Origin of the sequence: Vibrio sp. 10N.261.46.A3 (assembly GCF_041472995.1) — a bacterium.
Lineage (GTDB): Bacteria > Pseudomonadota > Gammaproteobacteria > Enterobacterales > Vibrionaceae > Vibrio > Vibrio coralliirubri.
On record NZ_JBFRRH010000107.1, the window covers coordinates 1 to 95,859 of the forward strand.

Annotated in this window: 92 protein-coding genes and 1 riboswitch; of the genes, 47 read left to right on the plus strand and 45 right to left on the minus strand. The window is 45.1% G+C overall.

Annotation, left to right across the window (positions count from 1 at the left end; all coding sequences use genetic code 11):
- Window positions 1-635 precede the first annotated feature (635 nt).
- The 5 genes from AB4484_RS21535 (at window position 636) to folM (ending at window position 4,100) form a co-directional block, all read left to right on the plus strand.
- On the plus strand, window positions 636-1,490 hold the full coding sequence (locus AB4484_RS21535) for a hypothetical protein (RefSeq protein WP_372080327.1): 855 nt from the start codon (window positions 636-638) through the stop codon (window positions 1,488-1,490).
- 273 nt (window positions 1,491-1,763) lie between these two features.
- A complete protein-coding gene (gene folK, locus AB4484_RS21540; RefSeq protein WP_372080329.1) occupies window positions 1,764-2,261 on the plus strand; it encodes a 2-amino-4-hydroxy-6-hydroxymethyldihydropteridine diphosphokinase in 498 nt (165 codons plus the stop codon).
- Between the two features lie 97 nt (window positions 2,262-2,358).
- Complete coding sequence (gene folX, locus AB4484_RS21545; protein WP_372080330.1) at window positions 2,359-2,730, plus strand: dihydroneopterin triphosphate 2'-epimerase; 372 nt, start codon at window positions 2,359-2,361, stop codon at window positions 2,728-2,730.
- Window positions 2,731-2,748: 18 nt separating this feature from the next.
- Window positions 2,749-3,387 carry a GTP cyclohydrolase I FolE gene (gene folE, locus AB4484_RS21550; RefSeq protein WP_048612995.1) on the plus strand — a complete coding sequence of 213 codons (639 nt, stop codon included), beginning with the start codon at window positions 2,749-2,751 and terminating at the stop codon, window positions 3,385-3,387.
- Complete coding sequence (gene folM / locus AB4484_RS21555; RefSeq protein WP_372080332.1) at window positions 3,384-4,100, plus strand: dihydromonapterin reductase; 717 nt, start codon at window positions 3,384-3,386, stop codon at window positions 4,098-4,100. The genes folE and folM overlap by 4 nt, the downstream gene beginning before the upstream one ends.
- A 17-nt stretch (window positions 4,101-4,117) precedes the next feature.
- On the opposite strand, the gene mpaA is transcribed toward folM, so the two are convergent.
- A complete protein-coding gene (gene mpaA, locus AB4484_RS21560; protein ID WP_372080334.1) occupies window positions 4,118-4,825 on the minus strand; it encodes a murein tripeptide amidase MpaA in 708 nt (235 codons plus the stop codon).
- Between the two features lie 173 nt (window positions 4,826-4,998).
- Here mpaA and AB4484_RS21565 point away from each other — a divergent pair, with 173 nt between their 5' ends.
- The 8 genes from AB4484_RS21565 to AB4484_RS21600 all read left to right on the plus strand — a co-directional run bounded on the left by AB4484_RS21565 (window position 4,999) and on the right by AB4484_RS21600 (window position 14,468).
- Complete coding sequence (locus AB4484_RS21565; protein ID WP_372080336.1) at window positions 4,999-6,624, plus strand: ABC transporter substrate-binding protein; 1,626 nt, start codon at window positions 4,999-5,001, stop codon at window positions 6,622-6,624.
- 172 nt (window positions 6,625-6,796) lie between these two features.
- Complete coding sequence (locus tag AB4484_RS21570; RefSeq protein ID WP_372080338.1) at window positions 6,797-7,681, plus strand: LysR substrate-binding domain-containing protein; 885 nt, start codon at window positions 6,797-6,799, stop codon at window positions 7,679-7,681.
- A gap of 102 nt (window positions 7,682-7,783) precedes the next feature.
- Window positions 7,784-8,668 carry a carbohydrate ABC transporter permease gene (locus tag AB4484_RS21575; RefSeq protein ID WP_017074494.1) on the plus strand — a complete coding sequence of 295 codons (885 nt, stop codon included), beginning with the start codon at window positions 7,784-7,786 and terminating at the stop codon, window positions 8,666-8,668.
- 23 nt (window positions 8,669-8,691) lie between these two features.
- Entirely contained in the window at window positions 8,692-9,639 is a 948-nt protein-coding gene (locus AB4484_RS21580) for a carbohydrate ABC transporter permease (protein ID WP_105058808.1), read from the plus strand.
- A gap of 6 nt (window positions 9,640-9,645) precedes the next feature.
- A complete protein-coding gene (locus tag AB4484_RS21585) occupies window positions 9,646-10,926 on the plus strand; it encodes an extracellular solute-binding protein (protein ID WP_048613018.1) in 1,281 nt (426 codons plus the stop codon).
- A gap of 121 nt (window positions 10,927-11,047) precedes the next feature.
- Entirely contained in the window at window positions 11,048-12,556 is a 1,509-nt protein-coding gene (locus tag AB4484_RS21590; protein ID WP_372080340.1) for a CehA/McbA family metallohydrolase, read from the plus strand.
- Complete coding sequence (locus AB4484_RS21595; RefSeq protein WP_136982606.1) at window positions 12,546-13,280, plus strand: HAD family hydrolase; 735 nt, start codon at window positions 12,546-12,548, stop codon at window positions 13,278-13,280. Before AB4484_RS21590 ends, AB4484_RS21595 begins: the two co-directional genes overlap by 11 nt.
- 57 nt (window positions 13,281-13,337) lie before the next feature.
- Window positions 13,338-14,468, plus strand: coding sequence for an ABC transporter ATP-binding protein (locus AB4484_RS21600; RefSeq protein ID WP_050651338.1), 1,131 nt, complete (start codon window positions 13,338-13,340; stop codon window positions 14,466-14,468).
- Window positions 14,469-14,615: 147 nt separating this feature from the next.
- On the opposite strand, the gene AB4484_RS21605 is transcribed toward AB4484_RS21600, so the two are convergent.
- Window positions 14,616-15,356: an amino acid ABC transporter permease gene (locus tag AB4484_RS21605; protein WP_050651404.1), complete on the minus strand. Its 741-nt coding sequence runs from the start codon at window positions 15,354-15,356 to the stop codon at window positions 14,616-14,618.
- 124 nt (window positions 15,357-15,480) lie between these two features.
- On the opposite strand from AB4484_RS21605, the gene AB4484_RS21610 reads away from it, so the two are divergent.
- A complete protein-coding gene (locus AB4484_RS21610) occupies window positions 15,481-16,257 on the plus strand; it encodes a transporter substrate-binding domain-containing protein (RefSeq protein WP_050651339.1) in 777 nt (258 codons plus the stop codon).
- A gap of 75 nt (window positions 16,258-16,332) precedes the next feature.
- Here the strand turns inward: AB4484_RS21610 and AB4484_RS21615 are convergent, their stop codons facing one another.
- From AB4484_RS21615 to AB4484_RS21630, 4 genes are all read right to left on the minus strand, one after another.
- The gene (locus AB4484_RS21615) at window positions 16,333-17,745 is read right to left on the minus strand and encodes a fructose-specific PTS transporter subunit EIIC (protein WP_372080343.1); all 1,413 of its coding nucleotides are present in this window, start codon (window positions 17,743-17,745) and stop codon (window positions 16,333-16,335) included.
- A gap of 13 nt (window positions 17,746-17,758) precedes the next feature.
- Window positions 17,759-18,199, minus strand: a complete 441-nt coding sequence (locus tag AB4484_RS21620) for a PTS sugar transporter subunit IIA (RefSeq protein ID WP_050651341.1) — start codon at window positions 18,197-18,199, stop codon at window positions 17,759-17,761.
- A gap of 247 nt (window positions 18,200-18,446) precedes the next feature.
- Window positions 18,447-19,664, minus strand: coding sequence for a mannose-6-phosphate isomerase, class I (gene manA / locus AB4484_RS21625; protein WP_372080344.1), 1,218 nt, complete (start codon window positions 19,662-19,664; stop codon window positions 18,447-18,449).
- A 94-nt stretch (window positions 19,665-19,758) separates the two neighbouring features.
- Window positions 19,759-21,663 carry a fructose-specific PTS transporter subunit EIIC gene (locus AB4484_RS21630; protein WP_372080346.1) on the minus strand — a complete coding sequence of 635 codons (1,905 nt, stop codon included), beginning with the start codon at window positions 21,661-21,663 and terminating at the stop codon, window positions 19,759-19,761.
- A gap of 378 nt (window positions 21,664-22,041) precedes the next feature.
- Here AB4484_RS21630 and AB4484_RS21635 point away from each other — a divergent pair, with 378 nt between their 5' ends.
- Together AB4484_RS21635 and AB4484_RS21640 are read left to right on the plus strand one after the other, a co-directional pair.
- Window positions 22,042-22,881, plus strand: coding sequence for a helix-turn-helix transcriptional regulator (locus AB4484_RS21635; protein ID WP_050712571.1), 840 nt, complete (start codon window positions 22,042-22,044; stop codon window positions 22,879-22,881).
- 562 nt (window positions 22,882-23,443) lie between these two features.
- A complete protein-coding gene (locus AB4484_RS21640; RefSeq protein WP_086969299.1) occupies window positions 23,444-25,222 on the plus strand; it encodes a sodium:solute symporter family transporter in 1,779 nt (592 codons plus the stop codon).
- 197 nt (window positions 25,223-25,419) lie between these two features.
- Here the strand turns inward: AB4484_RS21640 and AB4484_RS21645 are convergent, their stop codons facing one another.
- Complete coding sequence (locus AB4484_RS21645) at window positions 25,420-26,193, minus strand: PTS sugar transporter subunit IIA (RefSeq protein WP_372080422.1); 774 nt, start codon at window positions 26,191-26,193, stop codon at window positions 25,420-25,422.
- A 7-nt stretch (window positions 26,194-26,200) separates the two neighbouring features.
- Window positions 26,201-26,503, minus strand: coding sequence for a PTS fructose transporter subunit IIB (locus AB4484_RS21650; RefSeq protein WP_017070485.1), 303 nt, complete (start codon window positions 26,501-26,503; stop codon window positions 26,201-26,203).
- A 327-nt stretch (window positions 26,504-26,830) separates the two neighbouring features.
- Here AB4484_RS21650 and AB4484_RS21655 point away from each other — a divergent pair, with 327 nt between their 5' ends.
- Window positions 26,831-28,696 (plus strand): fructose-specific PTS transporter subunit EIIC, encoded by a 1,866-nt coding sequence (locus tag AB4484_RS21655; RefSeq protein WP_102398136.1) that lies wholly within the window; start codon window positions 26,831-26,833, stop codon window positions 28,694-28,696.
- A gap of 125 nt (window positions 28,697-28,821) precedes the next feature.
- Here the strand turns inward: AB4484_RS21655 and AB4484_RS21660 are convergent, their stop codons facing one another.
- Entirely contained in the window at window positions 28,822-29,406 is a 585-nt protein-coding gene (locus AB4484_RS21660) for a TetR/AcrR family transcriptional regulator (protein ID WP_248641850.1), read from the minus strand.
- 139 nt (window positions 29,407-29,545) lie between these two features.
- Window positions 29,546-29,719, minus strand: a complete 174-nt coding sequence (locus AB4484_RS21665; protein WP_017061661.1) for a hypothetical protein — start codon at window positions 29,717-29,719, stop codon at window positions 29,546-29,548.
- A gap of 484 nt (window positions 29,720-30,203) precedes the next feature.
- Between AB4484_RS21665 and AB4484_RS21670 the strand changes: the two genes are divergently transcribed.
- Window positions 30,204-32,183: a methyl-accepting chemotaxis protein gene (locus AB4484_RS21670; protein WP_372080349.1), complete on the plus strand. Its 1,980-nt coding sequence runs from the start codon at window positions 30,204-30,206 to the stop codon at window positions 32,181-32,183.
- Between the two features lie 100 nt (window positions 32,184-32,283).
- Here the strand turns inward: AB4484_RS21670 and AB4484_RS21675 are convergent, their stop codons facing one another.
- The 7 genes from AB4484_RS21675 to AB4484_RS21705 all read right to left on the minus strand — a co-directional run bounded on the left by AB4484_RS21675 (window position 32,284) and on the right by AB4484_RS21705 (window position 40,738).
- Window positions 32,284-33,027, minus strand: coding sequence for a GntR family transcriptional regulator (locus AB4484_RS21675; protein WP_050651347.1), 744 nt, complete (start codon window positions 33,025-33,027; stop codon window positions 32,284-32,286).
- Between the two features lie 119 nt (window positions 33,028-33,146).
- Window positions 33,147-34,433, minus strand: coding sequence for an OFA family MFS transporter (locus AB4484_RS21680; RefSeq protein WP_372080351.1), 1,287 nt, complete (start codon window positions 34,431-34,433; stop codon window positions 33,147-33,149).
- Window positions 34,434-34,527: 94 nt separating this feature from the next.
- On the minus strand, window positions 34,528-35,481 hold the full coding sequence (locus tag AB4484_RS21685) for a PfkB family carbohydrate kinase (protein ID WP_372080353.1): 954 nt from the start codon (window positions 35,479-35,481) through the stop codon (window positions 34,528-34,530).
- The gene (locus AB4484_RS21690; protein ID WP_372080355.1) at window positions 35,471-36,493 is read right to left on the minus strand and encodes an ADP-ribosylglycohydrolase family protein; all 1,023 of its coding nucleotides are present in this window, start codon (window positions 36,491-36,493) and stop codon (window positions 35,471-35,473) included. Before AB4484_RS21690 ends, AB4484_RS21685 begins: the two co-directional genes overlap by 11 nt.
- A gap of 74 nt (window positions 36,494-36,567) precedes the next feature.
- On the minus strand, window positions 36,568-37,866 hold the full coding sequence (locus AB4484_RS21695; RefSeq protein ID WP_050646480.1) for a nucleoside permease: 1,299 nt from the start codon (window positions 37,864-37,866) through the stop codon (window positions 36,568-36,570).
- Between the two features lie 341 nt (window positions 37,867-38,207).
- Complete coding sequence (locus AB4484_RS21700) at window positions 38,208-39,371, minus strand: amino acid permease (RefSeq protein WP_372080424.1); 1,164 nt, start codon at window positions 39,369-39,371, stop codon at window positions 38,208-38,210.
- Between the two features lie 341 nt (window positions 39,372-39,712).
- Window positions 39,713-40,738: a LysR substrate-binding domain-containing protein gene (locus AB4484_RS21705; protein ID WP_372080357.1), complete on the minus strand. Its 1,026-nt coding sequence runs from the start codon at window positions 40,736-40,738 to the stop codon at window positions 39,713-39,715.
- A gap of 66 nt (window positions 40,739-40,804) precedes the next feature.
- On the opposite strand from AB4484_RS21705, the gene AB4484_RS21710 reads away from it, so the two are divergent.
- From AB4484_RS21710 to AB4484_RS21735, 6 genes are all read left to right on the plus strand, one after another.
- The gene (locus tag AB4484_RS21710; RefSeq protein ID WP_372080359.1) at window positions 40,805-42,241 is read left to right on the plus strand and encodes a Mur ligase family protein; all 1,437 of its coding nucleotides are present in this window, start codon (window positions 40,805-40,807) and stop codon (window positions 42,239-42,241) included.
- A 137-nt stretch (window positions 42,242-42,378) separates the two neighbouring features.
- The gene (locus AB4484_RS21715; protein ID WP_372080426.1) at window positions 42,379-43,524 is read left to right on the plus strand and encodes a D-alanyl-D-alanine carboxypeptidase family protein; all 1,146 of its coding nucleotides are present in this window, start codon (window positions 42,379-42,381) and stop codon (window positions 43,522-43,524) included.
- Window positions 43,521-44,741, plus strand: coding sequence for an MFS transporter (locus AB4484_RS21720; RefSeq protein WP_372080361.1), 1,221 nt, complete (start codon window positions 43,521-43,523; stop codon window positions 44,739-44,741). The genes AB4484_RS21715 and AB4484_RS21720 overlap by 4 nt, the downstream gene beginning before the upstream one ends.
- Window positions 44,742-44,888: 147 nt before the next feature.
- Window positions 44,889-46,124 carry a MerR family transcriptional regulator gene (locus tag AB4484_RS21725; protein WP_372080363.1) on the plus strand — a complete coding sequence of 412 codons (1,236 nt, stop codon included), beginning with the start codon at window positions 44,889-44,891 and terminating at the stop codon, window positions 46,122-46,124.
- Window positions 46,125-46,694: a GNAT family N-acetyltransferase gene (locus AB4484_RS21730; RefSeq protein WP_372080365.1), complete on the plus strand. Its 570-nt coding sequence runs from the start codon at window positions 46,125-46,127 to the stop codon at window positions 46,692-46,694. It abuts the gene before it with no gap.
- Window positions 46,695-46,931: 237 nt separating this feature from the next.
- The gene (locus tag AB4484_RS21735; RefSeq protein WP_372080367.1) at window positions 46,932-47,480 is read left to right on the plus strand and encodes a carboxymuconolactone decarboxylase family protein; all 549 of its coding nucleotides are present in this window, start codon (window positions 46,932-46,934) and stop codon (window positions 47,478-47,480) included.
- 111 nt (window positions 47,481-47,591) lie between these two features.
- Here AB4484_RS21735 and AB4484_RS21740 read toward each other — a convergent pair whose 3' ends face one another.
- From AB4484_RS21740 to AB4484_RS21755, 4 genes are all read right to left on the minus strand, one after another.
- Window positions 47,592-48,767 (minus strand): MalY/PatB family protein, encoded by a 1,176-nt coding sequence (locus AB4484_RS21740; protein ID WP_372080369.1) that lies wholly within the window; start codon window positions 48,765-48,767, stop codon window positions 47,592-47,594.
- A gap of 12 nt (window positions 48,768-48,779) precedes the next feature.
- A complete protein-coding gene (nhaC, locus tag AB4484_RS21745) occupies window positions 48,780-50,243 on the minus strand; it encodes a Na+/H+ antiporter NhaC (RefSeq protein WP_372080371.1) in 1,464 nt (487 codons plus the stop codon).
- Window positions 50,244-50,388: 145 nt separating this feature from the next.
- Window positions 50,389-51,393, minus strand: a complete 1,005-nt coding sequence (locus AB4484_RS21750; RefSeq protein ID WP_048611949.1) for a LacI family DNA-binding transcriptional regulator — start codon at window positions 51,391-51,393, stop codon at window positions 50,389-50,391.
- Between the two features lie 118 nt (window positions 51,394-51,511).
- Entirely contained in the window at window positions 51,512-52,939 is a 1,428-nt protein-coding gene (locus AB4484_RS21755; RefSeq protein ID WP_372080373.1) for a PLP-dependent aminotransferase family protein, read from the minus strand.
- A gap of 125 nt (window positions 52,940-53,064) precedes the next feature.
- Here AB4484_RS21755 and AB4484_RS21760 point away from each other — a divergent pair, with 125 nt between their 5' ends.
- Window positions 53,065-53,964, plus strand: a complete 900-nt coding sequence (locus AB4484_RS21760) for a DMT family transporter (protein WP_333911865.1) — start codon at window positions 53,065-53,067, stop codon at window positions 53,962-53,964.
- 104 nt (window positions 53,965-54,068) lie between these two features.
- Here the strand turns inward: AB4484_RS21760 and AB4484_RS21765 are convergent, their stop codons facing one another.
- Complete coding sequence (locus AB4484_RS21765; protein ID WP_017069797.1) at window positions 54,069-54,494, minus strand: DUF3010 family protein; 426 nt, start codon at window positions 54,492-54,494, stop codon at window positions 54,069-54,071.
- A gap of 260 nt (window positions 54,495-54,754) precedes the next feature.
- On the opposite strand from AB4484_RS21765, the gene AB4484_RS21770 reads away from it, so the two are divergent.
- Entirely contained in the window at window positions 54,755-56,392 is a 1,638-nt protein-coding gene (locus AB4484_RS21770) for a methyl-accepting chemotaxis protein (protein WP_372080375.1), read from the plus strand.
- 155 nt (window positions 56,393-56,547) lie between these two features.
- Here the strand turns inward: AB4484_RS21770 and AB4484_RS21775 are convergent, their stop codons facing one another.
- Complete coding sequence (locus AB4484_RS21775) at window positions 56,548-56,895, minus strand: DUF3316 domain-containing protein (protein WP_048613063.1); 348 nt, start codon at window positions 56,893-56,895, stop codon at window positions 56,548-56,550.
- A gap of 262 nt (window positions 56,896-57,157) precedes the next feature.
- Between AB4484_RS21775 and AB4484_RS21780 the strand changes: the two genes are divergently transcribed.
- Both AB4484_RS21780 and AB4484_RS21785 read left to right on the plus strand, forming a co-directional pair.
- A complete protein-coding gene (locus tag AB4484_RS21780) occupies window positions 57,158-58,027 on the plus strand; it encodes a LysR family transcriptional regulator (protein ID WP_048611669.1) in 870 nt (289 codons plus the stop codon).
- Between the two features lie 4 nt (window positions 58,028-58,031).
- Window positions 58,032-58,721 (plus strand): endonuclease III domain-containing protein, encoded by a 690-nt coding sequence (locus AB4484_RS21785; RefSeq protein WP_372080377.1) that lies wholly within the window; start codon window positions 58,032-58,034, stop codon window positions 58,719-58,721.
- A 5-nt stretch (window positions 58,722-58,726) separates the two neighbouring features.
- Here AB4484_RS21785 and AB4484_RS21790 read toward each other — a convergent pair whose 3' ends face one another.
- Window positions 58,727-58,945 (minus strand): hypothetical protein, encoded by a 219-nt coding sequence (locus AB4484_RS21790; RefSeq protein ID WP_372080379.1) that lies wholly within the window; start codon window positions 58,943-58,945, stop codon window positions 58,727-58,729.
- Window positions 58,946-59,185: 240 nt separating this feature from the next.
- Window positions 59,186-60,847, minus strand: coding sequence for a methyl-accepting chemotaxis protein (locus AB4484_RS21795; RefSeq protein WP_372080381.1), 1,662 nt, complete (start codon window positions 60,845-60,847; stop codon window positions 59,186-59,188).
- A 275-nt stretch (window positions 60,848-61,122) separates the two neighbouring features.
- On the opposite strand from AB4484_RS21795, the gene AB4484_RS21800 reads away from it, so the two are divergent.
- From AB4484_RS21800 to dgcA, 5 genes are all read left to right on the plus strand, one after another.
- The gene (locus AB4484_RS21800) at window positions 61,123-61,635 is read left to right on the plus strand and encodes an RNA methyltransferase (RefSeq protein WP_017111519.1); all 513 of its coding nucleotides are present in this window, start codon (window positions 61,123-61,125) and stop codon (window positions 61,633-61,635) included.
- Between the two features lie 87 nt (window positions 61,636-61,722).
- Window positions 61,723-62,559, plus strand: coding sequence for an SGNH/GDSL hydrolase family protein (locus tag AB4484_RS21805; protein ID WP_372080383.1), 837 nt, complete (start codon window positions 61,723-61,725; stop codon window positions 62,557-62,559).
- Window positions 62,560-62,652: 93 nt separating this feature from the next.
- Complete coding sequence (locus tag AB4484_RS21810) at window positions 62,653-63,543, plus strand: LysR family transcriptional regulator (RefSeq protein ID WP_372080385.1); 891 nt, start codon at window positions 62,653-62,655, stop codon at window positions 63,541-63,543.
- 91 nt (window positions 63,544-63,634) lie between these two features.
- Entirely contained in the window at window positions 63,635-64,642 is a 1,008-nt protein-coding gene (dgcN, locus tag AB4484_RS21815) for an N-acetyltransferase DgcN (protein ID WP_372080387.1), read from the plus strand.
- 57 nt (window positions 64,643-64,699) lie between these two features.
- On the plus strand, window positions 64,700-65,686 hold the full coding sequence (gene dgcA / locus AB4484_RS21820; protein ID WP_372080389.1) for an N-acetyl-D-Glu racemase DgcA: 987 nt from the start codon (window positions 64,700-64,702) through the stop codon (window positions 65,684-65,686).
- Window positions 65,687-65,818: 132 nt separating this feature from the next.
- Here dgcA and AB4484_RS21825 read toward each other — a convergent pair whose 3' ends face one another.
- From AB4484_RS21825 to AB4484_RS21855, 7 genes are all read right to left on the minus strand, one after another.
- A complete protein-coding gene (locus AB4484_RS21825) occupies window positions 65,819-65,974 on the minus strand; it encodes a DUF3012 domain-containing protein (protein WP_017061679.1) in 156 nt (51 codons plus the stop codon).
- A gap of 239 nt (window positions 65,975-66,213) precedes the next feature.
- Window positions 66,214-66,570, minus strand: a complete 357-nt coding sequence (gene hpf / locus AB4484_RS21830; RefSeq protein ID WP_048611638.1) for a ribosome hibernation-promoting factor, HPF/YfiA family — start codon at window positions 66,568-66,570, stop codon at window positions 66,214-66,216.
- A 338-nt stretch (window positions 66,571-66,908) separates the two neighbouring features.
- The gene (locus tag AB4484_RS21835; RefSeq protein ID WP_231625643.1) at window positions 66,909-67,376 is read right to left on the minus strand and encodes a hypothetical protein; all 468 of its coding nucleotides are present in this window, start codon (window positions 67,374-67,376) and stop codon (window positions 66,909-66,911) included.
- 1 nt (window position 67,377) lies between these two features.
- Window positions 67,378-67,785: a hypothetical protein gene (locus AB4484_RS21840; protein ID WP_372080391.1), complete on the minus strand. Its 408-nt coding sequence runs from the start codon at window positions 67,783-67,785 to the stop codon at window positions 67,378-67,380.
- A 60-nt stretch (window positions 67,786-67,845) separates the two neighbouring features.
- Window positions 67,846-68,352, minus strand: a complete 507-nt coding sequence (locus AB4484_RS21845; RefSeq protein WP_372080393.1) for a hypothetical protein — start codon at window positions 68,350-68,352, stop codon at window positions 67,846-67,848.
- Window positions 68,353-68,355: 3 nt separating this feature from the next.
- Window positions 68,356-68,826 (minus strand): hypothetical protein, encoded by a 471-nt coding sequence (locus tag AB4484_RS21850; protein ID WP_372080395.1) that lies wholly within the window; start codon window positions 68,824-68,826, stop codon window positions 68,356-68,358.
- Window positions 68,827-68,848: 22 nt separating this feature from the next.
- Window positions 68,849-69,196 carry a hypothetical protein gene (locus AB4484_RS21855; protein ID WP_050653257.1) on the minus strand — a complete coding sequence of 116 codons (348 nt, stop codon included), beginning with the start codon at window positions 69,194-69,196 and terminating at the stop codon, window positions 68,849-68,851.
- A gap of 293 nt (window positions 69,197-69,489) precedes the next feature.
- Between AB4484_RS21855 and AB4484_RS21860 the strand changes: the two genes are divergently transcribed.
- Together AB4484_RS21860 and AB4484_RS21865 are read left to right on the plus strand one after the other, a co-directional pair.
- Window positions 69,490-70,074 carry a hypothetical protein gene (locus tag AB4484_RS21860; protein ID WP_372080397.1) on the plus strand — a complete coding sequence of 195 codons (585 nt, stop codon included), beginning with the start codon at window positions 69,490-69,492 and terminating at the stop codon, window positions 70,072-70,074.
- A gap of 414 nt (window positions 70,075-70,488) precedes the next feature.
- The gene (locus tag AB4484_RS21865) at window positions 70,489-71,919 is read left to right on the plus strand and encodes a YfcC family protein (RefSeq protein WP_372080399.1); all 1,431 of its coding nucleotides are present in this window, start codon (window positions 70,489-70,491) and stop codon (window positions 71,917-71,919) included.
- Between the two features lie 122 nt (window positions 71,920-72,041).
- Here AB4484_RS21865 and glgC read toward each other — a convergent pair whose 3' ends face one another.
- Window positions 72,042-73,262: a glucose-1-phosphate adenylyltransferase gene (gene glgC, locus AB4484_RS21870; protein WP_372080401.1), complete on the minus strand. Its 1,221-nt coding sequence runs from the start codon at window positions 73,260-73,262 to the stop codon at window positions 72,042-72,044.
- A gap of 399 nt (window positions 73,263-73,661) precedes the next feature.
- Between glgC and ompW the strand changes: the two genes are divergently transcribed.
- Both ompW and AB4484_RS21880 read left to right on the plus strand, forming a co-directional pair.
- Entirely contained in the window at window positions 73,662-74,309 is a 648-nt protein-coding gene (ompW, locus tag AB4484_RS21875) for an outer membrane protein OmpW (protein ID WP_065677296.1), read from the plus strand.
- A gap of 202 nt (window positions 74,310-74,511) precedes the next feature.
- Entirely contained in the window at window positions 74,512-76,323 is a 1,812-nt protein-coding gene (locus AB4484_RS21880) for a choice-of-anchor I family protein (protein ID WP_372080403.1), read from the plus strand.
- A gap of 118 nt (window positions 76,324-76,441) precedes the next feature.
- On the opposite strand, the gene AB4484_RS21885 is transcribed toward AB4484_RS21880, so the two are convergent.
- Window positions 76,442-77,161, minus strand: a complete 720-nt coding sequence (locus AB4484_RS21885) for an SDR family oxidoreductase (RefSeq protein ID WP_008216572.1) — start codon at window positions 77,159-77,161, stop codon at window positions 76,442-76,444.
- A 210-nt stretch (window positions 77,162-77,371) separates the two neighbouring features.
- On the opposite strand from AB4484_RS21885, the gene AB4484_RS21890 reads away from it, so the two are divergent.
- Window positions 77,372-78,277, plus strand: coding sequence for a LysR substrate-binding domain-containing protein (locus tag AB4484_RS21890; RefSeq protein WP_372080405.1), 906 nt, complete (start codon window positions 77,372-77,374; stop codon window positions 78,275-78,277).
- Between the two features lie 41 nt (window positions 78,278-78,318).
- Here the strand turns inward: AB4484_RS21890 and AB4484_RS21895 are convergent, their stop codons facing one another.
- Window positions 78,319-78,657, minus strand: a complete 339-nt coding sequence (locus tag AB4484_RS21895) for a helix-turn-helix domain-containing protein (protein WP_004741127.1) — start codon at window positions 78,655-78,657, stop codon at window positions 78,319-78,321.
- 105 nt (window positions 78,658-78,762) lie between these two features.
- Here AB4484_RS21895 and AB4484_RS21900 point away from each other — a divergent pair, with 105 nt between their 5' ends.
- Window positions 78,763-79,530, plus strand: coding sequence for an SDR family NAD(P)-dependent oxidoreductase (locus AB4484_RS21900; protein WP_052880371.1), 768 nt, complete (start codon window positions 78,763-78,765; stop codon window positions 79,528-79,530).
- Window positions 79,531-79,665: 135 nt separating this feature from the next.
- Window positions 79,666-80,319 (plus strand): cupin domain-containing protein, encoded by a 654-nt coding sequence (locus AB4484_RS21905; protein ID WP_372080407.1) that lies wholly within the window; start codon window positions 79,666-79,668, stop codon window positions 80,317-80,319.
- A gap of 77 nt (window positions 80,320-80,396) precedes the next feature.
- Here AB4484_RS21905 and AB4484_RS21910 read toward each other — a convergent pair whose 3' ends face one another.
- Complete coding sequence (locus tag AB4484_RS21910; protein WP_372080409.1) at window positions 80,397-81,035, minus strand: NAD(P)-dependent oxidoreductase; 639 nt, start codon at window positions 81,033-81,035, stop codon at window positions 80,397-80,399.
- A gap of 154 nt (window positions 81,036-81,189) precedes the next feature.
- On the opposite strand from AB4484_RS21910, the gene AB4484_RS21915 reads away from it, so the two are divergent.
- Window positions 81,190-82,086 carry a LysR family transcriptional regulator gene (locus tag AB4484_RS21915; protein ID WP_372080411.1) on the plus strand — a complete coding sequence of 299 codons (897 nt, stop codon included), beginning with the start codon at window positions 81,190-81,192 and terminating at the stop codon, window positions 82,084-82,086.
- Window positions 82,087-82,210: 124 nt separating this feature from the next.
- On the opposite strand, the gene AB4484_RS21920 is transcribed toward AB4484_RS21915, so the two are convergent.
- Both AB4484_RS21920 and ribB read right to left on the minus strand, forming a co-directional pair.
- On the minus strand, window positions 82,211-83,059 hold the full coding sequence (locus tag AB4484_RS21920) for a hypothetical protein (protein WP_048611609.1): 849 nt from the start codon (window positions 83,057-83,059) through the stop codon (window positions 82,211-82,213).
- A 374-nt stretch (window positions 83,060-83,433) separates the two neighbouring features.
- Window positions 83,434-84,090, minus strand: coding sequence for a 3,4-dihydroxy-2-butanone-4-phosphate synthase (ribB, locus tag AB4484_RS21925; RefSeq protein ID WP_017054827.1), 657 nt, complete (start codon window positions 84,088-84,090; stop codon window positions 83,434-83,436).
- A gap of 186 nt (window positions 84,091-84,276) precedes the next feature.
- A riboswitch (FMN riboswitch) is annotated at window positions 84,277-84,427 on the minus strand.
- A gap of 373 nt (window positions 84,428-84,800) precedes the next feature.
- On the opposite strand from ribB, the gene AB4484_RS21930 reads away from it, so the two are divergent.
- Window positions 84,801-85,544, plus strand: coding sequence for a phosphatase PAP2 family protein (locus AB4484_RS21930; protein ID WP_372080413.1), 744 nt, complete (start codon window positions 84,801-84,803; stop codon window positions 85,542-85,544).
- A gap of 66 nt (window positions 85,545-85,610) precedes the next feature.
- Here the strand turns inward: AB4484_RS21930 and AB4484_RS21935 are convergent, their stop codons facing one another.
- The 3 genes from AB4484_RS21935 to AB4484_RS21945 form a co-directional block, all read right to left on the minus strand.
- Complete coding sequence (locus tag AB4484_RS21935; RefSeq protein WP_048611606.1) at window positions 85,611-85,973, minus strand: MmcQ/YjbR family DNA-binding protein; 363 nt, start codon at window positions 85,971-85,973, stop codon at window positions 85,611-85,613.
- 76 nt (window positions 85,974-86,049) lie between these two features.
- A complete protein-coding gene (locus AB4484_RS21940; RefSeq protein WP_170926822.1) occupies window positions 86,050-86,775 on the minus strand; it encodes a sulfite exporter TauE/SafE family protein in 726 nt (241 codons plus the stop codon).
- Window positions 86,776-86,999: 224 nt separating this feature from the next.
- Entirely contained in the window at window positions 87,000-88,211 is a 1,212-nt protein-coding gene (locus tag AB4484_RS21945) for an MFS transporter (RefSeq protein ID WP_048611602.1), read from the minus strand.
- Between the two features lie 29 nt (window positions 88,212-88,240).
- On the opposite strand from AB4484_RS21945, the gene AB4484_RS21950 reads away from it, so the two are divergent.
- Entirely contained in the window at window positions 88,241-88,390 is a 150-nt protein-coding gene (locus tag AB4484_RS21950) for a hypothetical protein (RefSeq protein ID WP_179946933.1), read from the plus strand.
- A gap of 460 nt (window positions 88,391-88,850) precedes the next feature.
- Window positions 88,851-89,465: a YitT family protein gene (locus AB4484_RS21955; protein WP_017065874.1), complete on the plus strand. Its 615-nt coding sequence runs from the start codon at window positions 88,851-88,853 to the stop codon at window positions 89,463-89,465.
- 154 nt (window positions 89,466-89,619) lie between these two features.
- Here the strand turns inward: AB4484_RS21955 and sigZ are convergent, their stop codons facing one another.
- Entirely contained in the window at window positions 89,620-90,234 is a 615-nt protein-coding gene (sigZ, locus tag AB4484_RS21960; RefSeq protein WP_372080416.1) for an RNA polymerase sigma factor SigZ, read from the minus strand.
- Window positions 90,218-90,514, minus strand: a complete 297-nt coding sequence (locus AB4484_RS21965; RefSeq protein ID WP_004733042.1) for a helix-turn-helix transcriptional regulator — start codon at window positions 90,512-90,514, stop codon at window positions 90,218-90,220. Before AB4484_RS21965 ends, sigZ begins: the two co-directional genes overlap by 17 nt.
- A 233-nt stretch (window positions 90,515-90,747) precedes the next feature.
- On the opposite strand from AB4484_RS21965, the gene AB4484_RS21970 reads away from it, so the two are divergent.
- Complete coding sequence (locus AB4484_RS21970; RefSeq protein ID WP_372080418.1) at window positions 90,748-91,848, plus strand: permease; 1,101 nt, start codon at window positions 90,748-90,750, stop codon at window positions 91,846-91,848.
- Between the two features lie 106 nt (window positions 91,849-91,954).
- On the opposite strand, the gene AB4484_RS21975 is transcribed toward AB4484_RS21970, so the two are convergent.
- Window positions 91,955-93,157: a hypothetical protein gene (locus tag AB4484_RS21975; RefSeq protein ID WP_372080419.1), complete on the minus strand. Its 1,203-nt coding sequence runs from the start codon at window positions 93,155-93,157 to the stop codon at window positions 91,955-91,957.
- A 382-nt stretch (window positions 93,158-93,539) separates the two neighbouring features.
- On the opposite strand from AB4484_RS21975, the gene AB4484_RS21980 reads away from it, so the two are divergent.
- The gene (locus AB4484_RS21980; RefSeq protein ID WP_050620037.1) at window positions 93,540-93,842 is read left to right on the plus strand and encodes a hypothetical protein; all 303 of its coding nucleotides are present in this window, start codon (window positions 93,540-93,542) and stop codon (window positions 93,840-93,842) included.
- Window positions 93,843-93,947: 105 nt separating this feature from the next.
- Here AB4484_RS21980 and trmY read toward each other — a convergent pair whose 3' ends face one another.
- Window positions 93,948-94,547 carry a tRNA (pseudouridine(54)-N(1))-methyltransferase TrmY gene (gene trmY, locus AB4484_RS21985; RefSeq protein ID WP_050643762.1) on the minus strand — a complete coding sequence of 200 codons (600 nt, stop codon included), beginning with the start codon at window positions 94,545-94,547 and terminating at the stop codon, window positions 93,948-93,950.
- 255 nt (window positions 94,548-94,802) lie between these two features.
- Between trmY and AB4484_RS21990 the strand changes: the two genes are divergently transcribed.
- A complete protein-coding gene (locus AB4484_RS21990) occupies window positions 94,803-95,327 on the plus strand; it encodes a DUF3087 family protein (protein WP_061037578.1) in 525 nt (174 codons plus the stop codon).
- The last annotated feature ends 532 nt before the right edge of the window (window positions 95,328-95,859 follow it).

The window sequence follows — 95,859 nt, forward strand, 5'->3', positions numbered from 1 at the left end:
ATTTGTGTATAAGAGTCAGATTCTGGACCTGTTACATTATTTTCTTCTGAAGACCGAAATGCAGTGTACTTGGAACATAGAATAGCTCTTAGCAGGTCAGATTAAGATTAGACCTTGTGAGAGCTGAAGTTTTAGTAAGGGCTCTCATTCCTTAATTCGTTGTCGGTGGGAGAGCGGTTTTCAAAAACAAATGGTTCTATAGTTTCGATTGTGTGGGCTACCTACTTTGAGTCTTTCAACGTTTGCGTGTATTAGGAACACTGAGCCCAGCACATACTCACCAACTTGGACAAGAAAGGCATTACACTTTTCCTAATCTACGCAGTATTAGTTAGAGTCATCAACCTAACTTACTTTTGTCCATAGGTTTCTCAGCGCGATCATCGCTAGCAAGGCTTTGCCCCTTTTTCATTCAGAGTAAGTACTCATTCATAGTGTTAACGTTAGTTTTCCCTACCAAAAGTTATCCGAACTTAGAAGATAATGAAATTAAACGTCACTCAACCTTCTAAGCTCACAATAAAGCCACCAACTTATTGATTGCAAATTGAACTGGCACATGAAAGACGGCATCATGTGAATATGAAAGGCGACCATTAGCCGCTTAAGTAGCATTAGGTTTACAGGAGAAAAATTTGGACGCAAGAACAACTTATAATCGACTGCCATACCGAAATGAAATTCCTGAGCAGGAGTTTTTGGGACGGATGTCAGCGCTGATACAAGATTTGTCTGAACTACTTTCGACCGAGTTGCTCAAAGGCGGTAAGGTCACCTCTCGAAGTCCAGTAGAAAAATGTTTTGCTGAGATTTTGGAGTTTCACCGTAATCGAAATTACTATAATCGCGACTTTGAGTTAAAACGTTTGTTTACTCTTATGACAGACTTAAAGTCAATACGAGATAATTCTGAGCAGAATTTTTCTCAATTTAAGAAACAATTGAGAAATTGCAATCGAGTCAGCCAATATGTTGGTATACGGTTTGAAATTTCGCTAGCTAGTTTTTTTATCAGAAAAGGGGTGCCTTACAAAAACCGAGAATCTCCAGACTTTGAGTTTAATGTTGATGCAAATCAGAGAGCATATATTGAGACGACAAGTTGTCATATAGTTCAAGAAAAACCACAGAATCTATATTTAAAAGTTAATAGTGCCATTCGTACTAAGTCTAATAAGAAGTATGCAAACGACTCTACAATTTTGGTCATAGATGTCACTAATCTAGTCCACAACTCTGTGAGATTTCACCCCGAATTTAAAATTGAAAATCTGGCGGTAAATTGTCAATCTGAAATGGATAAATCATCGTATGGGGCATTCATTTTTCGCTGTACAGTCCCAAGCGAAAAAGATGGTTTGATCTATTCTGGTGGAGATTCTTATTGTAAAGGGATAGCTTCATCGAGTTTACTTAAGGTTTGGAGTTTGTTGGGCTATGAGGAAAGGGTTGCTCATGACGTAGAGCATGGTACGTACTTTTGCTCATAAACCATACAAGCATTTAAGCTTTCAAGATACTTTTACTAATCTGATAGCAACGGTTTACCATCATTCCCTAAATCGTTTCTGTCCAGAACCTTCATAAGCTGAATTTTCGCCCGTGGCATTTTCTAGTTCAAAAGTCCCCCTTTCCGACTTAGAACCGATCTCAATATGAGTTGTCGGGAGATTTTCTTTTACCCTCCCGACATCAAATGGATACATAGCTGATCTTCCTAGCGACTTACAACGTAAGAGGTTCGTTAAAAGGGAGAAAACATTATGGCTACCGTCTATGTCAGCATCGGAAGCAACATTAACCGCGAACATCACGTCACAGAATCTCTCAAAGCATTGAATAGCCGCTTTGCACCTCTACACATTTCAAATTTCTACGATTGTGAGCCTGTTGGTTTTGAAGGAGACAACTTCCTAAACCTAGTCGTAGGATTCGAATGTGATCTCTCCGTCGCTGAACTGGCTAAGGTTCTGCATCAAATAGAATTGGAGAATGATCGCAAGCGTGAAACTAAACAATACGCTTCGCGCACGATGGATCTCGATATCCTTCTCTACGGTAACGAAGTCGGCATTATTGATGGAGTAGAGCTGCCTCGAGGTGAAATCACCGAGTACGCTTTTGTACTTCGACCATTAGTCGATGTTGCCGCGCAAGAACGTCATCCCAGTCAAGATATCTCTTTTCAGCATCTTTGGAACAACTTCGATCAGCTGAGTCAGAAAACCGAACTTATACCTTTTAAGATCAGTTTCACTTAGTCCCTGTAACTGCTTTAAACAGAACGCTTGAGCTTTATTGATCTTTTCCTCTAACAGGCACGTAACTCACTCTACCTTCTAAGGATCGGAAACTGTTATGAATCACAATGCGATTATCACCATCACAAATCTCAGATTAAGAACCTTCATCGGCTTCAACGAAGAAGAAAAAACCAAGCAGCAAGATATTGTCATAAATGCGGAGATCCATTACCCCGCAAACAACCTTTGCCTCTCTGATGATGTGGAGAACGCACTTAACTATAAAAATATCTGCAAAAAAATTATTGAACATGTTGAATCTGGACGGTTTCTGCTTTTAGAAAAGTTAACCAGTGACGTACTCGGTATTTGTATCGACCATTCATGGGTCCGATACGCTCAAGTGAGAATCGACAAGCCTCATGCTCTACGTTTCGCCGATTCCGTCTCGCTCACCCTGAGCTATGAAGCAGAACTTGAAGGTTAATTCATAAGGAGCGACTCAATGCTAACCACAGAAGCTGAAAAAGTAAGAGAAGCTTTGCTCGAAAAGGGGCTAGAAACTCCGATGACATCGAGCGAAATGAACCCCGACCAGAAGTACAACCGCATCAAAGGACTTTTAACGGAAGTTGTCAGTACGCTTGGGCTGGATTTAACTGATGACAGTCTCGCTGAAACACCTCATCGCATTGCAAAGATGTACGTTCACGAGATATTTTCAGGGCTCGACTACAATAACTTCCCAAAAATCAGTGTTATCGACAACAAAATGTCGGTTGATGAAATGGTTAAGGTATCAGACATCAATTTAACTTCTACGTGCGAGCATCACTTCATTACCATTGATGGTTTAGCACAAGTGGCTTATATCCCTGAATCCAAGATTCTCGGGCTGTCTAAAATAAACCGGATTGTTCGATTCTTCGCTCAGCGCCCGCAGGTTCAAGAACGCCTTACTCAGCAAATCTTGGTCGCAATACAGGCTCTGGTTGAAACAGAAAATGTGGCTGTGACGATTAAAGCAACTCACTACTGCGTTAAATCGAGAGGCGTTATGGACGCTAACTCTGAAACCACCACAACCGCGCTTGGTGGCAGCTTCAAAACTAACCCTCAAACCAGAGCTGAGTTTTTACGATGAGTGAGACGATTCTAATAACTGGAGTAGGGAAGCGTTTAGGGTTCGCTCTGGCGCAGCAACTTTTATATGACGGATACAATGTGGTTGGCACTTACCGAAGCGACTACCCTCATCTGCAATTACTGCGCGACAATGGAGCAGACTTGCAACAGGTAGACTTTTATCAACAAAGCAGCCTAGAGGGTTTTCTTCATTACGTTGGTCAAGAATATAAGGCGCTCCGAGCCATCATCCATAATGCTTCCGATTGGCAGCCGGAGAACAAAGAAAATCCCCGTGAAAACGCATTACAAATCATGAACCAGATGATGACGGTTCACGCGACCGTGCCTTATCTGGTTAATTTAACGCTCAAAGACCAACTAATGTCTGGCGATAAAACGTCGGACATCATCCACATCAGTGATTACGTTGCGGAAAAAGGCAGTAAAAAACACATCGCTTACGCGGCCAGTAAAGCTGCGCTCAACAACCTGACGCTGTCGTTCTCAGCGATGATGGCTCCCAAGGTGAAAGTCAATACTGTCTCTCCAGCCATGATCAAATTCAATGAACATGACGACGAGGCGTACAAGACCAAAGCTCTGAAAAAGGCACTGATTCCTACAGAGGCAGGCTTTGAAGAAGTGATAGATGGCATCAAGTTTGTTTTGGCTAGTCACTATATGACAGGAAGGACTTTGCACCTTGATGGCGGCAGGCATTTGAAGTGAAGCCCATGTATTTTGGGCTAGCTTTCCTCACACCCCAACACCTCCACAAACGCATCCAAATACTTCTCTATAGTTAAATCCGCAGAAACTGGCGGTAGTTCTACGGTAATGCATGGCAGGTTTCTTTCTTGGCACCATGTGCCGAATGAGCCTGGGGTTTCGTAATCCACGTCTTCAACGAGCGGTAGGTTGAACTGCTTGCCTAGCCAAATGGCGAGTTCTGATTGATCGGGGTCATCGACCATGGCGAGTGGTTCGTGAAAAGATATGACGAATTTAGGCTGGCGCTGTTCGATGAGGTTGATGAGCGATTGCACTTCAGGTTCGAGTTGATCAGCTTGGCCTGTTTTCACTTTTACATCTCTTACTGGGGTGTGAGAACTCCAGCGATAGACGGTGCCGTTTGCTGTCCAATTTTGAGTCGGAAAGGCGCGGTTCAGATCAACTTGGTTTGCGTTAGCGCGTGTGCCTAATTGATTGCCATCTGGGTTCATCGACAGGATCACATCGTGTCGTAAATTGGCGGCGGGCAAGCTTCTCAGGGCGCAAGACAATCCCGCGATTGAAGCGGTTTCATCACCGTGTGTGCCTGCTAAAATCAGCCCGCGAGATTCGCTTTCTATTTGCGCGGGGAAATAGAGCAAAGGCGCACCCAACACTGATTTTCCATATGACAGCGGCTTTATTGAAAACGCAGCTCTTTCCGTTCTTGGAATTAAACTCACCTTAATCTCCTGATTGATCAAGTACTATCAAGTATTCACTATTGGCTATATTAATCATTAACTAAGTCCATTAGATGAACCCCTTTAAATAAACCATAGCGTCAAAACTCGTCAACCGTCGCATTGTTAATTTTATTACTTGCTTCAAAGATAGGCTAGGAGAGCAAACAAACATGGATTTTAAAAAACATTCAACGGCTTTACTCATTTCATCTTTCTTGACCCCTTTTATATCAGTAACTGCCGTTGCTGAAACCTTACCTGCCGGTGTTTCGCTGGCAAAAGACCAGCATTTAGTTCGCGCGAACGATGCAGAAGCGGCGACGCTTGATCCTGCAAAAGCAGAAGGCTTGCCGGAAATGCACATTTTACGTGACCTATTTGAAGGTTTAGTGATTCAAGATCGCGATGGCAATATCACCCCAGGAGTTGCGGAATCTTGGGAAACCGAAGACAACCAGACGTTTGTATTCCATCTGCGTAAAGACGCGAAATGGTCGAATGGCGATCCGGTGACGGCCGATGATTTCGTATACGCGATAAGACGCGCGGTCGACCCGAAACTCGCTTCGCCAAACGTGTGGTATCTCAAGCTCACCAAGATCAACAACATTGCAGACGTAGCCGAAGGCAAGAAGCCCGTTGAAGAGTTAGGTATCTCTGCCGCAGACAAGCACACGGTGAAGTTCGAACTCGATAGCAAAGTGCCGTACTTTGTTGCGATGACAGGCCACACATCCATGATGCCTGTTCATAAGGCAACGCTAGAAAATAGCGATAAGCCGTGGAGTGACCCTAAGCAGTTTGTCGGTAATGGCGCGTTTGTGTTGGACGAGTGGGTGGTTAACGAACGCATTGAACTGAAGAAGAATCCTAACTACTGGGACAGTTCAGATACCAACCTAACCCAGGTGACTTACATTCCGTTCGAAAACCAAAACGCTTCGATTAACCGTTATGCGGTGGGCGAGGTCGATATTACGTCTGATGTGCCGACACATATGGCGCAGCAGCTTAAAAGCAAATACCAAGATGCATTTACCGCGGTGCCTCTGTTGTGTACTTATTACTATGCGTTCAATACCACGCGACCTCCATTCGATGACGCGCGAGTACGTAAAGCGGTGTCTTATTCGATGATGCGTGATGTCATTACCAATGGTGTCACTCAGGTGGGTAACCTACCGGCTTATACCTTTGCTCATGAGTACACGGCTGGCTTTGATGCGACTCAGCCTGAATACAGCACATGGACTCAAAAGGAGCGTGACCAAAAGGCAAAAGAGCTGTTGAAAGAAGCGGGGTACGATGCAGCTAACCCATTGGATTTCAAACTGCTCTACAACACCAGTGAGTCGAACAAGTCGATTGCAGTGGCGATTGCTTCCATGCTCAAAGGCAATTTAGGCGCGCAAGTTGAGTTGGAAAACCAAGAGTGGAAATCTTACCTAGTATCACGTCGCCAAGGTGATTTTGATGTGATGCGAGCTTCTTGGTGTGGTGATTACAATGAAGCGTCAACCTTCTTGAGCTTATTGCGCTCTGAGTCTTCAGGTAACTTTGCGCGTTACAACAATGACAACTACGACGCTGCAATGGACAGCGCACTGTCAGCAACCAACGAGCAAGATCGTCAAGGTTTCTATGATCAAGCAGAGCAGTTACTGGCTGAAGATATGCCTATCGCACCCATCTATTACTACATGCAGGCTCGTCTAGTACGACCAAGTGTGGGTGGCTTTGCAAAGAACAACGTGGAAGGGCGCATCTATTCTAAAGATCTCTACATCAAAGAATAGATAGGCCGGATGCGAGTTCTGGCATTTCGCATAACAATATGAAATAGAAGAAAAGGGACGTTGATCATAAATATCTGATCAACGTCCCTTCGTCATTAATCTGTAACGGTAACCGCAAAAAACTGAAACCTGATTGAAGTATTTTTCACTTTTATTTCAATCAGGTGAAGCTATGTTACCCCCTCTACGCGCTCTTGTTGCGTTCGAAGCTGTTGCTCGTCTTGGTTCCATTGGCGCAGCTGCTCGAGAGCTTTGTGTCACGCAAGCGGCGGTTAGCCAACAGCTCAAAAGTTTAGAAACCTTCCTCGATACCACCTTGTTTGAACGCAGCTCTAAAGGCGTAAAGCTGACGTCAGCGGCTCAGCATTATCAACCGATTGTGGCGGGCTCACTCGCTCACCTGAAATTGCAGACTCAAATCCTGTTCGGAGAAAAAGAAACCGATGTGTTGAGCCTGCGCGTTAACCACACCTTTTGCCATAACTGGCTGTTACCTCGCCTGCCATCCTTTTATCAAAAATACCCTTTTATCAGGCTCGATATTCAGCTGGTGGACTGGCCATCAACCAACCCTTGTCAGAATGTCGATATCGAACTGACCAACGGCAAGGTTGAAAGCGAAGACACCCACTGTGAGCGACTGTTTCAAGAGCATTGGCAGTTAGTGTGCAGCCCTCACTTCAAATCCGAGCATCAAGAATTACTCAGCAAGCATGACTTTGCTGCTCTGCCGACGGTTCAGGTTAAAGGCTATCGAGAGAACTGGCTGCAATGGCTTGGGCATAACCAATTCGAGATGACATTACCTAAGGTTCTGCTCGAAGTGAGTAACTCTCTGCATGCCTTAGAAGCGGTCAAACATGGCATTGGAATGTTGCTGGTGCGTTCGCTCGCGGTGTCTGAATTACTCAAGAAAGAAGACCTTGTATTGGCAAGCGAATCCTCGATGCCAGCTGAATCTGCTCACTATTTGATTACTAAACACAGTCGCAGCGCTAAGGTGAATTTCTTCTGTGATTGGCTTTATCACCAGATGGAAGACGGTGAACTGGAGTAAAGATTTTCTTATGGATAGCCATAAAAAAAATGAAGGGCGCTCTTACTAACCTGTCATAAAAAACACTTAGTTTAACCGCATACAAATAAGGACGAGGTCACCATGAGTGCTTTCTCACAACCAATGAAAAACCGCTTAAAGGTACTGTTATTTACCGCACCGTTGTTGGTGCCACTGTTTACTTTTTGGCTCGTACCATTTGGTTATTCAATTTATATCAGCTTCACCGATTGGGATTACATCTCGCCAGATTATTCGTTCATCGGTTTAGAAAATTACGAGTACATGGTTGAGGACTACGAGTTCATTCAAGCGGTGCTCAACACGTTTTGGTTCTCTGTCGGAGTGGTGATTCCAACAATCATTCTTGGTCTTGTGTTTGCGATGTTGCTGCACAAAAACTTCAAGGGCAGCCAGTTCTATCGTGCGGTGATCTTCTCTCCTTGGATCACGCCAACGGTCGCGGTATCGATCGTTTGGTCTTGGGTGTTCGAGACGAAGTCGGGCTTAGCAAACCACTTGTTGGAGTCGGCAGGGTTTAGCGCGATTCCATGGTTAGAGAACGGGAATACAGCCTTGATTGCGGTGATTATCGTGACGGTTTGGCAGGCGATTGGTTGGACGATGCTGTTTTACATCAGTGCGCTCAACAAGATCCCTGAGTCTCTGTACGAAGCGTCTTTGATTGATGGTTGCAGCAGCTTAACGCGTTTTTTAAAGATAACACTGCCGCTGATTTCACCAACCACGTTCTTCTTGGTGGTGGTCAACATTATCACGGCAATGCAGGCGTTCGATCAGTTCCAGATCTTAACGCAGGGCGGGCCAGGTGGTGAGACTCGTACCTTGCTGTACTTGTTCTACCAACAAGCCTTTGAGCGTTACGAAATGGGACCGGCAGCCGCGACATCGTTAGTGATATTCCTGATTACTGGATTGTTGGCACTTATTAATACCTACATCGGCAAGCGCTGGGTGTACTACTAGTCGATTTTTGAAAGGACAGAATTATGACCACGCAAGTATTGGATGCCAATCAAGTCTTAACTCAAAGAGCGGCTGAATCTAAAGTCACAGCTCAAACGAAAGCGACCAAATCAGAGGTTGTGCCAAAGAAAAGCTCAGTGGATCGCCGTTCGTTTATCGCACTGGCTAAGCACCTTTTCTTAGCGGCCTGCGGAACCATTATGGTGTTTCCGTTCTTATGGATGCTGTCAGGTTCGCTGAAAACCAATGATGAGATTTTTGCTAGCCCGCTGAACTTGATTCCAGAGCAATTCCGTTGGGAAACCTTTGTCGAAACCTTCCACAGCGCGCCGTTTGGCTTATACATCTTCAACAGTTTTAGTGTGGCCTTGTTTACTACGCTGCTGGTGATTGTGAACTCGGCGATGTTTGCTTATGCACTCACGCAGTTGAGGTTTCGCTCGAAAACCGTGCTCTATTTTATCGTGATGGGCTGTTACATGCTGCCGGGCGCAGTGACGTACATTCCGTCTTACATCACCTTGGCAAGACTGGGTTTGTTGGATTCACACATGGGATTGGTGGCGTCGAACGCGGCGTCGGTTTTCGGTGTGTTTTATCTACGCCAAGTGTTTATCAAGGTGCATCCGTCGTTGATTGAAGCGGCACGAATTGATGGTGCAGGTGAGCTCAAGATCTTATGGGCAATCATCTTACCGCAATGCCGAGCAGCAGTCGCAACACTGTTCCTCATCACTTTTATTACCAATTACAACAGCTACATGTGGCCAAGCTTGGTTATTACCACTCAGGAACTCAACCTGATTGCGACCGGGATTCGTCACTACTTTATTGCCGAAGGTAACTATGGCTTGAACTGGTCGCAAATCATGGCAGCGAGCACGATTGCAGTATTGCCTTTGTTAATTCTATTCGTCATTTGTCAAAAGACGATTCTTTCAGGTATCGCCGATAACGGCGTAAAAGAGTAAACGGAAATGAAATTAAAAACTCTCGCACTAGTGTGTGCTGGCGCAGCAAGCGCGTCTATGTTCTCTAGCAGTGTTCTTGCCGCAACCGAAGTTAACTTTTGGTATTCCGGTGGTACTAAGCCACAGCAAATGATGACTAAGCTCATCGAAGAGTTCAACGCGAGCCAAGATGAGTATGTGGTGAAGCCAGCATTGCAAGGTAACTACACGGAAACCTACCAGAAGCTGCAAGCAGGTCTAGCGTCTAGAACGGCACCTGAACTTGTGCTGCTAGATTCAGGTCGTGCGGAAGCGATGCACGGACGTGGTTTGAGCCGCGACCTAACGCCGTTCATGAATGAAGAGTTCAACTTCTCTGATTTCATTGGCGCGTTTAAAGACCAAGTGACGGCAGACGACGGCACCATCATCGGCCTGCCTGCTTACGGTACAACTCAAGTGTTTTACTACAACAAGCAGGTATTGGCAGATAACGGCTTTACTGAGCAAGACCTAAACACATGGCAAGGCGTGGCTAAGGTCGCGGAGAAAGTTACCCAACGTGATGACAAAGGCAACGTGACCTTTTACGGCTGGGAGCCGATGTGGGGCCAAGACAACATGATTGACGCGGCTTTCTCTAACGGCGCGAAGATCATCAGTGATGATGGCAAAACAGTGCTAATCGATTCGGCTGAATGGGTTGAAGTGTGGGACAGTTTCCGTAAGTGGATCCACGATGATCAAATTATGCGTATTCACTACGGCGGTCAAGGTTGGGAATACTGGTACAAAACCATTGATGACGTCATGAAAGATAACGCGTTGGGTTACACCGGTTCATCGGGCGACCAAGGTGATTTGGACTTCACTAAGCTTTCAGCAACCACACAGCCAGGTTGGGGATCAAACCCTTCTGCGCCGCAAGCGGGTGCGCTAGTTTACGTAATGCCAAAAGGCACAGACGAAGCAGCAGCAAAAGGTGCGTTCGAGTTCGTTGAGTTCTACACCAATGCGAAGAACACGGCGGCATGGTCAATGTTCACGGGTTACATCCCTGTACGTAACAGCGTTTCTGAAGTACCAGAATACCAAGCGTTCACTAAAGATAACCCACAAGCTCTGATTCCTTTGAAGCAAGCGAACACAGCGACCAAAGACTTCCTAGACCCTACTAACGGTAAGATAATGGACGCTCTGAAAGTGGCAGCGGATCAGATTCAAATCCAAAACGTGCCAGCTGACCAAGCGCTAAAACAAGCGGCGAAGAAAGCACAACGTGCACTAGACCGAGCGAATCGTTCTTAATCTGTAAAGTGGTTAGCTCTTGGCTATTAGTAACGAAGAGCGATGAACTAACAAAGGCCCATCTATTCGGGTGGGCCTCTTTTTACCCAGTCCTTCAATTAGGACGAATTTGGTGAAGACAATGACCCAATTTCAAGGTGAGCTGCCGTTTGGCAGAGTACGTATCCCCTTTGATGTGCCAGCAGGTTCTCACTGCGTAACCATTACTGGTACGACGGTGAAAAAAGGATTCTTATACGCAGCGGCCTACGATGCCAACCAAGCATTTCGTGGCAAGGTGTTGTTTGAAAAGGCGCACAAGTCACTCACTATTCAACCGCAGAATTCTGGCCTAGGCGCGATTGACGGCGCGATTCCATCGGGCGAATGGTTCTTAGAACTTTACAATCTCGAAGGTGAGTTTCGCACCGAACGTGCAATGCAGTATCAAGTCGATGTGCTGTGCTCTGATGAGTTAGTTAATCATTCTAATGACCTAGGTACTGACGGAATTGAGAGTGATCTAGAACTGAACCCAACAGTCACCGCTAACCACGATATCGAGTTCGATTATAGCCACATGCTGAGCTCTGATTCTCGCTGGTATCGTGGTGATTTACACGCCCACACTCAGCTTTCTGATGGTCACAATACTTTAGCTGCAGCGAAAGGTATTGTTGAATCACAAGGGCTCGATTTCTTCTTCTTCACCGAGCACAACATTTGTCAGCCGAAGCTACCTGCATCAAACCAGTGTTTGTTTCTGCCGGCGTTAGAAGTCACGACCGATCTCGGGCACTTCAATGTGCATGGACCGGTTAAGTCTTTGGATCTCAGAAAAGTTGAACACAGCAGCCAAGCGACCATGGAAGCCGGATTGAGCTTAGCTAGAAGTGGACACAATGGTGGACACAGTTCCCTTGGCATTAATCACCCGATGATGAAGCCGTGGCATTGGCATTACGATCAAGTGGAACTCAGCCAAGTGTCTACGTTTGAAGTGTGCTGCGATCCAACTTGGTCGACCTCACCGAAAGCGACCGAAGAGGCGTTATTGGTTCTCAATGAAATGTGGAATTGTGGCCAGCGTATTACGGCGATTGGCGGCAGTGATTCGCACCTTGAGCCCCATGAGCGTAATCCTAAATCGGATGAGCCTTCCATCTATGGCGACCCATCAACTTTCGTATACAGCCATGGTTTGAGTGGCGAAGGCATTTTGTCTGGTCTGCGTAACGGACAAGTGTATTTAGAGCGTCGTTGCGGCTTGAAGTTTGATATCAATTTGGGTGACTTGCTACCGGGCAACGACTCTCAAGGACAGGCACTTAGTTATCGTATCGCAGTCACTGATTCAGAAAACCCTTACTACGCTGAGTGCGTGGTTGATGGCGAGATTATCGATCGAATCGCTTTGAGTGATGAGCTGCAAAGTATCCATATTGATGAGGGCTACCGTTGGTGCCGAGTCGATATTCGTCGTGGGGAGCTTTCTTCAGCACCAATCAACAGTACTCAACCTTCATCTAACGAGCATGAATTTGAAGGCTGCATCAACGCCGTATTCGACGGCAAACAACCAGAATTTAACCAACCCCTAGTGCGTACTTGGGGAGAGCTAATGGAGCGAATGAGCCGTGATGAAGTTTAAGGCGATGTTATTTGATAAAGACGGCACATTGTTAGAATTCCACAAGATGTGGCTTAACGTTTCTCGTGGTGCTTGTGAGCGTGTGAAATCTTACAGTGACCAGCACCAAGGTAATCAAACTGTCACACCTGCTGAGTTACTCTTGGCCATCGGTGTAGAGGGTGATGTGGTTGATAACTATGGGTTATTAGCTTCAAATCCAGTGGAAGATACTGCAACAGCGTGGTTCAACATGCTGCAACCGAATGTCTCGCTCGCTGAATTCACCAAGGTGACCAAAGCAGCGTTCAACGACGAAGTCGAAGAGAACCCAAGCTGGATTGAAGCCCTACCGGGTGTGACCGAAAAGCTCGGTCTGTTCAAGCAGCAAGGTATGATTTTAGGCATCGCGACTGCGGATACCAAAGACTCAACCATCTACACACTCGAGCAATCTGGCTTGAGCGAGATGTTTGATTATGTCGGTTACTCCGACGGTGATATCGAACCTAAGCCAGCGCCCGCACTACTCAATGCATTCTGTGAAAAATGCGGCATTGAGCCACATGAAGTGATCATGTTTGGTGACACGGTTTCGGATATGGAATTTGGCCGTAACGCAGGCGCAAGCAATGTTGGCGTGCTGACAGGTACTGCTCAACACAGCGAGTTAGAGCCAGTAGCGGATCTGGTTATCGCATCGGTTGCCCATTTTGAGCTCAATCAACTGCAAGAACGTGGCTAAAACGTTTAACGACAGATTGCAAAGATAGTATTTAACGAATTGATTTAAGGACAGGTTATGGCTGAAGTCACACTGAGAGGGGTAGAGAAAACCTACCCAAATGGTTTTAAGGCCGTGCATGGTGTCGATCTTAATATTCGCGAAGGCGAGTTTATGGTGTTTGTGGGGCCGTCTGGCTGCGCAAAATCCACGACACTTCGTATGATTGCGGGTCTTGAAGATATCTCAGAAGGCGATGTCTACATTGGCGATAAGCGTGTAAATGAGCTGCCACCCAAAGATCGTGGTATCTCTATGGTGTTTCAGAACTACGCGCTTTATCCGCACATGTCGGTGTACGACAACATGGCTTTTGGCCTTAAACAACAGAAGCTGCCAAAGCATGAAATCAATGAACGAATTGAAGATGCAGCCAAAACTCTAGATATCGAACACCTGTTGAACAACAAGCCGGGTGAAATGTCTGGCGGACAAAGGCAGCGTGTGGCTTTAGGTCGAGCGATGGTGCGTAAGCCGGATGTGTTCTTGTTTGATGAGCCCTTGTCTAACTTAGATGCAAAGCTGCGTGTGTCGACTCGTGTCAGCATTGCACAGCTGCACAATAACCTTAAGCAAGAAGGGCAAAACGCCACCATGATCTACGTGACACACGATCAGGTGGAAGCCATGACTCTTGGTGACCGTATTTGTGTGTTGAATCAAGGTGAGATTATGCAAGTCGATACGCCAATGAACCTTTATCAGTACCCAGCAAACAAGTTTGTCGCAGGCTTTATTGGTTCGCCAGCGATGAATCTTCTCAAGGTGAGATTGGATGAGATTGATGGCGTGATGAACGTGGTCTCTGAAAGTGGGACTCGTTGGACACTGCCACAAGACAAGCAGATTATCGCTCGTGAAAAGATGGGTGAGTGGGTATGGTTTGGTGTTCGTCCAGAGCACATTCAACTGGCGAATCACGATGCGCCGCTGGCGGAAGTGAATACTCAAACGCACAGGCTTGATGTGGTTGAGTCGATGGGTAATGAGCTGTATCTCTACTTTAAACTCGGTGCAGATAAGCTGGTGGCTCGCGTGCCTTTTGATGCTGACCGAATGGCGGAAAGTGGGCAAGAGACAATGCTTCATTTCAATACCTCACAATGTCATTTGTTTGACCTAGAGACAGAAGAAGTTCTAACTGAATAAGTCGATGTGTCGAATAGTCAAAACAAAGAAATCCCCGCTCAGATGAGAGTGGGGATTTTTCTTAGGGGGAGTATCAACAGGAACTCGGGTTTGTGCTCGAGGCTTTTTTGTTGGAGATAGCTGAACGATCTTGAGGGTTAGAACCATTTAATGGCTCGGAATCGCAATCCTTTTTTCTAGCCAACGAACCGCTTGCGATACCACCAAAATAAGAACAAGGTACTCCAAAACCAGAAACGTATAGATCTCTAAAGGTAAATATTCGTTCACCACCAGCTCATTTGCTCGCCTTGTTAAATCACTCAAACCAATCACACTCACTAGCGAGCTCATCTTGAGGATATAAATAAACTGATTGCCCAAGGGCGGCAGTATTTGACGGAATGCTTGCGGTAGGATAACCAATCGCATTTTTTGCCAATAGGTCAATCCCAAGGATTCGGCCGCTTCATGTTGCCCACGATTAATCGCTTGAATCCCCCCACGGAACACTTCAGCCATAAAGGCGCTCTCGGCAATGGTCAATGCGATTACCCCTGCCCAGAAGTGGTTCAAAGAGAAATCGAGTAATGTCGGCATTCCGTAATACACCCACAATAGCAATACCAGCACAGGGATAGAACGAATCACCTCTACGTAAAGTCGATTAATTCCCTTGAGTACTGGTGAGCTTGAAAGCGCAGGAAAGGCGACCAATAGACCGAGAGCCATGGCAAAAAACATACTTAAAAACGAAACCTGAATAGTCTCGCTAAAACCAGCCATCAAAAACTGAATATTAGTTCGTCCCTGCTCCGTCGATGGGTCGAGTACATACCATCCCCATTGATAATCTGAACATCCTGTCAGAAACAGCAGAGAAACTAGCGATAAGTGACGATAGTTCACATTTACTCCCAAAAACTCCATTTGTTATTGCCATGTTAACAATCAAATCTGTTTAATGGTTAATAATTAAGAAGAATATCTACATTCATCACTTAGAAATCAGCATTCTTTAAAGGAATAAAAAATGAAAAAAAGCTTAATCGCATTAGGAATGTGCCTGCTTGCTTTTACACAGATCGCACATGCACAAAGTCGTTTACAAGAGATACTAGATGCGGGAGTTCTCCGCGTTGGTACTACGGGGGATTGGAACCCAATGACGATGAAGGATCCTGCAACCAACAGTTACCGCGGCTTTGATATCGATGTCACGACTGAGTTGGCTAAAGACCTAGGCGTAAAAGTGGAATACGTCGCAACAGACTGGAAAACCTTGGTGAATGGCATCACGGCCAACAAATACGACGTGACTGGCAGCGCTTCGCTCAACATGTCTCGAGCAAAAGTCGCTGGGTACAGCCAACCGTACTTCTATCTGGCTTTTGTCCCTGTTGTGCAAAAGAAAGACATAGAGAAGTTCTCCGATTGGAGTGACTTTGACAAAGCAGAAATCAAAGTTGCCGCCACGCTCGGCACAGTACAAGAAAAAATGGTGAAGGACTTCTTCCCATCGGCACAACACATCGTGATTGAAGCGCCGGCACGGGATTTCCAAGAGCTTTTAGCTCGCCGCGCTGATGTCTCCGTGACTTCAAACGTAGAGGCTGCAACCTTAGTAGAGAAGTTTAAACAACTCGCGATTGTTCCGGTGAAAGAGCCACGTAAACCAACTCCAATTGCGATGCTACTACCACAAGATGATCAGGTTTGGATTAACTACATTAACCACTGGGTTGAATTGAAAAAGACGCAAGGTTTCTTTAAGCAAACCGCTGAGAAGTGGGGACTGAAGAGCATGTAACGAGCTCATAGAGAAGAGAAAAATAGAGCCCTTAGGGGGAAGGGCTCTTGAGTTAGGAGCTTGCTTTAATTTGGGTTACGCGACCACTAACGTCGTTGCTTTTTTCATTGCCTCTTTGGTTGAACACTCAATCACGTTCGCATTGGCAAAGCGGTGAGCGTCTTTCACTTGAATATCGTGAGCCAAGATAACCAGTCTTGCGTTCGCTACATCTAGGTCGGTGATGCGGTTCTGAATACCGTTTTGACCTTGAGTTTCTACTTTAATCTTAAGGCCTGCGGCTAAGCCTGCTTTCTCTAGTGCTTTTGCAGCCATGAAGGTGTGTGCAACACCAGAAGGGCAACATGTAACTGCTACGATGTCGTACTCGCCTTCGCCTGCTACAGGAGCGGCTTGAGCTTGTACTGGCGCTTCAACCATGTCTTCTTCTGTTTCTACCGCTACAGGTTTCCAGAAGCCTACGATAACGGCTGTGGTTAGCGAGCCAAGCGCAATACCGACGACGTACATTGGAATGTTGCTTGATACTGGCGCAGTGATTAGGCCGCCCCACGGTGCGTGCAGAAGAACGTCTGTCATGAAGCCGAATACACAGCCCACGATACCACCGGCTACGATTGAAGGAAGAACGCGCATTGGGTCATTCGCTGCGAATGGGATAGCCCCTTCAGAGATACCGATAGAGCCCATGATTGCTGCTGCTTTACCTGCTTCTTGCTCTTGTTTAGAGAACTTGTTTTTGAATAGGAAAGTCGCCAGAGCCATACCTAGAGGTGGAGTACAAATCGCGATGCCAACGCCGCCCATTAGCCAAGGTTGTGTGTCTACTTGAGTTTGAGCAAATAGGGTCGCGACTTTGTTGATAGGGCCGCCCATATCAAACGCCGTCATACCGCCAAGGATTGTGCCCAGAACCATCTTAGATGCACCAGCCATTGAAGCTAGGAACTCGTTCATTGAAGACATGAACAGTTTGATTGGCTCACCGATGCCCCACAGTACGATACCTGCAGAGATTAACGTACCTAGAAGCGGGTAGATGAAGTACGCACCTAGAGCCGTCATGTTCGCAGAAAGTGGGATCTTCTTAAGTTGGAACACCACGCCACCGGCGATAAAGCCTGCCACGATACAGCCAAGGAAGCCGCCGCCCATGTCAGCCATGATGCCAGAAGAGATCATCGCAGGTGCTAGTGCTGGTTTATCTGCAATGGAGTAACCAATAAAGCCGCCAAGAATGATTGGGAAAAGAACAAGGCCTTTGATACCGATATTAGAGATGTCTGCCAACAAGCCGTCTGCTGGTACGGCACCTTTGCCTGATGCCATTACCGCTAACGCCAGCAGAACACCACCGGCTACGATGAAAGGCAGCATGTGTGAGGTTCCGAAAAGCAGGTGGCCTTTCATGGTGCTAAGGATTTTTTTAAAGTCGCTACTACTGTTTTTATTATTGGTATTCGTAGCTTGAGTTGTTAGGGTGCTCATAATTTTCTACGCCTTATGAATTAATTAAAATATTAAGGATTTGTTGTTCGTCTTTTGCGTTATGGATATCTTGAATAAATTCATCACTGAATTTTCCAAATAGTTCTTGTAGTACATAAATATGATGGTCAGCACCGTTATCGGGTGAGGCAATCATAAAAAACACGGTTGGGTTGATGCCGTCTTCATCGCCATACTCAATACCTTCACGCTTAACACCGACAGCAATCGCAGGCTCAGTTACCGCCTTGCTTTTTGAGTGTGGGTAAGCGATGCCGTCCATTGAGGTGATGCTTTGAGATTCACGAATTTCGATGTCTGCCAAGAAGGCTTCTTTATTACTGATTCGGTTGTTCTCAAATAACATGTCTGCCAATTCTTCAAACAGTTCTTTTTTATTATTCGCTTGAAGGTTGTTATTAATTAAGTTGACGTTAGTTAGCTGTGTGATCATTTATTAACTCATTCACTATTGAAGTTCTTGAATTAAAATTAATGGATTAACCCGATTCGCGAAATAGCAAATAAAAGCCCTTCACTGTACATTTGTACCAAGCAAAATTAAGTGTGATTTGCATCATTAATGCAGTGTGAGATGAGTCATATTTGATGGTGTACTTCGGTGTTGAAATAACTTTCTGTAGGAAGAAAAATGCCCCGCAAAGCAGGGCATGATCAGTGTTTGTATCTACTCGGGAAAGCTAGCTGTAAGCACGCGCCACGCGTCCAACGCAATCCAGTTTGTAACTCTCAGCGTAAGCGGGAATGAACACCGATTGGCCTTTCTCTATCACGCAGGTTTCACCACATTGGTGAGTGAGCACCATGGATTCATCGAGTGGCAGCAGAATCTCGGCACCTTCGGTGGTGATCTTTCTCTGATGTGAGTTTTGCACGATAGAGAACTTAAAATCTTCGACTGGAATTTGATATTCCATCACATCACCTTGCTCTATCGGGCTGAGCAGCAATCTATCCGCAGGCTTTTCATTGAATTGAGTACAAGAAACTAATTCATTGATATCCATGTACTTAGGCGTCAACCCTGCGCGGAGTACGTTGTCTGAATTCGCCATCACTTCTAAGCCCGTGCCTTTAATGTAAGCGTGCGGTGTCTCGGCATCCAGATACATGGCTTGTCCCGGCTTTAAGGTGATCACGTTCAACAGTAGCGGAGCAAACAGGCCTACATCACCTGGATATTGCTGTTCCAACTCTGAAATCAACTGGAACACAGGGGCATCAGAAAGCTTCGCCTTCATCAGTAACATGGTCAGAGCCATGCTTTTTTGTTCACCTTGCAACGACAATAAGCTCGCGAAAAAGCTGGCTAACCCATTAGGCGTTTGGTCGCCTGCGAGATCGTTGACCATAGAGTTTAGCTCTGGAATATCAAGGTAATGGAAGTGCTCAAGGATCTCGTTGATAGATCTAAAACCATTCATCGCGGTGTAGTCGGTTAGGGCATACACCAGTTCTGGCTTGTGATTGGGATCCTTGTAGTTGCGGTTGCCAGCCGTCATCGGAATGCCTTGCTGCTCTTCAAGCGCATAGCCAGATTCGGCTTGCTGCTTGTTCGGGTGAACTTGAACCGAGAGTGCTTTCTCAGCCGCTAATACCTTAAACAGATACGGAAGTTCACCAAAACGACTTGCGACTTTCTCACTTAGAAACAGGTTTAGGTTCTTAGAGATCAAGCTCGATAATGTGGTCTGCTGCCCGTTGTCGTTCACCATTGAGCAACCATTAGGGTGAGCGCCCATCCAGATCTCGGCTTGCGGCTCACCAGACTGGTTATCTATACCAAACAGTTGGCTAAACGAAGAAGGGCTACCCCATGCGTAGTTTTGAATCACGTTAGTCATAGGGTAGAAAAAACGTTGTACGAACGAATCGTTCGCTAAAGAAAAATCAGACATCGAAATCACCATGGAGGGAAACATGGCTTGAGCTCTACTCGATCTAATGAAATGTGAGAGTAGAGTGGGCTCAAGCCATTGGAGTTGAAATGGCTTAAGCCGCTGCTGTTGCTAGCTTGGCTTTGCGTAGGTTTTTAAGTGCGATACAAGTAACCGCAGTTACGCCCGCACCAGACGCCATGCACAACAGTGCTAGCAGTGGATAGTTCATTGCGCCAAGTAGAGCGACCACTGGACCACCGTGAGCAACACTGTTGGTGATACCAAACGAGAACGCCATTACCGCAGCAGTCATTGAGCCAAGCACGTTGGCTGGGATAACTGACATTGGATCTTGAGCCGCGAAAGGAATCGCACCTTCAGAGATACCTACTAAGCCCATCGCACCTGCTGCTTTACCCGCTTCGATTTCAGAAGATTCGAACAGGTCAAACTTACGGCCAAGTCTGGTTGCGATAGCCATACCTAGCGGAGCGACAGGGATAGCACATGCCATTGCACCCATGAACTGAGTTTGACCGCTGGCAATCATGCCGACCGAGAATAGGAACGCTACTTTGTTGAATGGGCCACCCATATCGAAGCCAGCCATGCCACCCAATACGATGCCAAGCAGAACTACGTTACCTGTGCTCATGCTAGTTAACAGTGCTGTAAGCGCATCCATTAGTCCCGCAATAGGGGCGCCAATAACGAAGATGAACAGGCCAGCGATGAATAGAGAACCAGTGATCGGAGCGATCATGATAGGTACAAGCGGTTGAACGAACTTGTGGTAGTTAAACGAAGTAATCCATTTAACGAAGTAGCCGACTAATAGACCTGCGATGATTGCACCAATGAAGCCAGTGCCTGCGTCAGCGCCATAGAAAGAGCCGTTGTTTGCGATCCAGCCGCCAATCAAGCCAGGGGTTAGAGCAGGGCGGTCAGCAATCGCGTAAGCAATGTAGCCGGCCAAGATTGGGATCATCAGGGTGAAGGCAACCACGCCCACTTCTAGGATTTGGTTCCACATGCTGCCAGCAGGAATCGCCATGCCAGACTCACTTGGTTCGCCACCAATAGCTAAGGCTAGGGCAATCAAAAGACCGCCTGTGACCACGAATGGGATCATGTGAGATACACCATTCATCAAGTAACGGTAAAGGTCTGAACGCGCTTGCGAGGCTTTCTCAGCAACAGATTGGTTGGTTGGAGCTTGTTCTGCTTGGTAGCTAGGTGCATTGAGCGCTTGTTGAATTAAGCCTTGCGCGTCTTTGATTGGCGCTTTTACGTTGGTGCTGATAACGCGTTTTCCGGCAAAGCGAGCCATGTTGACCTGTTTGTCACAAGCCACCACTATTGCGTCTGCGCGTTCGATCTCTTCTTGAGTTGGGCTGTTCTTTACACCAATAGAACCGTTGGTTTCGACCTTGATGTCGTAGCCAAGAGCCGCCGCGCCTTTTTCTAGTGCTTCGGCTGCTAAATACGTGTGTGCAACACCAGCTGGGCAGCCTGTCACACCAATGATGAAGCCTTGTTTCTCAACGTCGGTTTCAGTCTCTGACGGATCAGGTTTGGCAAGCAGTAGTTCCAAAGCTTCTTGTTCAGATTGAGCATTCATGAAGCTTTCGATAAAGCCTTCTTCAATCAGTTTTGAAGAAAGTTCTGCCAGTACTTCGATGTGGTGATTATCGCCGCCATCAGGAGAGGCAATCATGAAGAATAGTTTTGATGGCTGGCCGTCATCTGCGCCGTACTCGATACCCTGTTGATGGACACCGATAACAACCGCGGGTTTAATCACCGCAGCGCTTTTCGCGTGTGGCAGAGCAATACCTTCTTCAAACCCGGTATTACCTTGTTCTTCACGAACCTTAATGTCGGCAAGAAACTGTGCTTTGTCTGAGATTCTGCCTTGTGCGTAAAGCACGTCTATCAGCTCTTTAAATACGTCTTCTTTTGAATTAGCGCTAAGCGAAAGCTTAATCAAATCTTGATTGATCAATGTCGTGATCATAATGAACCCCTACTCTGTTCTTATTTTGTTAGGGGTATTCTGGAATCTACGGCTTACCTTCTGTAGTGAAGAAAAAATGCATTTACTGGATGATTGTTGCGTTATAAATGGAGTGTGATTTTGATCGGTCGAACGGGCGTTTTTAGCCCTATATTGACAAGGTTTGTCGTGCATTGAAGCTTTTATTTATAAGGGGTTCGGCGTGTTTTGTTATCTGGGAAATTACGTGCCTCATCGGTTTCTGCACTGGAAATTTAGTTCTACGACTAGATTTTTGTAACCTTGATCTCAAATTGTGATTTTGCTCAATAGCGCTATGTTTCAGTTACAGGTATATCTATTTCCGTAGCCTTATTGCTGCCCATAAGAGTTCGAATAATGATATTTCATGACTTAATCTCGTCGGTGTTAAATGAGCGAGAACCGTTTCATAACATCTGGTTTGCTGGAGATTTTCACACGCCATCCGCTTGCAGCTATCAGGTGAACTTTCCGCGCTTAGAGTTGGTGTTAGACGGAGAGTACATTAATGAAATGGAGAGTCATGATCGCAAGATCACCAACGTTATTGCAAAAGCCGGAGACGCGATTTTCATCCCGCCTAACTGTTGGAACAAACCGAACTGGGATACTGACTGTTCGGTGCTGAGCATGTTGTTTGGTCGTCGTCAGCTTGGTTTAAGCTTGGTGAGCAAGCGCAAAGGTGAAGAGAGCTTTTACGATATCCAAAAGCACAGTATTCAGACTCGCTCTGGGTTTGCGATTGATAACATCTTGGAGGCGCTTAGCTCGTTAGCGAGAGAGAGCAACAAGCAGCCGATGGACGAATTATTGCTGCAAGCTCTGCTTCAATACAGCAAGACGATGTTGGATGCGCCTGTCGAGAAATCTCACAGCCGCGTGCAAGATGTGTATCAAGGGATCTGTATCTATATTCAAGAGAATTTCCACCGTCAAATCACTCGAGACAGCATTGCCTCACGCTTTAGCATTTCATCCAATCACTTGTCGCGAATGTTCCGTCAACAAGGCCACATGACGCTGGCAGAATACATCACCCGTGTGCGGGTCGACCGCGCTAAGTTCATGCTCAAAAAGTACAACTTCAAGCTCAATGAAGTGGCAGTACGTTGCGGCTTTAAGGATGTGAACTACTTCTGTCGCGTGTTTAAGAATCGCACAGGAAGAACGCCGACCGAATATCGTGGTTCAATCTAATATCCCTTCTAATTACCTTTCTGACCAGAGCTTATACGACCGAAATTTGTATGACTAGATCACCACAGTGAGCTCTGTGTTGTGGTGATCAATTTGCTTTGTGTTTTCCTCTGCTGTTTATTTCTACACCTTATTTCCAAACCTATCTTTAGGCACGTTCTCTATTTATCCCGTTTCACTAAATAAACCCAATCAATAACACTAGGGGTTCGCTTTGCGAGTTGCTTATTATTTTCGTTACCTATTTATTGAATTAAATGTGTGAGAGTCGATGTATTAACGCGATGCATTTAATGAATGCTAAGTAAATTAAAAACCACTTATCGAGACGACAAAACCTTGTTATTGTTGTCCGGATTACTGATTTAAATGTTTTTAACTTATTGATTTTAAATGTTTACTTCGAGTCGGATTATTCTTTATTTACTAACGTGTAATTCATGCCTCGAAATCAAATATTCAGGTTTATACGCCCCATCACAACCTTGACTTATAATACTACAAATTAAAAATTCTATAGATAATATGCTCTTCAGATATTCATCATAAAGAAGACTTATACATGGAACTCAATACTCTGATCGTAGGAATTTATTTCCTTTTCCTTATCGCAATAGGTTGGATGTTTAGAACGTTCACCAGTACAACCAGTGACTATTTCCGCGGGGGCGGTAACATGCTTTGGTGGATGGTTGGCGCGACTGCGTTTATGACTCAGTTCAGTGCTTGGACCTTCACTGGCGCAGCGGGTAAAGCGTATGCCGATGGTATGGCTGTCGCGGTTATCTTCTTAGCGAACGCATTTGGTTACCTGATGAACTACCTGTACTTCGCTCCGAAATTCCGTCAACTACGTGTGGTAACGCCAATTGACGCGATTCGTATGCGTTTTGGTAGCTTCAACGAACAAGTATTTACTTGGTCTGGCATGCCGAACAGTATTGTTTCTGCAGGTATCTGGCTGAACGGTTTGGCGATCATCGCATCGGGCATCTTTGGCTTCGACATGACGACAACCATCGTTCTGACTGGTCTTGTTGTACTGGTGATGTCGGTAACGGGCGGCTCTTGGGCGGTTATCGCGTCTGACTTCATGCAGATGGTTATTATCATGGCGGTAACCGTAACGTGTGCTGCAGTGGCTATCGTACAAGGTGGCGGCGTTACTGAAATCATCAACGATTTCCCTGTAGCAGAAGGCGCGTCTTTCGTTTCTGGTAACAACCTGAACTACGTAAGCATCTTCGGAATCTGGGCATTCTTCATCTTCTTCAAACAGTTCAGTATCACCAATAACATGTTGAACTCTTACCGTTACCTAGCGGCAAAAGACTCTAAGAACGCGAAGAAAGCCGCTCTGCTAGCGTGTATTCTGATGACCATCGGTCCAATCATTTGGTTCATGCCACCTTGGTTCGTAGCAGGACAAGGCGTTGACCTTGCAGCACATTACCCAGATGCAGGTTCTAAAGCAGGCGACTTCGCTTACCTTTACTTTGTAGAGCAATACATGCCAGCAGGTATGGTAGGCCTTCTAATCGCAGCGATGTTTGCGGCAACTATGTCTTCTATGGACTCAGGCTTAAACCGTAACTCTGGTATCTTTGTCATCAACTTCTACCAACCGATTCTTCGTCCAAACGCGACAGAGAAAGAGCTGATGATTGTGTCAAAGTTGATGTCTACCTTCTTCGGTCTAGCTATCATCCTTATCGCGCTGTTTATCAACTCGCTAAAAGGCTTGAGCCTATTCGACACCATGATGTACGTGGGTGCGTTGATTGGCTTCCCAATGACCATTCCAGCATTCTGTGGCTTCTTCCTTAAGAAGACGCCGGACTGGGCAGGTTGGGGTACGCTAGTGGTCGGTGCGATTGTGTCTTACATCGTTGGTTTCGTGATTACCGCTGAGATGCTACAAAACTGGTTCAACCTAGAGCCTCTAACAGGTCGTGAATGGTCTGACTTGAAAGTAGCGGTAGGCCTAATTGCACACTTAACATTTACTGCTGGCTTCTTCATTCTTTCGACTCTGTTCTACAAACCACTGGAAGCGTCTCGTCAGAAAGATGTGGATACCTTCTTCAACAACCTAGCGACACCATTGGTTTCTGAATCAACAGCACAGAAGAAACTGGATAACAAACAACGTCACATGCTGGGTTCACTGATCGCAGTGTCTGGTGTGGCAGTGATGGCGATGTTTGCTCTACCGAACCCATTCTGGGGAAGAATGATGTTCGTACTGTGTGGCGGTATCGTGTTCATCGTTGGTCTGCTGCTGGTAAAAGCTGTAGACGACTCGGTTGAGGATGCGAAACAAGCGAAAAAAACAGCGTAAGTTAGCTAACCAGTTAAACAAGTAATTAAACATAAAACGGCTGAGCTCTAATGCTCAGCCGTTTTTTATTGTATGAGAAAATGAGCTTAAAACGATTGGATAGGTGTCATTATCAGGGGCTAAATAGATTCGCTGAACTTGACCAGAACAGTTGAATTAGATGGGGATGAATCAGATGGGGTGAATTAGAATAGAAACTAAATAAGACGTGAAGAGATATACATCAACAAGGCTTGCAGGTCGACACTGCTTCGGGTCTTTTGCAGACGTTCATTGACCTGATCGTGAAGCAGGTTTCTGGTTAGGTTGGTAGCCGCCACAATATGCTCACGCTGTGGTTTGGTTGGCAGAACAAGAGCAATGGCTACATGCACTTCGCCGATACGTGATGCCCAGTCAATCGGGTCGTCACTGACGATAACCGCAATCGAGAGGTCTTGGGTAGATTCAAACATCACATGCGGCAGTGCGATACCTGGTGACACACATGTAGACGAGCGTTCTTCTCGCTTAATGAATGCCAGAATTAGTTCATCTGGGTTTTCTGGATAAACAAGGTGAGCGAGCCCTTTCAAGCACTCAAATTTTGTCAGTTGAGTTTGCGCCTTGGCGTGGTGCCATTTGATGTCACAAGGTGGGCATATCTGTGGCATTCGCTGGATTAGATCGTTTGAAAACTCATGGTTCACTTGCGAACCAACCATGGCGTAATGTTCGGCAATCACGTCTTTTATGACAAAACACGCGAGCTCTGCATCAATACCTACCGCGGTTATCTGGCATAAATCCCCTCGGAGTAAACCTACTTGCAGCATCGCGACAGATTTAGAGAGATCGGCGGTTCGGTTTTGAGTGATGTTGATAATGCGGATGGTACTTTTGAACTTTTTCGCTAAGCGAGCAAGCGGCTGGGCGACATGTGAGTTCGCCGTTGGGTCGGCAACAAAGAAGGTGATCTGGTATTCGTTCATCAAAAGTTTAAGTTCGACAATGCTTAATAAAGACTTTATCGACACTCAACAATACTTCTTCCATTGGAACAAATACGGTTTTAGCTGGGTCAAATCGGCTTGGTTGTTCGATGTCGATATCAGAGACGATCAACACTTTGTCTGCGAGGGTAATATCTTGGGCGGTCAGTAAGTTTTCAATACCCATAGCGCCTTGCGTCTCTACCTTTATTGAAACGTTGAACTTAGGGGCTGTTTTATTTAGAGCATCAGCTGCCATATAAGTATGCGCAATGCCTGTAGGGCACGCAGTTACCGCTACAATTCTCATTATTATTCTCGGCTTAATCTCGTCCCTGTTACGTTACATAAGCTACCTTTCAGAAGCTACCCGGCAAAAGCTATCTTGCATGGGAAACCAGTATGGAAAGCTCGCATAGGGAAGGGACGATATTGTTATGGGTTCTGTGGATTTTATGGATTGGCGTTTTTTATTCCAAGGTGAAAGTCACACTCTGAGTTCTTGGTTACAATAATCCAGTTAATGCACCTTTCGTCCTATATATTGAGTGCCTTCACACCGTTAATCTTTTCATCTTATTAACCTTATCACTTACGTAATTACTTCAGTCTGAAATCAGGCGAGGCAGAGCAGCATATGGATATCACCAACATTATCGAGCCCGAGATCATCTGCTTAGATTTACAAGCCGACTCAAAACAGGCGGTATTTGAAGAGCTTGTTGAACTGCTCGACCGTGCCGGTAAGCTCTCCAATAAACGTGAATTCCTTGATGATATCTGGAAGCGTGAAGCCATCGGTAATACAGGCTTTGACGATGGCATTGCGATTCCACACGCGAAAAGCACTGCCGTAGCTAAACCTGCTGTGGCGGTAGGTATCAGCCGATCTGGCATCGATTATGGCGCAGACGGTGGCGAGCTGTCGGATGTGTTCTTTATGCTCGCTTCCCCAGACAACAACGACGACCACCATATCGAGGTACTGGCTCAGATTTCGACCAGACTTATCGAAGATGGCTTTGTTACAAAATTAAAGGCGGTGGAGTCTGTCGAGGAAGCTCAAGAGCTGTTTCTTGAAGCCAATTCAGAATCGTTCGATAGCTACGCCTCTAGCCATCATGAGGTGTATGTCGAGCCACTCAGCCCTTGGGCGCAATCTCTTAATCGCCTCAAAGAACACTTATTATACGGTACCTCGCACATGATTCCTTTCGTGGTTGCAGGTGGAGTGCTTTTGTCTTTGTCGGTGATGATGTCGGGTCATGGCGCAGTTCCTGAAAGTGGCGTGTTAGCAGACATCGCACAAATGGGCATCGCGGGGCTAACCCTATTTACTGCGGTACTCGGTGGTTACATCGCGTATTCAATGGCCGACAAACCGGGTTTAGCGCCCGGAATGATTGGTTCTTGGGTCGCGGTCAATCAATACAATACCGGCTTCCTCGGCGCGATTGTGGTCGGCTTCTTCGCGGGCTTTGTGGTTAATCTACTTAAGAAGATCAAACTGCCAGACAGCATGATCTCGCTGAGCTCGATCTTCATCTATCCACTAGTCGGCACCTTTGTTACCTGTGGTGCGGTGATGTGGGTGATTGGTTCTCCTATTGCCCAAGTGATGCTAGAGATGAACCAAATGCTGACTGGCATGGCAGGTTCAGGAAAAGTGGTATTGGGGAGTATTTTAGGTGCAATGACGGCCTTTGATATGGGCGGCCCAATCAATAAAGTAGCAACACTGTTTGCTCAAACCCAGGTGAATACTCAGCCATGGTTGATGGGCGGTGTCGGAATTGCGATTTGTACGCCACCACTAGGCATGGCACTAGCGACTTTCTTATCGCCGAAGAAGTTTAAGCGAGACGAGCGTGAAGCGGGTAAAGCTGCAGGCATTATGGGAATGATCGGCATCAGTGAAGGCGCGATCCCATTTGCAGCCGCCGATCCTGCGCGGGTTCTGCCTGCGGTTGTTGCTGGTGGCATTGTCGGTAACGTGGTTGGCTTTATGTTCCATGTAGTGAACCATGCACCATGGGGCGGATGGATTGTGCTGCCAGTGGTGGATGGCAAGATTGGCTATATCGTTGGCACACTAGCAGGTGCTCTAACGACAGCCCTGATCGTGATTCTTCTGAAGAAAAATGTGGTCGAAGGTGAAGTGAATTCTAATCAGTTTACCGGTGGTTCGGTAACGGAAGAGGGGCAAGCGGATGTATTGGCGATCACTTCTTGTCCGTCTGGTGTTGCCCACACTTTCTTGGCTGCGAAATCGTTAGAAAAGGCGGCGCATCATCTCGGGGTTCGGATTAAAGTCGAAACCCAAGGTGCCAACGGAATCGGCAATCGAATTACTCAGAAAGACATTGAAAGGGCGAGGTTGGTGATCTTTGCTCACGATGTGGCGATTAAAGAAGTAGAGCGCTTTGCGAACGTTAAAACGTTAGATGTCAGTACCAAAGAGGCGATGCTTAATGCTCAGGCGTTGATCATGAGAAAGGTGTAATCCTTAAACCGCAAAGCTTATCATCTATAAAGTTAACGAGATCAAAACTAAAAAGACTCCGCTCAGGCCGGTTAAGGTGAAAGTGGAGTCTTTTTGTATCGTTTTCTAATGTATAAGTTCAGCCCTTAAAAAGGGTGGTACTTAAATACGTCTTCAACCATTGAGTTGAGTAAATCGATATCGTCACAGGTTTTCGCGTAGGTACGCAGGCCTGCGATTTGAACCTGAACATGACGAGCAAGTTGGGTCGGCTCGCGCTCTTTGCTGATCTCACCCAATTCTTGTGATTCCGCAATCACCTTAGCGAATTCACCTTCCATGACCTTGAGTGACTTCTTCGCTTCTGCTAATAATTCTGCGTGTTCATCAGTTAGCTCTGCGACCGTTTTAGCCAACATACACATGCCGTTTGGCGCGCTCTGTTTCGATTCGACAACCGCACGTTTTACGAAGTTTTCCAGCGCTTTGATAGGCGATTCGGTTTCACTGCGGAAGCGGTTCAGATTAAGGATGCCAAGTTCGGTATAGCGAGCAAGCGTCTCTTTAAACAAACCTTCTTTGCTGCCGAACGTCGCGTAGATGCTGCCCGGACGCATATCAATCACGTCTTGCAGGTTACGCATAGAAGTCGCATGAAAGCCCTTTTCCCAATACAGGTTCGTTGCTTTATCTACTACATCTTGTCTATCGAACTTCGCGGTCTTAGCCATAACATCTACTTCATTAATCTGAACATATGTTCAATATCTTATGCTGAACGCCCGTTCTAGTAAAGGTGTGTTTAGCTGCTTTGCGCAGGCTTAGAACATCAAAGAGTTAATAAAACATCCCGATCATCTGGAAATCATCTTAATCATCAATAACTTCTACGGTCTTGTGCTGAGCGCCGTAATAGGTGCCTTCATCGATGGTGTACATCAATGTTGCTTCGCACTCTGGACAATCGAATTCCTCATTGGGCTCAATGGCCGCTTCTTCTACCCATTCCCAACCGATATGTTCTTCGCAAGCGGGACAATCCATACAATATCTCTCAGTTGTTGTCGCATATTTATTGCGAATCTCTACTTTAATAATTCGGCATTATACATATTTAGTTAACGAGGAATAGACAGTTAATCAGCGCAGAATAGGGATGTGAATCAATCTCTGGTGAGCGTTGAATCTATAGATGGTTCTGAATATATCGTTTTATCTGAGCACATAATTGGTGCAGGCCCACCCCTTTTGGGTAGTTAAAATGTGTCATATTTCAGTCGCTTACGTCAATAAAATGTTGTTGCACGTGTTTTTGGTATCGTTAGGTCGCTTAGCTAACAGTTTTATCGGTAAATCAATGAATTTTGTGAGGTTAAATGTTACCTTCATCGCATCGCGATCTGTGTGGTACGGTAATTGATGCACATTGATCAAGTTGAATAATTATACAGTCACAATTGAGGTGCATCTTATTAAGGATGTGCGAGTTAGATGACTGAAAATATTTGTTAGCTGCTAGGAAATAAAAATGAAATTAACCGATATGTCTTTTAAGCAAAAAATCATCGCTTTGCTTATTTTACCGATCTTAGGGTTTCTCTGGCTCAGTGTTTCAGCGATATCCAAGGGCGTGGAAACTAAGACTGAAATGTCTTCATTAAACCAACTGACACGCCTTTCGGTTGTGTACAGTGAGTTAGTGCATGAGTTACAAAAAGAGCGAGGTATGACCGCTGGCTTTATTGGTTCTCAAGGAACCAAGTTTGTCAGTGAATTAGCCTCGCAGAGAACCAGTGCTGACAATCGACGCAACCAAAGAAACGATTACTGGCAGTCTGCTAGCATCGAACTGCCACAGATCAACCGTTTGAATACAGAGATCAGCCAAAGCCTTAATCAACTTTCTTCTATTCGAAATCGAGTGGATTCTCAATCGATTCCTCTGTCTGAGGCTTTGGGTTACTACACCCAACTTAATGCAAAGCTGCTGAGTGTATCGGCGTTAATTGCTGAGCTTAGCTCTGATGCTGCCATCACCACTGAAACCATCGCTTACTACAACTTTTTACAAGGTAAAGAGCGAGCGGGTATCGAGCGTGCTGTCCTAAATAATACCTTCTCTAAAAATGAATTTGGCCCAGGCATGTTGGTTAAATTCATCTCTTTGGTGACTGAGCAAAATACCTACTTCTCAAACTTTGAGGTATTGAGCAACCCAGCTAACGTTCGTTTCTTTGAACAGCAATTGAATGATCGTTCGGTGGCAGAAGTAGAAAAGCTTCGTGGTTTGGCTGAATCTAAGATGAGCGGTTTTGATGTTGATCCTGTGTACTGGTTCTCGCAATCTACCGCGCGTATTGTTCAGCTGAAGAAAACAGAAAACCACCTAGCACAATCACTTATCGCACTGACAGAGACTAAAATGTCAGAGGCGCAGTCTGCGATGATGATGAGTATTGGTCTGTTTGCTTTGATAACCTTGTTCGCGACCTTCGTGAGCTATAAGGCGATCAGCGACCTGACGATGAGAGTAAAAGATCTTACAGTGATGTTGTCTAAGGTTCGTAATGACAACGACTTAACAGTTCGCGCTAAGTTCGTTGGCAACAGTGAGCTTGGACTGATCTCGTCGGCACTGAACGAAACCTTAGAGAAGTTTTCAAAAGTTATCGACAACTTATCTCAGTCGAGTCTGACTTTGGCTTCAGCCGCAGAAGAAACCTCGCAAACTTGTCACTACAACTCGAACACGCTAGTGCAACAACAAGACCAAATTGGCTTGGTTGCAACGGCGACAGAAGAGCTATCGGCTACGGTAAATGAGGTGGCGGCTAAAACTCAGCAGACAGCAAGTTCCGCTAAACTGGTCGATGAGCAGTCTCAAGAAGGTTTGAGCACAGTCCAAGACTCTTACCACTCGATCGAGAAACTGGCATCTGAAATTAATGATCTAGCTGAAAAGATCACGCACCTACACGAAAGCAGCAACAACATTAACAGTGTGATTGATGTGATTAAGTCGGTAGCAGAACAAACCAACTTACTTGCGTTGAACGCGGCAATTGAAGCGGCTCGTGCGGGTGAGCAAGGCCGTGGTTTCGCCGTCGTCGCCGATGAAGTTCGCACGCTAGCACAGCGTACTCAGCAATCGACAGCTGAAATTGAAGGTTTCATCAGCTCGCTACAGTCTGATGTGCAAACCGCGTTTAATGTGATTGATAACAGCCAGAAGATGTCGTCTAAAGCGGTTGAGGATTCAAAAGAGGTGGAGCACACCTTACAAGGAATCTCAGCATCGGTAAGCGAGATCTTTAGCATGACTGAGCAGATCGCAACCGCAACCGAAGAGCAAGCGGTAGTGACTCAAGACATCGCGAAAAACGTGATGGCAGTAGAGCAGAAGTCGACAGAATCTACGACAGGTGCAACACAAATTGCAGCGACAGCCAAAGAACAAGCTCAGCTAGCAGCTTCATTGAAAGATATTGCGAGTACGTTTAAGAGCTAACTAGCAAACACTCCAATAAGAAGTAAAAAGCCCGTTAGTCTCTACTTTTAATAGCAGGACTAACGGGCTTTTTGTATCTGCTGTATTTTGGATGCGAGGTTTAATCTTCGCTCACGAACACATACATATCACCACGACAGCGGTTGATGCTGTATTCAATCGGCACGCCTTTCTTATCGTAAGCGGTTTGTTCGATGAGCAGTACAGGTACAGTTTCGTCGATGTTAAGCTTTTCTAGAAACTCTTCAGTTGGCATTTTTGCAGACACACGACTTTGCGTTTTGGTTGGTGATATGTCTTGGCTGCGGAAGTAGTCGTAAAGCGACAATTGAATTTCGTCTGGATCGTGGATCAGGTGAGCAGGGACGTAAGACTCTTCGATAGAGACAGCTTGTTCGTCGATGTAACGAACACGCTTCAACAAAAATACTTGATCGTTCTCGGCGATTTTGAGCATCTTGGCAATTTCTGAAGAGCAAAGAACAACGTCTTTCTTTATCCACAATGTGTCGGGTTTTTTGCCTTTTAAAACCACTTGTTGAGAGAAGCCTGTCGCTTCTTTACTTGAGTATTCAACAGTCTCGCTGATCATAGTACCCAAACCACGAGAACGAACTATCACGCCTTCTTTATCTAAAATATCCAATGCTTTGCGAACCGTAATTCGAGAGACACCAAGCTTGTCGCTGAATTCACGTTCCGTTGGGATAAAGTCACCGCCCTTCAACATTTGTTGCTCGGTCGCGAGCTTTACTGAATCGGCAATCTTCAGATACAAAGGTGATTTATCTTTCTGTTCGATTCGCTCTTGAATCAAGGTAAGCAGTGGTTGATAAGCGCTCATAAAGGTCTGTTTTAGCTTTTATATTTAACCGAAGTATACCCGAAGTCTGAGTCCACACTTAAGAGAAATGTGAAATCTGAGGGCGAAACAAAGATTCCACCACTCAGAGAGTCATTGAGTTAGCTTGAACGTTCAAACTGATAATTGGAGGCTTCCCCATTGTCGCTGCACGGTTCTGTAGAAATGGGTTTGACACGGAAGGTCAGTATCGTAGCCATGCTCACCAATACTGCACAGATCAAATAGGCGATCGAGTAACTGCCGTACCAATCCACCGATATTGCCGCAAGGATAGGGCCGATAAAGCCGCCAATCCCCCAAGCGGTATAAAGCACACCGTAGTTGGCACCAAAGTTTTTCAAGCCGTATAAGTCCGCCATAATTGAAGGGAATACCGCTAATAAAGTGCCGTACCCAATGCCCGCTAACGCAGCGCCAACCATTAGTGCTGAGCTAGAAACAAACTGGCTGAACAGCAGCATATTGATGGTTTGCAGGCTCAGTGCGATCGCTAACGTTTTTAATGCGCCAATCTTATCGCTCAATAACCCAGAGACTAATCGACCTGCTGAGTTGAATATCGATAAGGTCACAATCAAATAAGCGCCTTCTAAGATATTGGCTTGCTCAGCAGCAATCGAGGTGATGTTGGCGATGATCATCAAGCCAGCGGCAGCACCGAAGGCATAAGTGAACCACAACAGGTAGAACTGCTTGGTGGCGAGCATCTCTTTCCATATGTAATTTCGAGCGGAAGGCGGTGTAGGCTTTGAGGGATCAGGTTTTTCTGAATTGGCTTTCGGCTCATACCCTGCTGGAGGGTTCTTGATCGAATAAGCCAGTGGGAAAGCAATGACGATGAGCCCAGTCCCAAGTATGCGAAGGCTTTGTTCCAATCCAACGACGGATATTAGGTAGCTAGTAAGCGGAGCCAAGTAGATAGCCGCAAGGCCAAATGCCGTGGCGAGTAACCCATTGACCATGCCTTTTTGAGAAGAGTGAAACCACTTCATTGCGGTTGGATTCAAACACGCATAAGCGAATCCAATACCGGCACCAGTGACTAGACCAAAGCTCACATTAAGGTTCCAAGGCGTTAGGGAGAGGCTCGCCAAGATCATTCCCGCGCCAGCCATCAAAGAACCCACCATTAATACTTTTTGTGGGCCGATTTTATCTTGAATACGACCAGCAATGAGTAGCGCCAATGATAGGGTGATTATAGTGATGGTGTAGGGCATCGAGGCTTGAGTGTTGTTCCAACCGAGTTCTAGTAGCGAGTTCTTAAAAACGCTCCAGGTATAGAGCACGCCGATACAAAGGTTGATCCCACAGCTCGCAAGCAGAATCCTCGTCGCTTTGTTATTTGCATTAGAAGAACGGTTCATAACAGAAGAATGATTCATATTAGAAAGGCCAAAAAAGCTAGGTAAAAGAAAGACAGGCATAACAAAAAGGCCCAGTAATACTGAGCCTTGTGTCTACATGACTTAACAGGAATTAGTATTGGTTAAGGTAGTGAGTTATCTCGTCAACGCTTGGCGCGCAGTCGCCACCCACATGACTCACCACATAAGACGCAACCGCATTGCCAAGTAAGATCGCGTCAGGCAGTTCCCAGCCAGAAGCCAAGCCCGCTAACACGCCACCCGCATGGGTATCACCTGCGCCAATAGTATCAACCACGGTCGCTTTAAATGGCGCAACGTTCCCGTAGCCATCTTGAGTAGCGAACAGAGCACCATCACTGTCGATACGCAGAATCAGTGGGCAGCCATACTGGTTATGCCATTGTTCTACAAACGCGTTTATCTCTTGCATACCGAGCACTTCGGCTTCTTGGCGATTTAAAGATATGGTCGGTTTCAGCTTGATTAGGCGATCAAATAATGGCTTTGGAATGTCTCCAATACGAGGACCGAAATCGATGAATAGTTCAATACCGCTTGGCAGTGTTTCAAGCCAAGTAACGATTTGTTCTCCACAAGCTGAAGACAACTGGTATCCAGAGAGGTAGATGATCGCATTGTCTTGAAGCTTGAGTTGTTCAAGCGCTTGTTGATTCCAGTTGTTCTCAACGCCACTGACGGACAGGAAAGTACGTTCGCCATCGGGTTCAACGAGCGCTAAGCACCAACCATTGTCGCCACTTGGATCTTGCAGGCTACTAGTTAGGCCTTTCTCTGCCATCGCGGCAGTGATGATGCCCGCCCATTTACCTTGGCCAATTGGTAGAGCATTAATAGATTCAACGCCGAGCTTTTTTAAAGCAATCGCGATGTTGAGAGCGCAACCACCAACGTGAATGCCTTTCTCTGTGAGCTCGACATCAGTGCCACGTTTCGGTAGGGCAGGTGTTTCTGTCACAATATCGACCACAGCCGCGCCAATCAGGCACAACTGTCGTTTGTTTTGTAGAGTTGGAATCAGTGTAACCAAAGCACTATGAGGCATACCCTTGCTCCTTAATCTCTCTTAAGCGTACGAAGGTTTCAGCGTAACCCGCGAAGTCGAGTTGGTTTTCGTCATCGAGCTGTTTTTTCAGTTCGACATCGATAGCTTGAATACCATTCAATGCACCACAAATTGCGGTAGCCATTGCGCCTATCGTATCGGTATCACCACCTAAGTTTGCACATAAAATGGCACAACGATTTGGATCGGTTTGAGCCAGTTCGACCATGGCGATTGCTGCTGGTACAGACTCAATTGTGCTCACACCAGTGCCAACAAGGTTATAGATCTTTTCCATACGCTCTTCAACGCCGCTGTTTTCTGAAGCAACCATCAGAGCCAATTCAATGCGTGCTCCCATCGAAGCGCTGAAGGTGGTGATGTTCTTAGTTTGAGCTGCAACCGCAATCGCGGGTAGTTGATCTTTGATTGCGTTCCAGCTGTGACCTTCAATCGCTTTAGATATCGACCATGCAATAGCTACAGCACCAGAAATCGCTACGTCTGATTTATGGGTTGGGCTTGAAGCTAGTGCGACTTGGTCGATGAAGGTGTCTAGGCTGGTGGTTGGTACTAGGCAGCCCATTGGAGACACGCGCATTGCCGCACCATTGGTCACGCCGTTGTTTTCTAGTTCATCAATTGATGTCCCTTCCTTGATAGCGCGCATCGCGGCTTTTGAACTCGGGCCAAAAATGTTCTTATTGAATGCATCAAAACCTTCAGCCCAACTTAATACGTTACGAGCAATAATCTCTGGTGAGATTTCGCCATCGCATTCAATGATAGCGTCTGCAAGAGCCAATGCCATTGAGGTGTCATCTGTGAACTGGCAAGCATCGAAATAACAAGCGGCGTTGTTTTCAGATGGCCCCGGTAGGAAAGAGTCAATCCAACCAAAGTGTGCTTTTACTCGGCTTCTTGGCCAAAGCTCTGATGGCATTCCCATCGAATCACCCAATGCTTGACCATAAAATGTGCCTAAAATTCTGTCTTGTTTTGAAATGTTCATCTTACTTCACCAAAAATAGGTTATCTAAAAGCTGCTCAGTCAGAAGCTAGGAGAGAGACTGAGCAGGTATAAAGTTACGCTTGAGCTTTTTCTACTTGAGTCTGCTCTGATGGGTTTCCATCTGATTTGTTGTCGATTTTGATCTCTTTGATCTCGCCGTTTGGCTCACGGAAGAAGTACATAAAGATAACGAGGATGATGGCGATCATGATGGCGCCGAAGCCCCACATACCACCCCAGTCAAACGTTAGTCCGTTTTGTGGTTCGTCATAAGCGAACATCTTCTCCATCAACACGCCACCTAAGCGGTAACCCAGCAAGCTACCAATACCTTGGCAACCTAGTGTGATAAGGCCTTGCGCGGCGGTACGCATGTGAGCAGGTGCTTTTTTGTCGACATAGATGTAGGCGGTAACGAAGTAGAAGTCGTAGCTCACACCGTGCAATAGGATGCCTGCGAACAGCAGTGAGTAGAGGTACCAAGTGTCTGCGCTACCGTAAACGAAGAATCCGTAACGAACTGCGGCAGTAAATAGACCAAGAAGTAATACCTTCTTAATACCAAATCGTTTTGTGAAGAATGGTAGTGCCAGCATAAAGAAGATTTCAGAGAACTGACCCAGCGTCATCCAACCTGTTGCATTACTCATTCCGACTTCAGTTAAGTAGCCGTTAGCGAAGATGTAGTAGAACGCTAGAGGCATGCTGAACATGAAAGAACAAACGAAGAATGCTAGGAAGTTTTTGTCTTTTAGCAGCACGATAGCGTCTAGGCCAAGCATCACTTTAAGGCTGAGTTTTCCGGTACTTTTCGGTGGTGTATCTGGCAATGTTAGCGCGAAGATACCCAGAGCCAAAGATGCTAAAGCGGTCAGAATAAGTGGGATATTGCTTGATGAAATATCACCATAGCCTAACCAACCTGGTAGGAAGCCGATAGCGATACCTGATGCAATCCAACCGATCGTACCCATTACACGAATGCGCGGGAAGTCACGTTCTACGTCTTCTACGTTAGAGAAAGCAATGCTGTTGGTCAGTGCAATCGTCGGCATGTAGGTTAACGAGTAAAGCAAAAGGATTGGGAAGAAGGTGGCGAACTCGGTTTGCTGAGCCGCTAAGTACATCAAACCTGCACCTGCTATCAACATTACAGAAAGTACTTTCTGTGCAGCGAAGAATCGGTCGGTGATTGATCCAACTAAGATCGGTGAAATGATCGCGGCGATCGCGGTACATGCGTAAGACCATGCGATCTCAGTTGGTGTGAATCCATTGGTATTGAGTATTTGCCATAGGGGAACAAACCATGCTCCCCAGATAAACCATTCAATGAACATCATTGAAGACAGTTTGAAGTTATTCGATTTCATTATTATGTCCTTTAGTACTGTAGGGTACGCAAATGATGGTATTTCAAATGATAATACCAATACAATACCATTAGGGTTGTTTTGTGATCTAATTATCAGATGTATCAGCAATCGATCTACTTTATATGATCATAGATCATGCTGTTTTGAGCAGGGCTGGAGTTTGAAATACTGAGAGAGGGTTTATCTAAATGATTGTTTCTAATTACTTTGTCTGAAGGCTTAGTTAATTGGATTTGGCGATGAAGGCAGAGTTTGTAGATAAGAATATTAGGCATAAAAAAAGAGCAGCCAAAGCTGCTCTTCTTGGTATCTTTTTAGGTCTATGACCGAGTGATGATCTACCCCATAAACCAAGACACGAAAATCAAAGCGCCAAAACCGAATGTTGCCATCAGTGCCGTGTCGCCACCGGCTGCGGTATAGCTGCCTTCGGTTTGTAGGTGAGGGAAGTCAGGTCTACGAACCTTAACCACCATTGCGAGTGGGCCCCAGATAGCTAGGAACACTAGCACCATGCCTGCATAGTCCAGCATGCTTACAAATTGGCTAGCGAATAGCTCTGCTAATACCAAAGGTAAGATGAAGGTCAGCGCATAAGCCAACGCTTTGTTGTTGGTCACCGCGTCTTTGTTTTGGTCGTAAAGCGCCATCGATACGCCGAGGAAAGAAGTCACCAAGGCTAAAGCAGAGAACAGCGCAATCACCACTTTCAACCAAGCAGATTGGCCGCTGAACGCAGAAATCAACTCAGAGATATTGTGGAACTGGCTGATCGCGTCTGTGCCAAGGTTGCCGATAATCGCGAATAACCAAGTTAGGTAGCAAATTAATGGAATCACTGAGCCTAGCAGAATCATATTGCGGATCTGCTTTTGAGTTGCTTCACGGTTGTAGATAACCAGTGACGGGATCACCACCATCGAGGCAAAGCTAGTAAAGATAACTGCGCTGTATTGCACCACGTCGTTGGCCGTGTATTGGCTGGTTTGAGTTAGGTAATCAAGGCGAATGTTGCTAAACAAGGATGCGATAACGATAAACAGCATCACGACCATCAAGATGAATAGCCCGCGATTCAGTTTGTCGATATAAGACTTGCCTGAGACGACGATAGCGCCCATCAATAGGCTGAAAATGGTATACGCAACGGATGCCGATACATCGATACCAACGTCGAGTAGTAGCTTATGAATGATGTCACCGACACCCAAGATATAAGCGATCAACATGCATACTAGCAGCAGGTAAAAGAGTGCATTGATAAAGTGTTTACCTTTGCTGCCAAGCGTTAAGTAAGTAACACTGCTCATGCCACTGTTGTCTTTAGTTTTAGTGCACGCCTCTGCTAGCAGAAGGGCAGAGTAGGTGGTGCCAATAAAGATAAGTAGCATCAGCACTGAGCTGATCATGAAGCCAAATTGAGCCAACACCATTGGGATAGCTAACATGCCAGCCCCTAATGCAGTTCCCGAAAGGATTAGGGAACTGCCGAATAATTTCATATTCAAGAAAAACAACCTCAAGCGATCCAATTAATTTTTGTTTGGATTGTAAATAATTGTTTCCAAGACTAACAAAATACTCAGTAAAGTTAGGGGTTAATTTCTAATAAATTTTGAATTTTTCTAAAAAATTTAAGCAGGAATTTATGGTGGATATGAGTGGTTAATTTAAATATTCACTCGGTGACTTTATTTATCGTTTTGATAACTTTTGTAAATTGATGGTCGCTCAATAATTTTGGGTTCTGCGGTCGATTAAGTGGTGATTTAACTTGAACTAAGTGGGGCCAACCTTGCTTGTTTCATGAATCCTTGCTTGCCCCTAGCTAGTAAACCTCAACTCATTTGATGAGTCGAAGTTCTTTTACTTTTTCTTGAATCAGGTTTTGAACCAGCTGGGTAAGAAACTGGATACGTGGATGACTGGCGTCGCGTTTTAATGTCACCATATCGACGTTAAAATCTGGGATTTCAATGGGTGGATCGCATAGTACTAAATCATCATCTATCAATTCAGAACGGCCTACCATCTCTGCCATCACGGCTAATACATTTCTTCCCGAAAGCATTCTTCGAATGGTCAAGAAACGTGTTGTACCAAGCACCACATTACGTTTTACACCGATATTTTCTAGCGTGATATCGACTTGGCTCGTCAGTTCTTGGTTAGCCGTAATTATCATTTGCGGTGTCTTTAAATAGGTATCGAGTGGTATCGGGAGTGTGGTCTTCAACACCTTGTTATCAAAGGTGCATAGGTGCTTTTCTCGGTAAAGAAAGGTGGTATCCAAATGGCTTGGTAACTCCTGAAAAACGCCAATACAGAGGTCCGTGTTTTGGTCTTCGAGTAATGTCACGCAGTTCGCACTATCGACCGGCTTGAGCAGGACTTTACTGAGCGGGGAGAGTTGCTGAAGAGTGTCGAAAATCTCTGGACCAAAAATCTGCTCTGCGTAATCACTGACACCAATGGTGAACTGTCCTGAGTAACTCTCTGGCTCAAATTGTTCTGCCGGTAAAATATCTTGCGTGAAAATCGACAAAATCGTCTGAACCTTAGGGGCTATCTCATGGGCTCTCACCGTCGGTTGCATCTTATTGCCTTGCCTTTCAAATAGAGGATCCCCCAATAATTCCCGAAGTCGTTTTAGGTTGTAACTGGTGGCAGGCTGTCCCAAGTGCAGCTCTTTTGAAGCTGCCGATACACTTTTTAAGCGAAAAAGCGCGTCAAAAGTGAGCAGTAGGTTGAGGTCGATTCCACGCCAATTAAGATCTTTCACAGCAATATTCTCATTTGGTAGAGATAACACTAAAGAATATAGGTTATCAAAATGGCTGATGACTTGAATTGATTTGTTCAATTTCATCGATGTGCTACAGGGAAATATACTCGACTCAATTAATAATTCCTAGCTAACAGAAAAGATAAATGCATGTTGAGCGAGACATTGAAAAGCTTCTTAAAACAACTGGGCGCATTGTCAATTAGGCGCTTCTCAACAAACAGTGAACACGTTCAGTGTCAGGATGTATTCGTTTGTCGTGAAGGGACGAGTCATGATAGTCATCGTTATATTGAAAGTGCAATTACCAATGGTGCGGTTGCCATCATTGCAACAAAACCTATATCGGCATCGGTACCAGTATTCGTAACGGGAAGCTATTACCAAAGCTTGCTGCTCATTAAGGCTTTTTATCAGTATCCGCATAAGAAAATTCGCCATATTGGTATTACGGGCACAAACGGAAAAACGACTGTAGCTCATGGCTTGAATCAGGTTCTAAAGACCAATCGACAGAGCGCTTATATTGGAACACTGGGTGTTGAATATGCGGGTAACAAACAAGAATTGAGTAATACCACGCCAGACAGCGTGACATTGTTGAACTTATTCAAAGATATGGCGGATGCGCAGGTCACTGATAATGTTATGGAGCTGAGCAGCCATGCGTTGGTGCAAGATAGAGCAGGGTTTGTGCCGCTGTCTGTTGGAGTGATCACCAATATTGGCCGCGACCACCTTGATTATCATAAAACACTGGATGGTTATGTTCAGGCTAAGCTGCAGATCCTAGATCGCATTCAACCCACTGGCACCGCTGTGATTAACCTTGATGATCCCCACGCCAATGTCGCGATAGAGCGAGCAAGCAGTCGAGTGAATGTCCTAACGTTCTCAATGAATAATTCAGATGCGGATCTTTATGTCGAAGATTTGAACGTTGAGCCATTTGGCGCCACCTTCAGTCTCAATAATCAAGGCAACAAAGAGCGCGTTTTCAGCCAACTGCCTTTTCTGTTTAACGTTGAAAATACCTTAGCAATGGCAGCAACATTGTTGGCACTGAATTGGTCGCTAGCTGATATCGCGAATGCCTTGAATAGCGTTGTTGCGCCGGATGGACGTTCAAAATATCTGTCGCTTGATAATGGCGCATTGGCTTTAGTTGATTACGCACATAACTTTGATGGTCTATCGGCTCTCTATCAAGGCATCCAATCCCAGTCGGCTAAGCGAGTGATTACTGTCGTTGGTGTGACTGGCGACCGGATACGAGATGCTGCTGATATTGGCAAACTATGCGCTACCCATTCTGATGTTGTTATTTTTACTTCCGATAATCCGTTGGGTGAGATGCAAGAGGATATTTTTCGTGCGTTAACTTCGCAAGTTAGCCCCACGCTTTGCTATGAGATTAGCGACCGCTATGAAGCCATTCAATTAGCCAAACAACTGAGTCGCGGCGGTGACCTTATCTTAGTGTGTGGTAAAGGCTCAGAAACGCACCAGTACATCACGACGAATCAAGTTGGTCGCCAACGCTATATTGGCGATGTTGCCGCACTGACTTTGGAGGAAGTGTTATGAGTCAGATTTCTATATTGAAGCTCAGTGTCTCCTCGTCATTAGCTGCGGTAGCAAAGGTTAAAAAGAAACTAAAAGAAAGGCTTCTGAAAGAAAAGCTTCGCTGGGCGAGAGCGTTGACTTACTTATTGTTAGCGGGAATGAGTGCTCCAAGCTTCGCTGTGGTAACCCCGAACCCGCCTGAGTTGGCGGCCAAAGGTTATGTTTTGATGGATTTCCAATCGGGGAGCATCATTGCAGAGCAAAACTCACGTGCCATTTTAGCCCCTGCCAGTTTGACCAAATTAATGACGGCTTACGTCGTTGGACAAGAGATCAAAGCCGGTCGATTGACATGGCAGGATAAAGTCTCGGTCAGTGAAAACGCGTGGTCGGCAAAGTTCTCAGAGTCATCCAAGATGTTTATTCAGCCTGGGGACGAGATTTCAGTTTCAAATCTTATGAAAGGGGTGATCGTTCAATCGGGTAACGATGCTTCTGTCGCACTGGCAGAGCACATCGCGGGGAGTGAACAAGCCTTTGTTAGCCTAATGAATGGTTGGGCGAAGTCACTTGGGTTGCAAGATACTAACTTTGTGAATGCGCATGGTTTAGATGGCGAAGGAATCCAAACCTCTCCGTTGGATATGGCGATTTTGATGAAGTCGATTATTCGAGATGTACCTGACGTTTATGCTTTATATCAAGAGCGTCGGTTTACTTGGAATAAGATCACTCAATACAACCGAAACAAGCTGCTTTGGGACAAGTCAATTAATGTCGATGGCGGCAAAACGGGCTATACCGAAAATGCGGGTTACAGCTTAGTCAGCTCGGCGACGGAAGGGAGGATGCGCTTGATATCGGTCGTTATGGGCACCACTAGCCCACAAGCGCGAACCTCTGCCTCAAAGAATCTATTGAGTTATGGGTTTCGTTTTTACGACACCAAACAAGTGATGAAAGAGGATCGAATAGAGTCTCAGGTGCGAGTTTGGAAGGGGAATACAGAACAAGTCGGTGCCAAGATCGCCGAAGATGCGTACCTGACCATGCCAAGAGGGTTAGTCGATTCGCTGCAAAAATCGGTGGTCATGACTGAACCGCTGCTCGCACCTATTAAGCAAGGGGATGAAGTGGGACAAGTTGTTTGGAAGAGTAACGGTAATACGGTGGCAAGTTTCGCTTTAGTGGCAGAGCAATCTGTAGAACAAGGATCTTGGGTGGTACGACTTTGGGACAGCATTCAACTTTGGTTACGTGGTCTATTCTCTGACTTAGTAGGTCGGATTGAGGTAAGCGAATGAGTACTAGAACGGACATTACTCCAATGTGGCGCAATAGAGATTATATTCGCTTACTGTCTGCTCAAATCATATCGTTAGTCGGCACAGGAATGAGCTCCATCTGCTTAGCTTTGCTCGCGTATGAGCTGTCGGGTGATGAAGCAGGGATGGTGCTGAGTATTGCATTTGCTTTGAAGATGTTGGCGTACATAGGACTCGCGCCAGTATTTGGTGCAATCGCACATAAGTTACCGAAACGAAGGACTTTGTTCGCGCTGGATTTGATTAGGGCGCTGTTGTTTGTCTGTTTACCGTTTGTCACCGAAGTGTGGGAAGTCTATGTGTTGATGTTTCTCATCAATGCGTGTTCTGCGGGTTTTACTCCCTTGTTTCAATCAACGCTACCTTTGGTCTTGGTGGATAAAACGCAGTACGCGAAAGCATTGTCGTTCAGCCGAATGGCTTATGATCTCGAACAGATCTTTAGCCCAATGCTAACGGCTCTATTGTTGAGCTTAATTGGTTTTAGACAGTTATTCATGCTCGATGCGGCCACTTTTCTGCTGTCTGGTGTGTTGATCTTACTGTGTACATTACCAAATTTGAAACGAGTGACAGAATCAGCGCATAAAACGAAAAAGACCAGCGCGGTGCAAGCACTGCGTAATTACTTGAATAAACCTAAGTTGAGAGCTCTGTGGTTTGCGTATCTTGCCGCGGCCAGTGCTTCTGCGATGGTGCTAGTGAATACGGTTATCTACGTACACGAAGTGCTGCATGGTGACGAAACGCAAACCGCATTAGCAATGATGGTCGTTGGTTTGGGTTCCATGCTTATGGCACTGCGGTTACCCAAGTGGTTAGAGAGTCACTCGCCGCAACATTTTCATTGGATAGGATTGCTGACGATTTGCGCCTCTTTTGCCGTTGGCAGTTTCACACCCGGTTGGGTTGGCTTTGGCGTCATGTGTTTAGCCATGGGCGTTGGAATGTCTTGTATTCAAACTTCCGCAGGCCTATTGATCACCCAAGTATGTGAGGGAGAAGATACCGCCCCGTATTTTGCTGCTCACTTCTCTTTAACGCATTTCTGGTGGTTTTTTACTTACTTGATTGCGGGGATAAGCGTGAAGCTGTTTGGTATGAGTGCCGGCTATTTAATTATGGGAGCTCTTTGTGTCATTAGCGGCTTAATGTACGCCTCAATTAAAGAGACGTTCAGCGAGAATGATGGCTAGTCATAAAAGGAAAAGCTTATCGCTAAAAGACATGCCAAAGAGCGTTACCAGTTTGAAGCTAAACAAGATGAGAAAAATGCTTAATTGAGTGTTGACCTGACTACAACTTCATAGTTTATCTTATAGATAGAAATGAGGGAGAAGTGCATGTATCGCATATCTGAATTAGCGGAGCTCGTTGGCTTGAGCCGTTCAACGCTTTTGTACTATGGAAAGTTGGGTTTGATAGAAGCTCAACGCACCAGTAATGGTTATCGAAGTTATTCCGAACGCGACTTGCAGCGTGTGAAGTTGTTGCAGCAGTTACAAGCGGGTGGCCTGACGTTGAAAGAGTGTCAGGCCTGTTTGGATGCCAAGGTTGACCGCTCTTTGTTGCAAAACCGACTCGAACAATTAGACGAAGAGATCGCTCAGAAACAGCGTTCGAGAGATCTTTTATCGGCTCTGTTAGGCGAGAGTGGTTTGCAAGATTGGCATGAGTCGATGGACAAAGTGGCGCCTGATGCGCATCTCGACTGGCTAATTAAGCAAGGCTTTGATGAGAAGCAAGCACTGCGACTGAAATGGCTTTCAAAAGACATGAACGATCATGACCAGTACATGGCGGATTTTGAGGTGATCTTTGAGGGTTTACAGCGTTTAGGGCCAGGAACAGCGGAAGATACTTTGGCGGCACTGGCACACGTTCCAGTTTATCCCAAACGTGTGCTTGAGATCGGTTGCGGTAAAGGTATTGCCACCTATGTGTTAGCGAAAGCCATAGTAGAACATCAAGCGGATGTGCAAATAACGGCGGTAGATAATGATCAGCCGAGTTTAGATATTCTGACTCAGCAAGCACAGGCTCTTGGCTTAGAAAGCAACGTCAAAACCGTATGCGCGAGCATGATGGATCTACCGTTTGAAGCTAAGTCGTTTGACCTAATTTGGTCGGAAGGCAGCGCTTACATCATGGGTGTTGAAAAGGCGCTAAAGCAGTGGCGAAATTTACTCAGTGATGAGGGCATATTGGTCGTCAATGATTTGGTGTGGAATACCGAACAACCTAACGAATCGAGCAAAGCGTTCTGGCAAAAAGAGTACCCAGACATGACGACGGTTTCAGAACGAATTAAACAGGCACAAGCTGCGGGTTATGAAGTTTTGGATCACTTTGCAATGAGCGATGCTGGTTGGCTTGCGTATTACCAGCCCTTTCAAAAGCGAGTAGAAGCGCTTAAAGCAACGATGCCGAACTCAAAAGCGCTGGTAGATTGCGACAATGAAGTTAAACAATTTTTCGATAGCAGCACACAAAAGAGCGGATTGGATCAACAGCCTTCTAAAGTTTCTAATCAACGTGACTTTGATTATCAGTTCTTTGTGCTCAAGAAATTAAAGTAAGTGAGTAACACCATGAAATTTAGACAATATAATTCAAACGAAATCGAAACAATCACTCAAGTTTTCACTCAGACCTTTACGGATTCAGAAGGCGAGAACGAAGGTAAAACCGTGGGTAAGCTTGCCAACGATCTTTTAACGACAACAGCTCCGACAGAGCTACTTTGCTTTGTCGCTGAAGATGATTCTAGTGAGTCGGATGCGGATAGCACTATTGTAGGCGCGATTATCTTTACGCCGCTTTCATTTGACGATGAAACCAAGGCATATTTGCTTTCACCAGTGGCGGTGAGCACTCAGATGCAAAAGCGCGGTATTGGCCAGAAACTGATTAACTTTGGTTTGCAGGTTCTGACTGAACAAGGTGTTGAGCTTGCAGTGACGTACGGTGATCCTGACTACTATTCAAAAGTGGGCTTTGGACGAATTACCGTTGAGCAGGTCCCTGCGCCCTTTGAATTGAGTTTCCCTCACGGTTGGTTAGCTCAATCGTTGACTGGTGGTGACATCAAAGTAACAAGTGGAAAGTCGAGCTGTGTTGAAGCTTTGGCTCATGCCGAATATTGGTAACCGCTTTAATAAAAATTGAGAAATCAAGAAAGCCCATCAGGTGTTGCCTGTTGGGCTTTCTTGTTATGAACAAAAGATATTCGAAAGGTTCTAATTTGATTTTTGAATGAGTGTTCAAAATAATACTTGAACGATCGTTCTTATTTGATCTATATTGTTTTCACACCAACGGAGAACATTCATTAATTGCTCCGCGACTGAATAACTTTAGAACTGTAAATTGATAGGGATAGAGCCATGAGCAACTTCAAAATTCACTCAGTAGAATCCGCGCCAGAGCAAAGCCAACCTATTCTTGAAGGCGCTAAAAAGCAGATGGGCAGAGTGCCGGGCTTGTTTGGTGTGTTGGCTGAATCTCCAAACACACTTAAGGCTTACACCCAGCTTCATCAGGCGTTTAGTGACTCATCTTTCGATGCTGAAGAGCTAACGGTTGTTTGGCAAACCATCAACGTTGAACACGAATGTCACTACTGTGTTCCTGCACACACAGGTATCGCACATACAATGAAGGTTGATCCTGCAATCACCGAAGCACTGCGTAATCGCACCGCAATGCCAACAGAAAAGCTGCAAGCACTGCATGATTTTACACTGAGCATGGTACGCAACCGCGGCAATGTGCCTGAAAGTGAAATGGCAGCATTTTTCGAAGCGGGCTACGGTCAGCAACAAGTGCTAGAAGTGATTCTTGGCCTGTCTCAGAAAGTGATCAGTAACTACGTAAACCACGTTGCTAAAACGCCTGTAGACAAAGTATTTGAACAGTTCGCTTGGCAAGGTTAATCGCATTTAACTAACCATCGTATTTAAGCAACCCAAGATATGTTAATGATGAAAGCCCCACTCAGTTGAATGGGGCTTTGTTGTTTGGATTGGGTTACGTTTTCTTATTGCTTACCTATCTTCACTAAATGCTACTTTAAGTCGCACCAAAGCGTCTGCTAATACTTCTGCAGGACACCCTAGATTCAATCGAATAAACCCTGAGCCTTCCTCGCCAAAGGCATACCCCATACTCGGTACAATTCCGGCTGCAATGAGTTTTTGCTCAAGCTCAGTATCACTTAGTTTCATTGCACGGCAATCAAGCCATGCAAGGTAAGTCGCTTCGGGTTTTGTGAAACGAATATGAGGCAACTCTGTTTTTAGGAATCCGTTCAGCGTTTCTATGTTGTCTTGCAGATATTGCTTTAAGTCCTCTAACCAAGTTTCACACTCTTGATAAGCAGTGGTTGCCGCTGACATTGATAGGTTGTTGAAGCAATCCATGCCATGAGCATCCAAACGGCGAACAAACTGCTCCTTCAATTCTGCATTGGGGATGATGAAGTTAGAGATTCTCAATGATGACAAGCCAAAAGTCTTACTGGCCGCAGTCGCCACAATAAGCTTGTTGGTTAGCGGACTTGGTAGTTTCAATGTTGAATGAAATGTATTCGGTGCGAGTGCTAGGTCACTCCAAATTTCATCACTGATTAGCCACACATCGTATTTTTGGCAAAGCTTGGCAACTTGCATTATTTCTTGCTCGCTCCATGCTCTGCCTGTTGGGTTGTGTGGGTTGCAGAAAATCAACGCTTTGGCACCACTCGCAAAGCAGTCTTCCAAATGTGCGAAATCAAGCTGGTAATGACCTTCTGATTCAATCAATGGGTTGTTCAACACCTTACGATCATTTAGTTCGATGATCTTACGGAATGAACCGTAGCCCGGACTTTGAATAACTATTTGATCATTCACTTGCGTGAGCATTTGCAACGCCATAGCAATACCGGGCAAAACGCCATGCACCGTTGTAATCCAATCCCGTTTGATTTCTGTTTGATGTTGGTTTTTAAACCAATCGATCGCGGCTTGGTAGTAGTCATCTTGACGTTCTGAGTAACCAAAAATACCATGCGAAATATCTTGAGCTAACCGTTCTAATACTTGTTGAGGTGCTTGAAAATCATAGTCAGACACCCACATAGGTAGCAAGTCGGTGCCTTCTAAGCCAAGCTTCTGCTCCATAAAGTCCCACTTTACCGATCCTGTGTTTCGGCGGTTAATCGTATTGTCGAAAGAATTCATAGGATGTGAGCCTTACTTAGTGCTGTGAGCTAGAGAAGTTTCTACGGAGTCTTCTGATTGTTCAGGCTTTGCACGTGCAATACCAAACCCAGTGAAGCCATAAATCAGAGCGAAAACGACACCGGTGTAACATTGGATTGCCCAAGGTAGGTAATCTAGCGTTGCAACACCTAGTGTACTCGCCATGTAAATACCTGCAGCAGTCCAAGGAACCAGTGGTTCGATGATTGTGCCTGCATCTTCGATGGTTCTAGATAGGTTTTTAGTGTCTAGCCCCATTTTACGGTAAGCGTTTTGGAATAATTCACCTGGAATAAGAAGGGCTAGTTTGCCGTCAGATGTTGTGAAAACGACTGTAATTGTCGCGATCACTGTTGATGCGATAAGTTGTCCTGTTGAGTGAATCATATGCAAGAAACGACCTAGTACCACATTTAATGCACCGGTTAGGCTTAGAACACCTGCAAAAGAGAACGCACAGAAAACCAGTAGGATGGTGCTCATCATTGAGAACAAACCACCACGGTTTAGCAGCTTGGACACATCAGGAATTAGTCCATCAATCGCTGTACCTTTCGCTTCAAACAGAGCGACATTGAAGCCATCGACATAAGCTTGGAAGCCTTGTTGTAGAGAGAAACCTTGTAGAACCATACCTAATACAATCGCAAGAGCAGAGGCACCTAACATCAGTGGTAGAACAGGCTTTTTGGTGAGTGCGCCCCACAGAATCATGACTGGTGGGATGATCAAAAGGATATTGAAGTTGTATAGGCTATCCAGTCCCGCAAGAATTTGAGTGACCTTTTCTGGTTCACCTACGTTCGCGATATCTGCACTTTGGCCAGCGAAGAAAAAGACAGCAGAAGCAATCACAAAACCAGGCAGCGTTGTGTAAAGCATGTGCTGAATATGTTCGTACAATGTGGTGCCTGCAACGACAGGCGCAAAGTTTGTTGAATCAGAAAGAGGAGAGATCTTGTCACCAAAGTATGCACCAGAGACAACAGCGCCGGCAGCTGCAGCCAGTGACACATCTAAACCCGCCGCAACGCCCATCAGTGCAACACCAACGGTACCCGCAGATCCCCAAGATGTACCAGTACATACAGAGACAACAGAAGTAACAAAAAAGGCAGCAATCAGTATGTATTCAGCACTGATGACTTTAAGTCCCCAGTAGACCATGTAAGGGATGGTGCCACTGATCATCCAGCTTGCGATAAGACCGCCCACCGAAACTAATATCAAGATAACAGGCATCGCTTTTGCGAGTTTCTCAACAATGGCGTTGATGATGTCATCCCAGTTGTAGCCCATCTTCCAAGCAATACATGCAGTGAAAGTCGCAGAAATGAGTAGCAGAACTTCAATGCGAAGTCCTAAAACACCGTATCCAATAGCAAGCAGCGCAAACATAACGACTATAGGTGCTAATGCTAATCCGAACGATGGGAGAGGCTTTGAGTTATTCATATTTGTTGTCCTCAGGTGAATGTAGGGTTTGTTCGGAATGGATAATAAGCGTGCTCTAAAATCGAAAGTGCGACTTCAATGCTGTTTTCATGTAAGCGGTTACATGAGGTGTGTGCATGAGATTCTGGTCACATTTTGTCTCATTTTAGTGCTTGATTGACTTAACCGTCTGCCTTTCAACCAGTGTCGCTTCGAATTTATGTTGCTTAGGAGGAGCGTATCCTGCGGCTTTAAGTTTTATGGCAAGGTTAGCCGCATAAGTCGACATCTCGTCGATAGGGTTGTGCATGGTGGTTAACCGAGGGTAAAGGTAGCGAGCGAGCAAAACATCATCAAAGCCGATGACTGAAATATCGTTGGGAACCGAGATGCCTTGATCTTGCAAGCTAGTCATTAAGCCTGCAGCCATTACATCATTGAAGGTGACTGCGGCTGTGACCTCTGGGCATTGGTTTACCAAGATGTCACCTGCCGCTTCACCACCTGATTCACTAAAGTTTTGGTTGATGATCCAGTTAGGTTGTATTTCGATATTGGCCGCTTTCATAGCTTCTTGGTAGCCTTGTAAACGGTCTGTTCTGTCTTGGATTGGAAGGTCGCTCGAGACATAGGCGATTTTCCGATGACCCATCTCGATGAGGTGCTGCACTGATATTTGAGATCCGAGTTTATTATCTACCCATACCGATCGATTCGATATTTGAGCAATCGTGCGGTTGAGTAAAACCATAGCAGGTAATTGAGCGGAGTAACGCAGCAATGTGGTGTCATCGAGCATCTTTGAATGAATGACCATTGCTTCACAACCTTGGCTGATAAGAAAGTCGAGGCCTTCTTTTTCTCGCTGAGCATTGTGTCCGCCACTTACCACGACCAATTGATAGCCATTGGTTCTAGCCACTTCCTCGACACTCTTCGCGACCAGCGCAAAAAATGGATCGGCAAGGTTGCCTGTCAGCAATCCAAGCGTATTGCTGCTTCTACTGGCCAAGGCTGTTGCGCGAGCATCTTTGTGGTAATTGAGCTCTTTTACTGCACGTTCTACGCGCTCTAGCGTGATAGGTTCAACGTAGCAGGTTCGGTTTAATACACGAGAAACCGTTGCTGTTGAAACCCCTGCAAGTGCTGCTACATCTTTTATTGTTGCCACGTTTAATTCTGCCAAGCATCGAAAGGCTGCGAGTGTAGCGAATCTCTAATGTTTAATATGTTAGTAAGGTCAAAGCTATTAACTCTGGACGAAAATATTAGTCGAATACTGGAAAGATCTAACGTACGTGTTTAGCGATTATCTTGGCTAGTGTCACAACCCCTTCTTTCCACTCTTTGGTCTCTTCAATGTTAGCGACAGTGAAGCGCAAGCAGTGTTTATATTGGTCGTTGGTGCCAAATACTGTTCCGGGTAAGATCCCGAGTTTATGTTTCAAACAATCTTGATAGACCGAATAGCTATCGACCGATTCAGGCAGTGTTATCCAGTTTAAAAAAGAGCCTTCCGGTTTTGATAGATGGTATTGCCCGACAAGGTGAGGGTAGCTATCTAGTGCTTGTATTAACAGGCTTTGGAATTGCTTTTGGTTGGTTTGGTAGAGCCGTTTCATTTTGGATAAGTGACTGCGATATTTACCGGTCGTGAGGAATTGCCCCACAGCGGATTGCATCAGGTTTGAGCTGCCCATGTTGTCGCATAAAAGGTACTTTTCGACCAAAGGTTGGTAGCGCCCCGACAGTAACCAACCGATTCGCAAGCGTGAGTCTAAGGTTTTAGACAATGAGTTGACGTAGATGACTCTATCTTGGTCATCAAGCTCTTTGAGGCTAGCGATTTGTGTATCGAATGCCAAGCTACCGAACACATCGTCTTCGATAATTGGTAAAGATCCTGTGATCTCCAGTAATGCTTTTCGATTCGCCAATGGCATTCTTGAGCCGGTTGGGTTAGTAAAGTTTGGCGTTAGCAGTAAGGTTTTCACTTCCCATTTGTCCAACGCACTCTGTAGTGATGGTATATCAATACCGTGGCTAACGCTGCTTGGGATTTCAAGGGCTTGCAAGCCAAGTGATTCAAGTAAAAGTAGATTACCGAAATAACAGGGCGACTCGACCGCCACGATGTCGCCGGGCTTGGTGAGCGCACGTAGTGCCAAACTGATCGCCTGTTGAGCACCATGAGTAACCGCAATCTCTTTCGATCCCGCAGGTACACCAAGATCATGGGTGATCTTTAACAATTGCTTTACTAATTGCTCGTCGCCGGGGGGGAGTTGGTAATAACCGGGAAGCTGAGTTTGCAAACGGCTATGGCGGCCAATCTCGGCATATAAGCTACGAATCGCAGGATTGTTGATGTTCGGGTGCGCGGAGCCTGCCAACAGTTTCAGACGGCCTTTCGGGCGAGAGAGTACCGATTTAGTGACAGACAACAGATCGACTTTTTGAGGTTGGCTTGATGCATCCCAGCTGGTGGTGTTCGGTGCTTTCACGCGATAGCCAGATTTAGGTACTGAATAAACCCAGCCTGTGGCTTCCAGTTCTTGATAGGCGCGAATCACTGTATTTTTGCTTACGCCAAGCTGTTCGCTTAACTGGCGGATCGAGGGAAGGCGATCGTCTGGATGAAAGAGTCCTTTATCGATCTGAGCCTTAATATGTTGTTCGGTAGCAAGGTATTTATTGCCGTTGAGTTCTGCTTCCACGTTTTTCTCCCCCCGTTGCTCACTCTCAATCTGTAACCATTTAAAGTGTTATATCTGTATCTTTATTAGTTATCTGTACCCAACTAAGGTAACAGCATTGATGAAGAGTTGACCAGAGGTTTGTAATGCTGATTAAAATGATTCCGTTTGTGTTTGTAATATTGTGGTCGTCAGGCTTTGTTGGCGCACGTCTTGGTGTGGAATACGCGGAACCCGCAACATTACTTTCATTGAGGATGGTAGCCAACGTGGCGCTGTTCTTAGTTTTGATTGCAATCCTTAAGCGTCGTATTCCTCGTGGTCGAGCATTCTTCCACGCTAGTGTGGTCGGCATCTTGATTCATGGTTTCTACCTTGGTGGCACCTATCTGGCGATTGATATGGGTATGCCTGCCGGGTTGAGTTCTTTACTTGTTGGCTTACAACCGATTCTTACCGCCTTGATTATGATCAGTTGTACTTCACAGCGTTTTAATTTCGCGCAGTGGCTGGGCTTAGCGCTTGGTTTTGCGGGTATCAGTTTGGTGTTGATGGGCAATATTGAATGGCAATCAGACGACCAAAAAGGCTTGGCAACTTTATTGTGTTTAGTTTCTTTGGTGGGTATTACCTGCGGGACTCTGTATCAGAAGCGCTTTTGTCAGGGGACAGATATGGTCGGCGGTGCGATGGTGCAATACTTGGCTTCTGCGGCGTTGTTTCTGCCGTTCGCAATGCGTTACGAAACGATGCAGGTAAACTGGACTGTAGAGTTCACGTTGACTCTAATTTGGCTGGTGGTTGTTCTGTCTTGTGTTGCCATCCTCTTGCTGCTTTACATGGTAGAACATGGTGCATCTTCAAGTGTGGCATCGGTGTTCTATCTCGTTCCACCGACGACCGCTATTCAAGCTTGGCTTATCTTCGGTGAGTCGTTCGACATCTATGGTGCAATGGGCTTCGCCTTGTCCGCCGCCGCGGTTTATTTGGTGGTGAGGAAGCCTGAGTTAATTAAGACTCGCAGACGAACAGTGTTAGAGCGGTAGTTTGTATACCAAAACTCACTCTACTTAAAGTTGATGACTAGAAACAAAAAAGAGCCTGAATATTCAGGCTCTTTCTGTATCAAATATTGGCTAGCGACTTTTGATTAGCGCTTCATCAAGCAAGCGTATGCCGTTGTAAACGGTGCTTCTTGGTATTGCTTAAGGCCAGTTTCTTTGAACTTCATCATTAGAGGGTTACGCTTAAGGCTCTCTTTGATGTCTGCAGGTGATACAACGGTTACGTCTAGGCCGTCGATCAGTTGAATCGCTGCTTCTAGTTTGAAACCAAAGCCACCGCCAGCAAATTTGCCTTTAGTTTGGCGTTGACGAATCACAACTTTGTCTACTTGGTAATCTTCCATTAACTTTGCAAAAGAGAATTGAAAGTCTTTCATATTCTGTGTGTCGTTTGCGTCGCTAATTGAAACTTTAGAAACTCGGCAATCAGGAATGTTAAATACACCATCTGATAGAGAAAGAAGACAGATGACTGCATCGTTACCTTTGATTTCAACACCACAAATTTTCATGTTCTTACCTACTTATTTTAGAGCCCTACATTATGGTGCTATTTCTCACACTTCTCCAGTACTTGCGCGTACTCAGCGGAAAATAAGTCTAAATCAGAGCATACCTTAACGTTTGAGAGTTAACCTCTGGTTGAATAATCACCACGGAAATCAACGACATCGTTTGCTATGAGATGGGGCTCACAAATCCTTAGTGAGATTGCATATGTGTGCTGTATATTGCGCGCGCATCCCTATTTTAAGTGTGGTTATTAACCCCAATGAATATCAATAATCTTTCGATTAAGAGTAAAATCGCGATCCCGCTGTTGGTGATTGTGATTGTTTTTTCTACCGTTACTGTGCTCAACGTTATCAGATCAAATGCTCAAGCTGCGATTAATAACGAGCTCAATAATTTGGTTCAGCCAGTGCTAGATAACCTAGAAGATGGCTACCGAGATATCTACCAAATTATCGCTTCGGCACAAGGTCTGTTACTTGCTAAAGACCAAGCGGCGATCGAGTACCAAAAGTTTGAATTTAAAGACAACGCTTACAAAGCGGTTCCTCGTTTTCAAAGTGTCGAAACCTTGTATCAAGCGGGCGTGTTGGATCCATCTTCACGTGGCGAGTTATCAAAGCTTGTAAACGCGATGAGCAAGTGGGTGGCACTGCACGAGCCAATGTTCGCTGATCCGGCAAACGCAGACCAATACAATATTGATTACTCGACAGCGCTCGATGCTGAGTTTGCGATCATTCGTACTCAACTGCGCGATATTCGAACTCTGATCGAACTGAAACAGAAAGAGCTTCGCCAGCAAGCGGATGACTCTATTGAATCGAGTAAGTTGATCATTGAAGTGGGTATGGCGGTTGCTGTTTTCGCTGCACTTTTCGCGATGTGGTTATCAAATCGCTTTATCGTTCAGCCAATCCAGAACGTAGAGAAAGCAATGAATGAGATCGCATCGGGAGACGGTAACTTATCTCAACGTATGAAGGTCGAAGGTAATGATGAGATTGCTCGTTTGAGTTCTGCCTTCAACCAGTTTGTTGGCAAGATCCATGTCACCGTCGAACAAGTTATTTTCACTTCGAATGCGGTACGCGCTGAGATGGAAAACATTAAATCGTTAACTCAGAGTGTTGCTGAGTTCTCTTCAAATCAGCAGCGTGAAAGTGAAGTAGTCGCGGCGGCAGTCCATGAAATGCAAGCAACCAGTGAAGTGGTGAGTGGTAATGCATTAGACGCTGCAACCGCGAGTAACGTAGCAAACCATGAAGTGGAATCGGCTGATACTACGCTTGGCTTAACTGTTACTTCGATTGAACGCCTGGCGCAAGATATCGAGAACGCGGGTTGTGTGGTTCAAGAACTGGACACAGACGTGAAGAACATCGCCTCAATCCTTGGCGTGATCAAAGGCATTGCAGAACAAACCAACCTGCTTGCATTGAATGCGGCAATTGAAGCAGCACGTGCCGGTGAACAAGGTCGTGGCTTTGCGGTTGTAGCTGATGAAGTTCGTGCGCTTGCGAGCAAAACTCAAGACAGCACTGGCGAAATCCAATCAATGATTGAACGTTTAGAAGTTGGCGCGAAACACGCGGTTGGTGTAATGACTGAAAGCAAAGTGAGTGGCGAAAAAACCATAGTTCAGGCAGGGACTGCGGCGTCTTCATTGAGTGAGATTCGCAACTCAATCGGCAAGATGAATGACATGAACACACAAATCGCTACGGCGGCTTCGCAACAGTCTCAAGTGTCTGAAGAAGTGAATAAGAATGTTCAACGCATCGCTGAAAGCACCATGCAAATGGTTGAGATGGCGAGCAGCGCAGAAAATGCATGTATGGCATTGGCCGAACAGTGTGAAGCGCTAGATAGCCTTGTGTCTCAGTTTGAAGTGTGATCTTCAAAATTAGACAGACGCATATGAGCTGATAATGGTTGCTCGTATTGAGTCCCATTAATCAGCGTTGAACGACAAAAAAGCCCGTACTCTGTGAGTGCGGGCTTTCTTTTTGAATGCGTGAATGGTTTTTAGACCTAATCATTCACTCAGTGTTAGCTGCTACGACCGTCTTTGTATGTGTAACGGTAGTCAACTTTTACGTTCGCTTGGTAATGGATGTCGCCGTTCATGTTAGTGATTTTTTTCACTTCCATATTCGCATCATCAATCTTGAACGAATCGTATTTGGTTGTCTGTTGGAACTGTGGCAGTTCTCTTGAAAGCTCAAAAGGTGTTTTTGCGCTTAACTCATCCATAAGGTTTGTGCCTGCATCGTATGCTTCCGCTTCAGTAACAAATGTATCAGATTTTAGCGTTGTTTCTTGAATCGTTGTTTTAGTTGCTGCAAACGCCGTGGTGCTGAGTACAAGAGTTGATGCAAGTATGATTAATTTCTTCATAGGATTACCTTACTTTGTTGGAATACCTGTGTTCCGGTACAGAACCAACATATCAATGAAGTGGTAAGATGAGTGTCAGGGGGAAAGCCTATTTTGTTAGTATTAGGTAAGGAATATGGAGAAATGTCAGGTGTTGGTTGGAATGATTTTGACCGATTGTAGGTGCCGAAGATTTATGCGCAGCGCATATCAAGCAAGGTGACACTGATATCTAACTTCAATACACTGTGTGGGTAACCAAAGTTCAGCATAAGGTAAAGGCATGGCCAATTGGGAAGGGGTAAGTGAGTTTGTTGCAGTGGCAGAGCGTGAAAGCTTTACTGGTGCGGCGCAGAAGCTCGCTACGTCGGTGGCTCAAATCAGTCGGAGGGTCGCAAACCTCGAAGAACGACTCGCAGTGAAACTGCTCAATCGGACGACTCGAAAGGTTTCTCTTACAGAAGCCGGGCAACTCTATTACCAACAATGTAAGTTGCTGGTCGAGGGCTTAGAAATTGCTGAGCTTGCGGTCACGCAGATGCAATCCACACCCAAAGGCTTACTGAAAGTCACCGCGCCTGTGACTTATGGCGAGCGCCAACTCGCCCCAATACTGCATCAATTCTTAAAGCTTCACCCGCAGGTAGAACTAGAGTTGATGTTGACCAATCAAAAGCTCGATCTCATCGATTCTGGTGTTGATGTGGCGATTCGTCTCGGCCGTTTGGAAGATTCAAGCCTTGTGGCGAAGAAGCTGTCTCAACGCCAACTTTATGTATGTGCCAGCCCTGAATATATTGAACGTTATGGCGAGCCGCATACATTGTCTGAATTAAATAATCACCAATGTTTAGTCGGTGGATTTGAACATTGGCGTTTCAAAGAAAATGGCCGACCTCGCTCAGTTCGTGTTAACGGACGTATTAAGTGCAACAGTGGTTTAGCATTGTTAGACGCAGCTAAGCAGAGCATTGGCTTGGTGCAGTTGCCTGAATACTATGTGAGTGAAGACCTTGATTCTGGTGAGTTGGTTGAGGTGTTGTCCGATTATCGAGATGACAAAGAAGGGATCTGGGCGCTTTATCCTCAGAACCGTAACCTGTCTTCAAAGGTTCGCTTGTTAGTGGACTTCCTATCTGAGCAACTGGATTAGTTCTATGACCCAAAGCCACATCAATTCAAAGGGTCAAGCCGAGCTGATCCTTAGCGTGTTTGACTCCCTTGAGCAGCACTATGGCTATTTTGATTGGTGGCAAAGGGAAGACCCTTACGAGATAGTGTTAGGCGCTATTCTGGTTCAGAACACCAACTGGAAGAATGCAGAGAAAGCACTCATCAACTTAGGCGATAAGCTCGACCCAAGGTCAATCGCTGAGATGGAACTTGATGATCTTGCCCAAAAGATTCGTTCGAGTGGTTACTATAATCAAAAAGCCATTAAGTTGAAGGCCGTGACTGAGTGGTTTTCGAAGTACCAATACGATATGTCTGTGGTGCGCGAACAGGACAAAGATCAGCTGCGAAAAGAGCTACTGGAAGTCAAAGGAATTGGTGGTGAAACGGCTGACGCGATTCTGGTTTATGCGATAGGTAAGCCGTCTTTTGTGATTGATGCGTACGCAAGAAGGATATTCACTCGTAATGGACTCGATGTACCCAAATCGTATGAAAAATTTCGAGCCTTGATGGAAAGCGTAATCCCACTAGATACCAAAAGGTACGGCTACTATCATGGTTTGTTAGTCGAACATGGTCAGCAGTTCTGTAATCCTGAACCCAAGTGTCACGATTGCCCGCTTAACGCCACCTGTCTAGAAGCTAAAACTCAAACTCAGACTAAAATTTAGCGAGCTTATGGTTCAATTTCTCCTATGGAATATAAAACCAACTCATCTGGGTTGGTGCCTTCGCCAAGAGTTCGAATGTCTTCACCTTCTTGTTTAAGTTGAAGGATACACTTCATCGCTTTGTTCTGCTCTACACCAATAATGGTTTTCATCTCCGAAGCCGATACGCCAAAGCGAGTGGCTATCAATAAATCGCGAACCTTCTTCTTATCTGAATTAAACATGCAACGTCCCTCTACTCGAATCGATAATTTAGAACAACTCAATAAGCTTAACCAACTTCTGAAAATAGGTACTCAAAGCTGATGATAAATAGCGAGTGAAAGGGATAGGGGCGGGGACTTTTCTGTTGGTTATAAAATTGAATAACTCAAAAAGTTGGGGCTTCAGAATAGAGATTCTGAAGCCCGACGTGTTTTAGGGTTAAGTCGCGTTTGATTACGGCTTACTAAACCGAAAATGTATTAGACGGTGAAGCGATCTACCAAGTGGTACAGCTCATTTGCACGACCGTTGAGGTTTTGGCTACCTGTACGGTTTTGATTCGCGAGTTCGGCCGATTGTGAGCTTTGGTCAGAAATCACCACGATGCGTTGAGATATCTCTTGCCCGACAATATTTTGCTGTTCAGTGGCTGTAGCAATAAGCGAGTTCATGTCCATGATGGTATCAATCGACGCTTGGATCTTCGCCAGTGCTTCGGCTGCGGCATTCGCTTCTTCCACGGTTTGCGCACTTCGGTTTTGACTTGAATCCATCGCTTTCACAGCAGCATCTGAGGCAGCTTTAAGTTGCTCAATCATCTTGTGAATGTCGCCAGTGCTCTCTTGAGTTCGGCTTGCTAGCTTACGAACCTCATCGGCTACTACAGCAAAGCCACGGCCTTGTTCGCCCGCACGCGCAGCTTCAATTGCGGCATTCAATGCGAGTAGGTTGGTTTGCTCAGCAATGTCTTGGATGACCGCCAATGAAGAAGATATGTTTTGAACATCGCCTTCTAAACGAGACACCACGGTGTTCGCTTCTGACACTTCACTCGCTAGGCCTGCCACCGAATCTGCAGCGGCGTTTACTATCTGTTGCGCTTCTTTGGCATTGCCCTCTGCAAGTTTAGCGGAATCCGCCGCTTGGCTAGCGTTGCTCGAGATCTCTTGCGCCGTTGTGGTCATCTCAGTCATCGCTGTTGCAACTTGTTCTGTCTCTTCACGCTGCCCTGTAGCAATCTCGTCGACCTGCGCAGCACGAGAAGACATGCTAGATGTCTCGGCTACGACTTGCTGACCGACATCACTTACGCTGCGAATGATGGTTTGTAGGCTTGCTACAAAGGCATTGAAGTTCTCGCTGAGCTTAGTGAACTCGGGCGCTTTGAAGGTTTCCATTCGAGCGGTTAAGTCAGCTTCGCCACTCGCGAATGCGCTGATTGAACGATCAAACTGCTCGAGTGGTTGCATGATGGTACGGTTGACGGCAACGGCAAACACAGCAACTACTAGGGCAATCAAACCACAGAATATAGCGATGGCCGTCAATGAGCTTTGTAACGCAGCATTTGAGCTCTCTTTCATCTCTGCGATGACCGCATCGATGTCGTCAGTATAGAAACCTGTACCCAGCATCAAGTCCCACTGGGGAACAAATATCGAGTAGCTCAGTTTCGGCAGGGCTTCGGACTGACCAAGTTTTGGAAAGTAGTAGGTAGTGAACTCACCAAGCTTTGAGTTCTTGATCAGGTCACGAATAAGGTAGTTGCCTTTTTTGTCTTGCAGGTCGTAGTAGTTGTTACCAATACCATCGTTATTTTGCCCGACAACGACTCGCACACCTTTCGAGTCATAACCAAAAATATAGCCAGACTCGCCATATTCTAATGTTCTTAATGTCGGTAAGGCTTCTTCTAATGTTGCACCTTTATCCAAAAATGGGCTGATCGAAGAGTAGGCCATTTGTAGGTACGCTTTGAGTTCCTTTTCCTTCATCGCCATCATATTGCTACGCGTCGATTCTACTTGCTGTGCGGTTAGCTCGGTGCTCTTCATATACGTCACGCTCATCATGCCAATTGCCATTAGTAGCAACGGAATGAAAGAGAGAATATAAAGGCGGTTTTTGATGGTTAGGGTCATGTCACGCTTCCTGTGTGATTATCTCATGCAATTTTCAACACATTATTAATGTGGTTTTAAAATGTAAATGGACTTGTTGTTGAATTGTTATCCAGAAATGTTTTTGTTTTATAAACATGATGGCGGTTAGATTTTTGATGTTAGAAGCCTTGCAACTAGGGGCTTAATGACGAAAAGAGTGGTTTGTTACGATGCTTTTGAATTTGCCGCTGCTTTGGTAGAATGCGACGCTTTGTAGCACCCTGCTATGTCTATTCGTTAAGTGAGAAAGATTCATGAACAAAAGCCATGTGACTATTGGTTTAACTAACCCAAAGAGCCCGACAAACGTTGGTGCTGTTATGCGCGCGGCTGGTTGTTACCAAGTCGACGAAGTTAAATACACAGGGCAACGCTACGAAAAAGCCGCTAAATTTCACACCGATACCAAGAGTGCTGCGCGTACTATCCCACTAACGGGTGTCGAGTCGTTTTTGGATAACCTTGATTCAGAAACGAAAATTGTTTGTGTAGAACTCGCTGAAGGTGCAACACCACTGCCGCGTTTTAAACACCCAGAAAATGCTATCTATATCTTTGGCCCTGAAGACGGTTCTATTTCTCAAGATGTCGCCGATAGGGCAGATCATGTTGTTTATGTACCAACGGTTGGCTGCATGAACTTGGCTGCGACAGTTAACGTGCTGCTTTATGATCGCCTTGCTAAGTCAGATGAAATGGACGAGAGCAACGAGCTGATCAAGAAAAGCCGAGATAACCGTAATCACCTGCTGATCAAAGAAAAGTAATTCTCTGCTTCTAGTGTTATCTATCCCGTACGCAATCAGATATTATCTTGAGTTCATTACTAGATAATTGAAGGGTTAGATAACACCATGGAAGATAAGCGATTACTTGCCGCGCTACAGCAACACCCTGTCCTCGATCTGTATCAATTATTCCAAGAAGTTGGTCAAAACCGCTCTCTGTATGCATTACTAGAGAGGTTATCTTTCCTTAAAGAACATCATCAACTGAGTACTTGTCTTAGCCCTTTTAAACCTCATATCGAAGGATTACTGGCTCAATTTGATAGCGCCACGCCAGATAGCGAGATCCTCAAGGCAGTCGCTCTTCAGTCTGAGATTCAGCAGCGAGGTCACAGCATGAGTCGTTACATCATGACATCAGATAATCATCGCCATTTTTCTCCAAATGCGGACTTAGTGATGTTTGGTGATTCGATCACCGAGTGGGCACCTTGGGCAGATATTTTCCGCGATGTCTCGATGGTCAATCGTGGTCTAGCGGGCGATACCACAGCAGGCATGTTACGCCGTATTGATACCACGTTGAATGTGAAACCAAAGCTTGTATGTTTTATGGCAGGGATAAACGATTTAGCTCAGGGTTATGATGTCGACCATATCTACCAGAACTACATTGATATGCTTAAGGTGTGGCAAGAAAATGATATTCGAATCTTGGTGCAATCAACGCTTTATGTTGGCTCTAAACTGCAAGGTTTGAACCCTTCAGTGGAACTGCTCAATAGCAAGATAAGCGAGTACTGTTCTCAGCAAGGCATTGCGTTCTTAGATGTGAATTCTGTATTGTCACCTAATCAGCTTCTGTCGAATGAGTACTCGTGTGATGACCTACATTTGAATGCTAAAGCTTATCAAGTTTGGGCAGAGGTACTTCAACCTGCGATAGCTGAGCTACTAAAATAGACTCACGCAAAAAGCTAGCTAGACCGATAAACAGCTTAGACAATACCAGAAAATCAAGCCTAAACTTGTTTCGCGAACCATAAGGACATCAATGTGAACCTAAGACAGTTGGAAGTCTTTTACGCCATTATGCAGACCGGAACCGTATCTGGAGCCGCGCGTAGTTTGCATGTGTCGCAACCTAACGTGACGCGTATTTTGGCGCATACCGAGCAACAACTCGGGTTTGGCTTATTCGAACGAGTTAAAGGGCGCTTAGTACCAACGATTGAAGCAAAAACCTTGCTGCCAGAAGCGGAAAAGGTCTATCAGCAACTGGGGCAATTTCGTGCTTTGACCAACAAAGTCAAGCAAGGACATCAGCATTTACGCATTGGCGCGCCACCGATTCTAGCCACCAAATTGCTGACTCCGGTGATCGCCCAGATGTCTCGCGAGCAAGAGATTTCTTTTGAGTTACTAACAGCCAACCGTGATGAGTTGTGTGAAGGTTTACTCAAGCATGAACTAGATATTGCGATTGCTTTTGGCGATGAAGCACCGCCTGCGATATTAAGTGAAACGCTATTAACCGAATCACTAAAGGTTTTGGTGCCACCCCCCACCGTTGAACAGCTACCCACAGAATTAACGCTAGATGATCTGATCAATTATCCACTACCAATCATCGGGCTTGATAGCCGCGATCCATTAGGCCTGCTGTTACATCAAAGCCTTGTTGCACGCGATGAGCATTATCACCACCCTATATCGGTACGTGGATATAGCGCGGCGGCGGAACTGGTGAAGCACCAAGCGGGGTTTGCGATTGTTGATCCGTGGACGGCAGAGCAATATCAAAATGACGACTCGGTTTGTGTGTCGTCACTTCAACCAGACATCCAATTTTCGGTATCGATGCTTTGCGCAGATCACACCCCTAAGTCGATTTCCGTTAAGCAATTTATCGCTTCATTGAAGAACCATACTCACCCTATAACTTAAGGTTATAGGCTCGCCATAAATAGGCATTCGGCACCTTCGAAGTTCTTAATTAAAGTAAATCCATACAAGGACTTATTAATTAGGAATACTCATGTCGATCGCTCAACCTTACCTTCTTTTTCTTGGGGATGTTACTGACCCACTCGCCGCAAAAACAGCTCGCGGCATTCACCAATGGCGACCAGAAATCTGCCTAGGTCAGTTGCGCTTAACGGACGATACCGTTTCACTGGGCTTAACGGACATGACCTTGCAAGAGGCGAGAGCGCAGGGCGCTAAAACGCTAGTGATTGGTACCGCAAATCCGGGTGGCGTTATCCCTGATTCTTGGCAGTCAACCATTATGGCCGCTGCAGAAATGGGATATGAGATTGCATCTGGCATGCACCAACGATTGAGTGAATTTTCACCGCTTGCTGACATGCAGCAACAAGGATTGACTAAGCTTCATGATGTACGCCATTTTGACGGTGTTCTTAATGTTGGTAACGGTAAGCCTCGTCAAGGTAAGCGCCTGCTTACTGTCGGAACAGATTGCTCAGTTGGCAAAATGTTTTCAGCTTTAGCTATCGAAAAGTCGCTTAAAGAGTCAGGGACATCCGCTCAGTTCAAAGCGACAGGGCAGACGGGTATCTTGATTGAAGGCAGCGGTATTTCGATTGATGCTGTGGTTGCGGATTTTATTTCTGGCGCAGTTGAAGCTATTAGCCCTGATTTTACCGACCACGATTGGGACATCATTGAAGGGCAAGGCTCTTTGTTCAACCCTTCGTTTGCAGGCGTGAGTTTGGGTCTTTTACATGGCGCACAAGCGGATGCTTTGGTGCTGTGTCATGAAGTTGGGCGACCTCATATTCGTAACCTTCCTCATGCTCAATTACCAAGCATAGAACAGACGATTGAAGCCAACTTGCAAGCGGCGCGACTGACCAATCCAGACGCGAAGCTGGTGGGTATCTGCTTGAACACGTCGGCGATTAGCATTGAAGATGCTGAGACATTGTGCCAAGAATGGACCACACTCTATCAAGTGCCAGTGACAGATCCAGTGCGCTTTGGTGTACAACACATTACTGATCATTTGCGACATTCACTTTAACGACTTCATCATTTCTACGTTTCTATTTGTTAAAGCGAACATCAACCGAGTGAAATTATGAAGATTACAGCAGAACCCATTACTATCGCGATGCAAACGCCTTTTCGCATCTCTCGTGGCAGTCGAACTGAGTGTCACGTTGTTCGTGTATACATTGAACATGATGGCAAACGAGCTCAGGGTGAATGCACGCCTTACCCACGATACGGCGAGTCATCGGAGTCTGTATTAGTGCAAATCCAACAAGCGTCTAGCGCACTTGAAGCCATGTTTGAACGAGGCGTTACCGATCCCGCAGAGCTAAGAGATCATCTTCAGTCTTTATTGACCGGAGGGGCAGCGCGAAATGCGGTCGATTGTGCGCTTTGGGATTTTGAAGCGCAGCAGAATGACCAGATTTTCCCAAATAGCTTGTTTGAGTTGCCTGCTCAAATCGTGACTGCAATGACTGTATCGATTGGTGCGCCAGAAAGCATGGCGACTCAGGCTCGAGACTATGTCGCGAATGGTGCGAAACTTCTGAAAGTGAAGCTTGATGGCGAACAAGTGGTAGAGCGTGTTCGCGCGGTACGAGAAGCCGCGGCAGATGTTCAAATTGTATTGGATGCGAATGAAGCATGGACAGGATTGAATCTCGAAGAGTTGTTCAATCAACTAACAGAGTTTGATATTGCGATGATCGAACAACCTCTTCCACAGCAGCACGATGCGTCACTGGCACACATCAAGCACCCGATACCACTGTGTGCCGATGAAAGCTGTCATACAACTTCACAGCTCTCATCGCTGTTGGGCAAGTATGAAATGGTCAACATCAAACTCGATAAAACGGGCGGCCTGACTGAAGCATTGGTACTTGCAGAAGAAGCCCAAAGGCTCGGATTTACTCTGATGTCGGGTTGTATGCTTGGTACATCGTTGGCGATGCGTGCAGCTCTGCCTATTGCCGTTCAATCTGAAATCGTCGACCTCGATGGCCCAGTCTTACTTGGCCAAGATGTAGCACCAGCACTGACTTATCGAGATGGGATGATTATTCTCTAAGTTCCTAACAAATTAGCTAGGAATCTCTACATACAAAAATCGCATAAGCGTTAACTTATGCGATTTTTTGTTTGCTTCATTTCGCAATTACGGTTTCGTGCGAGATGCTCTGAACAGCCCAATACAACCCGCTTAGAAAATGCAGTGTTTGGCAAAATCGCCCGCTTCATTAGCCGTCCAGTCACCTTTAGGCTTTTCTTTCATATCGGCACACCAAGCTTCACTGCCCACTTCTGTACAAGCCATTAGTTGCGTGGCTAGGAAAAGTATCAACGCGATTTTCTTCATAATAAACATTCCGTTGTGGTCTAAATTTCTGTTTATAACTGTATCAAATACCACAAGTGATTGTTATAGCAGCTAAGAACTTAAGGGCGTTAAAAATGATGTGGGTTTGAGCTGAATGCGAGAGACGGTAAAGAAGGAAGGTTTGCTTGGCTTTAAGATCGAAAAAGCCAGCAACGTGTGCTGGCTTTGAAATTCTTAATAAGTTTCTATTAGTTATTTCGCTTTAACTACTTGTCGAGTTAGACCAATTTCATCTCTTGGATGATGTCCGAAGCAATCTCTGGCTTCGTGCTTGTTGGTTTCTCGTGTAGGTCGGCTTTCAATTGTCCCTTACGGTTACTTAGGCCTGCTTCAAGTTTCTTGAGTGCTGAAGCGATAGCTGGGTACATAACATCGTCTGTCGATTTTGCTGTTACTCGTACACCTTCGTAGTTGGTGAATACTTCAACCTGATGTTGACCGTGTTCTTTAGTAATGATGATGTCGCAACTGATCAGTGATGGGAAATGGTTAGATATCTTCTCGAATTTACCTTCGATGTCTTTGCGTGACTCGTCGTTAATTGATACATGATGTGTTTGAACATTTATTTTCATAAATCATACCTTTCCAATGACTGTGTCATTTAAACGTAGCAAACATCGGATAGATTAACCAACTGAGAATTAGCACATGTGTGATTGACTTCAGTGTTATCAAATATTCTCTTGTTACTCCCTTGAAAGTCCGATGAACTGATCGCATATTATGTTTCGTGTTTTAAAGACATGTTCAAAAAAACTCCATCCTTGATAATTTGCGCTAACCTACAGCGAATTCCCAGTGAATCTCTCTTTATCGGTTTTATAATTCCGAACTTGTCACTCCATTGATTTTCTTGCCAGCCCACTCACTTTTTTCTTCTTTGATTAAAAACTCAGCTTAAGTTACTAATTTATAGACACTCAACTGCCCACTCCATATTGAAGTGAAACTCTCCAGCCGTGAGTTGGGACTCGGGTATGGTAATACGTGCTCGAATATCGACTTCTTTATTGGATGCCAGTTGATCGACAGGAAATTCGACGCCCTGACGCCAATAATTAATGTCTCCTTCATAGCGAACCGGGGTTTCGACTTTGAATCGCACAAGTTCTGAAATGCGAGACTCATCAATAGAGCCTAGGTCAATATGTTGGAGTTTGAGCAATAATCGAGAATCTTTGCGATTGGACTCCAGCTTGAGCGTGATGGCTCTGCCATCGTATTCTCGACCAAAACTCATCTCACCTTGGTTATTGATCACTTCTAAACCGCAGCGTTCTCTCACATGCTTTTTAAAGCTTAATGTAGAGTGATTATTGGATGCCAATGTACAGCTGGATAAGCTGATTAAAGTGAACGCGACAATAAATCGTAGCATGTTAGTTCACCATAACGCGGACAATAAAGTCCGTGACCGCTTGTTCAGTAACAGCCACATTACTGATGGTTTGCTTATCTTTGAGAGATACCTGATAGCTTGAGCTCAGTACAATATCGGCATGATGATATTTGTATTCGACAATAAGATCGCACGTGACACGGTCGGTTTGCTTAATTTCGACGGTAGTATCGGTGTAGTTAACGCGACTTTCGGTGTCGATTAACTCGATGCTCGACCAATCGATGTATTCAGAATTCGACAGCGCATCAAAGATTCGGCGTTGGTGGTTGTCTGAGCCATCTACGCACATTTGATTGAAATGTTCGACTTCTTTCCTATCAAACCCTGTGCTCACGGCATAGGGCGCGATAAACAATATCGCCAAGAATAAAATTAGAGTTTTCATAGTGCCTCTGGGTCAGTAAGCCCTCGTGATTAAAGGGCTTACCGTGGGAGAGATGATGGGTTAGTTACACTCAACCGTCCATGTGGTTTTTACTTGATAGTCGATACCAGATTGCAGGTCACCTTCGTCAACATTTACTCGCGCATATAAATTCAGATTGTCTTCGCTTTCAATTTCGTTACGCTTGATATCAACACCTTTCTCCCAATGGTCTAGGCTCTTGTCTTGATCAATGGTACCGGAAGATTGTATATGGATATCTTTATTCTCTATTTGATCTCCAAATGATGAGATATCAATATCTGTAGCAGACAGCTTGACCTTTTCATCTGTGTTACTAATGAGTTTCACCGTTGCGTGAGACTGATTGTAGTCGTCCCCAAAAGCTAGGTCGGCTCTATCTTGTGTCGCATAAACACCGCATTGAGAATCAACACTCCCTGAAAATATGACATCGCCAGAAACTGGCTGATGACTAGCTTCATCGTCGTTTGCTGACGCGACAGATACATTGGCGGCTAATGCACTCATAACAGCTAGGCCAAGTAGTGGTTTTCTATTAAGCATTTTTTACTCCGAAAAAGTGGTATTGCTTTGTTGCATCTTCAGCTGGCGATATTTCTCTGCTTCGATTTGTAATAGCTTTAGCTCATGTTCCGCTTGAGCTAGCTCTTCTAAACGTTCTCGCTCACGGAGCTCGAACTCGTAGAGTCGACGACAGTCGACTCGATCCTCACCACCAAATTGGAATGTCACAGCCGCGTATACGCCTGCCTCATCCTGATTTTGGTAGTAATAATTGTTGTAATAGCTGTCGCTATCTTCATTGCCGGTTGATCCATAGGTTCCGAACTGAACGGTTTTACCTGTGGAAATCGCTTGCTCACACGAAGCCCCTTCAGAGGTTCGAACTCGGTCGGTACCTGAAGGGTTCGACACACTCGGTATTGGGTTTGCCAATGCCGGGCTTGTCAGTGAAGCAATGGCCAATGAAGCGACAGCAAATAAAGCGCTAAGTAACGCTTTGATTGTTCTCCGCATAATTGATACCGCTTGAATGTCGTTAATAACGTTGGAATTTAAGGTTTGTGCATACTTCGTAGCTGTTCGGGGAATCCGTCACCATGCGCGTACAAATCTTCTTCTTGGTTATTTGAGCGGCTGGCGTCTTAACATTGATATCCAGCTCTATCTCTTGGTTTGCATCCAATTGGATCTTGTTTGGAAACTCTTTGTCATCAATTCGTAGGTAGTAATCCGCTTGTTTGGTGTAACGGTTTACCAATAAAAACCTGACCTGTGTTTTGTCGGAGTAGGTCTGAAATTCGGTATTTTTCCACTTGTGCACATTTGCGTTTGCTAAGGAACTGCTCAGCAACAACGCGGCAGCAATGATGTAAATAGCCTTCATGAGAACCTCAAAATGATGATCGAGGTCTCATTTTAGGTTCGTTCAAAGGCAGGACTTACCATTTTGCGCCACTGACATAAGGCTGACAGTACGGTAAAAATGACTGAGATTTTTTAGGTTGAAACTGAAGAGCAGCGAAACTAGGCGGGTTGAGATGAGGAGAAAAGGGCAAAGTAACTATTTATGATTTCATCACTCAGTATCACAATTACCAATATAAGACGCAGCAGTTTATTGAGGTATTTGTTAGTACGGGATACTCTAACAGCCATCTTCTATTTGGATCCGTTATCATGAAAATGCCTGTTAAATTCGCTGCAATTGCAGCTTCCCTTTCTTTCGCTTTTAATGCTTTTGCTGCCCCAGTTGAATTTCAGAAGATCCCTGAAATCATGCAGCAATTTGAAACGGCAGAACTGTACGTTAAGAAGTCGGTCACCTTAGGCCGTTTACCAGCTGAGTCTGAAATTGGCATTGATTTTCCTACTTATGTTTCGGATGGAAAGGGTGGCTACAGCTTAGAGACAAACAACGTAATGACAGATTCTGTTGTTATCGCAAGCATGCCGAAAGCGATTGTTGATGATGTTTTCAACCAATGGCTAGTACCTAAAGACACGTGGATCAGCAGCTACGGATCTTTGCCAACCTCGACCACTGAATTTAAGCCGTTTAAGCGCATTAAAACAATCAAAGCGATTAAGATTGATGCAGAAATGCTTGATTTGTTAGGCAGTGAAGATGGCAACACGGCGATGATCAAAGTGAGCTGGGATGAGAAGGGAATGAAGGTTTATAAGGATGGCTACTTAGCAGATTATGAGTACGGGATTGCCCCTCATGAGATGCAAGAAAACTACGAATTAGCACCTAAGTAACTCGATTCGATTGCAGAAAAGCGCCTTGCTTATTAGTGGGCGCTTTTTTGTTGCTCACCAAAACATGACGAAACTCACACTTTTCTGACAATTCATGGCTCGTTGTGCTAGTATGCGCCGCTTGTCTTTGTAATTGATAAAAAACGCATTACCAAAACAGACTTTTCTGTTTACCTGCTTGTAATGACCTCATTCAGTTTGGCCTGACTTGGCTGAACATCTGCATTTTGCTCGGACGCAAAGAGAGTAGTACTCACTACTTCACTATGTACATTTGAGAGCACCATCTATCAAAGGCCTTTTTGAAACAGCCTAAATTAGCGCGAACTTAGTTCAGCGTGAAGGGTTTCGTTTTTCCAAAAATCCCTCTCGGCGGCTAAGTGAACCTTAGTTGCTGACAAATAAGGAGTCTATATGACGACTACGGTATCCACATCCGTACCTACATCTCAAGCTGGTAACGCAGCGCCGACAGAGAAAGAAGTAAACCACCCGTTTCTCTCTTTGGTTATCATGGTGATCGTTGCTGCAATCGCAACTTACTTCATCCCTGCTGGTGAATTCGAGCGAGTGGTCATGAATGGCCGCACGGTTATCGACCCAGACAGCTACACACAATTGACCAGCAACCCAACAACATTAGCCTCTTTTTTCGAATCATTTTTTAAAGGCTTCAAATCCGCTTCTGGCGTGATGGGCGTTGTGGTATTTGTGGGTGGTGCTTTTGGCATTATCAAACACATGGGTCTGTTAGACGCATCCGTTGTTGCGCTAACCACTAAGTTAAAGAAGCAGGGCTTGTACGTGATTGCACCTGTGATCATGACGGCGATCTTCTTCAACGTTACCTTCACCGGTATGCGTGAACTTGATGTCATCTTTATCTCTTTGATGATCCCGATTTGTATCAAGCTTGGCTATGACGCGATTACGGCACTTGGTGTTGTTTTACTGGCAAGTTGTGCAGGTTTCGCCGCCGCTTTGGCTAACCCATTCTTTACGGGTATCGCACACACTATCGCTGAACTGCCTATGTATTCAGGTATGTGGTACCGCTTTATTGTTGGCATGTTCATGTTGCTGACGGGTGCGTGGTATGTGCTTAACTACGCGCGTAAAGTTAAGCAAGACCCAACCAAAGGCTTGTTGCACGGTACGGGTTATCACTACGAATCTAACGTTGAAGCGAAAACACTGACCACACGTGAAAAGCTTGCGGGCATCGCGTTCTTGGGCGTGTTCGCATACATGATCTTCGGCACGTTGACGATGGGTTTCGGCTTCACTGAGATTGCAGGTGCATTCGTGGCGATGGCGATCATTCCGGGTTTGGTGGCGGGTTTATCTCCGAACAAGATTTGTGAGTATTGGACCAAAGGTGTTAGCGACGTATTGGTGGCGGTACTGATCATCTTTTTCGCTCGTTCAGTGCTAACCATTATGGAAGACGCGAAGATTGTTGATTCAATTATCTTCTATCTTGCACAGATCATTTCTGGTAGCTCTAAACTTGTGGCAGCAGCAGGGATCTACTTCTCGCAGGCTGCGATCAACCTATTCATTCCGTCTGGCAGTGGCCAAGCGGTGATTACCATGCCAATCATTATTCCGTTGGCTGATATTGGTGAAGTGACTCGTCAAGTGGCGGCACTGGCTTCTCAATTGGGTGATGGTATTTCTAACTATATTTACCCAACCAATGGTGGCTTGTTGGCGGTATTGGCTATAGCAAAAGTACCTTACACCAAGTGGGTTCGTTTCTTCCTACCGCTGTTTTTGTTCTGGTCGGTGGGCGCTTTGGTTTCCGTTGTGATTGCTCAAATGATCGAACTAGGTCCTTTCTAAGGTTTCTGTTTAACCGAATACATGGACAGTTAAGGCTTAACTGAAGCCGTGTAAGTAAATAAGAAGGCAGCGAGTTCGCTGCCTTTTTTTCGTTTAAAGAAAAGCTATCCCAACGTTAAAGGTTACTCTTCAAATTGGTAAGAAGAGGGCACCACAATCACGCCTTGTTTTGATATGTGGAAGCGTTTCGCATCGGCAAGGCTATCAACACCGATCTGGGTTCCGTCAGGCACCTTAACGTTTTTATCGATGATGCAGTTTTGTATGTGGCAATTTTTTCCAATCTCAACATCTTCAAACAGAATACTGTCAATCACAATCGCGGCATTGCTGACTTTCACTTTAGGGAAGAAGATAGAGTTTTGCGCTGAACCACCTTCGATGACAACCCCATTCGCTATCATCGAGTTGATGAATATTCCTTGGTTCCCCTCTACAGAAGCGATGGTTCGCGCTGGTGGCAGTTGCTGGTCATAGGTGCGAATTGCCCAATCAGGTTGATATAAATCGATAGGCGAAGCTGGTTTTAACAGGTCCATGTTGGATTGGTAATAAGAGTCGATAGTACCAACATCTCTCCAGTACGCATCTTGGGTCACTCGGCCTTCTTCATCCCCAAACTTGTATGCGTAAACACTGTTGTTACCGACCAACTTCGGAATGATGTCTTTACCAAAATCGTGGCTTGAATCTGGATCTTCTGCATCCGCCAATAATGCCTGTGTCAGTACTTCTTTATCAAAGATGTAAATACCCATTGAAGCCATGCTTCGAGTTGGCCTACCAGGTACACATGCAGGGTAACGTGGCTTCTCGGTAAAGTTATTGATCTCTAGAGATTCATCTATCTCCATCACACCAAACTCTTTGGCTTCGTCAATCGACACCTCCATGCACGCCACAGTTAGGTCGGCCTCGTTCTTTTTGTGCTGCTTAAGCATTGGCGCGTAATCCATGCGATAGATATGGTCACCGGATAGCACCACCACATGCTTGGCTTCACTACGAGAAAGCAGATACAAGTTTTGATAAATTGCATCGGCAGTGCCGCTATACCAACTATCACCCGTTCGCATTTGTGGGGGAACATTGGTGATGTATTCGCCGAGCTCGGGGTTAAGCACCGACCAACCATCTCTCAAATGTTTTTGCAAAGAGTGAGACTTGTACTGAGTCAGCACCAAAATTTGGCGTAGCCCAGAGTGTAAGCAGTTCGCGAGAGTGAAATCGATGATTCGATATTTGCCACCAAAGGGTACCGCAGGTTTTGCACGGTTATCGGTGAGAGGGGAAAGCCGAGAGCCAACACCGCCGGCCAGAACGATTGTTAGAGTGTCTTGCATGATCAGAACCTCAATGTATTTATGATTATGAACATAGACTTGCAAGCACTAAGCCAAATGTAACTCATTGAATATTATACGAGGCGAGATTGATTCTTGTAGAGCTGCACCAAATTGATGCGTACGAGATATTGGCTTGCTCTATTTTGATCCGAAGAGTTACGGGCAAAGTGACGGATTGAATTAACAAAATGACGCACGGAAAAGTTGCATTACAAAACTGTCAATAAAATGAAGGAATAAAGTGATCGGGTCGATATAAATTTACATAAATAATCACAACTTTTCACAAATTGATTTCCATCAATAAAGTAGGGTTATTCTATGCTACCTTGCACGCAAAATAAGAAATGATTACTCATTCACCAATAAAGATTAAGCCCCCAAAAGGAAATTATAATGAAAAAAACAGTATGTGGTATTGCGGTTATTGCGGCTCTTATGTCAACCAACGTTCTTGCTCATAAAGAAGGTGATTTCATCATCCGTGCAGGTGCAGCAATGGTATCTCCTAACGATAGCAGTGGAGATGTTCTGGAGACATCGGGGTCAAAATTTGGTGTGGATTCAAACACCCAACTTGGATTGACATTTGGTTACATGTTTACAGACAACATCAGTCTCGAGATTCTTGCAGCGACACCGTTCTCCCATACAATTTCTACAAACCATGGTGGTTTAGGTGATATCGCCGAGACAAAACACTTACCACCAACGTTGATGGTTCAGTACTACTTCGGCGAAGCAAACAGCAAGTTCCGCCCTTACGTAGGTGCGGGCATTAACTACACTGTCTTCTTTGATGAAGAACTTAATGGCACTGGTAAAGATGCAGGCTTAAGTGACTTATCTCTTGATGACTCTTGGGGACTTGCGGCAAACATTGGTATGGATTACATGATCAATGAAGATTGGTTCTTGAATGCGTCAGTTTGGTATGCAGACATTGATACTACAGCGAAATACAAAGCTGGTGGCGTTCAGTACTCAACAGACGTTGATATCGACCCATGGGTATTCATGATCGGTGGTGGTTACAACTTCTAATCTCCCTATTCAGTTTACTAAAGGCGCTCAAGCATCAGCCAGCTTGGGCGCTTTTTTTTGCTTGCTTGTTAATGGATTGCTCGCCTTAGATTCCTGTTGTTATGGGTAAGAGAAACTTATTGTCGTCACTTATTGTTAATAAAAGGGAAAGATAAGTGTCATAACAGCCCTCTATGATCGCGATTCAAATTATGGAGGATATATGAATCGTAAATTTAATAAGCTGACATTATTACTGCCTATCGCGGTAAGTTCTGCTCTAGTAGGCTGTTCTCAACCAACATCACCAACGACTGCTACGCCATCTCAAACATCACTTGATGCTTTTAGCCTTCAATGCCAATCCATCGAGCAGCCAAGCGCTTCCAATGCTGAGGTAACCGGAATCAGCCTAGTTGGTCGTTCAATTGCCGATGCCCCGTTTGATACTTCAGCAGCCGAAATCGTCAGCTACGATTCATGTACCGACAAGCTTTATGTCGTCAATGCTCAAGCACAAAAAGTCGATATGTTATCGATGAACTCTGACAGCGCACCAGCATCTGAGGGCTCTATCGACCTTCAATCAGCGGCTGCAGCTTCGGGTATTGATATTGGTGCCGCGAACAGTGTGTCGACTCATCAAGGATTAGTTGCTGTCGCGATTGAAAATGCTGACAAGCAACAAAACGGCATCATTGCACTTTATCGTTCAGACACGTTAGAGCTGATCACTACTTATGCGGCTGGTGCATTACCGGACATGGTCAGTTTCTCGAAAGATGGTCGCTACATTGCCTCTGCAAATGAAGGTGAGCCGAATGCGGATTACAGCATTGATCCTGAAGGTTCAGTAACGCTGGTGGATTTAAGCAATGGTCCTTTGCAAGCGACAGTTACTCAAATTGATTTCAAGGCATTCAATCAAGGTCAGCCTCGCCATGCAGAGCTAACCGATAAGGTTCGAATCTCTGCGCCAAATGCAACCATTGCTCAAGATCTTGAACCGGAATACCTAACGTTTGCGGATAACGGAAAACTCTACGTTGCCCTTCAAGAGAACAACGCTTTGGCCGCGATTGATGTGGCGAGTGCACAAGTGGATGCGATTCTTGGACTAGGCGGAAAGCCTTGGGATAGCGCTCAGCTAGATGCGTCAAACAAAGACAAAAACATCGGCAATCTACAAAGCTACGCGATGCTAGAAGGCCTTTACATGCCAGATAGCATCACTAGCTACAGTGTTGATGGTAACACCTATATCGTGACTGCGAACGAAGGTGATGGTCGTGAATATGGCATCAAGACCACGCAAGAAATGTGTGATGAGAAAGGTTTTGAGTGGGACGGTGACGATTATCAAGGCACCGAAAACTACACCACAGAAAAAGACTTTTGTATCGCGTATGTCGATGAAATACGCGGCAAGAAGTTAGATGTTGACGCTAACCACCCATTAGCTGGCGCATTGAAAGACAACAAGCAACTTGCACGTCTTAAGGTGATTAAGCCACAAGGGACACTCGCTGCTGACCAAAAGGTTCAAGCATTCGGCAGCCGCTCGTTCTCTATCTGGGATGAGTCAGGCGAGTTAGTGTTTGATAGCGGCGATGATTTTGCTCGAATAGTACTTGATCAAGATCCTGCAAACTTCAACAGCACCAATGATAACAACCAAAGCGGTGACGATCGCAGTGATGATAAAGGCGTAGAACCTGAAGCCATCGAAGTGGCTGAGATCAACGGCAAGCAGTATGCATTTATTGGGCTGGAGCGCCAAGGTGGCATCATGGTTTACGACGTAACACAGCCTAAAAATGCAAGTTTCATTAGCTACTTGAACAACCGAGACTTTACACAACCAGTGTGCACTAAAGTTGATGAAGACGGTGATTGCGAAAACGATACTTATAACGCTAAAGCGGGTGATTTAGGCCCTGAATCAATTAAGTATTTCACACGTTCAGGTAACCACTTTATCGCTGTCGGCAATGAAGTAAGTGGTAGCACATCGGTTTATCGTGTTGAGTTTTAATCAAGCTTATTATTAACAATTAGCTCGAATCAAAACAAAAGCGCCACGATTTGTTAAGTCGTGGCGCTTTTTAGTTCATAGCTTATTAAATCGCTTATTTAGTAGCGATAGCAAAGGCCTATGGCTGTTGCTTAGTTGGTGCTAGAGCAATCTCACGGATACATACGTTCTGTGGTTGTTGGTAAGCGAATGATACAGCGCGAGCAATGTCGTCAGCTGCCAATACGCCGCCCATGTCTTCTTTCCAAGAGTCGTAACCGTCTTTGATCTCTTGAGATGTTGTGTGAGACAGAAGCTCAGTTTCTACAGCACCCGGTGCAATAGTCGTAACACGAACATTTGAAGCCGCCACTTCTTCACGAACGTTCTCAGAAATAGCGTGTACCGCGAACTTAGTACCACAGTAAGCCGCGTGGCTTGGGAATGTTTTCTTACCCGCAATTGAGCTGATGTTGATGATAGTACCTGTGTTGCGTTCCATCATAGGAGCAAGTACAGACTGCATGCCGTTTAGAAGACCAATCACGTTCACATCGAACATTGTCTTCCACTCTTGTGCGTCTTGAGTATCGATTTGACCAAGAAGCATTGCGCCAGCGTTGTTGATAAGTGCATCTACAGGGCCAAACTTCTCTTCACCTTGTGCGATTGCTGCATCAAATGATGCTTTGTCTGTTACGTCTACTTTTACTGACAGTGAGTTTGGTAGATTCAGCGCTTCAAGACGATCAATACGACGAGCTAAAAGTAGCAGAGGGTGACCTTCATCGCTTAGACGACGAGCGATTGCTTCACCAATACCAGAGCTTGCACCTGTAATTACGATTAGTTTTTTCATTTTATTTCCTCTGTACTTTTATTGCGTCGGTTGGCTACGACGTATTGTTTAAGTGCATTCGAATCAAGTGCTTGTTGCCTTGCTTCGTTGCGATGGAGGTATATTAAGGAAAATAGCATTGTTGATATATAGCGCTTTACTTGAAACACTGTTGCTGTGGTGCAACAATAAAAGCGTCTATCTCATAACTTCACAAGTAAGCTGGCGACTATGCTCAATCAAATTAACCTGTCTGATATTCGTTCTTTCGTGCTCATCGCTCGTTTAGGTAACTTCACTAAAGCGGCGGAGGAGCTTGATGTGTCTCGCTCCCATGTGTCACGCCAAGTGAGTAGCTTAGAAAAACAGATGGGAGTAACGCTTTTTATCCGTACTACTCGAACCTTGAGGTTGACTCACGCAGGGCAAGATCTGTACGCGAGATGCGAACAAGCCTTAGATAATATAGACCAAGCCTTGATTGCTGCTGTGGACGATGTCGAAGAAGTGCGCGGCGACATAAAAGTAAACTGTGTCGGCGGTTATTTGGGTGAGGTGATCATCGCGGATCTGGTCAATGAGTTCATGCAGCTCTACCCAGACATCAGCATTAGCCTTGATTTCAGCAGTAACCGAGTTGATTTGATTGAAGACGCGTTCGATATCGCTTTTCGCATGGGAAGCCTAGAAGACGCAGGCTTTATCGCAAGGAAGCTATTGGACATTGAAATGGGAACACTCGCGAGCCCAGAGTATTTCGCTCGTAAAGGAAAGCCTAATCACCCCAAAGATTTGATCCATCATGATTGCTTAACGGGCTCAGTGCGCAAGTGGACCTTTCTGGCGTTGGACGACACTAAGAAAACGGTCGATGTGCATGTGACGGGCAGGCTGCAATGTAAAAATGGCCGAGTGTTGGTGCAAGGTGCGAAGTCGGGTAACGGGATTATTCGAGTTCCCACCATCTATTGCTTACAAGAACTCAATGATGGACAACTAGAGCAGGTTTTTGATGAGTGGGTAGTACCTAAAGTGGACTTTTCAGCGATCTACCACCGAGATCGCTATCAACCAAGTCGAATTCGAACCTTCATTGATTTCGTAAAAGATCGCTTTGAGCAAATGCCCGTGAGTTAAGTGTGCTTGCTGTATCTGCTACGCGTTTGACTGGTTTGGGCTTACATCTCGTCGATTTCGTTTTGTAGGCTTTCCAGCTGATCAAGAATCAGTAAAAACTTCTCACCAAAGGGTGTCACTTGATACTCAACTCTTGGTGGGAGTTCGTTGAACATTTGCTTATCTAAAATCCCGAACTCTACATTTCGCTTCAAACATTCATTCAGTACCTTGGTCGATAACCCTTCGACCGAACGCACCATTTCACCGGGGCGATTTATGCCATTTGCCAGTAATTGGTAAACCGTTAGTGACCATTTACAGCCGTAGATGGTTTCGACCATGCGAGCAGAACGCTCTGGCGCTGATTTTCTTGAAAAAAAGTTTTCCTGATTTTTCATAAAGATGTACCAATAAGTACCTACCTAACCGATTTGTACTTACTATTCATAGTGTTAGTTCAAAGCCTAAGATTACCACGTTCACATGACTTAGGAGATAACAAAATGAACTTCACTAAAAATGGTATTGCAGTCGTAATCGGTGGCACAAGTGGTATGGGCTTTGAAACAGCGAAGCAGTTAGTCGCTCAAAACATCCATGTGTTGGTGGTCGGCAATAACCCAACTAAGTTAGATAAAGCGGTGTCAGAGCTGCAATCGCGCGGTCACGCTTCAGGCTGGCAAGCTAACCTTTATGATGATGCAAGTGTGTCTCGCCTTATTGCGTATTTAGAGTCGCTCGAAGAAGGTATTGGTTACCTTGTGAATGCTGCAGGTTACTTCAACCCTAAAGCGTTTATTGAACACCAAGAATCTGATTACGAGCAATACATGCAGCTCAATAAAGCAACCTTCTTCATCACTCAAGCTGTCAGCAAGTTGATGATCAAAAACGGTGGCGGAAACGTGGTAAATGTAGGCTCTATGTGGGCGAAACAGGCAATCAAAGCGACGCCATCTTCTGCCTATTCAATGGCTAAAGCAGGCCTGCACGCATTAACACAACACATGGCAATGGAACTGGCTGAGCATAACATTCGTGTGAATGCGGTGTCTCCGGCTGTGGTTAAAACACCGATTTACGAATCATTCATTAAGCCAGAAGAAGTGGATCAAGCGCTAGAAGGTTTCAATGCTTTCCACCCTATTGGTCGAGTTGGTTTGCCGAAAGACATCGCTAATAGCATCTCTTTCTTACTGTCAGACAGTGCTGATTGGGTAACGGGTGCAATCTGGGATGTTGATGGCGGTGTGATTGCTGGTCGTAATTAATTAGGATTCTTTTTAGGTGGCTATCGCGCAGGCAAAATAGCAGCGAGATAGCCTCCTTGATCAGTATTCGCGTAGAATAGAAACGAGAAAGACAACAATAATAATTAAAACGATAACAAGAGTAAGGTCGCCATTATGTTCAACATGGACTTTTCAAAGAGACTGGTTATAGAAACCGACACACTAGATTGGGTCGCAAGCCCTGCTAAAGGGGTTTGGCGTAAGCCACTTGAAAGAGAAGAGAAAGAATCGGGCCACACGACCAGCGTGGTGAAGTACGATCCTGAATCTTCGTTTTCTGAGCACCCACACCCACAAGGCGAAGAGATCTTCGTATTAGATGGCGTGTTCTCAGATGAAACGGGTGATTTCCCTGCTGGTACTTATATTCGTAATCCGCCGGGCAGTGCGCATTCTCCATCAAGCAAAAATGGCTGCACAATCTTGGTCAAGCTAAACCAGTTTGACGCGAGAGACTTAACTCAAGTTCGCATCAATACGCTAGAAACGGAATGGTTACCTGGTATTGGTGGCTTACAAGTGATGCCACTGCATGAATTCGAACACGAGCATGTCGCGTTAGTGAAGTGGCCGGTTGGCGAACGTTTTCAGCCACATCGTCACTTTGGCGGTGAAGAGATATTTGTACTTTCTGGCACCTTTAAAGACGAACATGGTGAGTACCCGAAACACACCTGGATGCGCAGCCCGCACATGAGTGAGCATTTTCCTTATGTGGAAGAAGAGACGGTTATCCTAGTGAAAACGGGGCATCTGCCATTGGATTAAAGGAATGCTCAGTAAAAGATGAGAAAGCCGCATTGTTTTGAACAAGCGGCTTTTTTTAGTTTTTATATATGAGCTGACTAGTAAGCGACACCAATACGTTGGCGTGGGAACTTGCCAGATTCGAGTTCATCAATCATCGCAATAGCGTAATCGCTAACGGATATTTTGCTGTTGCCGTCTTGGTCGGTGAGCAATTGGTCGCCACCGGTACGGTAGGTTGATAGTTTCTCGCCAGGGAAGATTTCTGCTGCTGGGCTAATGAACGTCCAGTTAACCTCGCTGTTAGACTGTTTGAACACTTCAAGCGCTTCACCTTGTGCTAGCGCTTCGTTTTTATGCTCTGCTGGAAAGGCCGGAACGGTAACTAACGGTACGTTTGGCGCTACTTCTAATGAACCCGCACCACCTACCCAAAGTAGACGTTCGATACCAATGCTTGGCAGTGTATCAAGCAGCTTAGTCGCTGTGCTTTTTACGATGTCGTGATTGCCTAGAGCACGTCCGCCAATCGAAGCAATAACCGCATCAACGCCTGATAAAGACGTAGCTAGGCTGGCTGCTTGATCTTGCAAATCAAATGAACGAACCTCAACATCGCTGATTTCTACACGGCTTGCATCTCTTACAACAGCAACGACTTCGTGTCCGCGAGCTTGAGCTTCTTGAGCGATGTGACTACCAATCCAACCTGATGCGCCTAATACTGCAATTTTCATAATGTCTCTCCAATTATCTAATTTATTGAGTCGTTTTCTCGACAGCCATTGCAGTCTAATAGCTCACTAGGTTGCGATAAATATCGCAAAATGATGTAGATTGTATCTATGTAGTTATCTAATAGGCTTGGTTCAGTGGATAAGGAAAAGTGTGATGGATAGATTGACGGCGATGCGTAGCTTTGTTGAAGTCGCAAATTGTGCCAGTTTCACTCAAGCAGCAGAGCATTTGGATATGAGCCGTTTACAGGTTTCACGCCATGTTCAAGAGATAGAAGGGTGGCTAAAACAGCGGTTGTTGCACAGAACGACTCGTAAGGTGAGTTTGACGGCTGCAGGGGAAATCGCCTTACAGCGCTGCGAGAAAATACTCCATGAAACGGCGGAGTTAGAAGTGACCGCGCTGAATCAAACCGATGCTCTTTCCGGAACTATTCGCATAGCTGCTCCGATTGGTTTGACTCAGCACATGTTGTTGGATGTGGTTGAACAGTTCACAGAACTTCATCCCAATATCACGGTAGAACTTTTTGCTTCTGATCGTTTTGCTCAGCTGGTGGATGACAGAATCGATATTGCGCTGCGTTATACCGACCAACCTGACGATAGCTTGATTGCTCGTAAGCTAATGGAAATTGACTCGGTGGTGTGTGCATCGCAAGCTTATTTGGATAAACATGGTGAACCTAAAACAGTCGAAGAGCTTCGACAGCACAATTGTTTTCGCCATTTGAGTGTCTCTAAGTGGGATTTCGTTAAGGATAATCAGCATTTTTCGGTTGAGGTGTCTGGCACTATCAAAGCTAATGATGTTGGGGTATTAACCCGCGCTGCACAGCATGGTAAAGGGGTTGTTCGATTGCCCTGTGATTTAGCCAATCCACTGATTGCGGATGGCAAATTGAAACGAATTTTGGATGATTTTGTTTCACCGAGTAGTGTGCTTTGGGCGGTGTATTTGTCTCGTAGCTATCAGCTGCCGGTTGTGCGTCAATTCATAGATTTTGCTGCGGAGGTTTGGTCTAGCGATATCAAATCTGGCGATGTTTGAAGTGGCATAAATGCTTACCCACATAAATCTACAACCCATAAATACAAAAATCCGATATCAAAGGTGATATCGGATTTGAACTCAATAATTCAGAGTTCCAGCACGCTCTCCTCTCACGAAGTCTTTACATGTAATGATGTACGGATAATCGGGTATTTATCACCTTTTCGTTTACGTCTGGTAAAGGCTGATACAAGCTTCTAGTAATGTCGGATAATACTTGGTCGTATACTTGCGACACGACGCTAGAAATATCACTGGTTAATTCGTACATGCTATCTGCTGGTTGGGTCGCTTCAGTGCTTGATGCAATCTCGGTGAGTGCATGCATCGCACGTGTGCAAATGGGTGACCCACTGCTGATAGGGCAGATAATCGATAATTGGTTGAGTTTACGGTGTGTTTGAGATGCGTAGAATTTGAATCTCGCATACTCCTCAGGCTTCTCCATATCAGGTATGCACATGCGTAACTTGGTCAGGATTTCCATGCAGTCTAAGATCTGTTGCCAATTCATGTGATACTCACGGCTCATGTCTTCTCGTTCAGACTGAATCAGCCAGATGATCATCACTTCATCCATCAAGAACATGCTATGGCGAATTGTTTTGCCATGAATCGATTGGTTACGCACCAAGCTGCGGTTTTGCCAATCACTGTGCATGGCAATGAGCTTAAGGTGATAGATGCGGTACATAGGGCGACTATCGAACGAGACATGAGACTGAAGTAGCTCAGATACCTCAAGTATGTTGTCGTAAATCTCGTTCACTTTACGAATCGACTCACTAGATAATCGATAAGCCAGAGCGTAGTGCGTTGCCGCGCGATGTTTGCGTGATAACAACAATAATTCTCTAAGCAGAACTAAGGTTTCAAACCTGTGTGATAGCGCTGTTTGTCTCTTCCTTGAGAAATGAAACAGGGCCGCAAGTACTAATAGGGATAAACCCACTGAAATAACTACAAACATATTCAACTCCTAATATTTGTATACCTACTTAGTGGTAGTGCAGACACCGTGCCAAAATAAATAAGTGTTATATTTCAGTTATTTATGATTTATCTGTAATTATGGATGATCAATGATGGTGCATAACTTCACCATTCGAGTGAATGCTTCTCATATTTTGCAGAATTTTTTGAGAGGTTAGTCGTTGGCGAGGAGATGGATCTTAGATTTCAGTGTAGGAAATGAAGAAGGCCTCACCCTTTATATACTTTTAACTAGAAAAAGCAGTAAGAGTGAGGCCTTTCAATGTTCATTTCTGAGTTTCGCTATCTTTAAGTGCTAAGTGCTAAGTGCTAAGTGCTAAGTGCTAAGTGCTAAGCGTTTAGCACTAAACGTTACGCAAGCTTAAGGTCGAACTCAGTGCGGTACATCACCATATCTTCAATGGTCAGTACTGGCATGTTGTGAAGTTTGCCGAAAGCAACGATCTCTGGCGCTTTTGCCATTGTGCCGTCTGGGTTGGTTACTTCACATAGTACGCCAGCCGATTGAAGACCAGCCATTTGCATAAGATCCACAGTACCTTCTGTGTGACCACGGCGAGCAAGTACGCCACCTTTACGCGCACGCAATGGGAATACGTGACCAGGGCGAGCAAGGTCAGTAGGCTTAGCTGTTGGGTTTGCAGCTGTCTTGATCGTTGTTACACGGTCAGCGGCAGAAACACCTGTTGTTACGCCAACTTTTGCTTCGATAGTGACGGTGAACGCAGTTTGGTTTGCGCTGTTGTTATCAACAACCATAGGTGGAAGTTCAAGTTGGTTTGCTTGCTCGTCGGTTAGACATAGGCACACAATGCCGCTGCATTCGCGGATCATAAGCGCCATTTGAGCATTGGTTAGGTGTTCTACTGAGTAGATGATGTCGCCTTCGTTTTCACGATCTTCATCGTCAAGTAGAAGTACGCCACGACCTTCGCGCAGAGCTTGCAGTGCGTTCTCAACGCGAGTGATTGGTTCGCCAAATTCGGCAAGTAGTGAAGACTGATTCATGGTTAAACTCCTAAAATATCACCAGAATCAGGGCTGTATGAGGGATCTCAACCGAGCACAACAAAGCCTACTCATTACAAGTCGACTTTAGCTCATTATGGTTTTATCCAAAACGAAATGCACCCGTCTGAGTTGGAGGCATCAACCCAATAGATAGGTGCGCCTTTCCAACTTAAACGAGTGTGTTTCCATTCTCTCTCATCCGGACTATAACCGTCGGCTCTGGCATCTCACCAGATCTGCTGACCTCGACGAATCGAGCGCTCGCGGGCTTATCTTTAGATTTTGCTAAGGACATACCGCCGGTGGGGAATTTCGCCCCGCCCTGAGAATAAAAATTAATAATTTGTTTTGCTTTGAAAGCAGACCAGATGGTAATCCTTTCGATAGTGGATTTAAAGGACTGACAGCAAAGTTTTTCAGATTCTGGCCTTATAATCAGGTAAGTGTTCACTTTATCGGCAGACCTTGGCGTGTGGTGTTTAGTCGGGCGCAGGTTATGTTTAGTGGGTTTTGATGTCTATATGTGCACAAGTGGATGGTCTGCATTATTGGTAATGACGTGACAGTTCATCAGCTCAATACTCAAGAGGCCCATTAATCGATTATTGTTACACCATGACGGCTTACTGACCGTTTTGACATAAAATTGATATTGGCGATGCTAAGCTGCGATAGCATCCGACCACTTTATCTCAAAGACCTTAGCCATGACTTCTCTGTTCTCTAACAAATCCAAAGGCTTATTACTGCTCGTTTTAAGCTTGTATTCTCTAGTACCCTTTTTGATCTTTGGATCTGACTTCGATCTTGGAAGCGCGGTTCTGCCTTTCTATGGTGCCTTTATGACGTTCGTGACTTACTCAGCGGGTAATCAAGGGTTCTTGGTGACGCTCGCTGTGTTGTCTTTAGTCTTGCTCACGATGAAGTTTTCTAAAGCTAAGTTAGCCAGCCTTTGCCTGCAGCTCGGTATGTTGCTGGTGCTTAGCTTTGCAGCGAAGACCTTCTTAAAGCATTCAACAGAGAGCCCCCGTCCTTATTCTGAGTATTTGGTAACGCAGGAAGTGGTTGAAATGCCAGAGCTGTTTTATGAGCTGCCTTTGGTAGAAAAAAATGCCGCGATTGAATCTGTGCAAGATAAGGTCAGCGAGTGGCGAACTCGTCATTGGCTTGGCGAAACGGATTACTCTTTCCCATCAGGGCACATGATCTTTGTCGGTGTGTGTTTGGCATTCTTTGGCGGATTGTTCCTAGAGGCGAAACGCTTTTATTTAGTAGGCGGTTTGTTGGTTTGGGCTGGTGGTGTCGCCTATAGCCGTGTTTGGCTTGGCATGCATCGACCTGAAGACTTAGCGGCGTCTATCGCCTTTGCGGGTTTAATTTATTTATTGGTGCCACTGATTCCAACGCAAAAGATAGAACCTTTATTGCCCAAGTTTTTAAGAGAGGCTTAAGGTTTTAAAAGCGATGTAAGCTTTTAAGACGAGCATAAATCTATATTTAACAAGCAGAGATTCTGGCTACTGATTGAGCCCGAGTTCTGCTTGTTTCTTTTTGGTTAAACCTAAGGACACAATTCGGTGTGACTCAGTGAGGTAGTACCTTAGTTCCTCATCCCTTTCTGGTGTGCTCTCAAAAAGCTGAATCCACTTCATGCCACGAGAAGCAAAGTAGGGTGCGGGTTTATAGCCCGGCTCTTCTTTGAGAAAGTCGAAATTCTGATCGGACGCCTTGAAGATAAACGCAGGCTCATCTTTCGGTCCCCAACCACCAATCGCAAACACCTTGCCACCCACTTTCCAAACGTGAGAGTTATTCCACTGCATCACATAACTGGTTGCAGGCAGTGACTCGCAGAATGTATTGAATTCATCGTAAGTCATAGAACGTCCTTTTATCTATTGGGTGTTTGAACTGTGGTTTTTAAGATGTCTTCCTTCTTGTTTTTATCGCTAATAACTAGCCAGCTAACCCCTGCCAGATTGCTGTAAAGCCACTGATAGAACATAGCAGCAATGAACCAATGCGTATCTTCTCTTTAGGGATGCTTTGTGTCGTCATCAATGCCACTTTATAACCCAACCAAGCCGCAGGCAGCAAAGGGATGGTAATGATCAAATGGTGCATGGTGAAGAAGCCAATTGGGATCTGAACAATCAACGAGATGATCGAACTAAACACGAAAAACGCAGAAAGGTTACCACGAAGCTGATTGGCATCTTGGTGTTGGAGCAGCAGTGCCATCGGCGGACCACCAATACCCGAGCTGGTGCCAAAGAACCCAGAGAAGAACCCCGCAATACCCATCTTAGTTGGGGTTGGTTCGAGTCTAAAGGGCAGTAAGCTAACAATCACGGCAAATACTACCAATAAGCCCAACCATAGTGATAACACGCTCGTTGAAACCATCACCAACAAAGCACCACCTGCCAGTGACCCCGGAATACGGCCCAGCAATGCGATTTTTAATCCGCCAATCGAGATATTCGCTCGATGTTTAAAAGCGTTGAATAACGAGATAAACAGACCAATTAAACAGATAGGCGCAGGTACATAATCTGGAGAGACCAAAAACAGCAGTGGGGCTGCAACAATGGCCAAACCAAAGCCGATTGCGGTTTGCACAAAAGAGCCGACAAAAATGAGTGCCATTGCGATAAGGACAGTCTGATCTATGTATTCCATAAGCCTGCGGATTAGTTTTAAAGGAGCGGGTGGATACTATAAATGAAAACCAAAACAATAGTCTTATTATTCAGTGAGGTTTATGCCAGTTTCGCTAGTTATAATTTCTATTATCGCGACCAACAAAAAAGCGAGTGAGTATCTCAGGATGCTTCCTTTCAATACTCACTCGCTTTATTGGAACGACTTGTTGTTTACGCTAGTGGGGGAGTCAGCATAAAACGTTAAGCCATTGCCAATTTCAGTCGCTCAATCGGCTTGTCATTGATTGGTAAATGGATAAGTGCTGCTGCAAATGCCAGTACCACCGTTGACCACCAGATTGGCTCGTAAGAACCGTAGTAATCGTAAATACGACCGCCAACCCAAGCGCCTAAGAAGCTACCCACTTGGTGAGTAAAGAACACTAAACCGTACAACGTCGATAGGTAACGAGCACCGAAGATCTGACGAACTAAGCCAGAAGTTAGCGGAACCGTACCCAACCAACAAAAACCAATGGCTGCACCGAAGATAGCCGCGGTTGACTCAGTCACAGGCAGAGTAACAAACGCACCGATAACCACAGTACGCACTAAGTACAGTGCAGACATAACGTGGCGTTTGCTGAACTTGTCGCCCATCACACCCCAGAAGTAAGACCCGAAGATGTTGAATATGCCAACGTAAGCCAGTGCCATCGCAGCGCTGCTCGCGGGTAGGTCTTTATCTGCTAAATAGCTCGGTAAGTGCGTTGCGATAAACATTACGTGGAAACCGCACACGAAGAAGCCCGCGTGAATCAACCAGTAACCTTTGTGAGCAAACGCTTCAGACAGCGCTTCTTTCAGTGTTTGGTTCTCTTCAGCTTGCGCTTGTTTGTTTGAGGCTGCTTTAGGCGCTCGCATGAACAGCGCAAAAGAGATCATCAAACAACACAGTACGCCAAACACTTGCATCGCACTTTGCCAATCAAACTCGTTCAGCATGTATTGTGCGCCCGGAATTACCGCGAACATACCAAATGAACCTGCAGCCGTGGTTAATCCAAACGCTTTAGCCGCGTGTTCTGCTGGCACAACTTTCGCCACTGCGCCAAGCACGATCACATAACTTGTCGCACTTAAGCCAAGGCCAACGAGTGCACCCAATGAAACGTAAAGCATGCTCGATTCGGTAGAAATTGAGGTAAGAAGTAAACCCAAACCGTAAGCACATGCACCTGCGATAATGATGCGTCTTGCTCCCCATTTGTCAGCGGCCATACCAACAAAAGGTTGGAACACGCCGAACAATAGGTTTTGTAGCGCAATCGCAAAGCTGAAAAACTCGCGACCTGTACCGAAATGCTCTGAAATTGGCATCATGAAAATGCCGAATGATTGTCTGATCCCTAGACTGATAATAAGTGTGCCTATCCCAAGCCATACCAGTAAAGGAAAACGGAAAATGCTCATTCTAATACTCTTAAATTAATGGTGGTGATGTGAGTGGTCTTGCGCTGACATGTGTTGGTCAGTCATCTCATGGTGATGTTCGTGCCCAGAATGCTCATGCGCTGACTGCTGGTGGCAGCCACTGCTCACGGCATGCTGAGCCAAGAGATCAATCAATGGCTGACTGTGATGCACAATAACCAAACTAATGACAAGAAATAGCGTCATTCTGGCCAATTGGGCAAAAAGAGATTGTGAAAACATACGGTGTTGACATGCGCTCAATGTTGTAAGAAGTCGCGCATCATAGTGATGAGTAGGTCATGTATCAAATGACCATTTGTGATGTAGTCTATGCGTTTTATGCATAGATTATCGCTTGATTGGAATTGGGACAAAACGTGTTCAATAAATAAGAAAACTTGAAGCTCGTTGGTTAATACAAACAAGTATCTAATTAAGAATGAAAGCCTAAATTCAGGTTTATAACTATATGTTTAATAGCAGCTTTCACAAAGCTGTAAAAACTAATATACAAACTAATCACTAAGCAACATTGCTCGTTCACTCGACTTATCTGTCAAACATCGTAAATTTGGGCATAAATCGTTTCAAGACTACTGAAACGCGATGTTAAAAGATTCAGGGAGAGTCATTCACATGGATAAAGATCATAACCTTCGCGAAAACTTACTGGCACTGATCTTAGGTAGCGCACTGGTTTCACTCGGCGTTATCTTTTTCAACCAAGTTGGTTTGCTTACCGGAGGCACGGCTGGTCTAGCGATCTTCATTACCAAAGTAACAGACCTAAGCTTTGGCCAAGTATTCTTCGCACTTAACTTACCTTTCTATATTTTGTCGGTTGCTCGTATGGGCTGGCGCTTCACCATCAATACGTTTATCGCTGTTTCGATTGTTTCGTTCGCTGTGGATCACTTGTATCACGTGATTCAAATTGCTGAAATTCATGCATTGTATGCAGCTTTACTTGGTGGTGGCTTGATTGGTACCGGCATGTTGGTGATTTTCCGTCACAAGATGAGCTTAGGTGGCTTCAACATTCTGGCATTGTTCTTACAAGAACGTTTTGGAATTCGAGCGGGTAAGGTGCAGATGGCATTAGACTGCACGATTGTTGTGCTTTCTCTGTTCATTGTTGATGTGTCATTGGTTCTTCTGTCTGTGCTTGGTGCGATAGTCACCAACTTGATTCTAGCGATGAATCATAAACCGGGGCGCTATCAACCTGTGGTAAAAGCGGAAGCTGCGTAGTTCGGTTTGCTCAAGCACTTGGTTCGCTTAAGCACTCGATTCGATTAAGCTCTAGATTTGTTTAAGTAAAGCGTGATTTGCAGATTATGAAAACAACAAAGCCAGCATCAATTGCTGGCTTTGTTCGATTGAAATAACGGATTCGATGTAGCGATTAACACTTGCCGCAGCTGGCGTTCGGCTTAAGCTCGCAATCAATCACATTGCCTTGTTGATCAAGGGACAAGTTACAACACTGTTCGAACAGGTTCTTAAGATCAGCACGGCTTTTTTGCACGCGGGATTTAACCGTTGAGTAACTGACATTCTGCGCTTCTGCGATCTCTTTCTGGCTTTGACCTTTGATGTCGACGGCAAGCAGTAGCGATGAACTTTGTTCTGGCAATGCCTGAATGAAAGGTTCAATACACAATGAAAGCTTCTGCTTAAATTCAGAGTCGTGGTCTAAATCGGTAAACCACAGATCTTCAGCACCAATTTGGCTATCACGTTGTTGGCGTGCATGCTTACGGTAGAAGTCGATAATGGTGTTGTTGGCTAACTGGAACAGCCAAGCCTTAACACTGCTCGCATCTTGTACCTTATCTAAGTTCTGATAGGTCTTAATCAAGATATCTTGGAGCAAGTCGTCTACATCCGCGGAGTTGTTGACCTTTGAATGCAGGAATGACTTTAATGCTTGCTGATACTCGGCCCAGACTTGTTCGAGCTTCAAAGGTGCCTTATTCAAAGCTGCCCTGTTCAAAGGTGCATTAGTTGCACTGTTCATTTACGCAACACTCGTCTTGTAAGAAATCAATCACACCTTCTAGGCACTCATACTCCGCCACGCAGAATAGAGTTCTTCCTTCTCGTCTTTGGCTGATTAGGCCCGCAGACGCCAAGCTTGATATGTGGTGAGACAAGGTAGAACCGGGAATGCCCAGCTCTTCTTGTAGGCCGCCAACTGCAATGCCTTGGTAGCCAGCTTTAACGACACTCTTATAAATGGTTAGGCGAATAGGGTGCCCCAACTCTTTAAGTGCTTTCGCAACGACTTCTAAGTTCATAGTAACTCCTCAAGATTTAATTTCGATGTTAGTCGAAATGTATGTCGAATTCAAATTTAAAAACGGTGTCTGTATAAGTCATTGAAAAACTGTGTTTTCGAAAATCATTTCGATTTTTATCGAAATAAAGCTTGATCTGAAGCTGTTTATTTCTATAATTCGAGAATATTCGAAATTAAGGGTTGGTTACTTTTCTCATAGAGCCCGACCTTCAATCCAGTTTGGAGTTAATTATGAGCAATGAAATGTTAACAATGCTAAAAGACGCACTTGATATGTTCGCTTTCTTAGCAGTAGAGCTAATTATCCTTTTCTTAGCGATCAGCTACATTGTTGGGATTCTTCAAGAGTTCCTTACACCAGAAAAGATTCAATCTATCCTGAGCTCACGTAATGGTAAGGGGTATGTGGTTGCTGCACTATTGGGTGCAATTACACCTTTCTGTTCATGTTCGACCATTCCTTTCCTAAAAGGATTGCTGCGTGCAAGAGCGGGTTTCGGTCCAATGATGGTGTTCCTATTCGGTAGCCCACTATTGAACCCAGTGATCATTGGTTTGTTCGTGATTACGTTCGGCTGGCAAGTCGCTGTGTTCTACTTCCTTGTAGCAATGACGGTGTCTGTAGTGGCTGGTTACGCACTTGAGAAGCTTGGCTTTGAGCGTTACGTAAAACCTGAAGCGTATGAATCAACAGGTTCAGCTTCAAGCTGTGGCACTAGCTGTGGTGACTCTGCTCCTAAGAAAGCAGCACCGGCTAAAGCGGAATCTTCATGTGGTACAAGTGCATGTGGCGAACCTACACCCGTAATGGCGAAAGAGACATCTTGCTGCGATTCTAAAAAAGAAGAGCCACAAGTAACGGTTTCATGCTGTTCAGCGGATGGAAGCGTAACAGCTGAAATCGTAGAGAAGAAAGAACCTAGCCGTTGGATGAGAATTTGGTTCTCAACTTGGAAAGACTTCAAACAAGTTTTCCCTTACCTAATGATGGGTATCGCGATTGGTTCATTCATCTACGGCTTCATACCTACAGACCTTATTGCACAGTACGCTGGTGAAGGTATGTGGTATGCGATTCCAGTAGCAGCCGTGATTGGTATTCCACTGTACATTCGTGCTGAAGCGGTAATCCCACTAAGCGCAGCTCTAGTACAGAAAGGTATGGCGCTGGGTTCAGTAATGGCATTGATTATTGGTAGTGCAGGTGCAAGTTTAACGGAAGTTATCCTGCTTAAATCAATCTTCAAGAACCAAATGATTGCAGCATTCCTATTCGTTATCTTAAGCATGGCGATGGGTGCAGGCTTCCTATACAGCTTCATCTTTGGTTAATCAGGCTTGATTCTAGGATAACTCCCCAGATACCAAGAGATAGACAATAAAAAGAGCTCACTTAGTTGAGCTCTTTTTTTGTTTAACTGCTTATCAAATAGGAATATCAGACTGGGCTTGGTAGTGCGGCAGAAGTACCGTGCGCAGCGAAAGCATTGGTAGCTAACACATCGCAGTGGTGACGATTAATCGCATCGCCGTAGTTGTTGGTTATGCCGGGAAACTGAAAACGATACATTGGAATACCATAACGGCGCTCTCTCTGCTGGCCGATTCTATCTTTGCTTGTCCATAGTAGTCGGTTCTTAGCTGTGTAAGTCATACCGTGCATTTTATTGAAATACTCTTCATGACTGCGCATTTGCTCGTACAGTTCGATAATGCGTTGTCGAGAGAAGTTCAATGTCGTACTTGGTTTAAGCTGCGTGCCCCAACCGGTTAATACCTTTTCCATGAAATCTCTTGTCACCAGTCCTGGGCCGGTAAGTAATCCCGCGCCTTTGCTTCCGCCTGAAGTGTTCGCATTCCCTACCAAAGTGCCGTGTCGGCCGGGCATGTAGGTGGTGTAATATTGAGTTGAAGGGGATAAGCGAGGCATTCTCGCCTTGAAAGCCAATGAACGTTCGTCTTCAGCAAAAACACATACGATTTGTTTGACGTTTTTTCCCAGTAATTTGTAATCCTTGAATGCGTTCATCCCACCGGGAACTGGGTCACACGCAAAGATGTTGACGGGAATATGGCTAAGCTTGGGATCTTTAAGCATTCGGTTCGCCAATTCAAAGCAACTCACACCACCACGGCTCCAACCTACGATGTTAACTTGGCTAATGGGCTTGGTTTGGCGTTCAATCGCTATGTTCTGTTGGCGAGCAGCGATACCTTGTTTTAGATCGGCTGCCAGTGCTTGTGAGTCTTTCAACCAATCCTGATATTTTTGGTTGGTTGCGAAAGGCCAAGCTGATTTTTCTGGGCGAGATTCACTGAGCAGGCCTTTAGCTCGCTTCATGTAGTCATTCTTATCTTGTTGGCTTCCGCGCAAGATATTCAGCACATGGCGCATGTTGCTGTCGATACCTTTGCCTAGCAACGTTCCCTTAACTCCGGAGTACGTGTCATCTTTGCCTTGCTTCAACCATTCGTTTTTATTCCCACTGCCGACGCCATCCACTTGGATGTAGTCAATCATGTCTCTGCCAGTCGTATTCTTCGCTAACGTAGAAATCAACTCACCTGAAACATAGTTTTTATGATTGTTGTCTTCTGAGTTTGATCCTGTACCACAGAAGAATACGGTAAAAATTGACATATATTCCCTTAAAATAATTCACCGAAATTATCGGAAGTATAACTGTAGAATCATAAGCTTGGAGCGGAATCTCCAGTAATTGGTAAAGGTCAGACCAACAACGGGCAGAAATGGAACGAAGCGCAAGTTTTATAAATTGCATGCTTTGTGGTTTTTTGGAGATGTTGAGATGGGTTACGACTGTCAAGAAATATCAATCTAAGTGTCACAATACTCATCGTTATTTTGTCTAGTATCAAACAGCAGGCTGATTTTGCCCTAGCGCTAAAATCTAATGCCTACACTTTGTATAAATACGTGCTGTCTAAGGGTTACAACCTAAGGAGCAGGTAATTTATAACAGATCGCTTTCGAGCTTAGATTAAGGTTGATAGGAGGGAGTATGTTCGCAATACACAGGGAGTATGAGTTACAGAATCAGCAGCATTTTCATGCACACATTCAAGTAAAGCCAACAGGGAATCTAGAGTTTGAAATTTTAGAGTCTCATGAACACCACGATACGGATTTTAGTCATTTATCGTTTGAGACTGAACAAGGGAACACCAAAGTGCTTGGGCGAGATGAAAGTGGTCAACAGACGGATTGGCAACTTTTACTGGCAGAGGAAGATGCAAAAGAACTTAATCACTTGGTGGTTTTGGTGTCTGAGCAGTATGAGACGTTAATGCGAGACCTGATGTGACGAGGCAAGTTTGCAATAAGTTGAGCAAAGCAAATATCGGTAACCCAAAAATCAAAAGCCCGGCTAATAACCGGGCTTTGCTAATTATGGCTGTGTCTCATCGGGCTAGAAACCGCGAATGTCCAGCTCATTATTGATCAACACAACACACTGAGAAGCAAACAGCATGTTCGGGCCTAAGCTGATCTTTTCTGTCCCTAAGCGCTTTAAGCTGTTGTAGCTTTTCTTCGGCATAGGGATGTGGTCAGTCAGAAGGAAACATGGGTTTTCAGCAATCTCCGCATCACGGATAAAGTCACCTTTCTTATCCATCATGTATAGCTGGTGGTCTTCAGCCAGTTCTTTGACTAGTTTTTCAAAGCTCATAGTGCGAACGATGATTCCCGGTTCAACCTGACGAGTCTGCTCTTTGGTCATACCTTGAGAAGCATCAACCGCTCTTACTACCGCTGATAACAATGCCGATTCATGAAAGCCACCAATGTTGGTGATCTCATTTGAATCGAAAGTGATCGTACGTGAGAAGTCTTTAGTACTTTCTAATACAAGGTGCACGGTGACATTCTCACGATGAGATTGAGCTACGAAGATCGTGTTCATAAGAGTATGAGCCAGAATCTCAGTATGAGCGTCTTGCCCAACACCTTCTAAGATAAGTTTGCTCTCTGTAGGGGCTGCGCGAGCGCGTAATACAAATGAACGCATGGAATGTACCTTGTCAGTATGTGATAAAGCGAAACGGACTTTATCAACATGAATTGATGAATAACCAAAATTGTGGCGGTATGTAACTCTTTTCTATTAATGAAGTCAAATGGAGTTGCACTTAGCAACAACCCGTGAACTTTGAGTATTAAATAGAGAATGACCACATTACAAGACGGTAAGGGTTGAAGCGAACCAATGTTTACATAGATAGTATGCGCAAATTATTAGGTGGCTTGCAGAAGGAAGTAGTCGATGAAGTTACAAAAGATCAATAAAGAAGAATATAGAAAGAAGATGAACTTGTTGTTGGTCTCATTAGTTGGGTCACTTGCATTGTTTGCCATCGTATTCGGCACCATTCTGATTGAATTGTTTGGCTCGGCGACTTCAATTACTGGTGAATCGACAGGGAACTTTCATTTGAACGTACTTGGGGTGATCTTATCTGTCGCTTTGAATGCGTTTATCGCAAGCCGAGTGAAAGGGCATGAGTATTTCAAAGAAGCGCTTTATGTTTGGAACCTGAAACAAATCCACAATCAAATCTATCGGAAGCTCAAGCGCATTCAGCCAAAAGCGGAACAAGGCGACCGAGACGCGCTGACCATTCTTTACTTCTATTACACTACGCAAAAACAGGTATACGACCTAGACAATAATACGTTGACGATAAAAACGGTTCAGCAGTCGCTAGATAACATCGTAGAACTGAGTGATAAATGGAGTATTGAACTAGATATAGAGGCATTTTCGAAAGATCAAGTCGCGAAATATTAAGTGATATGCCTGTAATTGTATGAGCTTTGACCTGTGAAAGAAGCTTTTGACGTAAAAGTAGACACTTAAGCAACTTTTTTGAATTTTTATCAAAAAAGGGGTTGCCATGTTTTCGATGATCTCTATAATGCCGCCTCACTGACACGGCAGACGCCACAAGGCTTCAGCGGTAATCAGTAAGACGGAAAGTTCGAAACAAATTAATTTTAAAAAGTGTTTGACACTTAAGATTAAATCGCTAGAATTCACGTCCGCTTTCAAGGGTTTCTTTGTAAAAAGAAAGTTTCGATAAGCAAAGCTCTTTAACAATTTAAACCTATCAATCTGTGTGGGCACTCGTTGATGAATATCAAAACGTCATTCTCAGGAATGGCAGTTACTTCGGTAACACAATGATTTCAATGAACTGAGTGACCAATCAAGTCTTAGGACTTGGCACAGTCAATTCATTATCTTTCTGTTGGAAAGATAATAGCTTTAGAATTACATGTTTCTGTTCTTTTTCGAAAGAACGGTAAATATTAGTTTTGAA

Coding starts and splice junctions, on each gene's coding strand:
- AB4484_RS21580 (WP_105058808.1), top strand. CDS start 8,692: ATGACCACGCAAGTATTGGATGCCAATCAAGTCTTAACTCAAAGAGCG.
- manA (WP_372080344.1), bottom strand. CDS start 19,664: ATGTCTGATTTTTCTTTAGCGAACGATTCGTTCGTACAACGTTTTTTC.
- AB4484_RS21805 (WP_372080383.1), top strand. CDS start 61,723: ATGGAAGATAAGCGATTACTTGCCGCGCTACAGCAACACCCTGTCCTC.
- AB4484_RS21990 (WP_061037578.1), top strand. CDS start 94,803: ATGAAGTTACAAAAGATCAATAAAGAAGAATATAGAAAGAAGATGAAC.
- AB4484_RS21895 (WP_004741127.1), bottom strand. CDS start 78,657: ATGAAAAATCAGGAAAACTTTTTTTCAAGAAAATCAGCGCCAGAGCGT.
- folK (WP_372080329.1), top strand. CDS start 1,764: ATGGCTACCGTCTATGTCAGCATCGGAAGCAACATTAACCGCGAACAT.
- AB4484_RS21850 (WP_372080395.1), bottom strand. CDS start 68,826: ATGCGGAGAACAATCAAAGCGTTACTTAGCGCTTTATTTGCTGTCGCT.
- folX (WP_372080330.1), top strand. CDS start 2,359: ATGAATCACAATGCGATTATCACCATCACAAATCTCAGATTAAGAACC.
- AB4484_RS21915 (WP_372080411.1), top strand. CDS start 81,190: ATGGATAGATTGACGGCGATGCGTAGCTTTGTTGAAGTCGCAAATTGT.
- AB4484_RS21795 (WP_372080381.1), bottom strand. CDS start 60,847: ATGACCCTAACCATCAAAAACCGCCTTTATATTCTCTCTTTCATTCCG.
- dgcN (WP_372080387.1), top strand. CDS start 63,635: ATGTCGATCGCTCAACCTTACCTTCTTTTTCTTGGGGATGTTACTGAC.
- dgcA (WP_372080389.1), top strand. CDS start 64,700: ATGAAGATTACAGCAGAACCCATTACTATCGCGATGCAAACGCCTTTT.
- AB4484_RS21575 (WP_017074494.1), top strand. CDS start 7,784: ATGAGTGCTTTCTCACAACCAATGAAAAACCGCTTAAAGGTACTGTTA.
- AB4484_RS21615 (WP_372080343.1), bottom strand. CDS start 17,745: ATGAGCACCCTAACAACTCAAGCTACGAATACCAATAATAAAAACAGT.
- AB4484_RS21845 (WP_372080393.1), bottom strand. CDS start 68,352: ATGCTTAATAGAAAACCACTACTTGGCCTAGCTGTTATGAGTGCATTA.
- AB4484_RS21780 (WP_048611669.1), top strand. CDS start 57,158: ATGGCCAATTGGGAAGGGGTAAGTGAGTTTGTTGCAGTGGCAGAGCGT.
- AB4484_RS21980 (WP_050620037.1), top strand. CDS start 93,540: ATGTTCGCAATACACAGGGAGTATGAGTTACAGAATCAGCAGCATTTT.
- nhaC (WP_372080371.1), bottom strand. CDS start 50,243: ATGAATAACTCAAAGCCTCTCCCATCGTTCGGATTAGCATTAGCACCT.
- AB4484_RS21655 (WP_102398136.1), top strand. CDS start 26,831: ATGGATATCACCAACATTATCGAGCCCGAGATCATCTGCTTAGATTTA.
- AB4484_RS21905 (WP_372080407.1), top strand. CDS start 79,666: ATGTTCAACATGGACTTTTCAAAGAGACTGGTTATAGAAACCGACACA.
- AB4484_RS21610 (WP_050651339.1), top strand. CDS start 15,481: ATGAAAAAAAGCTTAATCGCATTAGGAATGTGCCTGCTTGCTTTTACA.
- AB4484_RS21765 (WP_017069797.1), bottom strand. CDS start 54,494: ATGAAAATTTGTGGTGTTGAAATCAAAGGTAACGATGCAGTCATCTGT.
- AB4484_RS21930 (WP_372080413.1), top strand. CDS start 84,801: ATGACTTCTCTGTTCTCTAACAAATCCAAAGGCTTATTACTGCTCGTT.
- AB4484_RS21760 (WP_333911865.1), top strand. CDS start 53,065: ATGCTGATTAAAATGATTCCGTTTGTGTTTGTAATATTGTGGTCGTCA.
- AB4484_RS21970 (WP_372080418.1), top strand. CDS start 90,748: ATGAGCAATGAAATGTTAACAATGCTAAAAGACGCACTTGATATGTTC.
- trmY (WP_050643762.1), bottom strand. CDS start 94,547: ATGCGTTCATTTGTATTACGCGCTCGCGCAGCCCCTACAGAGAGCAAA.
- AB4484_RS21590 (WP_372080340.1), top strand. CDS start 11,048: ATGACCCAATTTCAAGGTGAGCTGCCGTTTGGCAGAGTACGTATCCCC.
- AB4484_RS21630 (WP_372080346.1), bottom strand. CDS start 21,663: ATGATCACGACATTGATCAATCAAGATTTGATTAAGCTTTCGCTTAGC.
- AB4484_RS21840 (WP_372080391.1), bottom strand. CDS start 67,785: ATGAAAACTCTAATTTTATTCTTGGCGATATTGTTTATCGCGCCCTAT.
- AB4484_RS21565 (WP_372080336.1), top strand. CDS start 4,999: ATGGATTTTAAAAAACATTCAACGGCTTTACTCATTTCATCTTTCTTG.
- AB4484_RS21940 (WP_170926822.1), bottom strand. CDS start 86,775: ATGGAATACATAGATCAGACTGTCCTTATCGCAATGGCACTCATTTTT.
- AB4484_RS21705 (WP_372080357.1), bottom strand. CDS start 40,738: ATGAAATTGAACAAATCAATTCAAGTCATCAGCCATTTTGATAACCTA.
- glgC (WP_372080401.1), bottom strand. CDS start 73,262: ATGCAAGACACTCTAACAATCGTTCTGGCCGGCGGTGTTGGCTCTCGG.
- AB4484_RS21880 (WP_372080403.1), top strand. CDS start 74,512: ATGAATCGTAAATTTAATAAGCTGACATTATTACTGCCTATCGCGGTA.
- AB4484_RS21645 (WP_372080422.1), bottom strand. CDS start 26,193: ATGAACGAATACCAGATCACCTTCTTTGTTGCCGACCCAACGGCGAAC.
- AB4484_RS21685 (WP_372080353.1), bottom strand. CDS start 35,481: ATGCCTCATAGTGCTTTGGTTACACTGATTCCAACTCTACAAAACAAA.
- AB4484_RS21715 (WP_372080426.1), top strand. CDS start 42,379: ATGAGTGCTCCAAGCTTCGCTGTGGTAACCCCGAACCCGCCTGAGTTG.
- folM (WP_372080332.1), top strand. CDS start 3,384: ATGAGTGAGACGATTCTAATAACTGGAGTAGGGAAGCGTTTAGGGTTC.
- AB4484_RS21920 (WP_048611609.1), bottom strand. CDS start 83,059: ATGTTTGTAGTTATTTCAGTGGGTTTATCCCTATTAGTACTTGCGGCC.
- AB4484_RS21975 (WP_372080419.1), bottom strand. CDS start 93,157: ATGTCAATTTTTACCGTATTCTTCTGTGGTACAGGATCAAACTCAGAA.
- AB4484_RS21720 (WP_372080361.1), top strand. CDS start 43,521: ATGAGTACTAGAACGGACATTACTCCAATGTGGCGCAATAGAGATTAT.
- AB4484_RS21585 (WP_048613018.1), top strand. CDS start 9,646: ATGAAATTAAAAACTCTCGCACTAGTGTGTGCTGGCGCAGCAAGCGCG.
- AB4484_RS21770 (WP_372080375.1), top strand. CDS start 54,755: ATGAATATCAATAATCTTTCGATTAAGAGTAAAATCGCGATCCCGCTG.
- ompW (WP_065677296.1), top strand. CDS start 73,662: ATGAAAAAAACAGTATGTGGTATTGCGGTTATTGCGGCTCTTATGTCA.
- AB4484_RS21660 (WP_248641850.1), bottom strand. CDS start 29,406: ATGGCTAAGACCGCGAAGTTCGATAGACAAGATGTAGTAGATAAAGCA.
- AB4484_RS21735 (WP_372080367.1), top strand. CDS start 46,932: ATGAGCAACTTCAAAATTCACTCAGTAGAATCCGCGCCAGAGCAAAGC.
- AB4484_RS21670 (WP_372080349.1), top strand. CDS start 30,204: ATGAAATTAACCGATATGTCTTTTAAGCAAAAAATCATCGCTTTGCTT.
- AB4484_RS21700 (WP_372080424.1), bottom strand. CDS start 39,371: ATGAAATTATTCGGCAGTTCCCTAATCCTTTCGGGAACTGCATTAGGG.
- AB4484_RS21965 (WP_004733042.1), bottom strand. CDS start 90,514: ATGAACTTAGAAGTCGTTGCGAAAGCACTTAAAGAGTTGGGGCACCCT.
- AB4484_RS21910 (WP_372080409.1), bottom strand. CDS start 81,035: ATGAAAATTGCAGTATTAGGCGCATCAGGTTGGATTGGTAGTCACATC.
- AB4484_RS21825 (WP_017061679.1), bottom strand. CDS start 65,974: ATGAAGAAAATCGCGTTGATACTTTTCCTAGCCACGCAACTAATGGCT.
- AB4484_RS21690 (WP_372080355.1), bottom strand. CDS start 36,493: ATGAACATTTCAAAACAAGACAGAATTTTAGGCACATTTTATGGTCAA.
- AB4484_RS21695 (WP_050646480.1), bottom strand. CDS start 37,866: ATGAAATCGAATAACTTCAAACTGTCTTCAATGATGTTCATTGAATGG.
- AB4484_RS21775 (WP_048613063.1), bottom strand. CDS start 56,895: ATGAAGAAATTAATCATACTTGCATCAACTCTTGTACTCAGCACCACG.
- ribB (WP_017054827.1), bottom strand. CDS start 84,090: ATGAATCAGTCTTCACTACTTGCCGAATTTGGCGAACCAATCACTCGC.
- AB4484_RS21790 (WP_372080379.1), bottom strand. CDS start 58,945: ATGTTTAATTCAGATAAGAAGAAGGTTCGCGATTTATTGATAGCCACT.
- AB4484_RS21885 (WP_008216572.1), bottom strand. CDS start 77,161: ATGAAAAAACTAATCGTAATTACAGGTGCAAGCTCTGGTATTGGTGAA.
- AB4484_RS21675 (WP_050651347.1), bottom strand. CDS start 33,027: ATGAGCGCTTATCAACCACTGCTTACCTTGATTCAAGAGCGAATCGAA.
- AB4484_RS21680 (WP_372080351.1), bottom strand. CDS start 34,433: ATGAATCATTCTTCTGTTATGAACCGTTCTTCTAATGCAAATAACAAA.
- AB4484_RS21800 (WP_017111519.1), top strand. CDS start 61,123: ATGAACAAAAGCCATGTGACTATTGGTTTAACTAACCCAAAGAGCCCG.
- hpf (WP_048611638.1), bottom strand. CDS start 66,570: ATGAAAATAAATGTTCAAACACATCATGTATCAATTAACGACGAGTCA.
- AB4484_RS21640 (WP_086969299.1), top strand. CDS start 23,444: ATGGAACTCAATACTCTGATCGTAGGAATTTATTTCCTTTTCCTTATC.
- AB4484_RS21865 (WP_372080399.1), top strand. CDS start 70,489: ATGACGACTACGGTATCCACATCCGTACCTACATCTCAAGCTGGTAAC.
- AB4484_RS21835 (WP_231625643.1), bottom strand. CDS start 67,376: ATGCTACGATTTATTGTCGCGTTCACTTTAATCAGCTTATCCAGCTGT.
- AB4484_RS21635 (WP_050712571.1), top strand. CDS start 22,042: ATGATATTTCATGACTTAATCTCGTCGGTGTTAAATGAGCGAGAACCG.
- AB4484_RS21935 (WP_048611606.1), bottom strand. CDS start 85,973: ATGACTTACGATGAATTCAATACATTCTGCGAGTCACTGCCTGCAACC.
- AB4484_RS21945 (WP_048611602.1), bottom strand. CDS start 88,211: ATGAGCATTTTCCGTTTTCCTTTACTGGTATGGCTTGGGATAGGCACA.
- AB4484_RS21725 (WP_372080363.1), top strand. CDS start 44,889: ATGTATCGCATATCTGAATTAGCGGAGCTCGTTGGCTTGAGCCGTTCA.
- AB4484_RS21665 (WP_017061661.1), bottom strand. CDS start 29,719: ATGGATTGTCCCGCTTGCGAAGAACATATCGGTTGGGAATGGGTAGAA.
- AB4484_RS21620 (WP_050651341.1), bottom strand. CDS start 18,199: ATGATCACACAGCTAACTAACGTCAACTTAATTAATAACAACCTTCAA.
- AB4484_RS21860 (WP_372080397.1), top strand. CDS start 69,490: ATGAAAATGCCTGTTAAATTCGCTGCAATTGCAGCTTCCCTTTCTTTC.
- AB4484_RS21740 (WP_372080369.1), bottom strand. CDS start 48,767: ATGAATTCTTTCGACAATACGATTAACCGCCGAAACACAGGATCGGTA.
- sigZ (WP_372080416.1), bottom strand. CDS start 90,234: ATGAACAGTGCAACTAATGCACCTTTGAACAGGGCAGCTTTGAATAAG.
- AB4484_RS21600 (WP_050651338.1), top strand. CDS start 13,338: ATGGCTGAAGTCACACTGAGAGGGGTAGAGAAAACCTACCCAAATGGT.
- AB4484_RS21900 (WP_052880371.1), top strand. CDS start 78,763: ATGAACTTCACTAAAAATGGTATTGCAGTCGTAATCGGTGGCACAAGT.
- AB4484_RS21710 (WP_372080359.1), top strand. CDS start 40,805: ATGTTGAGCGAGACATTGAAAAGCTTCTTAAAACAACTGGGCGCATTG.
- AB4484_RS21955 (WP_017065874.1), top strand. CDS start 88,851: ATGGATAAAGATCATAACCTTCGCGAAAACTTACTGGCACTGATCTTA.
- AB4484_RS21570 (WP_372080338.1), top strand. CDS start 6,797: ATGTTACCCCCTCTACGCGCTCTTGTTGCGTTCGAAGCTGTTGCTCGT.
- folE (WP_048612995.1), top strand. CDS start 2,749: ATGCTAACCACAGAAGCTGAAAAAGTAAGAGAAGCTTTGCTCGAAAAG.
- AB4484_RS21855 (WP_050653257.1), bottom strand. CDS start 69,196: ATGAAGGCTATTTACATCATTGCTGCCGCGTTGTTGCTGAGCAGTTCC.
- AB4484_RS21650 (WP_017070485.1), bottom strand. CDS start 26,503: ATGAGAATTGTAGCGGTAACTGCGTGCCCTACAGGCATTGCGCATACT.
- AB4484_RS21890 (WP_372080405.1), top strand. CDS start 77,372: ATGCTCAATCAAATTAACCTGTCTGATATTCGTTCTTTCGTGCTCATC.
- AB4484_RS21595 (WP_136982606.1), top strand. CDS start 12,546: ATGAAGTTTAAGGCGATGTTATTTGATAAAGACGGCACATTGTTAGAA.
- AB4484_RS21785 (WP_372080377.1), top strand. CDS start 58,032: ATGACCCAAAGCCACATCAATTCAAAGGGTCAAGCCGAGCTGATCCTT.